The organism is Paraburkholderia sp. (assembly GCF_024281035.1).
Lineage (GTDB): Bacteria > Pseudomonadota > Gammaproteobacteria > Burkholderiales > Burkholderiaceae > Paraburkholderia.
This window is the reverse complement of the sequence record NZ_JAMXLH010000029.1, coordinates 115,343-230,685: the sequence shown is the minus strand read 5'-3', so window position 1 is coordinate 230,685 and position 115,343 is coordinate 115,343. Positions and strand designations below refer to the sequence as shown.

The 115,343-nt window shown below is 62.8% G+C and carries 97 protein-coding genes and 4 pseudogenes (2 of these 101 running past the window's edge); 41 read left to right on the top strand and 60 right to left on the bottom strand.

What is annotated here, in order from left to right; all coding sequences use genetic code 11:
- Together Q0L30_RS10095 and Q0L30_RS10090 are read right to left on the bottom strand one after the other, a co-directional pair.
- A protein-coding gene (locus Q0L30_RS10095) for a ribbon-helix-helix protein, CopG family (RefSeq protein ID WP_293042551.1) crosses the window boundary here: on the bottom strand, positions 1-47 show its 5' end (the start). It extends 142 nt beyond the left edge of the window; 47 of the gene's 189 nt are visible here — the first part of the coding sequence; it begins with the start codon at positions 45-47; its stop codon lies off the left edge, out of view.
- Positions 48-248: 201 nt separating this feature from the next.
- A complete protein-coding gene (locus Q0L30_RS10090) occupies positions 249-698 on the bottom strand; it encodes a hypothetical protein (protein ID WP_296654512.1) in 450 nt (149 codons plus the stop codon).
- Positions 699-917: 219 nt separating this feature from the next.
- Between Q0L30_RS10090 and Q0L30_RS10085 the strand changes: the two genes are divergently transcribed.
- Genes Q0L30_RS10085 through Q0L30_RS10055 form a run of 7 tightly spaced genes read left to right on the top strand, consistent with a single transcriptional unit; the run spans position 918 to position 8,431 of the window.
- Positions 918-1,220 carry a hypothetical protein gene (locus tag Q0L30_RS10085; RefSeq protein WP_296654510.1) on the top strand — a complete coding sequence of 101 codons (303 nt, stop codon included), beginning with the start codon at positions 918-920 and terminating at the stop codon, positions 1,218-1,220.
- 25 nt (positions 1,221-1,245) lie between these two features.
- A complete protein-coding gene (hyfB, locus tag Q0L30_RS10080; protein WP_296654508.1) occupies positions 1,246-3,255 on the top strand; it encodes a hydrogenase 4 subunit B in 2,010 nt (669 codons plus the stop codon).
- On the top strand, positions 3,252-4,202 hold the full coding sequence (locus tag Q0L30_RS10075; protein WP_296654505.1) for an NADH-quinone oxidoreductase subunit H: 951 nt from the start codon (positions 3,252-3,254) through the stop codon (positions 4,200-4,202). The genes hyfB and Q0L30_RS10075 overlap by 4 nt, the downstream gene beginning before the upstream one ends.
- Positions 4,202-4,861, top strand: coding sequence for a formate hydrogenlyase (locus Q0L30_RS10070; RefSeq protein ID WP_296654502.1), 660 nt, complete (start codon positions 4,202-4,204; stop codon positions 4,859-4,861). The genes Q0L30_RS10075 and Q0L30_RS10070 overlap by 1 nt, the downstream gene beginning before the upstream one ends.
- Positions 4,854-6,350, top strand: a complete 1,497-nt coding sequence (locus Q0L30_RS10065) for a hydrogenase 4 subunit F (RefSeq protein WP_296654499.1) — start codon at positions 4,854-4,856, stop codon at positions 6,348-6,350. Before Q0L30_RS10070 ends, Q0L30_RS10065 begins: the two co-directional genes overlap by 8 nt.
- A gap of 3 nt (positions 6,351-6,353) precedes the next feature.
- Positions 6,354-7,916, top strand: a complete 1,563-nt coding sequence (locus Q0L30_RS10060; RefSeq protein ID WP_296654497.1) for an NADH-quinone oxidoreductase subunit C — start codon at positions 6,354-6,356, stop codon at positions 7,914-7,916.
- Positions 7,913-8,431 carry an NADH-quinone oxidoreductase subunit B family protein gene (locus Q0L30_RS10055; RefSeq protein WP_296654495.1) on the top strand — a complete coding sequence of 173 codons (519 nt, stop codon included), beginning with the start codon at positions 7,913-7,915 and terminating at the stop codon, positions 8,429-8,431. The genes Q0L30_RS10060 and Q0L30_RS10055 overlap by 4 nt, the downstream gene beginning before the upstream one ends.
- Here Q0L30_RS10055 and Q0L30_RS10050 read toward each other — a convergent pair.
- Positions 8,428-9,192, bottom strand: a complete 765-nt coding sequence (locus tag Q0L30_RS10050) for a hypothetical protein (RefSeq protein ID WP_296654493.1) — start codon at positions 9,190-9,192, stop codon at positions 8,428-8,430. The two genes, Q0L30_RS10055 and Q0L30_RS10050, sit on opposite strands and share 4 nt — an antisense overlap.
- A gap of 507 nt (positions 9,193-9,699) precedes the next feature.
- Between Q0L30_RS10050 and Q0L30_RS10045 the strand changes: the two are divergent.
- Both Q0L30_RS10045 and Q0L30_RS10040 read left to right on the top strand, forming a co-directional pair.
- Positions 9,700-10,602, top strand: a pseudogene (locus Q0L30_RS10045) (S1/P1 nuclease); the annotation flags it as partial.
- A 477-nt stretch (positions 10,603-11,079) separates the two neighbouring features.
- Positions 11,080-11,220 (top strand): hypothetical protein, encoded by a 141-nt coding sequence (locus Q0L30_RS10040; protein ID WP_296654489.1) that lies wholly within the window; start codon positions 11,080-11,082, stop codon positions 11,218-11,220.
- A gap of 49 nt (positions 11,221-11,269) precedes the next feature.
- On the opposite strand, the gene Q0L30_RS10035 is transcribed toward Q0L30_RS10040, so the two are convergent.
- Complete coding sequence (locus tag Q0L30_RS10035; protein WP_296654487.1) at positions 11,270-11,560, bottom strand: hypothetical protein; 291 nt, start codon at positions 11,558-11,560, stop codon at positions 11,270-11,272.
- A gap of 1,057 nt (positions 11,561-12,617) precedes the next feature.
- On the opposite strand from Q0L30_RS10035, the gene Q0L30_RS10030 reads away from it, so the two are divergent.
- The 3 genes from Q0L30_RS10030 to Q0L30_RS10020 are packed head-to-tail and all read left to right on the top strand — an operon-like array spanning position 12,618 to position 20,010.
- On the top strand, positions 12,618-18,809 hold the full coding sequence (locus Q0L30_RS10030; RefSeq protein WP_296654753.1) for an ESPR-type extended signal peptide-containing protein: 6,192 nt from the start codon (positions 12,618-12,620) through the stop codon (positions 18,807-18,809).
- Positions 18,810-18,864: 55 nt separating this feature from the next.
- Complete coding sequence (locus tag Q0L30_RS10025; RefSeq protein WP_296654485.1) at positions 18,865-19,320, top strand: DUF4019 domain-containing protein; 456 nt, start codon at positions 18,865-18,867, stop codon at positions 19,318-19,320.
- A 36-nt stretch (positions 19,321-19,356) separates the two neighbouring features.
- Positions 19,357-20,010 (top strand): response regulator transcription factor, encoded by a 654-nt coding sequence (locus Q0L30_RS10020; RefSeq protein WP_296654483.1) that lies wholly within the window; start codon positions 19,357-19,359, stop codon positions 20,008-20,010.
- Between the two features lie 65 nt (positions 20,011-20,075).
- Here Q0L30_RS10020 and Q0L30_RS10015 read toward each other — a convergent pair whose 3' ends face one another.
- The 9 genes from Q0L30_RS10015 to Q0L30_RS09975 all read right to left on the bottom strand — a co-directional run bounded on the left by Q0L30_RS10015 (position 20,076) and on the right by Q0L30_RS09975 (position 31,560).
- Positions 20,076-21,788, bottom strand: coding sequence for a SpoVR family protein (locus Q0L30_RS10015; protein WP_296654482.1), 1,713 nt, complete (start codon positions 21,786-21,788; stop codon positions 20,076-20,078).
- Positions 21,785-23,053: a YeaH/YhbH family protein gene (locus Q0L30_RS10010; protein ID WP_296654480.1), complete on the bottom strand. Its 1,269-nt coding sequence runs from the start codon at positions 23,051-23,053 to the stop codon at positions 21,785-21,787. The genes Q0L30_RS10015 and Q0L30_RS10010 overlap by 4 nt, the downstream gene beginning before the upstream one ends.
- A gap of 158 nt (positions 23,054-23,211) precedes the next feature.
- Positions 23,212-25,134, bottom strand: a complete 1,923-nt coding sequence (locus Q0L30_RS10005; protein ID WP_296654479.1) for a PrkA family serine protein kinase — start codon at positions 25,132-25,134, stop codon at positions 23,212-23,214.
- 602 nt (positions 25,135-25,736) lie between these two features.
- Entirely contained in the window at positions 25,737-26,498 is a 762-nt protein-coding gene (locus tag Q0L30_RS10000) for a hydratase (protein WP_296654477.1), read from the bottom strand.
- A 347-nt stretch (positions 26,499-26,845) separates the two neighbouring features.
- A complete protein-coding gene (locus Q0L30_RS09995; protein WP_296654475.1) occupies positions 26,846-27,289 on the bottom strand; it encodes a Tar ligand binding domain-containing protein in 444 nt (147 codons plus the stop codon).
- Between the two features lie 220 nt (positions 27,290-27,509).
- On the bottom strand, positions 27,510-28,448 hold the full coding sequence (gene rbsK / locus Q0L30_RS09990) for a ribokinase (RefSeq protein WP_296654473.1): 939 nt from the start codon (positions 28,446-28,448) through the stop codon (positions 27,510-27,512).
- A 100-nt stretch (positions 28,449-28,548) separates the two neighbouring features.
- The gene (locus Q0L30_RS09985) at positions 28,549-29,586 is read right to left on the bottom strand and encodes a LacI family DNA-binding transcriptional regulator (protein WP_296654471.1); all 1,038 of its coding nucleotides are present in this window, start codon (positions 29,584-29,586) and stop codon (positions 28,549-28,551) included.
- A gap of 139 nt (positions 29,587-29,725) precedes the next feature.
- Positions 29,726-30,208 (bottom strand): hypothetical protein, encoded by a 483-nt coding sequence (locus Q0L30_RS09980; RefSeq protein WP_296654469.1) that lies wholly within the window; start codon positions 30,206-30,208, stop codon positions 29,726-29,728.
- 830 nt (positions 30,209-31,038) lie between these two features.
- On the bottom strand, positions 31,039-31,560 hold the full coding sequence (locus tag Q0L30_RS09975) for a hypothetical protein (protein WP_296654468.1): 522 nt from the start codon (positions 31,558-31,560) through the stop codon (positions 31,039-31,041).
- A 349-nt stretch (positions 31,561-31,909) separates the two neighbouring features.
- On the opposite strand from Q0L30_RS09975, the gene Q0L30_RS09970 reads away from it, so the two are divergent.
- On the top strand, positions 31,910-32,503 hold the full coding sequence (locus tag Q0L30_RS09970; protein ID WP_296654466.1) for an ATP-binding protein: 594 nt from the start codon (positions 31,910-31,912) through the stop codon (positions 32,501-32,503).
- Positions 32,504-32,552: 49 nt separating this feature from the next.
- Here the strand turns inward: Q0L30_RS09970 and Q0L30_RS09965 are convergent, their stop codons facing one another.
- Both Q0L30_RS09965 and Q0L30_RS09960 read right to left on the bottom strand, forming a co-directional pair.
- Positions 32,553-33,659 carry a saccharopine dehydrogenase C-terminal domain-containing protein gene (locus tag Q0L30_RS09965; protein WP_296654465.1) on the bottom strand — a complete coding sequence of 369 codons (1,107 nt, stop codon included), beginning with the start codon at positions 33,657-33,659 and terminating at the stop codon, positions 32,553-32,555.
- A gap of 202 nt (positions 33,660-33,861) precedes the next feature.
- On the bottom strand, positions 33,862-34,326 hold the full coding sequence (locus Q0L30_RS09960) for an Lrp/AsnC family transcriptional regulator (protein ID WP_296654463.1): 465 nt from the start codon (positions 34,324-34,326) through the stop codon (positions 33,862-33,864).
- A 292-nt stretch (positions 34,327-34,618) separates the two neighbouring features.
- Here Q0L30_RS09960 and Q0L30_RS09955 point away from each other — a divergent pair, with 292 nt between their 5' ends.
- Together Q0L30_RS09955 and Q0L30_RS09950 are read left to right on the top strand one after the other, a co-directional pair.
- Positions 34,619-35,146, top strand: a complete 528-nt coding sequence (locus Q0L30_RS09955) for a Spy/CpxP family protein refolding chaperone (RefSeq protein ID WP_296654461.1) — start codon at positions 34,619-34,621, stop codon at positions 35,144-35,146.
- A gap of 168 nt (positions 35,147-35,314) precedes the next feature.
- Positions 35,315-35,749 carry a PGDYG domain-containing protein gene (locus Q0L30_RS09950; RefSeq protein ID WP_296654459.1) on the top strand — a complete coding sequence of 145 codons (435 nt, stop codon included), beginning with the start codon at positions 35,315-35,317 and terminating at the stop codon, positions 35,747-35,749.
- 42 nt (positions 35,750-35,791) lie between these two features.
- On the opposite strand, the gene Q0L30_RS09945 is transcribed toward Q0L30_RS09950, so the two are convergent.
- The 4 genes and pseudogenes from Q0L30_RS09945 to Q0L30_RS09930 form a co-directional block, all read right to left on the bottom strand.
- A complete protein-coding gene (locus Q0L30_RS09945) occupies positions 35,792-36,157 on the bottom strand; it encodes a DUF3022 domain-containing protein (RefSeq protein WP_296654457.1) in 366 nt (121 codons plus the stop codon).
- A gap of 44 nt (positions 36,158-36,201) precedes the next feature.
- Entirely contained in the window at positions 36,202-37,017 is an 816-nt protein-coding gene (locus Q0L30_RS09940) for a YhfC family intramembrane metalloprotease (RefSeq protein WP_296654455.1), read from the bottom strand.
- A gap of 110 nt (positions 37,018-37,127) precedes the next feature.
- Positions 37,128-37,232, bottom strand: a pseudogene (locus Q0L30_RS09935) (bifunctional glyoxylate/hydroxypyruvate reductase B); the annotation flags it as partial.
- Positions 37,233-37,406: 174 nt separating this feature from the next.
- Positions 37,407-38,339 (bottom strand): LysR family transcriptional regulator, encoded by a 933-nt coding sequence (locus Q0L30_RS09930; RefSeq protein WP_296654453.1) that lies wholly within the window; start codon positions 38,337-38,339, stop codon positions 37,407-37,409.
- A gap of 113 nt (positions 38,340-38,452) precedes the next feature.
- Here Q0L30_RS09930 and Q0L30_RS09925 point away from each other — a divergent pair, with 113 nt between their 5' ends.
- The 6 genes from Q0L30_RS09925 to Q0L30_RS09900 all read left to right on the top strand — a co-directional run bounded on the left by Q0L30_RS09925 (position 38,453) and on the right by Q0L30_RS09900 (position 44,824).
- Complete coding sequence (locus Q0L30_RS09925; protein ID WP_296654451.1) at positions 38,453-39,547, top strand: putative sulfate exporter family transporter; 1,095 nt, start codon at positions 38,453-38,455, stop codon at positions 39,545-39,547.
- A gap of 239 nt (positions 39,548-39,786) precedes the next feature.
- Positions 39,787-40,524, top strand: a complete 738-nt coding sequence (locus Q0L30_RS09920) for a glutathione S-transferase (RefSeq protein WP_296654449.1) — start codon at positions 39,787-39,789, stop codon at positions 40,522-40,524.
- Between the two features lie 172 nt (positions 40,525-40,696).
- Positions 40,697-42,442, top strand: a complete 1,746-nt coding sequence (locus Q0L30_RS09915; protein WP_296654448.1) for a ClcB-like voltage-gated chloride channel protein — start codon at positions 40,697-40,699, stop codon at positions 42,440-42,442.
- Between the two features lie 232 nt (positions 42,443-42,674).
- Positions 42,675-44,021 carry a C45 family peptidase gene (locus Q0L30_RS09910; protein ID WP_296654446.1) on the top strand — a complete coding sequence of 449 codons (1,347 nt, stop codon included), beginning with the start codon at positions 42,675-42,677 and terminating at the stop codon, positions 44,019-44,021.
- A gap of 264 nt (positions 44,022-44,285) precedes the next feature.
- Positions 44,286-44,441, top strand: coding sequence for a hypothetical protein (locus tag Q0L30_RS09905; RefSeq protein WP_296654444.1), 156 nt, complete (start codon positions 44,286-44,288; stop codon positions 44,439-44,441).
- 152 nt (positions 44,442-44,593) lie between these two features.
- Positions 44,594-44,824: a DUF2795 domain-containing protein gene (locus tag Q0L30_RS09900; protein WP_296654442.1), complete on the top strand. Its 231-nt coding sequence runs from the start codon at positions 44,594-44,596 to the stop codon at positions 44,822-44,824.
- Between the two features lie 44 nt (positions 44,825-44,868).
- Here the strand turns inward: Q0L30_RS09900 and Q0L30_RS09895 are convergent, their stop codons facing one another.
- Positions 44,869-45,486, bottom strand: coding sequence for a TetR/AcrR family transcriptional regulator (locus Q0L30_RS09895; RefSeq protein ID WP_296654441.1), 618 nt, complete (start codon positions 45,484-45,486; stop codon positions 44,869-44,871).
- A 235-nt stretch (positions 45,487-45,721) separates the two neighbouring features.
- Here Q0L30_RS09895 and Q0L30_RS09890 point away from each other — a divergent pair, with 235 nt between their 5' ends.
- The 7 genes from Q0L30_RS09890 to Q0L30_RS09860 all read left to right on the top strand — a co-directional run bounded on the left by Q0L30_RS09890 (position 45,722) and on the right by Q0L30_RS09860 (position 54,069).
- Entirely contained in the window at positions 45,722-46,861 is a 1,140-nt protein-coding gene (locus Q0L30_RS09890) for an efflux RND transporter periplasmic adaptor subunit (RefSeq protein WP_296654439.1), read from the top strand.
- The gene (locus Q0L30_RS09885; RefSeq protein WP_296654438.1) at positions 46,858-49,983 is read left to right on the top strand and encodes an efflux RND transporter permease subunit; all 3,126 of its coding nucleotides are present in this window, start codon (positions 46,858-46,860) and stop codon (positions 49,981-49,983) included. Before Q0L30_RS09890 ends, Q0L30_RS09885 begins: the two co-directional genes overlap by 4 nt.
- Positions 49,980-51,527, top strand: coding sequence for an efflux transporter outer membrane subunit (locus Q0L30_RS09880; protein ID WP_296654435.1), 1,548 nt, complete (start codon positions 49,980-49,982; stop codon positions 51,525-51,527). Before Q0L30_RS09885 ends, Q0L30_RS09880 begins: the two co-directional genes overlap by 4 nt.
- Before the next feature lie 224 nt (positions 51,528-51,751).
- Complete coding sequence (locus tag Q0L30_RS09875; protein ID WP_296654434.1) at positions 51,752-52,114, top strand: CHAP domain-containing protein; 363 nt, start codon at positions 51,752-51,754, stop codon at positions 52,112-52,114.
- Between the two features lie 8 nt (positions 52,115-52,122).
- The gene (locus Q0L30_RS09870; RefSeq protein WP_296654432.1) at positions 52,123-52,587 is read left to right on the top strand and encodes a DUF3828 domain-containing protein; all 465 of its coding nucleotides are present in this window, start codon (positions 52,123-52,125) and stop codon (positions 52,585-52,587) included.
- A 268-nt stretch (positions 52,588-52,855) separates the two neighbouring features.
- A complete protein-coding gene (locus tag Q0L30_RS09865) occupies positions 52,856-53,647 on the top strand; it encodes a YggS family pyridoxal phosphate-dependent enzyme (protein WP_296654751.1) in 792 nt (263 codons plus the stop codon).
- Between the two features lie 191 nt (positions 53,648-53,838).
- Positions 53,839-54,069 carry a cytoplasmic protein gene (locus Q0L30_RS09860; RefSeq protein WP_296654430.1) on the top strand — a complete coding sequence of 77 codons (231 nt, stop codon included), beginning with the start codon at positions 53,839-53,841 and terminating at the stop codon, positions 54,067-54,069.
- 396 nt (positions 54,070-54,465) lie between these two features.
- Here the strand turns inward: Q0L30_RS09860 and Q0L30_RS09855 are convergent, their stop codons facing one another.
- Positions 54,466-56,970: a penicillin-binding protein 1A gene (locus tag Q0L30_RS09855; RefSeq protein ID WP_296654429.1), complete on the bottom strand. Its 2,505-nt coding sequence runs from the start codon at positions 56,968-56,970 to the stop codon at positions 54,466-54,468.
- Positions 56,971-57,654: 684 nt separating this feature from the next.
- Here Q0L30_RS09855 and Q0L30_RS09850 point away from each other — a divergent pair.
- The 3 genes from Q0L30_RS09850 (at position 57,655) to Q0L30_RS09840 (ending at position 60,724) form a co-directional block, all read left to right on the top strand.
- Entirely contained in the window at positions 57,655-58,350 is a 696-nt protein-coding gene (locus Q0L30_RS09850) for a hypothetical protein (protein WP_296654427.1), read from the top strand.
- 399 nt (positions 58,351-58,749) lie between these two features.
- The gene (locus Q0L30_RS09845) at positions 58,750-59,430 is read left to right on the top strand and encodes a PspA/IM30 family protein (RefSeq protein ID WP_296654425.1); all 681 of its coding nucleotides are present in this window, start codon (positions 58,750-58,752) and stop codon (positions 59,428-59,430) included.
- Positions 59,431-59,527: 97 nt separating this feature from the next.
- A complete protein-coding gene (locus tag Q0L30_RS09840) occupies positions 59,528-60,724 on the top strand; it encodes a M48 family metallopeptidase (RefSeq protein ID WP_296654423.1) in 1,197 nt (398 codons plus the stop codon).
- A gap of 211 nt (positions 60,725-60,935) precedes the next feature.
- Here the strand turns inward: Q0L30_RS09840 and Q0L30_RS09835 are convergent, their stop codons facing one another.
- Positions 60,936-61,703: a class I SAM-dependent methyltransferase gene (locus tag Q0L30_RS09835; RefSeq protein ID WP_296654421.1), complete on the bottom strand. Its 768-nt coding sequence runs from the start codon at positions 61,701-61,703 to the stop codon at positions 60,936-60,938.
- A 170-nt stretch (positions 61,704-61,873) separates the two neighbouring features.
- The gene (locus Q0L30_RS09830; RefSeq protein ID WP_296654764.1) at positions 61,874-62,002 is read right to left on the bottom strand and encodes a hypothetical protein; all 129 of its coding nucleotides are present in this window, start codon (positions 62,000-62,002) and stop codon (positions 61,874-61,876) included.
- A 168-nt stretch (positions 62,003-62,170) separates the two neighbouring features.
- On the opposite strand from Q0L30_RS09830, the gene Q0L30_RS09825 reads away from it, so the two are divergent.
- Together Q0L30_RS09825 and Q0L30_RS09820 are read left to right on the top strand one after the other, a co-directional pair.
- Positions 62,171-63,595: a methyl-accepting chemotaxis protein gene (locus Q0L30_RS09825; RefSeq protein WP_296654420.1), complete on the top strand. Its 1,425-nt coding sequence runs from the start codon at positions 62,171-62,173 to the stop codon at positions 63,593-63,595.
- A gap of 503 nt (positions 63,596-64,098) precedes the next feature.
- Positions 64,099-66,333: a phosphocholine-specific phospholipase C gene (locus Q0L30_RS09820; RefSeq protein ID WP_296654748.1), complete on the top strand. Its 2,235-nt coding sequence runs from the start codon at positions 64,099-64,101 to the stop codon at positions 66,331-66,333.
- 41 nt (positions 66,334-66,374) lie between these two features.
- On the opposite strand, the gene Q0L30_RS09815 is transcribed toward Q0L30_RS09820, so the two are convergent.
- The 4 genes from Q0L30_RS09815 to Q0L30_RS09800 all read right to left on the bottom strand — a co-directional run bounded on the left by Q0L30_RS09815 (position 66,375) and on the right by Q0L30_RS09800 (position 70,482).
- Positions 66,375-67,193 carry an ABC transporter permease subunit gene (locus tag Q0L30_RS09815; RefSeq protein WP_293041501.1) on the bottom strand — a complete coding sequence of 273 codons (819 nt, stop codon included), beginning with the start codon at positions 67,191-67,193 and terminating at the stop codon, positions 66,375-66,377.
- Positions 67,190-68,122 (bottom strand): ABC transporter permease subunit, encoded by a 933-nt coding sequence (locus tag Q0L30_RS09810; protein WP_296654417.1) that lies wholly within the window; start codon positions 68,120-68,122, stop codon positions 67,190-67,192. Before Q0L30_RS09810 ends, Q0L30_RS09815 begins: the two co-directional genes overlap by 4 nt.
- Positions 68,119-69,279 carry a polyamine ABC transporter ATP-binding protein gene (locus Q0L30_RS09805; RefSeq protein WP_296654416.1) on the bottom strand — a complete coding sequence of 387 codons (1,161 nt, stop codon included), beginning with the start codon at positions 69,277-69,279 and terminating at the stop codon, positions 68,119-68,121. Before Q0L30_RS09805 ends, Q0L30_RS09810 begins: the two co-directional genes overlap by 4 nt.
- Positions 69,280-69,381: 102 nt before the next feature.
- A complete protein-coding gene (locus Q0L30_RS09800; protein ID WP_296654414.1) occupies positions 69,382-70,482 on the bottom strand; it encodes a polyamine ABC transporter substrate-binding protein in 1,101 nt (366 codons plus the stop codon).
- A gap of 540 nt (positions 70,483-71,022) precedes the next feature.
- Here Q0L30_RS09800 and Q0L30_RS09795 point away from each other — a divergent pair.
- Positions 71,023-71,226, top strand: a complete 204-nt coding sequence (locus tag Q0L30_RS09795) for a DUF1289 domain-containing protein (protein ID WP_296654746.1) — start codon at positions 71,023-71,025, stop codon at positions 71,224-71,226.
- A 73-nt stretch (positions 71,227-71,299) separates the two neighbouring features.
- Here Q0L30_RS09795 and Q0L30_RS09790 read toward each other — a convergent pair whose 3' ends face one another.
- From Q0L30_RS09790 to Q0L30_RS09775, 4 genes are all read right to left on the bottom strand, one after another.
- Positions 71,300-71,962, bottom strand: a complete 663-nt coding sequence (locus tag Q0L30_RS09790; RefSeq protein WP_296654413.1) for an OmpW family outer membrane protein — start codon at positions 71,960-71,962, stop codon at positions 71,300-71,302.
- A gap of 82 nt (positions 71,963-72,044) precedes the next feature.
- Entirely contained in the window at positions 72,045-73,235 is a 1,191-nt protein-coding gene (locus tag Q0L30_RS09785) for a nitronate monooxygenase family protein (RefSeq protein ID WP_296654411.1), read from the bottom strand.
- Positions 73,236-73,734: 499 nt separating this feature from the next.
- Positions 73,735-75,327: an ABC-F family ATPase gene (locus Q0L30_RS09780; RefSeq protein ID WP_296654410.1), complete on the bottom strand. Its 1,593-nt coding sequence runs from the start codon at positions 75,325-75,327 to the stop codon at positions 73,735-73,737.
- Between the two features lie 247 nt (positions 75,328-75,574).
- Positions 75,575-76,495 (bottom strand): NAD(P)-dependent oxidoreductase, encoded by a 921-nt coding sequence (locus Q0L30_RS09775; RefSeq protein ID WP_296654408.1) that lies wholly within the window; start codon positions 76,493-76,495, stop codon positions 75,575-75,577.
- Between the two features lie 117 nt (positions 76,496-76,612).
- Here Q0L30_RS09775 and Q0L30_RS09770 point away from each other — a divergent pair, with 117 nt between their 5' ends.
- Entirely contained in the window at positions 76,613-76,822 is a 210-nt protein-coding gene (locus Q0L30_RS09770) for a dodecin (RefSeq protein ID WP_296654406.1), read from the top strand.
- A 144-nt stretch (positions 76,823-76,966) separates the two neighbouring features.
- On the opposite strand, the gene Q0L30_RS09765 is transcribed toward Q0L30_RS09770, so the two are convergent.
- The 4 genes from Q0L30_RS09765 to Q0L30_RS09750 form a co-directional block, all read right to left on the bottom strand.
- Positions 76,967-78,055 carry a BMP family ABC transporter substrate-binding protein gene (locus tag Q0L30_RS09765; RefSeq protein ID WP_296654404.1) on the bottom strand — a complete coding sequence of 363 codons (1,089 nt, stop codon included), beginning with the start codon at positions 78,053-78,055 and terminating at the stop codon, positions 76,967-76,969.
- 44 nt (positions 78,056-78,099) lie between these two features.
- Positions 78,100-79,029: an ABC transporter permease gene (locus Q0L30_RS09760; protein ID WP_296654403.1), complete on the bottom strand. Its 930-nt coding sequence runs from the start codon at positions 79,027-79,029 to the stop codon at positions 78,100-78,102.
- A 21-nt stretch (positions 79,030-79,050) separates the two neighbouring features.
- Positions 79,051-80,157, bottom strand: a complete 1,107-nt coding sequence (locus Q0L30_RS09755; protein WP_296654401.1) for an ABC transporter permease — start codon at positions 80,155-80,157, stop codon at positions 79,051-79,053.
- A 201-nt stretch (positions 80,158-80,358) separates the two neighbouring features.
- On the bottom strand, positions 80,359-81,990 hold the full coding sequence (locus Q0L30_RS09750) for an ABC transporter ATP-binding protein (RefSeq protein WP_296654400.1): 1,632 nt from the start codon (positions 81,988-81,990) through the stop codon (positions 80,359-80,361).
- 619 nt (positions 81,991-82,609) lie between these two features.
- Here Q0L30_RS09750 and uraH point away from each other — a divergent pair.
- Both uraH and Q0L30_RS09740 read left to right on the top strand, forming a co-directional pair.
- Positions 82,610-82,963 carry a hydroxyisourate hydrolase gene (uraH, locus tag Q0L30_RS09745; protein ID WP_296654398.1) on the top strand — a complete coding sequence of 118 codons (354 nt, stop codon included), beginning with the start codon at positions 82,610-82,612 and terminating at the stop codon, positions 82,961-82,963.
- Positions 82,964-83,157: 194 nt separating this feature from the next.
- The gene (locus Q0L30_RS09740; RefSeq protein WP_296654744.1) at positions 83,158-84,369 is read left to right on the top strand and encodes a urate hydroxylase PuuD; all 1,212 of its coding nucleotides are present in this window, start codon (positions 83,158-83,160) and stop codon (positions 84,367-84,369) included.
- 97 nt (positions 84,370-84,466) lie between these two features.
- On the opposite strand, the gene Q0L30_RS09735 is transcribed toward Q0L30_RS09740, so the two are convergent.
- The 9 genes from Q0L30_RS09735 to Q0L30_RS09695 form a co-directional block, all read right to left on the bottom strand.
- Positions 84,467-85,003, bottom strand: coding sequence for an ureidoglycolate lyase (locus Q0L30_RS09735; RefSeq protein ID WP_296654396.1), 537 nt, complete (start codon positions 85,001-85,003; stop codon positions 84,467-84,469).
- An 18-nt stretch (positions 85,004-85,021) separates the two neighbouring features.
- Positions 85,022-86,041, bottom strand: a complete 1,020-nt coding sequence (gene alc, locus Q0L30_RS09730) for an allantoicase (RefSeq protein ID WP_296654394.1) — start codon at positions 86,039-86,041, stop codon at positions 85,022-85,024.
- Between the two features lie 47 nt (positions 86,042-86,088).
- Positions 86,089-86,610, bottom strand: a complete 522-nt coding sequence (gene uraD, locus Q0L30_RS09725) for a 2-oxo-4-hydroxy-4-carboxy-5-ureidoimidazoline decarboxylase (RefSeq protein ID WP_296654392.1) — start codon at positions 86,608-86,610, stop codon at positions 86,089-86,091.
- Between the two features lie 22 nt (positions 86,611-86,632).
- Positions 86,633-87,583 (bottom strand): allantoinase PuuE, encoded by a 951-nt coding sequence (gene puuE, locus Q0L30_RS09720; RefSeq protein ID WP_296654391.1) that lies wholly within the window; start codon positions 87,581-87,583, stop codon positions 86,633-86,635.
- Positions 87,584-88,045: 462 nt separating this feature from the next.
- Positions 88,046-88,972, bottom strand: coding sequence for a muramoyltetrapeptide carboxypeptidase (gene ldcA / locus Q0L30_RS09715; RefSeq protein WP_296654389.1), 927 nt, complete (start codon positions 88,970-88,972; stop codon positions 88,046-88,048).
- Positions 88,969-89,643 (bottom strand): tRNA adenosine(34) deaminase TadA, encoded by a 675-nt coding sequence (tadA, locus tag Q0L30_RS09710; RefSeq protein ID WP_296654388.1) that lies wholly within the window; start codon positions 89,641-89,643, stop codon positions 88,969-88,971. Before tadA ends, ldcA begins: the two co-directional genes overlap by 4 nt.
- Positions 89,640-90,059, bottom strand: coding sequence for a DnaJ family domain-containing protein (locus tag Q0L30_RS09705; protein WP_296654386.1), 420 nt, complete (start codon positions 90,057-90,059; stop codon positions 89,640-89,642). The genes tadA and Q0L30_RS09705 overlap by 4 nt, the downstream gene beginning before the upstream one ends.
- Positions 90,060-90,379: 320 nt before the next feature.
- Positions 90,380-91,576, bottom strand: coding sequence for an amino acid aminotransferase (locus tag Q0L30_RS09700; RefSeq protein WP_296654384.1), 1,197 nt, complete (start codon positions 91,574-91,576; stop codon positions 90,380-90,382).
- Between the two features lie 21 nt (positions 91,577-91,597).
- The gene (locus Q0L30_RS09695; protein WP_296654382.1) at positions 91,598-93,010 is read right to left on the bottom strand and encodes an amino acid permease; all 1,413 of its coding nucleotides are present in this window, start codon (positions 93,008-93,010) and stop codon (positions 91,598-91,600) included.
- A 729-nt stretch (positions 93,011-93,739) separates the two neighbouring features.
- Here Q0L30_RS09695 and Q0L30_RS09690 point away from each other — a divergent pair.
- Positions 93,740-95,200 carry a glucose/sorbosone family PQQ-dependent dehydrogenase gene (locus Q0L30_RS09690; RefSeq protein ID WP_296654380.1) on the top strand — a complete coding sequence of 487 codons (1,461 nt, stop codon included), beginning with the start codon at positions 93,740-93,742 and terminating at the stop codon, positions 95,198-95,200.
- 643 nt (positions 95,201-95,843) lie between these two features.
- On the opposite strand, the pseudogene Q0L30_RS09685 reads toward Q0L30_RS09690, so the two are convergent.
- Positions 95,844-95,945: pseudogene (locus tag Q0L30_RS09685) on the bottom strand (acyl-CoA thioesterase); the annotation flags it as partial.
- Between the two features lie 2 nt (positions 95,946-95,947).
- Positions 95,948-97,519, bottom strand: a complete 1,572-nt coding sequence (gene hutH / locus Q0L30_RS09680) for a histidine ammonia-lyase (protein WP_296654378.1) — start codon at positions 97,517-97,519, stop codon at positions 95,948-95,950.
- 101 nt (positions 97,520-97,620) lie between these two features.
- On the opposite strand from hutH, the pseudogene Q0L30_RS09675 reads away from it, so the two are divergent.
- Positions 97,621-97,809, top strand: a pseudogene (locus Q0L30_RS09675) (hypothetical protein); the annotation flags it as partial.
- A gap of 436 nt (positions 97,810-98,245) precedes the next feature.
- Here the strand turns inward: Q0L30_RS09675 and Q0L30_RS09670 are convergent.
- The 9 genes from Q0L30_RS09670 to guaB all read right to left on the bottom strand — a co-directional run bounded on the left by Q0L30_RS09670 (position 98,246) and on the right by guaB (position 110,832).
- Positions 98,246-99,481: a DUF2399 domain-containing protein gene (locus Q0L30_RS09670; protein WP_296654377.1), complete on the bottom strand. Its 1,236-nt coding sequence runs from the start codon at positions 99,479-99,481 to the stop codon at positions 98,246-98,248.
- Between the two features lie 2 nt (positions 99,482-99,483).
- Positions 99,484-102,294, bottom strand: coding sequence for an ATP-binding protein (locus Q0L30_RS09665; protein ID WP_296654375.1), 2,811 nt, complete (start codon positions 102,292-102,294; stop codon positions 99,484-99,486).
- Entirely contained in the window at positions 102,294-102,977 is a 684-nt protein-coding gene (locus tag Q0L30_RS09660) for a hypothetical protein (protein ID WP_296654374.1), read from the bottom strand. Before Q0L30_RS09660 ends, Q0L30_RS09665 begins: the two co-directional genes overlap by 1 nt.
- Complete coding sequence (locus Q0L30_RS09655; RefSeq protein ID WP_296654372.1) at positions 102,961-104,295, bottom strand: hypothetical protein; 1,335 nt, start codon at positions 104,293-104,295, stop codon at positions 102,961-102,963. The genes Q0L30_RS09660 and Q0L30_RS09655 overlap by 17 nt, the downstream gene beginning before the upstream one ends.
- 427 nt (positions 104,296-104,722) lie before the next feature.
- A complete protein-coding gene (locus tag Q0L30_RS09650; RefSeq protein ID WP_296654369.1) occupies positions 104,723-105,778 on the bottom strand; it encodes a nucleotidyl transferase AbiEii/AbiGii toxin family protein in 1,056 nt (351 codons plus the stop codon).
- Positions 105,775-106,494 (bottom strand): DUF6088 family protein, encoded by a 720-nt coding sequence (locus tag Q0L30_RS09645; RefSeq protein WP_296654368.1) that lies wholly within the window; start codon positions 106,492-106,494, stop codon positions 105,775-105,777. The genes Q0L30_RS09650 and Q0L30_RS09645 overlap by 4 nt, the downstream gene beginning before the upstream one ends.
- Positions 106,495-106,957: 463 nt before the next feature.
- Positions 106,958-108,541: a glutamine-hydrolyzing GMP synthase gene (gene guaA, locus Q0L30_RS09640; RefSeq protein ID WP_296654366.1), complete on the bottom strand. Its 1,584-nt coding sequence runs from the start codon at positions 108,539-108,541 to the stop codon at positions 106,958-106,960.
- A gap of 149 nt (positions 108,542-108,690) precedes the next feature.
- On the bottom strand, positions 108,691-109,365 hold the full coding sequence (locus tag Q0L30_RS09635) for a hypothetical protein (protein ID WP_296654364.1): 675 nt from the start codon (positions 109,363-109,365) through the stop codon (positions 108,691-108,693).
- A gap of 6 nt (positions 109,366-109,371) precedes the next feature.
- Complete coding sequence (gene guaB / locus Q0L30_RS09630) at positions 109,372-110,832, bottom strand: IMP dehydrogenase (RefSeq protein WP_293035509.1); 1,461 nt, start codon at positions 110,830-110,832, stop codon at positions 109,372-109,374.
- Positions 110,833-111,092: 260 nt separating this feature from the next.
- Between guaB and Q0L30_RS09625 the strand changes: the two genes are divergently transcribed.
- Positions 111,093-112,124, top strand: a complete 1,032-nt coding sequence (locus Q0L30_RS09625) for a DMT family transporter (RefSeq protein ID WP_296654743.1) — start codon at positions 111,093-111,095, stop codon at positions 112,122-112,124.
- Positions 112,125-112,234: 110 nt separating this feature from the next.
- Here Q0L30_RS09625 and Q0L30_RS09620 read toward each other — a convergent pair whose 3' ends face one another.
- Both Q0L30_RS09620 and Q0L30_RS09615 read right to left on the bottom strand, forming a co-directional pair.
- Positions 112,235-112,567 (bottom strand): RnfH family protein, encoded by a 333-nt coding sequence (locus Q0L30_RS09620; RefSeq protein WP_296654362.1) that lies wholly within the window; start codon positions 112,565-112,567, stop codon positions 112,235-112,237.
- Positions 112,564-113,001: a type II toxin-antitoxin system RatA family toxin gene (locus Q0L30_RS09615; protein WP_296654360.1), complete on the bottom strand. Its 438-nt coding sequence runs from the start codon at positions 112,999-113,001 to the stop codon at positions 112,564-112,566. Before Q0L30_RS09615 ends, Q0L30_RS09620 begins: the two co-directional genes overlap by 4 nt.
- Before the next feature lie 105 nt (positions 113,002-113,106).
- On the opposite strand from Q0L30_RS09615, the gene smpB reads away from it, so the two are divergent.
- On the top strand, positions 113,107-113,553 hold the full coding sequence (gene smpB / locus Q0L30_RS09610) for an SsrA-binding protein SmpB (RefSeq protein WP_293035513.1): 447 nt from the start codon (positions 113,107-113,109) through the stop codon (positions 113,551-113,553).
- Positions 113,554-113,651: 98 nt separating this feature from the next.
- On the opposite strand, the gene Q0L30_RS09605 is transcribed toward smpB, so the two are convergent.
- The 3 genes from Q0L30_RS09605 to ppsA form a co-directional block, all read right to left on the bottom strand.
- Positions 113,652-114,593, bottom strand: a complete 942-nt coding sequence (locus Q0L30_RS09605) for an SPFH domain-containing protein (RefSeq protein WP_296654358.1) — start codon at positions 114,591-114,593, stop codon at positions 113,652-113,654.
- Positions 114,594-114,670: 77 nt separating this feature from the next.
- Positions 114,671-115,132 (bottom strand): NfeD family protein, encoded by a 462-nt coding sequence (locus tag Q0L30_RS09600; protein ID WP_296654356.1) that lies wholly within the window; start codon positions 115,130-115,132, stop codon positions 114,671-114,673.
- Positions 115,133-115,273: 141 nt separating this feature from the next.
- A protein-coding gene (gene ppsA / locus Q0L30_RS09595) for a phosphoenolpyruvate synthase (RefSeq protein ID WP_296654355.1) crosses the window boundary here: on the bottom strand, positions 115,274-115,343 show its 3' end. It continues 2,330 nt past the right edge of the window; the window shows 70 of its 2,400 coding nt (coding positions 2,331-2,400); the start codon falls outside the window, past its right edge; its stop codon occupies positions 115,274-115,276.

Here is a 115,343-nt window from a genome sequence, read left to right as displayed (position 1 = left end):
TTGGCGGGGTCAATCAGTATCGTCAGTCGGGCGCTTTTGGTTTCCATCACGCGAAGGCTTGCCGTCCAAATATGTTAATCAAATTATAATCGATGCCGGACGGCAGCGACCAAAACATGGCCTGGCTGCGGCGTCCCGCGACGGCGGCAGCTTAGCATACTGACCCAGGCAGAAATGCATGCCGTGCCTGAAAGACACAATGAGTGCCATATTGCTTGCTGCAATGCCGGCAGTGCGATCCATGCCGCTCAAGCCGCGTCTGCGTGTCTGTGCCCCTTAACCAGAAACTCCCGCAATCGCACGTCCCACTGAGGCTCACGCACGGTAATCGCAACAGATTCGACGCATGTCATGTACCGATCGAAACGCATGGCGCAAAGCTGGTGGACCGGCACCTCGCGGACAAAGAACAAACCGGTGTCGTCGAGTAACAGGCTCGGCCTGCGCCGGTAGCGCGCCGCCATGACCGAAAGCGCGTCCTGTGCATGGCGCGCGGCTTTTGCCGGATAGACGAACACGACATTGACGCCCGTCGCATCGAGCCTGTCGCATGTGGCCTCGAAGCGATGGAGCAACTGGAACCCACGCCCGCTTGCCTGACCGACGCCCACAGCGACAAGCCCCTGCTCTCCCACCGCCTCGCGCAGAAGCAAGCGCCGGCAGTCGTGCGACAGCAATGGAACCTCGACGTCAATCATCCCAAACCCCTTTCGGCTCGCTGCGCCGGCTTCTTGATTTTTGCCAGTGCAGGCAGCCCTGCTGTCGTTACACGAGTGTAATTGCATGTTAATGTCATTTGCATGATATGTAAACGCAACCACGCCTTTCCTGCGTGACGCCCCGCTCTGGTCATGCCGGAGCAGTTCTGCTAGCCTGTTAATGCTCTTAACATATGGTGTTAACCAAATGCGCTCGACATGATGCGAGTCACCTGCACACCACGCATGCATGGTTGGGGGAATCCGGCGTTGCGAATCTGCTTAACCTCGGGCTTGATCCAGGGCTTGATCCAGGGCTTGATCCAGGGCTTAAACCAGGGCTTAAACCAGGGCTTAAACCAGGGTTTAAAACCCGGTTTAAATCTGCCCGTCCCGATGCTCGCGACATCGACTCGTGCGAAGATCGATACACGCGAAATCGTGCTTTCAGGTGACCTCGACCCCGACGTTGGCGCGTACGCGAAGCACATGAAACACAACGAAATAGCTTGCTGCGCCTAGCTGACGCGACAGGAGACCAGGTTCGATGGAACATCGCTTCGTGATCCAGCTCGCACTGTATGTTGTCGCCGGCTGGCTGGCGATCGGGAGCGCGGGCCTCGCGAACCTGCGCCGTACACGCGTGGTGGCACACGCGCTTTTCCCTGCGGGCGCCCTCCTCGGCATGTCGATGTTCGGCCTCGGCGTCGCCGGTATGACCGGCGACGCGCAAACCATCGTACTGCCGCTCGGCCTCCCCGGCTTGCCATTCCACTTCCGCCTCGATGCGCTCTCGGCCTATTTCCTCGCCGTGCTCGGCATGGTGAGCACAGGCGTGAGCGCATTCTCTGCGGGCTATTTCCGCAAAGGCGAAGGCACGTCACCCGGCCTGCTGTGCTTCGAGTATCACGTGTGCATCGCGAGCCTCGCGCTCGTGCTCCTCGCCGACGACGCCTACAGCTTCCTCGTCGCCTGGGAAGTGCTCACGCTTTCCGCTACGTTCCTCGTGATGAGCAACTCGCGCATCGCCGAAATCCGCAGCGCGGCCTTTCTCTACTGCCTGATCTCCCACGTCGGCGCGCTGGCCATCCTCGTAGCTTTCGGATTGATGCAGGCCAATACCGGCGACTACACTTTCGCCGCCATGCGTGCGCAGCACCTCGCGCCCTTCCCGGCGTCGATCGCTTTTGTGCTTGCGCTCGTGGGCTTCGGCGCGAAGGCAGGCATCTTTCCGCTTCACGTGTGGCTACCCGAGGCGCACCCCGCAGCGCCCTCGCCGGTTTCCGCGCTCATGAGCGGCTTCGTGCTGAAGGCCGGCCTCTACGGCCTGCTGCGCACTGTCTTCGATCTGCTGCACCTGCAAATCGCCTGGTGGGGCGTGCTGATGCTCGCGCTCGGTCTGTTCACCGCGCTGCTCGGCGTGGTGTTCAGCGCGATCCAGTCGGACATGAAGCGGCTGCTCGCGTATTCGTCGATCGACAATATCGGGCTGATGTTCGTGAGCCTCGGACTCGCCATCCTGTTCCGCGCGTTCGGCATGAACGGCCTCGCCGCGCTCGCGATGACCGCATTGCTCTATCAGATCGCGAGCCACGCGGCGTTCAAGAGTCTGCTGTTCGTCGGCACGGGCGCCGTGCTGCATGCGACGGGCGAGCGCAATCTCGGCCGCCTCGGCGGCCTGATTCACCGGATGCCGTGGACGGCCTGGACGGCACTTGCCGGCGCGCTGGCAAGCGCCGGGTTGCCGCCGCTTTCGGGCTTCGTCTCCGAATGGCTGCTGTTGCAGAGCTTTCTCTTCACGCCCGCCCTGCCGAATACCTTTCTGAACATGGCCGTGCCGGTTATCGCCGCACTGGTCGCGCTCGTCGCGGCGCTCGCGGGCTACACGATGGTCAAGTTCTTCGGGATCGTCTTTCTCGGGCAACCCCGCGAAGCCTCGCTCACGCGCGCGCGCGATCCCGGTGCGTGGGGGCGCGCCGGCTTCTGCTGGTTCGTCGCCGCGACCTTGCTGCTCGGGCTGCTGCCCGTGCAGATCGTCCGCCTGCTCGCGCCCGTCACGCGTCAACTCGCGGGCGCCGATCTCGGCGAGGCGGTGTCGGCAAGCCACTGGCTGCTGCTCGCCCCCACCAGCGTCGATCGCGCGAGCTACATGCCCGCCGTTTTCCTCGCATTTTTCCTCGGCTGCTGCGCGCTCGCGTGGCTGCTTGTGCGGCGCTTCTATCACGGCCGGTTGCGTCGCTCGGCGCCCTGGGCCTGCGGCAATCCGTTCGTGACCGCACGCATGCAGGACACGGCGGAGGGCTTCGGCCAGCCGATCCGCGAAATCTTCACACCGCTCTTCAAGATCGAGCGCGACATGCCCTCGCCGTTCGACACGCAGCCGACCTACCACGTGGTTGCCGCCGACCGCACGTGGGGCTGGCTTTACGCGCCGCTCGCACGCGCCGTACAGTGGATTGGCGCGCTCGCGGGCAGGCTGCAGACCGGCCGGATTGCCGTCTACCTCTCGTACAGCTTCGCCGCGCTGATCGTTTTGCTGATCCTGGTGCGCAGATGATCACGTTTTCCGGACTGCTCTCTCAAGCACTCGAAATTCTCGTGGCACTCGCCGCGGCGCCGCTCCTGTCGGGCTGGGTCGCCATCTGCCGCGCACGGCTGCAAGGCAGGCGCGGCCCCAGCATCTGGCAGCCGTACCGGACGCTGCACAAGCTCTTCAACAAAGAATCGGTGGTGGCGCAGCACTCGAGTCCCATCACGCGCCTCACGCCCTATGTCGTCTGGGGTGCGATGACGCTTGCGTGCGCAATCGTACCCACGCTCTCGACCGACCTGCCGCTGTCGCCCGCCGCCGATGCGATCGCGCTCGTCGGGCTGTTCGCGCTCGCCCGCGTCGCGACTTCGCTCGCCGCGATGGATGCGGGCACAGCGTTCGGCACACTCGGCGCGCGACGCGAGATGCTGGTGGGCTTCCTCGCCGAGCCCGCGCTGCTCATGGTGCTGTTTTCCGCCTCGCTGATCACGCAGTCGACGCTGCTCACGCGCATCGTCGCCCTGCTCGGCCACGGCGAACTGGCCATCTATCCGAGCCTCGCATTTGCGGGCATCGCGTTCACGATGGTGTCGCTCGCCGAAAATGCGCGCCTGCCGGTCGACAATCCCGCGACGCACCTCGAACTCACGATGATCCATGAGGCGATGCTCCTCGAGTACTCCGGGCGCCATCTCGCGCTGATCGAATGGGCATCGAGCCTGAAGCTCTTCGCGTACTCGTGCATCGGCCTGGCGCTCTTCGTGCCGTGGGGCATCGCCGAGGCGGGCAACCCGCTCGCGCTGCTGTTCGCCGTGCCCGTGCTGTTCGCAAAGCTCCTCGCGGGCGGCGCGTTGCTCGCGCTCGTCGAGACGCTCAACGCCAAGATGCGGCTCTTTCGCGTGCCCGAATTCCTCGCGACGGCGTATCTGCTCGCCGTCATCGGCATGCTCGTCCATTTCCTGCTGGGGGCGTAATGCACGGGCTTGCCACGCAGATCATCAATCTCCTCGCCGCGATCCTGCTGTTGATCTCCTTCGCGATGCTGAGCCAGCGGCGCATTCTCGCGCTGATCCATCTGTACACGCTGCAGGGCCTCGTACTTGCCCTTGCCAATCTCGTGCTCGGCTCCCTCCTCGCCGACACGCACCTCTACGTCTCCGCCGCGCTCACGCTCGTGCTCAAGGTCGGACTGATTCCGTGGATCCTCTACCGGCTCGTGCAGCGCCTGAACGTGACGAGCGACATCGAGCCGCTGCTCAACATTCCCGCGACGCTGCTCACGGGCATCGTGCTCGTGATCGTCGCGTTCAACGTCGCGCTGCCGCTCACGCAGTTCGCTTCGTCGGTCGCGCGCGGCACGCTCGGCATCGCGCTCGCGTGCGTGCTGCTCTCGTTCCTGATGATGATCACGCGCGCGAAAGCGATCCCTCAGGTGATCGGTTTTCTCTCGATGGAAAACAGCCTCTTTTTCGCCGCGGCTGCCGCCACGAACGGCATGCCGATGCTCGTCGAACTCGGCATCGGCCTCGATGTGCTCGTGGGCATGCTGATTCTCGGCGTGTTCATGTTCCAGATCCGGGAGCAGTTCGACAGCCTGGATATTCCCCACCTCGGCGAGCCCGACGATGAGTAACGCCTGGAGTGTCGCCTGGAGTTTCGCCGGGTATAACGCATGGATTCTCCCGGCGGTGCTCGCGCTGCCGCTTGTGGCGAGCGCGACGCTTGCGCTGGCAGGCGCGCATCGCATCGCACCTGTCCTGAACGCCGGGTTCAGCCTCGTGACGTTCGCCGCCACGCTCCTGCTCGCGCAGAACACTGTGGCGCACGGCCCGGCATTCGCATTCGGCCAGTTGTTCTACGTCGATCCGCTCAACGTGTTTCTCGCCGCGCTGACCGCGTTCGTCGGCTGGACCACGGCCGTTTTCTCGAAGCCGTACATGCGCACCGAGCGCGACCGTGGCCGGATGAGCGCCGGCCGCACGCGGCTGTATCACGCGATGTACCAGTTGTTCGTGTTCGCGATGCTGCTCGCGCTCCTGACCAACAACATGGGCGTGCTGTGGGTTTCGATGGAGGCCGCGACGCTCGCGACCGTGCTGCTCGTGAGCGTCTATCGCACCGCGGCCAGCATCGAGGCGGCGTGGAAATACTTCATCCTGTGCGGCGTCGGCATCGCGCAAGCGCTCTTCGGCACGATCCTGCTTTACCTCGCCGCAAGCCGCGGCCTGGGCGGCAGCGACGCGCTGCTCTGGACCAGCCTGAATGCCGCCAAGGCGAGCCTCGACCCCGTCATCGTTTCGCTCGCATTCGTGTTCCTGCTGATCGGCTATGGGACCAAGGTCGGCCTCGTGCCGATGCACAACTGGCTGCCCGACGCCCACGCGGAAGGCCCGACGCCGATCTCCGCCGTGTTGTCCGGGCTGCTGCTCAACGTCGCGCTCTACGCGGTGCTGCGCTGCAAGGTGCTCGCCGACGGCGCGCTCCAGAACGGCCTGCCCGGACGGCTGCTCGTGGGCTTCGGGCTTGTCTCCGTGCTCGTCGCAACGTTCTCGCTCCTCAGGCAGAAGGACGTGAAGCGCCTCTTCTCGTTCTCGTCGATCGAGCACATGGGCATGATGAGCTTCGCGTTCGGGCTGGGCGGACCTGTGGCGACGTTCGCCGGCCTGCTGCATATGACGACGCATTCGCTGATCAAATCGGCCATCTTCTTCACGGTGGGTCACGCCGCGCAAAAAACCGGCACGCAGTCCATCGACGGCATTCGCGGGCTCGTTCGCGTGAGTCCGCTCGTCGGCTGGGGCATGATCCTCGGCGCGCTCGCGATTCTCGGCATGCCGCCGTTCGGTGTCTTTGCAAGCGAATTCCTGATTCTCACCACGGCGATCCATGCGCTGCCCTGGGCGGTGCCGCTTCTACTGGTAGCGCTCGCCGTCGCGTTTGCGGTCATTTTCCGGCACGTGCAAGGCATGGCATTCGGCGAACCGACTGCGCGCCGGCTCGACCATCGGCCCGCCCTGCTGCCGGTATTCATTCATCTGGCCATCGGGCTTGCGCTCGGGCTCTACATCCCCCCCTGGCTTGCGGCGTGGTATCACGCGGCCGCGGCCATGATTGCAGGATGATTCATGCGGATCGACGCACTCCAGTTAACCGGCCTCAGCCGCCTCGCCCACTTCGCCGATCCGCCGGCCACGCTCGTGGTGCAGGCCGATGCCCCCGCATGGATCGGCGTAGCCAATCTCGTCGCGCAGAACGGAGGCCGGCTCGTGACGATGTGGGGCGCCGAAGCGCGCGATGGCACGTTCACGATATGCGCGGCCTATGCCGTCGAAGACGGCCTGCTCTGGGTCCGGTTGCCGCTTGAAAAAGGATCGTCCGGACCCGCCGGGTACCCGGATCTCTCGGCGCGCTTTGTGTGCGCAGCACGCATGCAGCGCGCCGTCCACGATCTGACCGGACTGCGCGCATGCGGGGCGGACGACACGCGTCCCTGGCTGAATCACGGCAACTGGCCCGCCGACTACTTTCCGTTGCGCAAGTCCGCATCCGGCATGGAGCGCTTCGAATCGAACGAAGCGGATTACGCGTTCACGCGCGTCACCGGCGACGGCGTGCACGAAATCGCGGTGGGGCCCATTCACGCGGGCACCATCGAACCGGGGCACTTCCGTTTCTCCGTCGTCGGCGAAAAGGTGCTGCGGCTTGAAAAACGGCTCGGCTACGCCCATCGCGGCGTCGAGCGTCTATTCGAGCGAACGCCGGCACTTGCAGGCCATCGCCTCGCGGGCAGGATCGCGGGAGACAGCAGCGTAGCCTTCGCATGGGCGTACTGCATGGCGCTCGAGCGTGCGCTCGGCACGACCATTCCGGTGCGCGCGCAATGGTTGCGTGCGCTACTGCTTGAACGCGAGCGCGTCGCCAATCATCTGGGCGACGTCGGCGCGCTCGGCAACGATGCGGGCTTCGCCTTCGGGCTCGCACAGTTTTCGCGGATGAAGGAGGACTGGCTGCGCCTGAACGAGCAGGCCTTCGACCACCGTTACCTGTTCGACGCGGTCGAGCCCGGCGGCGTTGCGCGCGATCTCAGCAAGGCTTGCGCCGACGCGATCGTCGCCCAGAGCGAGCGCATCGAGCGCGAGGTCCGATCGATGCGGCGCATCTACGACGATCACCCGGGATTGCAGGATCGCTTCACGAACACCGGCCTTCTGAACCCGCAGATGGCCGCCCAGTTTGGCGTATGCGGGCTCGCTGCGCGGGCGAGCGGCGCCACCATGGACCTGCGCAGCGATCATGGGCCGGTTCCCTACAGCGAGATTGGCGCGCGCGTCGCCACCGACAAACGCGGCGATGTTGCGGCCCGCGTCGCGCTGCGGTTTAGCGAAATCGATGAATCGCTGCGTCAGATCCGCGCGATCGTCGCGGGCCTACCGGGCGGCAGCGTTGCCGTTCAGCCTGAAACGGCGCGAGCGCCTTCGTATGGCGCCGGGTGGGTCGAAGGCTGGCGCGGCGACGTGCTGGTCGCGCTCGAAACCGGCGAGGACGGCACGCTCGCCCGCTGCCACTGCCATGACCCGTCGTGGCAAAACTGGCCCGCCGTCGAAGTTGCGATCATCGGCAATATCGTTGCGGACTTTCCGCTCATCAACAAATCGTTCAACCTCTGCTATGCGGGGCACGACCTGTGACGTGGCAACTTCTCAAGCGAATCGCGAGCCCCCGCGCACCTGCCGAACCCGTCCCCGAGGGCGGCAGCGACTGGCGCACGGAGTCCCAGCAGCTGCACCAGCAAATCCTCGACGTGCTGGGCCGCGCCCTGTGTATCCGGCAGATCGACACGGGCTCGTGCAACGGCTGCGAGCTGGAGATTCACGCGCTCAACAACCCGTACTACAACATCGAGGGACACGGGATCCGCTTCGTTGCGAGCCCCCGGCACGCAGACATGCTGCTGGTGACCGGACCGCTCGTATCGAACATGCGCGAGGCGGTACGACTGGCCTACGAGGCGACGCCCGCTCCGAAGCTGGTGGTGGCCGCTGGCGAGTGCGCGTGCACCGGGGGAATATTCCGCGACAGCTATGCCGTCTGCGGTCCGCTTGAGAAGTTGCTGCCAGTCGACGTCACCATACCGGGCTGCCCGCCTTCGCCGGTCGAACTCCTGAGAGGCATTTTCGCCGCAGTCCGCGCTTCGAAGCGTTAGGCGGGGCGTTCGTATTTGGCAATCCCGGGTAAATCTCCGATGTAGTCGTGAAGTCCCGCGTGCGTGACAGTGACGTTTGTCGCGCCACGCACTGTGCCACCATGACGAAGAACCAGATTACAGAACGCAAAATCTTCTCCAAGGCCGGGGCGGGACTGAAAATACGACTCGCAACGTAGCCCATCGTATTCGTTCATATAGTACGAAGTGAGTTTGGCCACTCTTCTCAGACGCTCGAAACATGAGCGCGAGACAAGCATCAACCCTGTGCCGACGGCATCGACGGGAATCAATTGTCGCCCGACGGAAACCGTCGCAGCATTGTTCGGTACGGAAAACATGCCTTCGTAGCTACCGCCAAGATTGGCCAGGTGCGCCGGATTGATATCCGGATTAGCCAGCACAATCTTCTTGATACGATGCCAATCGATTTTCCGCTTCGGACAGATTACACCGACCACATCGGCATCGTTCACCTGCTCGAACATCGCAATTAATTCGTCAACGCTAAACCCCATATCGTCGTCAACGAACAAGAGATGCGAACAATTCGTTTGATTCAGAAAAATACTAACCAATAAATTTCGAGTATGGTCTATCGGGCTCACTCCGTTGACAATCTTGATGTCGAATCCAAATCCCCTCGAATAGCACTTTGCCTGCAACTCTGAAATAGATCGCACATAACTTGACGACATCATGGAGCGGAGACTTGGTGTGGCAATGCAAATGGAAAAATTTTCCACTCCGCCGATTTTCATGGCACTTCACCTCTTTACGATCTCGCGACAAGAATTAAATACCACGCCCCGGCTACGCCGCTTCACGGGCAAATAAGCGCGACTTATTCTCTGGCGCAACCTCTTGCGCCGCTGGGCGTATCGACAATCTGACCTCCCGTTCTCGCGCCCTGCCTGCGCAACCGGCACTCAAAACCCTGCGCGGCCAGAAGCATGAGAGAGAAATATTTTGGGAAGTCTTGCCCATGACCGGCAACGTCCGAAATCCTTTTAAAGTAGCGTGACGTTTCCGTAGGAGTCCAATAAAAGAAGACGCCTGAAACAAATTCCAGAATTGAAGCAACGCTGGAGCAAAGGCTACCACGATACCCAATCGCAGCGTCGCGTCCATGCATGAATGCACCGCACATCACGCTGTCGAAGTTGGCCTTCGACGCCGATTGTCATCACGATCCAGCAGTTGGTTAGTCATACTGACGCTCCGACAACGTTCTTCGCTCTTCATCCAGAAACGCAGGAGATCAGAAAATGACAGCACCCGAGTCGAGGCTCCACGCCGTGCCGACGAAACCGTTCAACCTTCCAACTCAGTCCCGCCACCGCGTCCGCCACTGGCTGGCCTGCGGCGCGCTGCTCCTCGCCATCGCCCCAAGCGCTTTCGCGTGGGGCGATGGAGGGCACCGGATCGTCGCAAAGATCGCCGATCACTACCTGACGAGCAGCACGCGTGCCGCCGTCAACGCAATGCTCGCGAAGGACAACACTGGCCTCACCGCGACGGACTTGGCGAGCGAAGCGATCTGGGCCGACCGCTATCGCAACAAACATCCTGAAACTGCGAACTGGCACTTCGTCGACACCGAAATCAGCGACGGCGACATCGATGCCGCGTGCTTTGGCCATCCGCCATTGCCGCTCAACACGCCAGCTTCCACCGGCCCGGCTATCGCATGCGTGGTCGATAAAGTGGATCAATTCGCGAAGGAGCTGGCGGCGCCTCAGACCACCGACGCCGAACGTCTGCTCGCGCTCCAGTTCCTGCTGCACTTTGTTGGCGACCTGCACCAGCCGTTGCATGCAAGCGACAGCAGCGATCGCGGCGGCAACGACAAGATGGTGTCGGCACCCGGCATTGCGCCTGGCAAGCTGCATAGTTACTGGGACACGGCGTTCGTCAAGCAGCTCGGCAGCGACACCAATACGGTCGCCAGTCAATTGATCGACAACCTCACCAGCGGCCAGGTCGCCACCTGGCAGACGCAGACGCCGCGCGACTGGTCTCTGGAGGCGTTCGACATCGCGAAGCGGGATGTGTACGGCAAGCTGCCCGCGCCGAACAGTTCAGGAACCTATGCGTTGTCAAGCGACTATGTTTCCACTGCACAGCAAGACGTCGCTCTGCAATTGAGCCGCGCAGGCGTGCGGCTCGCGATGGTGCTAAATGGCGCAGATCTGCAGATGCCGGGCTCGACAAGCCCGCCGGGCGATGGAGTCCTGGTGTGGGTCAACACGAAGTCAGGCGTTTATCACTGCCCCGGCTCGCCGTATTACGGCAATACGAAGCATGGCGTCTACATGTACGAAGATCAGGCGAAAGCAGGCAGCTATCGTCCAGCGGGAGGAAAAACCTGCTCGGCCTGATGAAGCCGCTGAGTGACTCACCGATGCAACCCCGTCCGCATTGGCACTGACGGAGATGCATCGGTTTCACGACTTCAAATGGTAAAGCAACGAACCATGTTGCCCCTGACGGGCCAGGCCGCGCCTTCCCGATCCGCCTGGCCGCCGTCTATTCCAGATCGCCGCCGATGCGTCACTTATGAGACGTGCTGGTCATGCGAGCATTTACAATGCCGCGCTGCTTGTTGAAATTTTCCCGCCAATGCATTCTGGGCAGATTAATTGCGCATGAAAAAACTGCTAAAGCGAATCGGCATTATCTTTGCCATTTTTGTAGCATTGCTTATTGTCGGCGCCTTACTTTTGCCGGAGCAACCGGCAACTCATACGGGTGCTGCGCGTGGTCAGCGCGTTCGCACCATCAACTAGCCTTCGCTGCGCTACGTGATGGCGGCAGCGGTCGCCATCGGCACGCCGGCTATTCCAGCCCGCGAATATGCTTGAGGCCAGCCGCGCCGTCTTCGAGCAACATGCGTGCGAGTTCGTGAACAGCGTGTGTGGACAGATTCTCGTTATTCGCGGGCACCGCAAGCAGATGGCAGGCTGCCTCGCGTGCCTGGCGCTGCTGGTCGGGTGCGGGCAGTGCCGCTGCATTAGGGTCCTGCACGACGAAAAAGCCATACCTGCGCAGTGAACGCAACGCTGACGAAATGTTCAGCGCCCAGCGCTCGTGCTCGCTGTCGATGATGTGCTGAAGCTGCTCGCTCATAATTTTTCCATGGAGTTAAGTCGGCAGTAAATGGCGCTATTGCCCGGCTCACTGATCTACACAAAAACAATTCGGCAGATACACATTGGCACCACCTTGCCGCGCACGACCCGCCCGATTCAGACAGACTTTTCATGTAAAGCGCTAACCGCGACCGCCTGTTCCCCGTACGCTGTTGCACGTGCTCGTGATCGCAGCCCGTCCGGCCTAAACCGGCATACAAGCGCAGCAGGGAAGTCATGCCGATCCTTTACTGCATAACGGCATTTTTAGCGTTGCCTTTAGTCTCGCCGGCTTCCTGCCTGATAGCGGCTGCAACCTTGTATTACGCTCTCACAGGCTCGCTCAGATTGATAAATTCAGATCGAATGTGAATTCCATGATACAAAAACAGGATAGCGTGAATCCGCCGATCCAGTAAATATTGATATCACGGATGATCAATTAAATTGATTGCAGCCTAAAAATCAAATTCTTACTCCTCCGGGCTTAATTGAATTTGCTCAATTCACTTGAGGAGGAAATTTAAAGATTTAATTTCGCATCGCACATGGATTGCCGCTATTGCACGACGTTTCGCTACGCCCTCTACCGGCAAAAGATCCTTCAGTGCGCTGCCGCGACCTGTGCTCGTTGCGGCCCCGATGCCATGGCGCAACGATTATGCGAGCCTGGATTTGCAGTTCCGCAAAGCGCTTCTGCATGCTCGTCTCTTGCCCGAAAACGAACTTTACCAGGCCCCCTGCCGGCCCAGTTTGCAGGGGGCAGATCACGGCTATCGCATTTACTCAAAACAGATTAAAAACGATGCACAAATGATGTTTATAAGTATAAAAATCAGACAAGTTCAATGTATAAACCCAATAAATTTTGATACTGTTCGTGTCGCATTCCGTTAAGTGCTTTCTCTAAATTTGGATTTTGCCGTCAGATTAATTCGCATCGCATTCGCACAGTGCATCTGGCGGATCCGTTTGACCGGTTAGTTTTGCGAAGCAACCCTTTATCGCATTCAGGCGGTTGCCTTATTTACGAGTTAACGTATCGGGAATGTAAAATGAATAAGATATATCGCTCGATCTGGAATGAATCGCTTGGCGCATGGGTTGCAGCATCTGAAATTGACGCCGCGCGCGGAAGATCGGCTGGCGCCGTCAATAAAAAGGCGATTGCGGCTGCTGTTTCATTAACGGCACTTTTCGTTTCCGGCCCAGCCCTTGGTCAATACTCCGCTGGGGGCGGAAATGCAACGGGATCCAACTCGATTGGTATTGGTACCAATGCCACTGCAGGCGGAGCTTACGGAATTGCGGTGGGTAACAATACCACCGCGTCGAATGCGGGGACCGTCGGCGTCGGCTCGGGCGCAAGCAGTGGCGGCGTGGGATCGGTTGCGCTGGGTAACGACACCCGTGCAGCCGGAGACAGTTCGGTTGCAATTGGTGGAGGAAATAATACCGGCACTGGCGGAGCGAGTGCCCAGGGTATAAATGGCGTTGCAATTGGCCGCAGCGCTTTCACCGATTCGACTACAACCGGGGCGGTGGCGATTGGCTACGGTGCCACGGCTTCATCGGGTGGACTCAACGGAGCTATCGCAATCGGCACGTCCGCAGTGGCGTCAAATGCGTCGGCCGCGGTGTTTGGACCCAATGCAACCGCCTCCGGCGCGAGCAGTGCGGCTCTCGGTAACAAAGCAACCGCCTCCGGCGCGAGCAGTGTGGCTCTCGGCAACTGGGCGTTAGCCAACGGTTCCACGACGACAGCCCTTGGCCCCAATGCCACAGCAAGCGTCACTGGATCGGTTGCGCTGGGTCAAGGCGCCACTACGGTTGGCACGGCGACATCGGCGACCGCCGGTATTGGCGTGTATAGCAGCGCAACGATCGGAAACCTGACTTTTGGTAACTTTGCTGGTTCAAGCGGTGCAGCAGGCGTGGTCAGTATCGGCGGCACCGGTACCGAGAAACGTGTCCAGTTCGTCGCGGCCGGTCTGGTCAGCCCCACGAGCACCGATGCAATCAACGGTAGCCAGCTTTATTCCGTCGCAAGCACGACGGCGTCGAGTATCGCCAGTTTGTCTACTTCGGACTCGACAGCGTTGAGTTCTCTGTCGACCGGGCTCAGTACGACCGGTAGCGCAGTCTCGTCGTTGTCGACTTCGGCCTCGACCAACGCCAGTTCCCTGTCGACAGGACTGAGTTCCACCAACAGTTCTCTCACCTCGCTGTCCACGTCGACCTCGACCAACGCCAGCTCCCTGTCGACCGGACTGTCGACGGCCACTAGTTCGATTACTTCGCTGTCGACGTCCACGTCGACCAACGCCAGCTCGCTGTCGACCGGACTGTCAACGGCCACTAGTTCGATCACTTCGTTGTCGACATCCACGTCGACGGGTATCAGCTCTTTGTCGACCGGATTGAGTTCGACCAATAGCACCGTCACCTCGTTGTCCACTTCGACATCGACCAACGCCAGTTCGCTGTCGACCGGATTGAGTTCAACCAACAGCACCGTCACGTCGCTGTCCACTTCGACCTCGACAGGACTGTCGACAGCCACTAGCTCGATTACTTCGTTGTCGACGTCCACGTCCACCGGTATCAGTTCCCTGTCGACCGGATTGAGTTCAACCAACAGCACGGTCACGTCGTTGTCCACTTCGACCTCGACAGGACTGTCGACGGCCACTAGCTCGATCACATCTCTGTCGACATCCACGTCGACGGGTATCAGTTCCTTGTCGACCGGATTGAGTTCAACCAACAGCACGGTCACGTCGCTGTCCACCTCGACCTCGACCAACGCCAGCTCCTTGTCGACCGGATTGAGTTCGACCAACAGCTCCGTCACCTCGCTGTCCACTTCGACATCGACAGGACTGTCGACAGCAACTAGCTCGATTACTTCGCTGTCGACATCCACGTCGACGGGTATCAGTTCCTTGTCGACCGGATTGAGTTCGACCAACAGCTCCGTCACCTCGCTGTCCACTTCGACATCGACCAACGCCAGCTCGCTGTCGACAGGACTGTCGACGGCCACCAGTTCGATTACTTCTCTGTCGACGTCCACGTCGACGGGTATCAGCTCCTTGTCGACCGGATTGAGTTCGACCAACAGCACCGTCACGTCGCTGTCCACGTCGACATCGACCAACGCCAGCTCCCTGTCGACAGGACTGTCAACGGCGACTAGTTCGATCACATCGCTGTCGACGTCCACGTCAACCGGTATCAGCTCTTTGTCGACTGGATTGAGTTCGACCAACAGCACCGTCACGTCGCTATCGACGTCTACCTCGACAGGACTCTCAACAGCCACTAGTTCGATCACTTCGTTGTCGACGTCCACGTCGACGGGTATCGGCTCCTTGTCGACCGGATTGAGTTCAACGAACAGCACGGTCACCTCGCTGTCCACATCCACCTCGACTGGCATCAGTTCCCTATCGACTGGCGTCGGCTCTCTGTCGACCGGACTGAGTTCGACCAACAGCGCCGTCACCTCGCTGTCCACGTCGACCTCGACCAACGCCAGTTCCCTGTCGACGGGACTGAGTTCAACGAACAGCTCGGTCACCTCGCTATCGACGTCGACCTCGACGGGACTGTCAACGGCCACCAGTTCGATCACTTCGTTGTCGACGTCCACGTCGACCGGTATCAGCTCTTTGTCGACCGGATTGAGTTCAACGAACAGCACGGTCACGTCGCTGTCCACTTCGACCTCGACTGGCATCAGTTCCCTGTCGACTGGCGTCAGCTCCCTGTCGACTGGACTGAGTTCGACAAACAGCACCGTCACGTCGCTGTCGACGTCCACTTCGACCGGCTTCAGTTCCCTGTCGACGGGACTGAGCTCAACGAACAGCACCGTCGCGTCGCTATCGACGTCTACCTCGACAGGGCTGTCGACGGCCACTAGTTCGATCGATTCGCTGTCGACGTCCACGTCAACCGGTATCAGCTCTTTGTCGACTGGATTGAGTTCGACGAACAGCTCGGTCACGTCGCTGTCGACGTCCACTTCGACCGGCTTCAGCTCCCTGTCGACAGGCCTGAGCTCAACCAACAGTACGGTTACCTCGCTATCGACGTCGACTTCGACCAGCGTCAGTTCCCTGTCGACAGGACTATCGACGGCCACCAGTTCGATCACTTCCTTGTCGACGTCCACTTCGACCGGAATCGGCTCGCTGTCCACCGGTTTGAGCACGGTTGTGGTCACAACCGATAACCTGGGCACCAGCACTGCCGCTGCGCTCGGCGGGGGCGCGACCTATAATGCCGCCACCGGCGCCATCTCCGCGCCGTCGTACACGATGTACAACGCGAACGGCACGACCAGTGGCGTCAATAGCGTCAGCGCGGCCGTCGACCAGATCAACAGTCAAGGCATCAAGTACTTCCACACCAACTCGACCGGCCCGGACAGCCAGGCACTGGGCACCAATTCGATCGCGCTCGGGTCGAACGCCGTCGCAACCAACGCCAATGACGTCGCACTTGGCACCGGCTCGACCACTGCTGCGCCAAAGCCGACAACCGGCACGACACTCGGCGGCGTACCCTACTCTTTCGCGGGTGCGAATCCATTGAGTGTGGTGAGCGTTGGCGCTGTCGGGGCGGAGCGTCAAATCAGCAATGTTGCGGCCGGCGAGATCTCCGCGACGAGTACCGATGCCATCAACGGCTCGCAGCTCTACGCGACCAACGAGGCACTTAATTCGCTATCGACGGGAATCTCGACGGGCACCATCGGAGTTGACTCCCTGTCGACCGGCCTGAGCACGACCAACAGTACCGTCACCTCGCTGTCGACCGGATTGAGCACGACGAACAGCACGGTCAGTTCCCTGTCGACCGGTCTGAGTTCGACCAACAGCACCGTCACCTCGCTGTCGACCGGATTAAGCACGACCAACAGCACGGTCAGCTCCCTGTCGACCGGTCTGAGCTCAACGAACAGCACCGTCACGTCGCTATCGACGTCGACCTCGACGGGGCTTTCAACGGCTACCAGTTCGATCACCTCCCTGTCGAGCTCAACCTCGTCGAGCGTCAGCTCGTTGTCCACCGGTTTGAGTACGGTTGCGGTCACAACCGACAATCTGGGCACCAGCACTGCTGCAGCGCTCGGCGGGGGCTCGACCTACAACGCCGCGACCGGCGCCATCTCTGCGCCGTCGTACACGATGTACAACGCGAACGGCACGACCAGTAGCGCCAATAGCGTCGGCGCAGCCATCGACCATATCAACAGTCAAGGCCTCAAGTACTTCCACGCCAACTCGACCGGCACGGACAGCCGCGCGCTGGGCACGGATTCGATTGCGCTCGGACCGAACGCCGTCGCAAACAACGCCGATGACGTCGCGCTTGGCGCAGGCTCGACCACCGCCGCGCCCAGGCCGACAGCCCGAGCCGGCACGATAATCGGCGGCGTACCCTACACTTTCGCGGGTTCGAATCCATTGAGTGTGGTGAGCGTTGGGGCTGTCGGGGCGGAGCGTCAAATCACCAATGTTGCTGCCGGCCAGATCTCCGCGACGAGTACCGATGCCATCAACGGCTCGCAGCTCTACGCGACCAACACCGCGCTCGATTCGCTATCGACGGGAATCTCGACGGGCACCATCGGAGTTGACTCCCTGTCGACCGGTCTGAGTTCGACCAACAGCACCGTCACCTCGATGTCGACGTCCGTCTCGACAGGTTTGTCGACGGCGACCAGCTCGATCGATTCCCTCTCGACCGGCCTGAGCACGACCAACAGCACCGTCACGTCGCTATCCGCGTCGACCTCGACCGGCATTGGCTCACTGTCCACCGGACTTGTATCGGTCAACAGTTCCATCGCGTCGCTGTCCACCTCGACTTCGACCGCCGTAGACGGCATAAAGCCGCATTACTACAGCATCAACGATAACGGCACGCAACAGGGCAACTGGAACAATGACGGCGCAACGGGTGCCAATGCACTGGCCATCGGCGTGAACGCAACCGCGGCGGGGGCCGGCGGCGTAGCCATGGGCGATGGCGCGCAAGCCGAATCGAGTGGCGCCGTAGCCATCGGGCAGCAGGCGATGGCCACGGGCGGCGAGTCCGTGTCGATTGGGTTCTCCAATACCGCGAGCGGTATTAAAGCAATCGCTGTCGGCAACGCAATCGTGGCAACAGGCGACAATTCGATCGCACTCGGCAGCAGTTCGACCGCAACCGCTGCCGACACGCTCGCATTCGGCGCAAACGCCGTCGCGAACAATGCGGGCGCTGTCGCATTAGGTTCCGGTTCGATCACCGCTGCTCCGAACCCGACATCGAGTGCGACGATTGGCGGCGTCGCCTATGCGTTTGCCGGTGGCGCCCCACTCAGCGTAATCAGCATCGGCGCGCCGGGCGCCGAACGCCAGATCACCAACGTCGCCGCGGGACGCATTTCCGCCACCAGCACGGATGCGGTGAACGGCAGCCAGCTCGACGCGGCGTATCGAGTAGTCAATTCGTTGTCCACCTCGGTATCTTCGTTGAGCACTGATTTGAGCACGACCACCAGCATCGTGGATACGCTCCCGCCGCTTGCTGGCGGCAACGAATCTCTGTCGACAGGTTTGAGCACATCGGAAAGTTCGATCGCATCGCTTTCGTCAGGCATGGCGGACTTCAACAATTCTCTCGCGTCACTGTCGACGTCCTTTGCGAATCAGCCGCCCGGGTCCGGCGCCCCCGGCACCGGCGCCGACATGAGCATCCCTGGCAGCGTCGCACCGACCGTCACGCCAGGGTCGAATTCAGTTGCGTTAGGTGCGGACTCCACAAACAGCGGTCGCTCGAACGTCGTGTCGGTCGGCAACGATACGCAGCAACGTCAGATCATCAACGTGGCCCCGGGCACGGAGGGCACGGACGCTGTCAACCTTAACCAGCTCAATGCACTTTCGACGTCGTTTACGCATTCTGCGCAGAATCAGCAAATGCAGATCAATAGCTTGAGCGCTGAACTGCAAAACACCAACAAGATGGCGCGGCAAGGCATTGCCGCGGCCACTGCGCTGACCATGCTGCCGCAGGTTGCGCCAGGCAAAACGTTCACTGTCGCGGTTGGCGTAGCGCGTTTCGCAGGCCAATCCGGTATGGCTTTCGGCGCGAGCGCGAATCTGTCGCCGAACGCAGTGTTGAAGATCGGCGTCGGTATATCGGGAGACAACAAGACGTACGGCGCGGGATTCGGATTTGGCTGGTGAACGTTGCCGCTTGCAGCGCACAATGGTTTCCTGAACCTTTTGCATGACTAAACACATGGCAAACACGCTCATAAAATCATCCATCACCCTCATTGCACTCGCCACTGCTTTAAATGCACACGCGCAATCCAATGGCGAGTCGGCCAACGAACTACTTCAGGAGGCAGACGTCGTGTTTCGTCACCTTGACAATGGACAGATCAGAGTCGTGTGGAATGGCGCAGCCAAATTCGTGAAAGATCGTATCGAAAGGGATAAATTCGAAGCCGGCATCCTGGAGGCCAGGAAAAAGCTCGGCACGGTCAACCGTCGTGGTTGGGCACAGATCACCCGGATCATCTACAAAAACGCGCTCGAAGTTCCCGACGGTCTGTATGCGAATATCGACTACGCAACGACACTCGCGACCGGCGCGAACGTGTTTGAAAAACTGAGTTTTCGCCTCGAAGACGATGGTCGCTGGCACTTTACCGGCTATGTACCCCGCCAGGAACAGGGTGCTGTGCAGTGAGCCATCAGGGCGATCGCGGGAATCACCAGGATCGACATGGTCATTGACGTCATCATTGCAGACGATCACCCAACGATTATTGCTGGCGTCGTATGCATACTAGGTTCAGTCAAAGCAATAAGAATCTCCGGAACCGCGAATAATCCTGACGAGCTGGTTAAATTACTCGAAACGAAGCCGTGCGATGTCCTCGTGTCGGACTATATGATGCCGAACGGAACGATCGGCGACGGATTCGAGATGTTTTCCTGGCTGCGTCGCCGGTATCCGGATTTAAGGATCGTGGCCTTTACCGTCATCGATAGCCCTGCCATCGCGCGGCAACTCACGCAGATCGGTGTGCGTGCATGCATCAACAAGTCTGTTGACCCGAGCTATCTGATCGCCGCCATCCGCACTGCGTACACGGATGACGCTTCCTGTTCACGCCGCGCCGTCTGCGGGACCTGGATGCAAGAACCTGTCGTCAACGGTCTTGGCCTGTGCATGGGTTTATCGAAGCCTGAGGTACGGGTGATCCAGCTCTACGCGACCGGCATGTCGACCGTCGAGATTGCGCGCAAGCTCAACCGGTCCAGACACACCATTGACGCACTGAAGGCAGAGGCCATGCGTAAGCTCGGCATCGCCGACGATGCTGAATTGTTGTCTTATGCGTTCAAGGTCGGCTTTCACGGCGCAGTGCACTGAGCCTGCACCGAAAAGCTGACGCATCGACGTCCAGATAGTTTGACGGCCCGGTAGACAGGCGGCTGCTAAACCCTCAACGAGGGCGGCATATAACGGCACTCATAGCGCTTGCGCACGGTACCGTTCTCGTCGACGCTCTCCAGATACACGTCGAACTGCCACAGCCTCACCATGTGGCGCAGCACTTCATCCGTGTCGTTGGAAAGATGGCGGTTGTCGCTCATGAAGTGGCGCAGCGTGAGGCTTCGGTCGCCACGCGTATTGACCGACCAGACCTGGATGTTCGGCTCGCGATGATGCATGTCGTATTGCCGCGAGAGCGCCTGGCGCACGTACTGGTAGCCGCTGTCGTCGTGGATCGCCGAGACTTCGAGCGCGTCGCGCATGTCGTCGTCGAGCACGGAAAAGAGCCGCATTTCGCGGATCAGATGTGGCGAGAGATATTGCGCGATGAAGCTCTCGTCCTTGAAATTGCGCATCGCGTAGTGCAGCGATTTGAGCCACGGGCTGCCCGCCAGTTCGGGGAACCACTTGCGGTCTTCGTCGGTGGGGTTTTCGCAGATGCGGCGAATATCGCTCATCATCGAAAATCCCAGCGCATACGGATTGATGCCGCTGTAATAGTGCTTCGTCACGGGCGGCTGATACACGACGTTGCTGTGCGAATGCAGGAACTCCATCATGAAACCGTCTTCGAGTTTGCCTTGCGCATACAGCGTATTGAGCAGCGTGTAATGCCAGAACGTGGCCCACCCTTCGTTCATAACCTGCGTTTGCCGTTGCGGGTAGAAGTACTGACCGATCTTGCGCACGATGCGAATCACTTCGCGCTCCCACGGCTGCAGGAGCGGCGCATTTTTCTCGGCGAAATAGAGCAGATTTTCCTGCGGCTCGGGCGGGAAACGCTCCTCTACTTCCTCTGCGAGCGGCCGATGCCTCGCGGGCAGCGTGCGCCACAGATCGTTCACCTGCGACTGCAAATAGGCTTCCCGTTCGCGCCGCATTGCGGCCTCACGTTCGAGCGAAAGCTTTTGCGGACGTTTGTAACGGTCCACGCCGTAGTTCATCAGCGCGTGGCAGGAATCGAGCAGTTCCTCGACGCGATCGAGGCCATAACGCTCTTCGCATTCGGCAATGTAGTTTTTCGCGTAGACGAGGTAGTCGATGATCGCGTGGGCATCTGTCCAGAGACTGAACAGGTAATTGCCCTTGAAAAACGAATTGTGGCCGTACGCGGCGTGCGCGATGACGAGCGCCTGCATCGTCATCGTGTTCTCTTCCATGAGGTACGCAATGCACGGATTCGAGTTGATGACGATCTCGTACGCGAGCCCCATCTGGCCGCGCCGGTAACTCTTCTCGGTCGCGAGGAAGTGCTTGCCGAACGACCAGTGACGATAGTTCACCGGCATGCCAACCGATGCGTAGGCGTCCATCATCTGCTCGGCACTGATCAGCTCGAGCTGGATCGGGTACACGTCAAGCTCATATTGCTCCGCAACATGCGCGATGTGCGTGTCGTACTCCTCGATCAACTCGAAGGTCCAGTCGGACGGGCACGGCAACGGCCGTCTATCGGCTAAGTCCATGTGCACTTCCCTTGGCTCGCGAAGCCCACGCTCCGGCTCACGAGCGGGTTCGGAAACATGACCCGGTACCCCGGCGGCGGGTACAGTGGCGCCCTCCCTCGCACCATGGTGCCCCTTTTCGTGGCCGCCAGTCTTCCGGCGCTCCGGCTGATAGCCGCGCGCCTCGTTGTGCAAGTGGCGTGTCGTCATGATGTTTCCACCTGCTTTTCAAACAACTCCCGGAAAACCGGGTAGATATCCGCCGCGGAGTCGACTTTCTTCATCGCCAGATGCGGCTGGGTCAGCGCCAGTTGCGCGTATTCGAGCCAGAGATTCTGCTCTTCAGGCGTCACCTGGATATACGCAAAATAACGCACCTTCGGCAGGATGTCATCCAGGAGGATCTTACGGCACTTCGGCGAATCGTCCGTCCAGTTGTCCCCGTCCGACGCCTGCGCGCCGTAGATATTCCATTCGCTCGGCGAATATCGGTCCTCGATCACCTCTTTCATGAGTTCCAGCGCACTGGAAACGACCGTACCGCCGCTCTCGGTGGAATGGAAGAAGGTGTCTTCATCCACCTCTTCGGCGCGCGTATGGTGACGGATGAACACCACCTCGATGCGCTCGTAATTACGCTTGAGAAAGAGGTAGAGCAGGATGAAGAAGCGCTTGGAGAGATCCTTGCGCTGCTCGTCCATCGAACCGGACACATCCATCAGACAAAACATCACGGCCTGGCTCGACGGCTGTGGCTGTTTGATGCGGTTCACGTAGCGCAGGTCGAAGGGATCGATGAACGGAATGCGCCAGATGCGGCCGCGCAGATAGTGGATCCGTTCTTCGAGGTCGCGGATTTCTTCGCGCCGGTCGGCCGGATCGGCCTTGAGCACGTCGAGTTGCTCCTCGAGTTCATGAAGTTCGTTGGCGAGCGGCGCACCCAGCGCGATACGCCGCCCGAGGGCGCTGCGCAGCGAACGTACGACATCGATGTTGTTGGGCGTGCCCTCGGCGGCCCAGCCCATGCGGATGCTCTTCCAGGTGGGCACGGCCATCAGATGGGTTTTGACGAGGCGCGGAAGTTCGAGATCGTCGAAGAAGTACTGCATGAACTCTTCGCGCGACAGTTCGAACACGAAGTCATCCTGCCCTTCGCCTTCGTTGCTCGCCTGGCTTCCGCCGCCGCCCGCGCCGCCTTGCGGACGCGGAATGCGGTCGCCGCGCACGTAGTCTTCGTTGCCCGGATGCACCATCTCGCGCCGCCCGCCTGGACCGTGGCGGAACGACGGTTCGGCGATATCCTTGCGCGGGATCGTGATGCTCTGGTTATTCTGAATGTCCTTGATGCTGCGATCACGCACCGCTTCCGAAACGGCGTGACGAATATAGTTTTTCACGCGGCGCAAAAAGCGCTCGCGGTTTGCAATGCTCTTGTTCTTGCCGGCCAGCCTGCGGTCGATGATTTGATGAAGCACATCCAGTCTCCCGCTCCAGTTTCGAATGGGCGAGGCGCAGCGCGGTTTGCATCTGCGTCGCGCTTATGGCCATGCGGCCCGCGCCCCGCCGGAAGCCCGTGCGGCCCGCCGCCGTAAAGCGCTGGCGGCGCCGCGCACGGACGGTAAAGCCTCCTCGCTCATGATGACTTGCGCACCCGCAGATACCAGTCGCACAGCAACCGCACCTGCTTCGGCGTATAACCCTTCGTCACCATGCGGTTGACGAAGTCTTCGTGCTTGCGCTGCTCTTCCGCCGAGCCCTTCGCATTGAACGAGATGACCGGCAAGAGTTCTTCCGTGTTGGAGAACATCTTCTTTTCGATGACCACGCGCAGTTTCTCGTAGCTGATCCATGCCGGATTCTTGCCGGCGTTGGCGGCCCGTGCGCGCAGTACGAAATTGACGATCTCGTTGCGGAAGTCCTTAGGATTGCTGATGCCCGCCGGTTTCTCGATCTTCTCCAGTTCGGCATTGAGCGCCGCGCGGTCGAAACTTTCGCCCGTGTCGTGGTCGCGGAATTCCTGGTCCTGGATCCAGAAGTCGGCGTACGTGACGTAACGGTCGAAAATGTTCTGTCCGTATTCCGAATACGATTCGAGGTACGCGGTCTGGATTTCCTTGCCGATAAACTCGGCGTAACGCGACGCCAGCACGTCCTTCACGAAGGACAGGAATTTCTGCTCGGTTTCCGGCGGAAACTGCTCGCGCTCGATCTGCTGTTCGAGCACGTACATCAGATGCACCGGATTCGCGGCCACTTCGGTCGAATCGAAGTTGAACACGCGCGAGAGAATCTTGAACGCGAAGCGCGTGGAGACGCCGTTCATGCCCTCGTCCACGCCCGCGAAATCGCGATACTCCTGATACGACTTCGCCTTCGGATCGGTGTCCTTGAGATTTTCGCCGTCGTAGACCTGCATCTTCGAAAAGAGGCTGGAATTCTCGGGCTCCTGCAGACGCGTGAGCACGGAAAACTGCGCCATCATCTTCAGCGTGCCCGGTGCGCAGACGGCCTGGGCCAACGACGAGTTGCGCAACAGCTTCTCGTAGATCTTCATCTCTTCCGAGTAGCGCAGGCAGTACGGCACCTTCACGACAAAAATCCGGTCGAGCAGCGCCTCGTTGTTGCGGTTGTTGCGGAACGCCTTCCACTCCGACTCGTTGGAGTGCGCAAGGATGATGCCGTTAAACGGTATCGCGCCGAACCCTTCCGTACCCTTGAAGTTGCCTTCCTGGGTTGCGGTGAGCAGCGGATGCAGCACCTTGATCGGCGCCTTGAACATTTCCACGAATTCGAGCAAACCCTGATTCGCGAGGCACAAGCCGCCCGAGTAGCTGTAAGCGTCGGCATCGTCCTGCGCATACTGTTCGAGCTTGCGGATATCGACCTTACCGACGAGCGAAGAAATATCCTGGTTGTTTTCATCGCCAGGCTCGGTCTTCGCAATGCCTATCTGCCTCAGGATCGACGGATAGCGGCGCACCACGCGGAAGCGCCGGATATCGCCGTTGTATTCGTGCAGGCGCTTGACTGCCCAGGGGCTCAGAATGCTCTTGAGATAGCGGCGTGGAATGCCGTACTGCTCTTCGAGGATGGGACCGTCTTCGTCGTAGTCGAACAGCCCGAGCGGCGATTCGTTGACGGGCGAACCCTTGATCGCATAGAACGGCACGCGTTCGAGGAGCTGCTTGAGGCGCTCGGCGATCGACGACTTGCCGCCGCCCACCGGACCGAGCAGATAGAGGATCTGTTTCTTCTCTTCGAGGCCCTGCGCCGCATGGCGGAAATACGCGACCACCTGCTCGATCACGTCCTCCATGCCGTAGAACTCGCGGAACGCAGGATAGACCTTGATGACCTTGTTCGCAAAGATGCGCGACAGGCGTGGATCGTTTCGAGTGTCGATCTGTTCGGGTTCGCCGATTGCTGTCAGCATGCGTTCGCCGGCTGTGGCGTACGCACTGGGATCTTCCTTGCAGAGCGCGAGATACTCCTCGAGCGAGAATTCTTCCTCTCGCGTTTTTTCGAAGCGGGTCGCGAAGCTGCTGTAGATATCCATGCTACCTCCTCGCTAGATCTTCGACCGATGTCGCGCGCGGCGCGCCCGTCGGAAACGACATCGCTCGAATTCATCCTAAACCCTTTTCTATTTTTTTTCACAGAGAAATCGCGCCGGATAAGGCCAGGTGAAAGACTGCTTGGAGCACGACCGGGCAAGCCGTACAATCAATTTCCTCAGCACGCGCAAAATCCAGGCCGCGGCAACAGACGCCGCTTTCGCCTTTCGCACCTTTGCGCCTTCGCCGTCGCATGCCTCCACTGGACGCCTCTTTTTCGCAGGCGTCTGCGCGTTATCCCTCACGTTCCTCCACTCTCCGCCATGGGTGGCAGCACCGGATTTGTCCATGCTGTTGTCGCTGCGCGTCACAGTTTATTTTTCTTTTATTCAGGTGCCGCCCGCATCCGCTCTGCATGCGCGCCAATCATGCGAATCGCGCGTGCGAACGTTACCTGTCCCTACCGGCAGTAGTGGCTTGGACGGCGCGCGAAACTGTCACGCCTGACAGTTTGTGCGGGCACGACACGCAATCAAAAAAGCCGCCTCGCGTTACGCGGGCGGCTTCTCTTGTTCAATACCGGAGCGCGGCAGCGCCACGCGCACTAGACGAACTCGATCTCCACTTCGCCAAGCCCGTCGATGCGCCCGTGCAGCAGCCCCGGCCCCGCGATACGGTGCGCGCCGACATAAGTGCCGGTTGTCACCGTCCACTCGGGTTCGATCGTGATGCCCATGGCTGCGCAGTGGTTGACGAACCAGACCAGCAATTCGCGCGGGTCGCCCGCCGGATTGCCGGGCGCCTCGGGCACGAGCGACGCCCCGTCGAAGGAAAGCTCCAGCTCGGGTGCGACGAAGTCGAGCGAGCGCGCAAGCGCCGCGTAGGGCAGCGCATGGCCGGTCACCAGCGCGCCGTTGTTCTGTGCGTCGGCCAACTGCGCGAGCGGCGCAACATTCGGCCATTCCGCGAAGCGGCTGTCGACGATCTCGATGGCCGGCAGGATCTGTCCGACCCGCGCGAGCACCTCGTCGCGCGCGTAGGCATCGGCGCGCGGCGCGATGGGCTCGGCGAAGCGGAACGCGATTTCCAGCTCCACCAGCACGCGGAAAAACGCTTGCCGTTCGAGCCGCACGGGTGAGGCGTAGATGAGCGTCGCCGGAATCGGCGCGCCCGATGCCGGTCCGCCCGGCGCCCGCGCACCGACCTTCCAGCCGCCGGTAGTCGTCCCGAGGCCCGCCATGACGGCCTGCTGGATGGCGTAGGCCGTAGCCGCATCGGGCGGCATGCGCATGGGCGCCGCCGTGTCGATCAGCTGATGCTGGCGGCGCGCATTCACGAGGCGCTGCGCGAGGTCGTCATGCGTCATGTCTGGGTCCTTTTGTTCTATCTCGTGTGACCGGCACGGATGAACCATGCAGTCGGATGTCGTTGTGTCGGGGGTCTCGCTTGCCGGGGGCGCGCCCACCGGAAAGCCATGCGCGCGGCACGGGCACTCGCGGCCTGCGCCGGCATAACCGACGCGCCAGTGTACCGTGCGAATTGGGCAGCGCTTGTGACACCGCTCATCAATGTACCGTAACTGCGCAGGCATAGCGTGCGCGCCAGCACGGGGGCAAACGAAAAAAAAACGCTGCAATGCAGCGGCGTTTCAGATCGTTCTCGCGCGTTCCGGCGTGTCCGGAGCGGCGGCGCGAATGCACCGTCAATGCCGGTCTAGCACGTTTCCCGTGCGCCGTTGCTCTCGCCAGCCAGGATGACCGCCGCGAACGCGTCGGCGGCCTCGTGCAGCGCATCGCGCCGCGCCGACACTGCCCGCGCAAAACGGTCTTCTTCGGCGCCGAGCGGCAAGTCGATGGACTTCTTCCACCATTCGTCCGAGATGCCGCGCATCATGCGCGCGCGCCGCAGTGTCGGGGCGACCTCAGGCGTGCCGATCTCGAATCCGGCGCGGTCCAGTACGAGATGTTCGCGTGCGGCATACAGTTCGGCGACGTCAATTGCCCGCTGGCTGAACATTTCGTTCGCACAGGTATCGTGCCAGTCCTCGCTGGACCGGGCGAGGCCCGGCAATGCGAGCACCCCGGCGACGGCGGCAAGCGTCGCGAGAAGCGCCAGCGTGAGGCCGACGCGCGCCTTGATGCCGATGCCCGGTTTCATGATCTCCCCTCGATGACGTGGCGGCGCATGGCGTACGTCATGACAAGAATCGCCGTTCTTTACGTCCGCTCGTTACGTCCGCTCGTTACGTCGTTTACGGCAAACGTCTGGCCGCCTTGAAAAGGACCATTTGGTATGAAGATTGCAGCGGCTATAGGGGAACACCAGCCGAACATCCAGGAGACAACGTGGCGCAAACGCGGTGCGGCAGTCGAGGGATTCAGGTGGGTACGTCGTCGAGGCCCGGAATCGACGGTTGCGCACCCGCGCGCGTGACGGAGACCGCCGCCGCGCGCAGCGCGAACTGCACCGCCGCCGGCGCCGCGACGCCGTGCGCCAGCCTCGCGGCCAAAGCACCGATAAACGTGTCGCCTGCCGCGGTCGTGTCGACGGCCGTGACGCGCGGCGCAGGCCAGTGCGCGGGCGGCGCGTCGTCGAGCAGTGCGCAGACGCCCTGCGCGCCGAGTGTCACGAGCACGTTGCGCGCGCCCGCGTCACGCAATGCGAGTGCGGCGCGCGCGGCCTCGGCGGGCGTGCTCGCAGGCAGGCCTGTGAGCGCCGAGGCTTCGAGTTCGTTGGGCACAAGGTAATCGACGAGCGGCAGCCAGTCTGCCGGGAGCGGCCCCGTGGCGGGCGCGGGATTGAGGATTGTGGTCTTGCCAAGCCGTTTCGCTGCGGCGAGCGCCGCATGCACGGAGTCAGGCGGCGTTTCGAGCTGGCAGACCACGATGTCCGCCTGGGCCAGTACCGCTTCGTGCTGCGCAATCGTGCTGGGCGAAACCTCGCCGTTGCTGCCCGCGACGATGACGATCGTGTTCTGGCTCGCCTCGTCGACGACGATCAGCGCCATGCCCGTCGGCGCGCGCGGCGAGATTTCCAGCGCAGCGCAATCGATGTCTTGCGCGACGAGTCCCGCGCGCAGTTGCTCGCCGTTGGCATCGGCGCCAACGCAGCCGATGATGGCGACCCGCGCACCAAGGCGTGCGGCGGCCACGGCCTGGTTGCCGCCCTTGCCGCCCGCCACCTGCGCGAACGCGCTACCTGCGAGCGTTTCGCCCGGTTGCGGCAGGCGCGGCGCGCGCACGACCAGATCCATGTTCAGGCTGCCGACCACCGCAACGCGTCCGCCCGCAGGCCGTGTGAATCTCTCTGCCGCCACGGTCGCTCCTGGTTCAATGCGATGCATCGTGCGACGGACGCTCCGGTGTACGCCACGTTCCCCGCGGATTGCTTCGCATGTTCCCCTGACGCATCCCGCCTCAGGCCGCGAGCGACTTCACGTCCGAGACGCTAACGAGCGGCCCGGTCGATTCGCGCGCGATGAGGCGCGGCGCCATCAGGCGCCGGCGTCCGGGTGCGCCGGCTTCAGCGGCCCCCGAAATCCGCTCGATCAGCGTGAGCGCGGCCATCTCGCCGAGCGCGCGCACCGATTGTCCCACCGTCGACAGCGTGGGCCAGGTGAAATGGCCGAACTCGATATCGTCGAAACCGATGACCGAGCAGTCTCCCGGCACCGAAAGACCGCGCTCGGCCGCGGCGCGCAGCGCGCCGATGCCCATCATGTCGTTGCAGGCGAAGATCGCGGTGGGGCGCACCGTATCGAGGAGCTGCGCTGCGGCGAGATAGCCGCCCGAGCCCGAGAAGTCGCTTTCGACGATCGCGCCCGGCGGGATTTCGATGCCGCGTCCGGCCATCGCGCGCAGAAAGCCATGCACGCGCATCGCGCTCACGGCCGTCGAAACCGGTCCGGTGATGCAGCCGATGCGCAGGTGGCCGAGTTCGATCAGATGCCGCGTCGCGAGCCACGCGCCGCGCTCATGGTCGATCTGCACGAGATCGGCGTCGAGCCCTTCGATGTTGCGATCCACGACGACGAGCGGCTCGCGCGCTTCGGCGAGCGTCGCCGCGAGCACGGCGTCGTCGCCGGCCGATGCCAGGATCAGCCCGTCGATGCGCTTTTCCTGCAGCACGCGCAGATAGCTGCGCTGCTTGGCCGGATCGTCGTCCGAGTTGCAGAAGAACACGCAGTAGCCCTTCTGCGCGCAACCATCCTCGACGCCGCGCGCGAGCTCCGCGAAATAGGGATTCGTGCCGTTCGGCACCAGCAGCCCGATCGTCGCCGTTGCCCGCGCCTTGAGCGAACGCGCCACCGCCGACGGCACGTAGTTGAGCTCGCGGATCGCGCGCTCGACCTTGGTTCGAACGTCGGCCGACACAGGCCGCGAATTGTTCACCACATGCGACACCGTCGTGAACGACACCCCTGCCACGGCAGCCACATCCTTGATCGTCGCCATCTTTCTGTTGCTCCTGCCTCGTTTGCTGCCTGTTGCGGCCGTCTCGCCGTGCGCGCTCCACCTCCAACTGCGCGCCGCGATGCGGCTATTGCCCTCGACGGTCCACCACTGCCGCGCAGACCGCGCCCTCTGTCGATTGTTATGTCCTTCGTATGCAGCTGCAGCGCATGTCGGGCACAGATGCCCCGAACACCGCGCCGGCAATGATGCGTTCCATCGGTTCCTTCAGCCCCTTCAGTCTCTTTCGTCCTTTCAGGCCGCTTGCACCGTTCCCGCCAGGCACCGGCGCCCTGTCGCTCATCGGTTCCGAACCGTCGATCGCGACGCTCGCCATGACCTGTAGCACGTGCCCCGCGCCAACTGCGCTGACAAATAAGGCAACAGCAAACGCAACAGCGAACACGAGCGCCGTTCCCTCTGTCATGACCGCGAGTTCCGGCATGAGGCTCGCGCCGGGCGTATCGTAAGTGAGCAGGCGCAAGCCGGGCCGGAAGAACAGCATGAACATTGTCACGGGCGCGATTGCATTAAAAAAATCGCTGTGCGCCGGACATGCATATGCACCTTGACTAGCCTGCGGGGCAACCCTGGCTCGTTGCGCGGCCAACGACTGGTTCGTCATGGCGCCGCGCTCGCTCGCGGGGCGTCGAGCCGATCGGTGACGCAGGCGGAGTGCGTCACTCACGCGATGGCCCGCGACCACCCACTCCGACGCCTCGCCCGCGCGGCGGTCGAGGCCGGTACCGGCGCACGCCGGTTGCTCGTCAGTGTTGCCGACACGCGTCTTCCTCAGCATTTCAGCCGCTGCAGACATCACGTCGGGGGCAATTGCATCCATCACGATCCTGTAGTCGCGAGCCTGGCCGCGCGCGACGCGGGTAGCGAAGCGCACGCAGCACCCGCGCAGACCGGTTCGATCCACCGGCACACGCGGCACGCGGGCATTTGGGCGGTGGCGCGCGAAGCGCAGCACTCACAGCCACGCTCCGGCCGCACGCGCTAGTTTCGTCACCAACACGTATCGCATAACGGCCTGGCGGCGCATTTCTTGAGCGCATATTTCACTGTGCGACGCCGAAGACACGGTGGCGAATGCGCAAAACCCGCATGGCGGGTCTCCCGCTTTGCTGCGCGGACTACCCGCGTCATCGATTGGAGGCAACGATTCAGGCGCACGCGGGCCTGCGAGTGCGGGCCAGCAACGTCAACGACCCCACTGCCGCGCCGCACGCGGCGAAGAGGTGTGCGCCGATGTAGCTTTGCCGCAATTTGCGCGCCGATGCGTCATGCAATCACGCCGATCGATCGCAAGCTCGGTTGCCTGAGAATCGCAAATCCGCGCTTGAGCAAACCGGCATGCCGGGCGACCGTGCGAATCGCTTCGACGTGTGCCTCTAGACGACGAACTCGCATGCATGCGGCATCGCCGTTACGGAACAAGTTGCAAGAACATCAACGTGCGACGCGGCGGATCAGGATGCGATGGTCGGTATCGAACGATACATTCGCGATGTTCGTATAGCGCGGATCGACCACGAAACGGATCTCCACCACGGGGTCGAACTGCGTCGTCACGGCGATGCGGTGCACGCCGGCACGCAGGTACAGGACGACGTGCTCGCCGTTCATCAGGTCGGCGACCCGCTCGCCATCGACGTAGAGCGGCGCATCGCGAAACTTGACGACCAGATTGTTGGTGCGCTCGCGCCGCACATCCACGGCGACGCGCCCTTCCCCCGGTTGCGTATAGCCGGGCAACACGATGCGCTCGGCGGGCACCGGCCTGAACGGCACCGGCGGCGCGGGCGTTTCGGCGCAGCCGCCGATCGTAAGCGCGGTAAGCGCGGTAAGCGTGGTGAAGGCAATGAGCACGGCAAGCGCTAGTGCCTGGGCTGCGGCGCGCAGGCAGCGGCATGCCCCATGACGCGTCATTGCGCACGGTGCGAGCAATGCATGGAACACACGCGAAAGCATGAAACGCGTCCCCTGTCTGTATCGGTCTGCCGGGTTGTTTCGGCCTATTTTCGTATATTTCTATTTATTACCGTTGATTTCACCGGCACGCGCGGCGCGTGTGTTCATCATGCCTGTCCGCGACAAGGCGCATTCGTGTGCGCTTGCACGGTACGTGCATAACGGCGATGATCGATCTTACCGATCTGGCAACGTGCGTGGCGCGCCCGCGCCGCTGCGCGCAAAAGGAGACTGAATCAATGCTGCATTTCTCGTGGATACCCGGCATCGGCATCGTCGACGCGAGGTGGCTGGACGCGAACGCTCGCGGCGAAGACGTGCAATTCACCGATGCGGAGAACCACCTTTCGTGACACGCCTCGTTTTCATCTGCGGCCACGCTGGCACTGGCAAGACATCGCTCGCGAAACGCCTGATCGGACCGCTTGGCCGCGCGACGGGCGAAGCATTCTGCCTGCTCGATAAAGACACGCTGTATGGCCGTTACAGCTCCGCTGCCATGGGGGCGCTCACGCACGATCCGAACGACCGCGACAGCCCCCTCTACCTGAAGCACCTGCGCGACCCCGAGTATCAGGGCCTGATAGATACCGCCCGCGAAAACCTCGAACTCGGCGTGAGCGTGATCGTCGTCGGGCCGCTTTCGCGTGAGATTCGCGACCGGCGGCTCTTCGACCGTGCGTGGCTCGACATCGGGCCGAAGGTGGCGCTCTCCGTGGTCTGGGTGCAGACAGCCGAAGACACGGCACACCGCCGCATCATCGGACGCGGCAACCCGAACGATGCCTACAAGCTCACACACTGGGACGAATACCGGCAGCGCCGCTTCGTGCCCTCGGGCGCGCAGCTCGAAGGCCTCATCGTCTTCGACAGCACGGCGCCCGGCGAGTCCGACTACGACGCATTGCTGCAGCGCATCGTGCAGGCGACGGCGACGCCCTAAGGCCGCCCACAGGCCACCCACAGACCGCCCGACGCCGCCTGCGATTCCCTTACGCCAGCGGCGCCAGTGCGCGGGCGTCGAGCGTCGCGCCCTCGTACACCTGCCCGAAGCGGTTCGCGAGGAACTGATCGAGCAGCACCTGCTCCTGGCGCACGAAGCCCTGTTGCGGCAGCTTCTTCTCGCGGAACAGGTCGAGCACGGCGCACATCGCGCCCGCCGTGGTGATCTGGATCGCGCTCATCGGCACGCCGCACACCGTCTTGGCGAAGATCTTGCGCGTCAGCACTTCCTGCACGAGACGGCCGTTGCGCATGCCTGTCACGGTCATGAAGATCAGCACGACATCCTGCTCGGTCTCGGGCACCGCGCGGCGCAGGATCGACTTGAGCGTGTCGCGGTCGGTGGCAAGGCGCAGGTCTTCGAGCAGGAACTGCATCAACTCGCGATGCCCCGGATAGCGCACCGACTTGTAGTCGAGCGATTCGACGCGCCCGGCCAGCGTCTCGCACAGCGTGCCGAGCCCGCCCGAGGTGTTGAACGCCTCGTACTCCACACCGTCCAGCGAAAAGTGTTCGAGGCCTTCGAGCGGCTGCACCCATTGCGTGCGGCCGTCGCGAATCGCTTCGCACGGCTGGCAGTACTCGTTGATGAGGCCGTCCACGCTCCAGGTCAGGTTGTATTTGAGCGCGTTGGTCGGGAATTGCGGCAGCGCACCCACGCGCATCTTGACGTCGCGGATCTCGGTGAAGTGGCTCGCAAGCGCATGCGCCGCGATGCCGATAAAGCCGGGTGCGAGGCCGCACTGCGGCATGAAGACGTGATCGGCGCCCTCGGCGAGCGTGCGGATCGCGTGCGTCGCGCGCACGTCCTCGGTGAGGTCGAAGTAATGGACGCCCGCCCCCTTCGCCGCCGACGCCACGTTCACGGCGAGGTAGTACGGCAGCGCATTCACGAGCGCGTCGTAGCCGGCGAGCGCACTGCGCAGCGCGGCGCCATCGGCGGAGTCGACGCGCTCGACGGGAATGCCGTCCGCAGCGATTTTTTCGAGCGCTTTCGGGTCGCGGTCAAGGGCAACCACTTCGTAGTCGCCGGTCTCGCGCAGCATGTGGGCAATGGTGTGGCCAATCAGGCCAGCGCCGGCAATCGCAACTTTCATCTTGCATCTCCTTTGCTTGGTTTTATGGGTCGGGGCAGTGCCGCGCCCGCTAAAGACAGTCTAGGGAGATGCGTAAATGGTTTATAGACGCAAAGTGCTGCGTTTCGACCTCAATGTTCGACGTTTAGACCGGGCTATTCGACGATTCGTCGAAACAGGCCGATCCGGGCCGAAACAAGTCGGCCTGACTCCCGCTGCGCCTTCAGCCCGTGACCATGCCGCGGTCGATCTTGCGCGCGAGCACGATCGAGGTCGTCGTGCGCTCGACGCCGGGGATGCCGCCGATCTGGTCGAGCAGATCGTTGAGGCGGTCCGGCGTTTCGGCGCGCAGCCAGGCGACGTAGTCATATTCGCCGCTGACCGCGCAGAGCAGCTGCACCTCGTGCATCTTGCCGAGACGCTTCTGCACGTCGGCGCCATGCTTGGGCGCGATGATGAGCCCCACCCACGCCTGAAGACTCGCATCGAGCACGTCCTGGCCTAGCCGCACGCCATAGCCCGCAATGACCTGCGAGCGCTCCAGCCGACCGATGCGCGCAAGCACCGTCGTGCGCGCAACGCCCAGCCGGCGCGCGAGGTTTGCAACGCTCTCGCGTGCGTTTTCCTGCAGCAGCGCGACAAGGCTGCGGTCGAGGTCGTCGAGTTGGTCGAGGCGCGGCGGTCTCATCGATGGGACGTCTCACAGTCAAAAGGATGTGGCGTCATTATCGCGCGCCGCGCGGCGTGCGAGCCATTGGCCGGTGGCATCGGACAGGCTTGCACTCGCGTTTCATCGTGCGCTCGCAGGCATTTGCAGCGATTTCCGCGCGTATCACTTGTAAGCAGTTGTCGCGCCGCCATCGCAGCCGGACGTTATCGTGGTACTAATATCGGCTGCAATTGGTCCGGTATTGAGTCCCACTCGCTACAAAACGCTACGTGACGCTACGAATCGCTACGAAATGATCCGAGGAGCAAAAATGAAGAAGACTTTGGCCGTCCTTGTTGCCGCGCTTTCGATGAGCGGTGCCTTCGCGCAGACCGCAGCTACGACCGCCGCAGCCTCGGCGCCCGCCGCGGCAACCCAGGAAGCGCGCGCCGCCGAGCACCAGCAACGCGTCGAGGAACGCATCGCCTACCTGCATTCCACACTGAAAATCACGCCCGAGCAGGAACCGCAGTGGAAGGCTTTCGCCGATCAGATGCGCAGCAACAGCCAGAACATGTCCGATCTGTTCAAGCAGCGCGCGAACGGTGAAACCACGCGTAACGCGCTCGACGACATGAAGCAGTACGCGCAAATCACCCAGGCCCACGCCGAGGACATGCAAAAACTCGTTACGGCGTTCGAGCCGCTGTACAACAGCTTCTCGCCCGAGCAGAAGGCGCTGGCCGACCAGACCTTCCGTCACCATGGCCGCGAAGCTGGCGGCAAGGGCGGCCCGCGTTCGAAGCATCGCGGCAAGGGGCGCGCGAAGCCGGCGAGCGACGCCGCAGCGGCGCAGTAACGCCGCGCACACGGTCACGCACGAAACTGGCGCAAGCGGCGCACAAAACGGCGTGCGCGACGGTGCGATTCAAGGTACCCTTGCGGACCGCATGACGGCCGGACAGTTCAGTCCGGCCGTCGCTTCATCTGGAATACGCTTTTTCGATGCAGTTCCGCTGCCGCCATCATGATTGAACTTGCCCAACTCGACCTGCGCACCGACGCCGCCGCCCAGCGCGTCGTCAAGGACGAAACCGTCGCCGTGACCTTCGCCGCCGAACCCGGCGAACTGCTGAGCCTCGAAGGCCCGAATCGCTACGCACTCGGCGACGCGATCATTACCGGCTCCACCGGCGAGCGCTGGGTGGTGTCGCGCGAACGTTTCGACGCGAAATACCTGCCCGCCGACGCGGCGCTTGCGCACGGCACGCCCGGCGCGTATCGCAACCGGCCCGCGGTCGTGCTCGCCCGGCGCATGGACGAACCGTTCACGATCGTGCGCTCCGCGGGCGGCGACCGCCTGACCGGCACCGCGGGCGACTGGGTCATGCAATACGCGCCCGGCGACTACGGCGTCGTGAAGGCAGAGCGCTTCGCCAAGGTCTACCGGCTTGCGGACTGAGCGCCCAATGCACGAGTAGCGATACGTGATGCGCGAGGCGCATCACGCGAATTCCTCATCCAGCTCCAGCGTCACCTCACGCGCAACGCTCTCGCCTTTCGCGTGCTGCTCTTCCAGCGACCCAATCGTCGCTTCCACGTACGCGCGCAGCACCGCGAAACTGCGGCCGCGCAGCCGGGGCGGCAATGCCCGGTAGCGCGCGAGCGCGGCAGGCGCAATCGCAATGGTCATCGTCATGCGCCGCGCGGCCGAGCCGAAGCGCATCGCCACCCAATGCACCATCAAGAGCGGCGAGCCGTTTTCGGCAGGCTGCTCGCTAAAGCGCGTCTGCTCGGGAAAGAGATCGGCGATCACGCGCGCGAACTCCTCGAAATCGGGACTCGCGCATTCAAACAGATAGTCTTCCATCCAGACCAACAAAAAGGTGAGAAAACGCGCCGGTCGAAACCGGCTTACGCAACAGCGTCCGCCCGACGCGCTGGCCGGCAAACGCGAAACAGCACGGCAACAAGCGCGATCGCAACGGCCGCATAGACGCCATCCACCGCGAGCAACGGCAGCATGCGCGCCTGAAACATCGCAGCGGGAACATCGATCAGTGCATGGAGAACGATCGCGAGCGGCAGGATACCCTTCCATCGCGCACGCACGCCGCGCCACATCAGCACGGACAAACCGATCTGGAACACGAACGCCGCAGTGCGTTCGACGGCGAATATGCCGGCGAGCTGCGGCGACAAACGACCGAGGATCAGATGCACGCGTAATACGGCGTCCATCGGGAGGTTGGTGAGATGCTCGTCGAGTTCGCCGCGATTGGCGAGCACGGCGAACACGATCCATTGCAACTGCACGATCACGCCAACGAGCCACGCCTCAGCGCCGCCGTGCCCGATGCCGTAACCGATGCCCATGCTGTCGGTGGACGGCTGCGCGATCGCGGCGTTCGGCGCACGTTGCGCAAGCATGCGCATCGCGATATAGCGACCCACCTCTTCGCACACGCCAGCGGCGAGCGCCCCATAGACGACGAAAGCAAGCGGGTTCGCGAGCCACGCGGCGGTCACGGGATTGCCGTGCAGCATATAGCCGTTGAGCCCGCGCTCGATCACCGTCGCGAAGAGCGCAAATACGGCGATGCCCGCAACCGTGTCGCGCCAGCCGAGCGCGAAAGGACGCTGCAGCCGCCGATAAAGCAACACGGGCAAGAGTGCGACGAAGAGTGTCGCGAGTGAGAGGCTGATCAGCGTGGTCGGGGCTACGAACATGAGGCGCCTTATAACGTCCGGCACGCGCCAACGCGCACCGCAGCCCGAATCATCGCAGATATCGGGGCTGACGCGCAGCCCCGGTCGCGATCGGCTGACTGGGCAGGCGCGCCCTGCACATCGATGCCGCATTGCGCCGGGACAATACTCGCCGTCCACTTGCCCGCCTTCATCCATTCGGCGCGTTCGACGATGTGGCGCGCACTCGCGAGTACGTCGTCGGGCAAGGTTTTGTACGCAACGATTTTCTCGGTCATGTCCGTGATTTTCCGAGGGCTGAAGCAGCGTAGCGCGACTCGCTCATCCCAAACGCGAACGTGAACGAGACGACGAGCGCCGCGCTCATGAAGCATAGGATGCAGCAGGCGAACCCGCCGGACACCGGCAAACTACTTCGCCGCGCTGACGGCGGCGGTTTCACCTGCGTCCACCGAGAGACACAGATCGAGAAACACCTGGGCGACCCGCGAGGCCGCGCCCGCATGCGGCACGAGAATCGAAAAATGCCGCGCGAGCGGCTGCGGTCCGAGCGCGATCTGGGACAGAGCGCCGTCTTCGTGGCGCATCGACATGGCCGATACGAAGCCGATGCCCATGCCCGCGCGCACTGCCTCCTTCACGCCTTCCACGCCCGCAATTTCCAGCGCGATTCGCATCGGCACACCCGCTTGCATGAATGCGCGCTCCACGATCTGACGCACGCCGGAACCGTCCTCGCGCAGCACGAGCGGGTAATCGCCGAGCGCGGCGAGCGGGACGCGCGCATCGGGCACGCCGGCGTGCTCATGCGCAGCAACCGGATGCCCGCGTGGCGCGATGGCGACGATCTCGTCGTCGTGCCACGGATGCACGACCGTGTCGGACGGCAGCTGCGCGCCGACCGGGCCTTCGATCAGCGCGACGTCGAGCGAGCCGAGCATGCCGATGACATCGGACGTATTGCCGTTCATCGTTTCGAGCTTCACCGCGGGGAAACGCCGATGAAATGCCGCCGCCAGATACGGCAGCACATAGCTCGCGGGTGTCGTGCTTGCGCCGATGCGCAGCGTCCCGCGCTCCAGTCCGCGCAGCGCGTCGCGCAACGCATAGGCGTCGCGCCAGCAGTCGCGCAGCCGCGTCGCGTGGGTCGCCAGTTGCTCCCCGGTGGGCGTGAGACGCACGCCGCGGCCATCGCGCACGTAGAGCGCCTCGCCGAAGGCCTCCTGCAACAGCCGCAACTGGCCCGACACCGCAGGCTGCGAGAGATGCAGTGCCTCCGCTGCGCGGCTGATGTTGCGATGCTCGGCGACGGCGGCGAAGGTTATCAGCTGTTCCGGGGTCATGACGGACAAATATCGGGTTGACTTATATTTTACGTCACAAATGATGATTATTCATATCGATATATCTAAATTAGGATAAGCGCATTCGTTCGCTACCCGATTCCCGAATCGCCATGTCCGCCTCCCCTTCAACGACTCTTGCGCATCAGCCGTCCCCCACACGCGGTCTGCTCAACGGCGTCCTGTTCGTTTCTCTGCTTGCGGCGGCCGTCACGCGCCTCGCCGCGTTGCCTGCCATCGCCGGGCTGGGCCTGAGCCCGCTGATCGTCGGCATCGTCGCCGGAGCGGTCTACGGCAACGTCCTGCGCGACGGAATGCCCGAAAGCTGGGCCGCTGGCGTCAACTTCTGCGCGCGCAAGCTGCTGCGCATCGCGGTTGCGTTTTTCGGGCTGCGCGTGAGCCTTCAGGAGATCGCCCAGGTCGGCCTGCCGGGGCTCGTCGAATCTGCCGCAATCGTCGTGAGCACGCTGTTGATCGGCACCTGGGCCGGCATGAAGCTCATGAAGCTCGACCGCGACACGGCCATGCTCACGGCCGCAGGCGGCGCGATCTGCGGCGCAGCCGCCGTGCTCGCCTTCGAATCGACGCTGCAATCGAAGCCTCACAAGAGCGCCATGGCCGTCGGCAGTGTCGTGCTGTTCGGCACGCTCTCCATGTTCCTCTATCCGGTGCTCTACCGCGCGGGCTGGCTCCATCTCGACACGCTCGGGGCCGGGCTCTACTTCGGCGGCACGATCCACGAAGTCGCGCAGGTCGTGGGCGCGGCAAGCAATGTGAGCCCGGAAGCCACGCATATCGCCACCATCGTCAAGATGACCCGCGTGATGCTGCTCGTGCCGGTGCTGCTCGTGCTCGGCGTGTGGCTCAATCGTCGTCAGGCGCACGGCCACGGCCACGGCCACAGCAACGGCGCGGCGCACGCGGCGCGGGGCGCGCGCAAGATCGCGGTGCCGTGGTTTGCGCTCGGCTTCCTCGCGTTCGTAATCGTGAACTCGCTGCACATGCTGCCTGAGGCTGCGACGCAGACCGTCAACACGCTCGACACCTTCGCGCTCACGATGGCGATGACCGCCCTCGGTATCGAGACGCGTATTTCGCAGGTCCGCCAGGCCGGTCCGCGCGCGCTGACCACGGGGCTCGTCGTCTACGCATGGCTGATCGGCGGCGGTCTCGCGATTACCTGGGCCGTGGAACGCCTGTTCGCCTGACGGCAGACGCGCTGGCAGCATGCCACCCGGATTGCCACCCCGATCTCGATCTTCCCCCGGCCCGCTGGCAATGCCAGCGGCTCGCCCCGCCGCGTGCGGGGCTTTTTGCGTTTCGGCTTGCGCCGTGCCGCGTGTGCTGATCGGGCGTGCGGCATCCGTCGAACAACGGCGCCGGTTGCGCGCGATACTGTGCCGTGCGGCCCGTCTCACGGGCAGGCGTCATGGCAAAGGGGCAACCGATGGCATACGAACTGTATTACTGGGATGGCCTGCAGGGCCGCGGCGAATTCGTGCGGCTCGCACTGGAGGAAGCGCAGGCGGACTATGTGGATGTGGCGCGGGGCGAGAAATCGGCGGGGCACGGCATCGGCGCGATGATCGCCGAGCTCGACAGCCGCACGGGCGCGTATCCGCCCTTCGCGCCGCCGTTCCTCAAGGACGGCGATCTGCTGATCCCGCAGACCGCGAACATTCTGTTCTATCTCGGACCGAAGCTTTCGCTCGCGCCGCGCGACGAAGGTCTGCGCTACGTGGCCAATGGCCTGCAGATGACGATCGTCGATCTCGTCACCGAAGTGCACGACACGCATCACCCGATCGCGAGCGGCCTCTACTACGAGGACCAGAAACACGAAGCGAAGGCGCGCGCCGCCGACTTCCTCGCGCATCGCATGCCGAAGTTTCTCGGCTACTTCGAGCGCGTGCTCGCGCAGAATCCGTCCGGCGCGCAGCACATGGTCGGCGACGCGCTCACGTATGTCGACCTGTCGATCTTCCAGATCGTCGAAGGGCTGCGCTACGCGTTCCCGAAAGCGACGAAGCATCTCGCCGAGCGCTATCCGCACGTCTGCGCACTGCACGACGCCGTGGCCGCGCGCCCGAACATCGCCGCGTATCTCGCTTCGCCGCGCCGCCTGCCGTTCAACGAAACGGGCATCTTCCGGCACTACCCGGAACTCGACCACGCGACGCATTAGCGACGTGCGCCAGTCACGCCCGCGCCCGCCGTCCGGCTGGCGCCCGACGGGCGTCAACCACTGCTGCCGGCGGCCATGCGCAGCGCCGCATGACGCCATTCCCCTGCCGGGCGCAATGCTATGCTTGCGCTCGGCGCCGATTCCTCACACTTACACTCGCATCCTCTCCGCCGTGCTGTCATTCCTGCTGAAACTGCGCACCCGCGCCCGCAACCTGTTCCGACTCTCCGACGCGCACACGATGCTCGTCTGGTCGGTCATCGTCGGCGTCGCTGGCGCGTTCGCGACCGTGATCTTTCGCGAAGGCATTGCGCTGTTGCAGCGCCTGTTCTCCGGCACGTCCGGCAGTCTCGTCGAAATGGCGAAGCATCTGCCGTGGCAGACCCGCATCTGGTTGCCCGCCGCGGGCGGTTTCATCGCGGGCTGCCTGCTGATGCCCGCCAAACGCAAGGCGCCTGGTGACGACGCGCGCACCGTTCACACCGATTATGTGGAAGCCGTCGCAATCGGCGACGGCGTGATGCCGGTCGGCAAAAGCCTTTGGCGCGGTGCGTCGTCGCTCTTCACGATTGCGAGCGGCGGCTCGATCGGCCGCGAAGGGCCGATGGTGCAGCTCGCGGCGCTCGCTGCCTCGCTGATCGGCCGCTGGGTCCACTTCGATCCGCAGCGCCTGCGCCTGCTCGTCGCGTGCGGCGCGGCGGCCGGTATCACGTCGGCCTATAACGCGCCGATTGCGGGCGCCTTCTTCGTCACCGAGATCGTGCTCGGATCGATCGTGATGGAGAGCTTCGGGCCGATCGTCGTCTCCTCGGTCGTCGCGAACATCACGATGCGCGAGTTCGCGGGCTACAAGCCGCCGTACGAAATGCCGCCGTTTCCGGCCATCTCGGGCATCGAAGTCGTGCTCTTCGTCGTGCTCGGCCTCCTGTGCGGTGCACTTGCGCCACAGTTCCTCGCCCTGCTCGACGGCACGAAGTCGCGCGTCGCGCGCCTGAACCTGCCGCTGCCGGTGAAATTCGCGCTGGGCGGCCTCGTGTGCGGCGTCATCTCGGTGTGGACGCCCGAGATCTGGGGCAACGGTTACAGCGTCGTCAATTCGATCCTCCACTCGCCCTGGACGTGGACCGCGCTCGCCACCGTGCTCGTGTTCAAGCTCATCGCCACGACGGCGACAATCGGCTCGGGCGCCGTAGGCGGCGTCTTCACACCGACGCTCTTCATGGGCGCCGTGTTCGGCAGTCTCTTCGGCCAGGGCATGCACACGTTGTTTCCGCACGGCACCTCGGAGCCGTACGCCTACGCGATGGTCGGCATGGGCGCATTCCTGGCGGGTGCGACCCAGGCCCCGCTGATGGCGATTCTCATGATTTTCGAGATGACGCTCAGCTACCAGGCCGTGCTGCCGCTCATGCTCTCGTGCGTGGTCGCGTATTTCGTCGCGCGCGCGACGGGCAAGTCGTCGATGTACGAAATCACGCTACACCGCAATCGCGAGGTGGAAGAACGCACACGCCTGCGCGCCACGCAGATGCGCGCGCTGATCCGCCCGGCCGACACCGTCGTGCAAGCCGACGCAACCGTCTCCGACATGACGCGCGTGTTCCTCGAATATCCGGTGAAGTATCTCTACGTCATCGACGCGTCGGGGCACTTCCTCGGCGCGGTCGCGCTCGCCGATATCACCTCGGATCTGCTGCAGAAACGCGATACATCGCAAAAGCGCGCTTCCGACTACGTGCAGATGCCCTTTAACGCGCTCACGCCGGACATGTCGCTCGCAGCGGGCCTCCAGCATTTCATGGCGTTCCGCGGCGAGCGCCTGCCTGTCATCGAGAGCGTGCAACAACCGACGCTCAGCGGCGTCGTCTACAAGACCTCGCTCCTCGACGCGTATCAGCGGCTCAATCCCGAACGCTGAAGCTGTCGCGCAAGCGGTGCCGCGCGCCTCGTGCGCGCACTTCCATCGCCCGGAGAGCCGCATGCTCAGTGGCTCCTCACGCACCGGGCTCGCCACGCACCACCTGTTAAAGCGCACTGGATTTTCTACAATGGAAAGCAGCCTTGCGCTGCCCCGGCGTGTTTGCGGGGTTCGCGAACCGGGCCGGCGCCGATCGGCAAAATCGGCCGAAAGGATGCAAACCGGAGCGAAGATGAGCGAACCGTCTCTCGATGCCGTACGACGCGATCACGCGGGCTGGATCTTCGTGCACCTCGAAGGCGAACCGTATGACCGCGGCGAGCAGCACGGCCAGTTGCTCAGCAACGAGATCCGCAACGCGATCCGCACGGCGCGCTATCTCGCGAAATGGGACACCGGCGAGGACTTCGAGACCTTCGTGAACGCCGCCGTCACGCAGTTCGCGCCGCGGATCGACCACGAATTCGCCGACGAAATCCAGGGCATCGCGGACGGCGCAAAGCTGTCGTTCGCCGAGGTGCTCGCCTGGAACGGCTATATGGATTTGCTGCAGGGCTGGTGGCCGACGCATGCGGCGGCGCAGCAACCGCAGCAACACGTGAAGCCGTGGCGCGGGCGGCGCGGCCATCACTGCAGCGCCTTTATCGCGACCGGCAGCGCGACGCGCGACGGCCGCATCGTCATGGCGCACAACTCGTGGGACCGCTACGCGGCAGGCGACGCGTTCAACGTGGTGTTCGACATCGTCCCCGAATCGGGTCACCGCATTCTCATGCAGGGCCTGCCCGGCTGCATTTCCAGCCTCACCGATTTCTGGATCACCTCGGCCGGGCTGATGGTCACGGAGACGACCATCTCCAACTTCGTCGGCTACCGCGCGAGCGGCGCGCCCGAGTTCTACCGCTCGCGGCGCGCGACGCAATACGCGTCGAGTATCGGCGAATGGTGCGAGATGTTCGCGATGGCGAACAACGGCGGGTACGCGAACAGCTGGCTGCTCGGCGACACCAAGACGGGCGAAATCGCGCGCTACGAGCTCGGGCTGCAGCACGCGGGCTTCGAAATCACGAAAGACGGTTTTTTCAGCGGCTTCAACGCCGCGAGCGACCTCAAGATCCGCAATCAGGAATGCGTCGGAGAAGGCGACGATTTCACGGACGTGCGCCACAACGGCGCGCGGCGGCTGCGCTTCATGCAGCTTGCCGAGCGGCACCACGGCAAGATCGACATCGAACTGGCGAAAGAGATGATCGCCGACCATCACGACGTCTATCTCGACCGCGACGACAACCCGTGCTCGCGCACGATCTGCGGCCATCTCGAACTCGACGACGCGCGCTTTGCCGGCTCCGATCACGGACCGTTCAATCCGTGGGGCGCGAACGACGGCAAGGTCGTGGATAGCGAAATGGCCCGCGATCTCGCGTTCTGGGCACGCTGGGGCCATCCGTGCGGGCGAGCGTTCGACGCGCAGGCGTTCATGCAGCGTCATCCGCAGTGGAACTGGCTGAACGGTTACATGCGCGACCGGCCGTCGTGGCCCTGGACCCGCTTCGAGGTCCTGCGCCCCGGCGTCTGAGCCGCATCAAAAAGCACGCACGTTCGAGACGCATTGCCGCATTTCCTGCCATGATGGAACTGTCGCAATTTCCGGATAGCGGGCTGACAAGTGTGCCGCTTCGGGGTGCGGCATAGCGTTTGCTGCAGCCTGCAGGCTGCATGGAAAGGAGGTCGAGCGATGAAAGCCTCGACACTGATGACCAGCGTTCTCCTCTCGGCATCGTGCTTCGCCGCGCCTGTGCGTACGGCGCAAGAAGCTCCGGTTGAACAAACGAGTGCAGGAATGCAGTTCCACCGGGACGACGCTCCGGTCGCCCCGCCCGCTCCCAATGTCCCGGTTGCCGTGAGCCGCGGCCACGAGCATTGGGAATACCTGAGCCTGCCGAAGTCGCGGCGCCTCGATCAGGTATTGAGCCCGGAACTACACCAGCAGACGTGAAACATAACGCACACGCAGAACGCCACGCAGGCACACGCAGCGGCGGCGTTCGGCATGGATTCTGTATGCTCGTCGTGCGCCACACTCCACCTGACACATCGCACTGAGCGCACTGAGCCCACTGAGCGCACGCCGCGCAAAGGACACTCCGCATGCCCGCCTCCCGCATTCCCGACGAACCCATCGATCTGCAATTCGCCGACGTGCTGCGCGAGGTGCGCTGGCCGGCCAACAAGGACGATCTCGTGGCCGCCGCACGCAATGCGGGCGCCAGCAATGAAGTGGTGGGGATACTGGACGGGATGCCCGAGCAGGACTATTTGGATGTCGCTTCAGTCACGCGGCTGATCGGCAGCAACTACGGCCCTGGACTCGGTTCGTAAGTCCGCTGCCTGCACAGTTCAAGCGCACGGTTCGGACGCGCGGTTCAGACGTCGCGCCCGAACACCACACGCGCAAAAAATCGGGCCAGCACTTCTTCGACGACGGACGGCGTGACGTGCTGCGGATCGGCCGTGGCGAGAAACTGCACACCGTCGCACAGTCCGATCAGGCCGATCACGAGCCGGTCGGGCGCAAGCGGTATGGGCGTGCCGGCGCGCGCCGAAAACTCCTCGATATACGCGGCCAGCTGGTCGCGTTTTTCCTTCATGAACGCGTTAAAGCGCGTGCGAAAGCGCGCGTCGCGTGCAGCCAGCAGCTTCGCCTCGGCCCACAGCAGAACACCCTTGTTGTCCTGCGCCATGCGGCTGTAGTAGGCGATCACGCGCGCTTCCATGTCCTCACGCGTGGTTTCGGTTTCGAAGATCGCGCGCAGATCGGCCTGCATCGTCTCGTGGTCGCGGCGCAGCAGCTCGACGAGCAGCTCGGCCTTGCTGGCGAAGTTCGAGTAGAACGCTCCTCGCGTGTATCCCGCGGCAAGCGCGATGTCTTCGACGCTCGCCCCCACGAAGCCTTTGGTCATGAAAATGGTGTGCGCGGCATCGAGCAGGCGCTCGCGCGTCTGGTCACGGCTCTGTTCGCGGGTCAGTCGGATGCGAGTCATGGCGAGAGTCTAGCACCGAACCATTCTTCGAATTCATTCGCGCACTCAGATACAACCTTGTATTAGAATCCAGTTCATCATCTGCAGCCGATGCGCTACGTGCTTCGGCGCGAGTCCGTTCCTGCGGTGCCGTGTCATGGCATGCGCAGCGCACACCGCCGCGCGCTTGCGCGTGTGTGCGGTCCAGCAAGTCGAGGTCCATGTGAATCGTTGCGGTCGTGGCGCATCGAGCAGGATGCGCAGGCAGTCCAGTCGGTCATCGCGCGGCATAGAATGGCGCCGCCTCGCCGGTCTCCTCTCTTTATGCGGCGCCGCTGCGCTTGGCGCATGCGGCAAGCAAACCGCCGCGCCGCCCGAACCGCGGCCGGTCGTCTCGATGACCGTGCGCCCCGACCAGGACGGCGCACCGGCCACGTACCCCGGCGAAGTCGAAGCGCGGTATTCGACGCCGCTCTCGTTTCGCGTGAACGGCAAGATCGTCGAGCGCAGCGTGCGCCTCGGCGACACCGTCAAGCCCGGTCAAATCCTCGCGCGCCTCGATCCAGCCGACTACGACAAGAACGCCGCGAGCGCCGCCGCGCAACGCGAGGCAGCACAGCATCGCTATGGGTTCGCCAAACAGCAGCTCGAACGCGACACGGCGCAGGCCGAGGCCAACCTCATCGCGAAAGTGCAGCTCGAACAGACGCAGGACGCGTACGCTTCGGCCACCGCGCAGCGCGATCAGGCGCAGCAACAGCTCGCGCTCGCCGAGAACCAGCGCCGCTATACGCAGCTCGTCGCCGATCACGCGGGCATCATCACCGCCGAAAACGCCGATACCGGCCAGAACGTGCAGGCGGGCCAACCCGTCTATCAACTGGCGTGGTCGGGCGATATCGACGTGTTCTGCGACCTGCCGGAGAACACCGTCGCCGGCGTGAGCATCGGCGAGCACGCACAGGTGAATCTGCCCGCGCTGCCGGGCAAGCGCTATACGGCGCGCGTGCGCGAGATTGCTGCGGCAGCCGATCCGCAAAGCCGCACCTGGCGCGTGAAGCTCACACTCGACGAGCCGGACGCCGCCGTCCGCCTCGGCATGAGCGCGAACGTCGTGCTCGCGGCAAAGCACGCAGGCGCCGCGGGCGCATTCACGATTCCCGCCACCGCCCTCTTTCATGACGGCAACGCGCCCGCCATCTGGATCGTGCACAAGCCCGACAACGTGCTGCAATTGCGCCGCGTAACGATCTCGCGCTACGACGCCAGCACGATCACCGTGACGAGCGGCCTCGACGACAACGACCAGATCGTCCTGCAAGGCGTCCACACGGTTACCACGGGCCAGAAAGTGCGCCCGGTTCCGCCGCTTCATTCCGAGGACTTCGCGTCATGAGCACGCCTCACGAAGAGGGGCGCTTCAACCTGTCTGCGTGGGCGCTGCGGCATCAGGCGCTGGTCGTCTTCGTCATCGCGCTCGCGACGATCTTCGGCGCCCTCTCCTATACGCGCCTTTCGCAGTCCGAAGATCCGCCTTTCACGTTCCGCGTGATGGTGATCCAGACCTTCTGGCCAGGCGCTACGGCGCGCCAGGTCGAGGACCAGGTGACGAGCCGCATCGGCCGCAAGCTTCAGGAAACGCCGCACATCGACTTCCTGCGCAGCTACTCGCGCCCGGGCGAATCGCTCGTGTTCTTCACGATGAAGGACTCCGCGCCGGTGAGCGAGGTGAAAGAAACCTGGTACCAGGTGCGCAAAAAAGTGGGCGACATCGCCGCGTACCTGCCGCCCGGCGTGCAGGGCCCGTTCTTCAACGACGAATTCGGCGACGTCTACACCAACATCTACGCGCTGGAGGGTGACGGTTTCTCGCCAGCCCAGTTGCACGACTACGCCGACAACCTGCGCGAAGAATTGCTGCGCGTACCCGACGTCGGCAAGGTCGATTATTTCGGCGATCCGAACCAGCACATCTACGTCGAGATTTCCAATACGCAACTGACGCGCCTCGGCATCTCGCCCACGCAGATCGGGCAGATTATCGGCGCGCAGAACAGCGTTTCGGCGGCGGGCACGCTGACCACCGCCGACGATCGCGTGTTCGTGCGCCCCAGCGGCCAGTTCAAGGACGTCAAGGCGCTCGCCGATACGCTGATCCGCGTAAACGGCCGCAGCTTTCGCCTGGGCGACATCGCCACGATCCGGCGCGGCTACGACGAGCCGACCGTCACGCAGATGCGCTACGAAGGCAAATCCGTGCTCGGCATCGGCCTCACCATGCAACCGGACGGCGACGTGATCCGGCTTGGCCGCGCGCTCGACGTACGCGTCGCGCAACTGCGCGCCCAGCTGCCCGCGGGTTTGCGTCTCGTCGAGGTATCGAGCATGCCGAAGGCGGTTTCGCGCTCGGTCGACGACTTCATCGAGGCCGTCGCCGAAGCCATCGGCATCGTGCTGCTCGTGAGCCTTGTTTCGCTCGGCGTGCGCACGGGCACGGTTGTCGTCATCACGATTCCGATCGTGCTCGCCGTCACGTCGCTCGTCATGTATCTGTTCGGCATCGGCCTGCACAAGGTTTCGCTCGGCACGCTGGTGCTCGCGCTCGGCCTGCTCGTGGACGACGCAATCATCTCCGTCGAGATGATGGCCGTGAAGCTCGCGCAGGGCTGGAACCGCACCAGCGCCGCCGCATACGCCTACACGAGCACCGCGTTTCCGATGCTGACCGGCACGCTCGTCACGGTCGCCGGTTTCTTGCCGATCGTCCTCGCGCGGTCGAGCACCGGCGAGTACACACGTTCGATCTTCCAAGTCTCCGCAATCGCACTGATCGCATCGTGGTTCGCGGCAGTCGTGCTGATTCCGCTGCTTGGCTACCGCCTGCTGCCCGAGCGTCAGCGCGCGCCGCACGAACCCGATGGCCACGAACACGACATTTACGACACGCGCTTTTATCGCCGCTTCCAGCGCTGGATCGGCCGGTGCGTCGAGAGAAAACTGGTCGTGCTGGGCATCACCATCGTGCTCTTCCTGATAGCGCTCGCCGGCTTCACGCTCGTGCCGCAGCAGTTTTTCCCGAGTTCGGATCGGCCGGAACTGCTCGTCGACGTGCGCCTGCCCGAAGGCGCCTCGTTCGACGCCACGCTGCGCGAGGCGAAACGGATCGAAGCCGCACTGAAGAGCCGCCCTGAAATCGACCATTCGATCACCTTTGTCGGCACCGGCGCGCCGCGCTTCTATCTCCCGCTCGACCAGCAATTGCAGGTACCGAACTTCGCGCAGTTCGTGATCACGGCGAAATCGGTGGAAGACCGCGAAAAACTCGCGACCTGGCTGCAAGGAAAGCTGCGCAACGACTTCCCCGCGATTCGCACGCGCCTCTCGCGGCTGGAGAATGGGCCGCCCGTTGGTTATCCGGTGCAGTTTCGCGTCAGCGGCAATGACATCGCCGTCGTGCGCGGCATCGCGGACCGTGTCGCCGCCACGATGCGCGACGATCCGCGCACCGACAACGTCAACTTCGACTGGGACGAACCCGCCGAACGCTCGCTTCGCTTCGAGATCGACCAGCAGCGGGCGCGCCAGTTGAATGTGTCCTCGGAGGACGTCGCGAATTTCCTGCAGATGACGCTTTCGGGCTACACCGTCACGCAGTACCGCGAGCGCGACAAGCTCATCAGCGTCGATCTGCGCGCGCCCGCAGCCGAGCGCGTCGATCCCGCACACCTGCTCACGATGGCGATGCCGACGCCCAACGGACCCGTGCCGCTCGGCTCGCTCGGCCACCTCGTCAACGACCTCGAATACGGCGTGATCTGGTCGCGCGACCGGCAGCCCACCATCACGGTGCAATCCGACGTGAAGGCGGGCGCCCAGGGCATCGACGTCACGAACAACGTCCTGAGCCGATTGCAGACGATCCGCGCCACGCTGCCGACCGGCTATCGCATCGAGGTCGGCGGCTCGGTCGAAGAAAGTGCGAAAGGCCAGGCGTCGATCAACGTACAGTTGCCGATCCTCGTGATTGCCGTGCTCACGCTGCTCATGATCCAGTTGCAGAGCTTCGCGCGCGTGATGATGGTGGTGCTGACCGCGCCGCTCGGCCTGATCGGCGTCGTCATCGCGCTGATGCTGTTTCGACAGCCGTTCGGCTTCGTCGCCATGCTCGGCGTGATTGCGATGTTCGGCATCATCATGCGCAATTCGGTGATCCTCGTGGACCAGATCGAAACGGATATCCGCAACGGACGCAAGCGTTACGACGCCATCGTCGGCGCCACCGTGCGGCGCTTCAGGCCGATCACGCTGACTGCTGCCGCAGCCGTGCTCGCGCTGATTCCGCTCTTGCGCTCGAACTTCTTCGGCCCGATGGCGACGGCCCTGATGGGCGGCATCACGAGTGCGACCGTGCTCACGCTCTTCTATCTGCCCGCGCTCTACGCCACCGCGTTCCGCGTGCGCAGCAGCGAGACCGACGAACCCGGCGGCGATGGCCGCCACGCGGAGAATGCATCATGAAACGGTCCGCGAACACGATGATTTTGCGCGCACGCAATGCGTCCGTGCCCTGCTGCGGCGCTTGCGCAGCCGCTGCCGCGCTCGCTTTCGCAATTGGACTCACAGGCTGCGCCTGGGGCCCGGGCGGACAAGCGCCCGCGATGCCGCAACCGGCGCACTACGGCGCACAGCCTCAACCGGCGCAAACTGTCGCCGCTCAAGGTGTCGCGCAGCAGTTCGTGGTGGGCGCGAAACCCGTGCCGCAATGGTGGACGCTGTACGGTTCCGACGCACTTGATGCGCTCGTCGACGAGGGTCTGCGCAACAGTCCGAACCTTGCCGCCGCCGATCACAGCTTGCAGGCCGCGCGCCAACAGTTGCGCGGCCAGATCGGCAGTTCGATGCTGCCGACCGTCGACGCGCTTGGCATCGCACAGCGCCAGCGCACGCCGGGCGTGCCGCAACTGGGCGTCGACAAGCTGCAGTACGACATCTTTGCCGGTCTCGTCCAGGTGCGATACACATTCGATCTGTTCGGCGCGACACGGCTCAATAACCTGGCGCTCACGGCGCGCGTCGACATGCAGTTGTTTCAGTTCGACGCTGTGCGGCGCGCGCTCGCAGCCAACATCGTGGCCGCGGCGATTGGGGCCGCCACGCTTCACGCGGAAATCGATACGACCGAGCGGCTCGTCGCGCTCGCCAACGCGCAGGCCGACGATGTGGCGAAGCGCTATGCGCTCGGCGCGGTCTCGCATACGGACCTGTTGAGTGCGCAACAGAATGCGGCGGCACTCTCGACCAATCTGCCGGTTCTGCGCCAGCAATTGAGCACGACGCGGCACGCGCTCGCGGTGCTGCTCGGCCGCACGCCCGATGCGGCGCCGCCCGATCTCGATCTCGCGAGCCTCACGCTGCCGCCGCAGGTGCCCGTGGTGGTGCCATCGGAACTGTTGAAATCGCGGCCCGACATCGAAGCCGCCGACGCGGCGCTAAAGGCCGCCGCCGCCGATGTTGGCGCGGCCACGGCGCAGATGTTTCCGAGCATCACGCTATCGGCTGCACTCGGCCAGGCCGGATTTTCGTGGCCGATGCTGACTTCCGGCGCAGGCGCGCTATGGACCATCGGCGCCTCGCTCTCGCAGCCGATCTTCCACGGCGGCGCACTCCTCGCGCAACGGCGCGCGGCGCTACAGACGTACGACGCGGCCAACGCGTCGTACCGGCAGACCGTGCTCGCAGCATTCCAGAACGTCGCCGACCAACTCGCGGCGCTCGAACACGACGCGCAGGCGCTCGATTCAGCGAGCCTGTCCGCACGCTCGTCCGAGGGCGTGTACGAGGAGACGAATGCGCGCTACCGGCTCGGTGCCGTGCCCTGGTACGCAGTACGGCAAAGCGAGCAGCAATGGCGCAACGCGCGGCTCGACGAGATCCGCTATCGCGGCTCGCGTCTCTCCGATACGGCCGCGCTGTTCCAGGCCATGGGTAGCCCGCCCGTGGCGGCGGATGCGGCGAAGTCGTCCGACGATGCTGCCGTTAAAACGAGCGCTGCTGGCGAGTAGTGATGTGGCGTTGATCAGCAGTTTCTTTGATCGATAACGCTAATGTGCACGGCGAAAAAATACGGCGCGTTGGTAACAACGCGCCGTATCGACTATCGTTATTGGAGCTCTTGGTTTTGGCAGACTCTTTTGCGTGCGTACACTCGAATGACCTAACAATTATTCACCTTCCTGCTCACCCGAACTTGCTACGATGAATCCCCAAAAACGAGTTGGGAGAAAGCATGCCGTGGGATCCCAGAGTGGCAGCGAGCCGAGCAGAACAACGTTCGCGAAACACAAGTCAAGGTAGATGCGCGGAGTATGTCCGTCTCGCAGTCGAAGCTGGCGGAATCGTCCTGTCGCGTCACCCCGATGCAAAAGACTACGAACGGAGCCTCGAAAACGCGGGTTTTTATCGCGCTGATGGAGAACCGCAGGCGGGCGATGTCATAGTCATAGAACCCGCACCAGGACATGCACACGGTCACATGGCCATCTATAGCGGGTCAATCTGGATTTCTGATTTCAAACAGCTCAACGGCTTTTATCCCGGGCCGGCATATCGCACTGCCCGGCCGTCCTACCAGATATACCGGCACAACTGAGGTCGCATATGAACCGGGACATTCGCTCGCTATTCCCCGCGCTGTGGGCTGCAATCTGCCTCTCTCTCGCGTTTTCCGCGCAAGCACACGCGCAAAGTACGCCTGCGGCGCCGGACGCATTCGTTGCTACGTTCTATCAATGGTTCTTCAAGCACGACAACGACCAGACCGCGCCGTTGCGGGAGCACGCAATATACGACTACGTTGCGCAGCGGACTGTTGACCGGCTGAAAGACGAATACAGCCGCAGTGGGCCACCGCAAGGCGTGGACTATTTTCTGAAAGTCCAGGACTATGATCCGCGCGACTGGGCCGCGCACATTGCGACGCAGCGGCCAATTTCGCTCGGGGATGTCACGATCGTCCCCGTCACATTCGGCTCGAAGGATAAAACAGGCCTCCTTGTGTTTCTACGCAACGAACACGGACATTGGAAAGTCGTAAAGGTCGATGACACCTGGGACTACAACTGATCTTCAACGACTTTGTTCTTGTCCGTTGATGTAGCAACGCGCAAGCCCAAAGAATACGCCGCGTTGTTGCCAACGCGCCGTATTTGCCATCGCTATCAGAGTCCTCTGTTTTGTCAGACTCATTTGCGTGTGTACCCTCGAATTTCGATCGACGGACTTTGCCGTGACTTTCCATTTGGCCCAAGCAATCATGTTACCGCGCCAAAACAATACTACGTTATGCTTATGGATCGCATAGAACCATTTTTTCGTCGATGGGGCCATGAACATGAATGAGTCAGTTAACCCGCAGGAAGCGGGTGACCCACGCTATCCGCAAGCGCTGACGGTTGAGGACTTTCGCCGCAACCTGGCTGAGGTGCGTAATCGCATCGCCCGTGCCTGCGAGCGAGTTGGCCGAGCATCATCCTCGGTTCGCCTGTTACCGGTCAGCAAGACGGTCGATGAAGCGCGCATCCGACTGTCCTATGCGGCGGGCTGCAGGGAACTAGGCGAGAACAAGGTGCAAGAGGCCTATCGCAAGTGGGGGGCCATGTCCGATTTAACAGACTTACGGTGGTCGGTAATCGGCCACCTCCAGACAAATAAGGCCAGGTTGGTTGCTCAATTTGCTTCGGAATTTCAGGCACTCGACAGCGCACGCGTCGCGGAAGCGCTAGAGCGGCGCCTGCAAACAGAGGGACGTGGCCTCGACGTATTTGTGCAGGTCAATACGTCAGGCGAGGCTAGCAAATATGGTTTGCACCCGGATGACGTAGTGGCCTTTGTGCGAGGACTGGCGGCATATCCCGCCCTTCGGGTGCGCGGTCTAATGACATTGGCATTGCTGTCATCGGAAACCGCACGCGTGCGCGAGTGTTTTGTTCTGCTTCGGGATCTGAAAGACCGCATTCAGCAAGATCTGCCCCGAGGAAACGAGGTCACTGAGTTGTCGATGGGCATGTCAGGAGACTTCGAAACCGCAATCGAAGAAGGAGCCACGGTGGTCCGCGTCGGGCAAGCCATTTACGGCGCGCGTGATCTGCCAGATAGCCATTTTTGGCCTGCTGGAGGTGCATGACACGAACACATTGGAGTCCTATTGATCACTCATACCGCTTTGGGCGGCAGCAGAGTGACTAGCTTCAACGTAAAAGCCCGCAGACTCTGCAGAAAAGATCGCAACTCTGCTAACAGCAAATTCCAGGTTGCGCAAACACATAGAGGAACTAGCGTTCCGGCCTGTTCCAATCTTAGACAGGGGTTAGCCTCGTGAAAATTTATCGTATCGTCGTTCGTCAAGATGGCCGCTTGCTGGGACACTTCGAGTCGGAGGTGCCATGGGCGCTAGAGGCAATCAGCGTCGTTGAAGCTGAACTTGCTAAAAATTCCGGTTTTCAGTTCGAGCGCCTGGTCGCGGAGGAGGAGCGCAGACTCATCCAGGCCGGTCCAGAGGGGGTGCGCGTTCTTAATAGAGAATTGATTTTCAAACCAATTCCATGACCAATTTGCGCGATGCTTTTAGGCGTGTCGCTAAACAACGGAACGAGCACAAGCAGCGCCGGAATAGAAATTCGACGAGCATTTTGAGTCGGTTTACTACAATATTCGCGATAACGAGTTCTCTGACCATATGCGGAGCTATATGGCGCGGGTACCTCGGTGGGGCGGCTCTTTTCGTGATTGGCGCCGCGCTTAACTGGATTGTGCTGAAAGCGACCGAGTCTTTTATTTGTGATGTGACCGAGGATGCGGAATAGCGGCAAGAACTACAACTCATCCCCCTGATTCCCTTCGTTTCCATCGACGTATCAGCGCGCAAGCCGAAAAAAGCCAAAAAAATACGGCGCGTTGTCACCAACGCGCCGTATCGACCACCTTTATTAAAACCCCCGCTTATCAGGGCTTGTTCGACTCGAACAGGTCCATGATCTGTTGCTTCTCGTTCGACGTCACGTTCGGCGGCGTCATGCCGGCCGGCGCCATCCCGCCAACGGCCTCGCCCGCCCCACCCGCCAGATTCGAGGAATCGACGCCGATGCTCGCCACGAAGCCGCTACCCGGCGTCATGTCCGTGAAGTACAGCTCGCCAGCAATCGACGTCACGCCTTCGGGCGGCGGCGGATCCTGTTGCGGCACGCCGCGCAGCGCGTGCTGCATGTATTCCACCCAGATCGGCAGCGCGAGCTGCGCACCGAATTCGCGGCTGCCGAGGCTCTTCGGCTGGTCGTAGCCCATCCACGCCACCGCAACCAGCGAGCGCTGATAACCCGCAAACCAGCCGTCCTTGGCATCGTTGGTCGTACCGGTCTTGCCGTGCAGATCGCTACGATGCAGAACGTTCGTACCCGCACCCGTGCCCGAGGTCGCCACCGTATGCAGCAGGCTGCCCATCACGTACGCGTTGCGCGGCGAGATCGTCTGCGGCGCATTCTGCCCCGCGACGAGCGGCTGCGCGCGCAGGATCGGGCGGCCGTGCGAGTCGTCGACTTCGGCGATCAGATACGGGTTGATGCGATAGCCGCCGTTCGCGAACACCGAGTACGCGCCCGCCGACTGCAGCGGCGTGACGAGCCCCGCGCCCAGCGCCATCGGCAGATACGGCGGCGTCTTGTCGGCATCGAAGCCGAAGCGCTGCGTCACGAAGTCCTGCGCGTATTTCGTGCCGATATACGAAAGGATGCGGATCGACACGAGGTTCTTCGACTTCGCGAGCGCGAGACGCATCGACATCGGACCTTCCGGCTGGTCGTCGTCCTTCGGCTCCCACGCGTCGCCGCCAGGCGTGCTAGGCGGGAAGAACAGCGGCGCGTCGTTGATGATCGTCGCCGGTCCCAGGCCCTTTTCGAGCGACGCCGAATAAATGAACGGCTTGAAGCTCGAACCCGGCTGGCGCCATGCCTGCGTGACGTGGTTGAACTTGTTCTTGTTGAAATCGAAGCCGCCGATCAGCGCACGAATCGCACCGTCCTGCGGCGTGAGCGAGACGAGCGCGCCTTCCACCTGCGGCAACTGTGTGATCTGCCAGTTGCCCTTGTCGTCGGGCATCACGCGCACAATCGAGCCCACGCGGATATGCTGCGCCTGCGAAGCGCGCGGCGACAACGCCGCCGCCACGAAGCGCAGGCCTTCGCCGCTCATGGTGACGGTCGTGCCGTCGAGCAGTTGCGCCTTGACTTGCTTCGGATTCGCTTCGATCACGACAGCCGCGACGAGCGCGCCGTTATCCGGGTGATCGGTGAGCGCGTCTTCGATGGCCTGCTCGCGGTCGTCGCCGCTCGCGGGCAGTTGCACGAAGCCTTCCGGCCCACGATAGCCGTGGCGGCGTTCGTAATCCATCACGCCCTTGCGCACGGCGTCGTAGGCGGCTTCCTGATCGGCGGAATCGATCGTGGTCGTCACGGTGAGGCCGCGCGTGTAAGTCTCATCCTTGTACTGTGCGTACATCATCTGCCGCACCATTTCGGCGACGTATTCGGCGTGCACGCTGTACTCGTTGCCCGCGCTCTTCGTCACGAGCGGCTCCTTGATCGCCGCGTCGTACTGATCCCGGGTGATATAGCCGAGATCGAGCATGCGTTTGAGGATGTACTCCTGGCGGATCTTCGCGCGGTGCGGATTGACGATCGGGTTATACGCGGACGGCGCCTTCGGCAGCCCCGCGAGCATCGCGGCCTGCGCGAGCGTGATGTCCTTGAGATCCTTGCCGAAGTACACGCGCGCCGCTGCCGAAAAACCATAGGCGCGCTGCCCCAGATAGATCTGGTTCATGTACAGCTCGAGGATCTGATCCTTCGTGAGCGCCCGCTCGATCTTGTACGCGAGCAGCATCTCGTAGACCTTGCGCGTATAGGTCTTCTCGCTCGAGAGGAAGAAGTTGCGCGCGACCTGCATCGTGATCGTGCTCGCGCCCTGCGCCGCGCCGCCGTGCGTAAGGTCGGCAAGACCCGCGCGCAGAATGCCGACGAAGTCGACGCCGCCATGCTCGTAGAAGCGGTAGTCCTCGATTGCGAGCACCGCTTTTTTCTGCACGTCGGGGATGTCCTGGAAGCGCACGATCTGCCGGCGTTCCTCGCCGAACTCGCCGATCAGCACGTGATCGGCCGTATAGACGCGCAGCGGAACCTTCGGACGATAGTCGGTGAGCGCGTCGAGCGACGGCAGATGCGGCCCCATCACGACAAGGGCATAACCGGCGATCAGCGCGCCGACCGCAAGCAGGGTCACGATCAAGCCGACGAACCAGAGCGCAATCGACCCGCCGATCGAGCGGCGGCGCGCGGCGCCGCCACTCGCACCGTCTGGCGGCGTGTGGCGGTCCGGCTGCTGGTGTCCGTTGCGGAAGTTGGGTTCCCGATCGTCGTTCGGATACTGCGAAGAAGGCGGTTGTTTAATGATAGGCATGACTGGAATGATTGGCGCGTCCGATGCGCGCCCCCGTTTGTGCCCGGTTGGGCCTGCTTTGGGCCTGCTTGGGCCCGCTCGCGCCTGTATGCGCCCGTTTGTGCCCGCTTGCGCCCATATGTGCGCGTCTCTCTCGCGCACAAGGATCGTGGTCATGGCGTCATGGCGCCAATGCGGCGACCGGCAGCGCCGGCCTGCGGCCGTCGCCGCAACGCGGCTGGCTACGCCCCCGTCCCGCCGCCCGGCACGCTCTCAACGCGCGCCATCACGCAATGTAACAGCGCATTCTAAATAAATCACGCGGCGCGAGACGGGGATTTTGTAAAAAAAAATGTTGGCAGGCCGCGTGCGGCAAGCGGCACATACAAGCACCTGCATCTTCAAGCCCGCATTTTCGCGGCAAAAGGCGGCTCTTTGCGCCATCCGACACGTTCTTCGCAAAAGGTTTTCAGACAAACCGCCGTTGAGCGCCGGAATGCGCGCCGCACGCCGGGGTCGCCCGCATATTGTTGCTCCGCGTGCAACCGCAGCGCGCACACCCGGGCATTGCGCATCGTGCGTCAAGCCGTATGATGCGAAGCTGCGACACGCTCCACCCGGCCCGCATGCAGTCTTCGCAAGACAGCCGCATGCGCGCCCCGGGCGGGATCCCGGGGTCACCCGAAGCCGACCTGGCAGCCGACCATGAACAAGCCTAGCGAACGCATCGTCGTCTTCGTCACGCCCGCGCAAAAGCGCGCGATCTCGGCTTCGGCCGACACGCTCGGCATCAGCATCAGCGAGCTGATGCGCCGCGCCGTGCTCGCGTTCGGCGCGACGAGCGATCAGGTGAAAGCCGCGAGCATCGTCGACCGGCTGAACGCGCCGCGCGAACCCGATACGCTTGCCCAGGTGCTGCACAAAGCCGCGAAGCCCTTGCGTCCACGGCGCGGGAGCGCGCTGCGGCCCGCGCCTTCAGCAGTTCCCGCCCAGGACGGCGAGCCCGGGCTAGCGCAACTCGCGCCAAACGACGAAGCCACTGCGCCCGCGCAAACGGATCATGACCTCGCCGGACCGGCAGCCCGCTGCGACGGTGAGGCGGAGGCCGCACAACCGCAAGTAGCCGCTGAAACGCAAGCTGCGGCGCTGCCCTCATCTCCCGCCGCCGGACACGACATCGGCAACGCCACGCGCGAAATCGCCCAGGCCGTCGCCCGTCTGAGCGCTGAAGCAGCCGTTGCCGACGCGGCGTTTGCCGATCCCGCACAGGCCGGTCACGATGAACCGCTCCAGTCGCTGAGCGCGCCGCCAGTTGCGCGCGCAAAGCGAGCGAGCCACGCCGCCGACACGCATCGCGACGAACATGGCAACGGTGCGCCCGAAGATGGCAAGTTTGCGTAGCGATGCGTCCTCACGCGGCAAGCCGGGCTGCGGAAATTCAGGTCCGCTTTAAGTCCCCTTTTAAGCCGCCTTTAAGAGACCCCGTGGTGTAATATCCGCGAGCGATGGCGGCCGGGCCATGCCTGGCAGCATGCCGGTTCGTCGCGCCGGTTCGTCAACACGCTCTTGCAATAGGCGAAAGGCGCCCCGATTTACCGGCTGCATGCGCGGTCTGTGCAAAGCGGCGTAATCTGGCAAAAGCGCTGGCAAAAGCGCTGGCAAAAGCGCTGGCAACAACGCTGTCACCAGCACTGTTGCCGGCACTGGTGACAGCGGGCACGATGCCGATGCTGCTCGACGCTGTCCGCGCTTGCGTGCATTTCGGCCCATCGCAGCCCGTTTCAATTCACGGAGGAATTCATGTCGCTTTTCGACTCCATCTCTCGCACGCTCAAGGGCCTGCTCAACGACGCCGCAGATTCGGTGCAGGACCCGTCGCGCGACGCACGCCAGATCGTGCGCGAACTCGACGACAGCATCGCGAAAGCGGAGAACTCGCTCGTCGAGATCCAGGCGCAGGTCGCAACGCAGCAAAGCAAGCGCGACGTGGCCGCCGACAAGGCGAAGAAGTACGAAGAAGGCGCGCGGCGCGCGCTGCAATCGGGCGATGAAGCGCTCGCACGCGAAGCGCTCGGAGCGCAGTCCACGGCCGAAGCCGAACGCGATGCGCTTGCCACGGAACTCGCGAAGCTCGAACCGTCCGTCGATCAACTGAAGCAGCAGATCGACGACATGCGCCAGCGGCGCAACGACCTCAACGCACGTTCGAACATCCTGCAGGCGAAGCAGCAGATCGCGCAGGCGAAGGACGTCGCGGCTACCGCGCTCGGCGGCATCGGCGGCAAGAATCTCTCGGCCGATTTCCAGAAGCTCGAAGACAAGGTCGCGCTGTCGAACGCGCGCTCGGATGCGCGGCTCACCTCCGCCGACACATCGAGCGGCAAGGCGCTCGACGACAAGCTCGCCGCGCTGAACAAGGGGCCATCGGTGGATGAGCGTCTCGAAGCCCTCAAGAAGCAACTGAACACACCGGCGCAATAACGCGCAGGGGTGTCCGGAGGCGGCGCGGCGCTCACCGCGGGCCGCCTCCTCGTCCCGATCGTCATGGAGACGGGCGTCACGCCGCCCGGCTTGCAACATGAAAAAGTTTCTCGTCGCCGCCATTGCTTCGCTCGCATTCGCGAGCAGTGCCGCGTTCGCGGTGCCCAGCGCGCAGCAGATCGAATCCGCCATGTCGCGAGGCGACTGGCAACGCGCGGATTCAGGCCTCGTTGAGGTTCTGCAGGCACATCCGAACAACGCGCACGCCCACTATCTCTACGCGCAGGTGCTCAACCGCGAAGGCCGCTACGCCGACGCGCTGACTCAGGTCGAGCAGGCCAGATCGCTCGATCCGCAATTGCGCTTCACGACACCGCAACGCTTCGCCCAGGTTGAAGCGAAAATCCGCGCCGATGCGACGCGCGCCGGTGCCGTCACCACGAGCCGCACGGCTAATCCGTTCGCCCAGCAGCAGACTCAGCAACGGGTTCAGCAACAGAATCAGCAAGAAGCGCAGCAGGCTGCGCCTGCAGCCGCGCCGCAACGCCATGGCCTCGGCATGGGTGCGTGGATCGGCTTTGCGGTCCTGCTCGCCGGCATTGCGCTGGTACTGCGCTGGACGCTGCGCCGCGCGAAGTCGAATGAAGACGCCAAGACTGGCGGCGACCGTCTCGATCAGCTCAAGCGCGCCACCGAACTGCTCAATGCGGTGCGCTCGCTCAAGCTCGACGTGCGGCTGTCGACAGCACCGGGCCACGACGTGCTCGAAAAGGAAGTCGAGGGGCTGGAAGCGCAATTGCGCGGCCTCGTCGAAACGCTCTCGAACAGCGCGAATCCGCTGCCGCCGTATCAGATCGAGGACCTCGAACACCAGTTCGAAAGCCTCAAGGCGCGTGCCGATGGCCGCCCCGATCCGAACGCGCAGCCCGCTGCGGCCTCGCCTGGCGGCAGCAATTCCGCCTATGCGCGCGAAGCCGACACCGCGTTCGGGCATCAACCGCAGGCGCCCTATCCGCCGCAACAACCGCCGCAGGTCATCGTGCAGCAAGGCGGCGGAATGGGTGGAATGGGCGGATTGCTGACCGGCGTGCTGCTCGGCGAGGCACTTGGTCGCGGGCGTGACCGCGTGGTCGAGCGCGATGTCTACGTCGACGAAGACGGCCGCCGCATACCGCGCGGCGGCGATGGCGGCGGCCTCGACCTCGGCCAGGGTTCGAACGACTGGGACGATGGTTCAGGCGGCGGCGTCGATATGGGCAGCAATGACAGCTCCGACGACTGGGGCAATTCGTAGAAGTCTCATGCATGCTCGGCGCTGCATGGCGCAAACAAGCAATCTCACGACGGGCTCTCTTGCAGAGCCCGTTTTTTATCGAGGCGCGACAACGATTGCGCACCCGGTCAGATGGGACTGCGCTTCGCTTTTCAACCTGGCGCGATAACACCTCCCCCGATTAAGGCTACGAGTATTAATTCGCGCTGCGATTCATCGACGAATTCATGCGCTAGCGCAGCGGCCTTCCCGCATAAACGCGCGTCTCGTAGACGAAATTCACGCGGCCATCCTGTTGCGTCTGTTCGAAGAGCGTGCGCAACGCAGCCAGCATCGGCTCGTGGCGCGGGTCGCCCGGTTTCGGTGCGTAAGACGAAGACATCAGCCGCCCCTGCAGTCCATCGAAATCGAGCAACTGCGCATTGGGGAAAACCGTCTTGCGCTCGAAGCCGTCGCCGAACCATTCGGCCATCGCCGCGTCGTCTGGATAACGCTCCGCAACACGCGCATAGTCCGCGCAAAAACGCTGCAATAGCGCCTCATAGCCCGCAAGAAAGGGCGAGCCTTCCAGCAGACGACTGTTCCAAAACAGGACAATCTGTCCGCGCGGTTTGAGGATACGTGCGAACTCGCGTCGCGCCCCTTTCTCGTCGAACCAGTGGAAAGCCTGCGCGGCCGTCACGAGATCGACGCTCGCGGTATCGAGCGTCGTGGCTTCCGCCGTGCCCGCCACGCTGCGGTAGTTCGGGTAGTCGCCGAGCAGTTGATCGGCGGCGGCGCGCATCGCGGCGTTCGGCTCGACGGCCACCACCGGATGCCCCGCATCGAGAAAAAGCTTCGCGGAAATGCCCGTGCCCGCGCCGATATCGGCCACGCGCGCAAGCGGTGCGATACCGCAATCGGCATGTACGAAGGTCACCAGCTCGCGCGGATAGGTCGGCCTGAACTTCACGTAATCGGCTACCCGGTCGGTAAAGCGACGGGTGGAATCATCGGTCATCGTGTCCCCTCTCAGCATGTCGCGCACGCTTGCGCGCGCGTAGTCAATCGAATCCGGCCGCACCCGGTTGTGCGCCAACGCCGTGCGGCATCGCCGGGCTCGCACGGCCTTAAGCCCTTAAGCCCTTGACGCCCTTAACGCCCTTAACGCCCTTAACGCCCTTAAAGCTCTTAAGCGCCGCCTAAAAGCCGCAGCAACCCCCACAGAAAGCGGCAGATCATCACGATCAGCTCCCAGAGCTGGATCAGTTGCTGCCAGAGCACCCCGAAGGTATCCGCATCGAGCATTGCCACGATCATCGTGTTCCCGGTACGGGCGCTGCGCGGCCCGTGTTTCCGATCATATCCCTGCGGCACTTCGAGCGCTCAAGTCTTCCCGCTGCACGCCGTTAAACTGCATGGAGAGAGCCCGATATGCGCACGAACGACGGGCCCACGCTTACCGACCCTTACGGGCAAGGAGACCTGATGTCACGTTTGCGTTTTCGCCTGTTCGGCGCTCGCCGCACAGGAAAGTCGTCTGCCATCGTCGGCGATATCGCCGCCCAGGCGGGCCGCCTTGGAATTGAGATTTGCGACGTATCCGGCCACGTCGACGAAGTCGCCGCGCGGGTGCAAAACCAGGCGGGCGTCTGTCACGCGCTACGCGACTCGGCTGCGCATACCCTCGCGGGCAATCACCAGATTGCCGCCGCGGCCCGGGCCATGCGCGAAGTCAGCAGCAGCACGGCCGCGACCGTGCAGTCCTCGCAACAGACCATCGAAGCATCGCTTGCCGATATCCATGGGCTCGTCGAAGGCGTGACCGTCATCGAAAGCCAGATCAGTGCGCTGCGCAGCGCGCTCGCGCATGTCTCGAAGGTTTCCGAGGAAATTTCGCTGATCGCGCGGCAAACCCAGCTGCTCGCGCTCAACGCCGCCATCGAGGCCGCACGCGCCGGCGAATCGGGCAAGAGCTTCGCCGTCGTGGCGTCCGAGGTGAAGAATCTCTCGGCGAAAACGGCGCTGGCCACCGGCCAGATCGAGAAGACGCTCGCCGAACTCACGCAGCAGACCGAACAGCTCATCGCCGAAGGTGCGACGAACACCGAGCGCGCGCATCGCGTCCGCGAAGGCACGCACTCCATCGGCTCGGCGATGCAAAGCACCGGCGTCGCGATCACGCAACTCGACGAGCACGCCGGCCAGATCGCCCAGCTCACCGGCGAAATCGAGGAAAAGTGCGACGGACTCGAAGCGCAGGTCGCCGAAATGGCGAACGGCGTTGAGGATTCGAGCCGCAATTTTGTGCAGGCCAAGGATCAACTCGGGCGCCTGCTGGACGTATCGGAGACGCTGATCGCATTGAGTGCGGCGACGGGCGTCGAAACCGAGGACACGCCTTTCGTCGAGGTCGTGCAACGCGGGGCGGCGCAGGTCGGCAAGCTGTTCGAGAAGGCGGTTGCGCGTGGCGAAATCAGCGAGGCGGATCTCTTCGACACCGACTACGTGCCGGTGCCCCACACGAATCCGCAGCAGCACATCGCGCGCTTCACCGGATTCGCCGACCGTGTGCTGCCCGAGATCATCGAGCCGCTCCTCGAGTTCGATTCGCGCGTGGCGTTCTGCGTCACGATCGACCCGCACGGTTATATCCCGACGCACAATCGCAAGTTCTCGCTGCCGCAGCGCGACGATCCCGTGTGGAATGCCGCGCATTGCCGCAATCACCGCATCTTCAGCGACCGCGCCGGCGTTGCTGCAGGCTCGCATACGAAGCCGTTCCTGTTGCAGACCTACCGGCGCGACATGGGCGGCGGCAACTTTGTGATGATGAAGGATGCGTCCGCACCGATCTTCGTAAATGGGCGGCATTGGGGCGGTTTCCGCATGGGCTACCGGCTCGCACAGTAACAGCAACAGAACGCAGCAGAAGCCAAAACGGCGCGCGGCTGAATCGGCCGCGCGCCGTTTTCGTTACGTCAGGGGATCCAGGCCGGAGCCCCCGAAAATTTCGTCGTGCGACATTGCGAACGTCGACCGGCTTGTTGGTCGACGTGGCGAGCGATTAATTCAGTCGGTCAATGCCCGCCCGAACCGGCGCGCTCGCTTTACATCGTCGGTACGCAAGTAAATCGACGTGGTCGAAATCGATACATGACGCAGGTGCCGGGAATCGATGTCCGGGATAGAGCGACCTTACCTTGTTTATTCCGCCATCCTAAGCGCCACACCCGCCAATCTGACAACGCTTGAGCCACCCATCCCTTCCGGTGCAGCGTCCATATCCGCGCCAACCTTTCATTGTCCCGACACTTTTCTTGCGTACGCTAACGCAAAATCAACCAGCCGCCGACGACCAAATCCAACCTGTGTTGCGCACCGTGAGCGCGTCACACTTCGATCCGAAATTCGACATGAACAGCAGACGTGATTTTCTGAAGCTCGCGGGTACCGGTGCTGCCGCAACGGCCACCTTTGCCGGCATTCCTGCCTCGATTCGCCGTGCACTCGCAATCCCGGCGAACAACTCGACGGGCACTATCCGCGACGTTGAGCACGTCGTGATTCTGATGCAGGAGAACCGCGCATTCGACCATTATTTCGGCACGCTCAAAGGCGTGCGTGGCTTTGGCGATCGCTTCACGATTCCGTTGCCGGACAGGCGTCGCGTATGGCAGCAGGCACGCGCAAACGGCACGCTGTTGACGCCGTACCACCTCGACGGTTCTGCCAATAATGCACAACGAACCACGGGCACTCCGCACACGTGGGCAGACAGTCAGGATGCGTGGGATGGCGGCCGGATGGCAAGCTGGCCGGAATCGAAAACAGACACGTCGATGGGGTATTTCAAGGAGCAGGAAATCCCGTTCCAGTTTGCACTCGCAAACGCGTTCACCCTCTGCGACGCGTACCACTGCGGGATGCACACGGGAACGGATGCGAATCGCTCGTATCACCTCACGGGGACCAACGGCGCGACTGCAGTCAACGCCGCGTTTGTGAACAACGAATGGAATGCGCTCGACGGCCTCCCGGCGACTGCGGACACCGGGTACACGTGGACGACCTACGCGGAACGCCTGGAGGCGGCCGGTGTCAGCTGGATCTGCTACCAGAACATGCCCGATGAATGGGGCGACAATCTGCTGGGGGCATTCGTACCGTTTCGGCATGCGAATCTGAAATCGGGCTTTCCGGTTTCGAGCGGCGGCGCACCGGGCAAACCTTACTCGAACACTGGCCAGCCGCTGCCATACCATGCTTACGACGCAGCGAGGGACAATGCGAAGACGCCCCTTTACAAGGGGATCGCCAATACGCTGCCAGGCACATCACCGGACGAATATCTGAATGCCTTTCGCCGCGACGTGCTCGAGGGACGATTACCGCAAGTCTCGTGGATCAATGCCCCATCGATTTATTGCGAGCATCCGGGGCCGTCGAGTCCCGTGCAGGGCGCGTGGTTCATCCAGGAGGTGCTGGACGCACTCACTGCGAATCCCGATGTCTGGAGCAAAACGGTGCTACTGATCAACTACGACGAGAACGACGGCTATTTCGATCACGTACCGTCGCCATCCGCGCCATCGCGCAATCCGGACGGTACGCTGGCGGGAAAATCGACATTGCCTGACGAAGCCATGGCGTTCGAATATTTCACACAGCCGGCTCCTGCAGGCAGCAAGTTGCAGCCCAAACCGGACGGACGGGTGTTTGGTCCAGGGCCGCGCGTACCGCTATTCGTCGTGTCGCCATGGAGCCGTGGCGGCTGGGTCAATTCGCAGGTTTTTGATCACACGTCCGTGCTGCGCTTCCTCGAAATGCGCTTTGGTGTGAACGAACCAAACATTAGCCCTTATCGTCGCGCGGTATGCGGTGATCTGACGAGCGCGTTCAACTTTCGGACACCCAATACCGAGCGATTACCCGAGCTGACAGGACGCGGCACGCGCGCGGCCGCCGACCAGTTGCGCGACGCGCAGGCTGCACTCCCCGACGTGCCCTTGCCTGTCGATACGCGCTTGCCCATCCAGGCAACCGGACATCGACCATCGCGCGCGCTGCCGTACGAACTGCACACCAGCGCACACGTCGCCGCTTCGGGAATGGTTGAACTGCACTTCGCGAATTCCGGCAAACAGGCCGCCGTGTTCCACGTGTACGACCGCTACAACCTGGGAAGGCTCCCGCGACGCTACGTTGTCGAGGCCGGGAAAACTTTGGATGACACATGGAACGGAGGACGGGACAACCAGGGACGCTATGACCTATGGGTGCTCGGCCCCAACGGCTTTCACCGGCAATTCACCGGCGATGCCGGCCATCTGTCCGGCGCGACACCGAATCCCGAGATCCGGGTCTGCTATGACATCGCAAACGGCGACATCCATGTTGACCTGATCAACCGGGGAACTGCGCCGTGCACGTTCACTGTCGAACCGCTTGCCTATCGCCGCGACGGACCGTGGACCATGACTGTCAATGCGCAGGCGCAATCGTCGCTGCACTGGCCGCTAACCGACAGCGGTCGATGGTACGACTTCGCGGTACGTAGCGACAGCGACCCATTGTTCCGTCGTCGTTTCGCTGGACGCGTGGAAACGAGTGCGGATTCGATTAGCGATCCCGCAATGGGGATGTCGTGACGGTGCGGTGATGCTGCAAAAGTGATGTTGAGCGCCCTGCTTCAGACGGCCAACGCCATGCGCTTGCGCTCCGCGCGCTGCATGAAGTAGTTGCCCACCACGACGCCGATCGTCACGACGAGAATAAAGAGCGTCGCGAGCGCATTCATCTCCGGATTCAGGCCCAGACGCACGCGCGAGAATACGACGAGCGGCAGCGTCGTCGAACCCGGGCCGGAAAGGAACGCGGACAGCACGAGGTCGTCGATCGAGAGCGTGAATGACAGCAGCCAGCCCGCGGCCAGCGCCTGCGAGATGAGCGGCAGCGTGATCGTGAAGAACACCTTGAACGGCGTCGCGCCGAGGTCGAGCGCGGCCTCTTCGAGCGACGGGTTCAGTTCGCGCACGCGCGACTGCACGATGATCGCGACGTACGAGATACAGAGCATCACGTGGCCGATCCAGATCGTGAAGACGCCGCGCCCCGCAGGCCAGCCGATCAGCTTGCCCATTTCCACGAACAACAGCAGCAGCGAAATGCCCTGAATGACTTCGGGGATCACGAGCGGCGCATTGATCATGCCGGTGTAGAGCGTGAAGCCGCGAAAACGCCCCATGCGAGCGAGCACAAAGCCCGCCCACGTGCCGATCACGACCGAGGCGAATGCGGTCATCAGGCCGATGCGCAGCGATAGCCATGCGGCGGCGATGAGTTCGTCGTCGGTGACGAGCGCCTGATACCAGCGTATCGAGAAGCGCGTCCACACCGTCACGAGTTTCGACTCGTTGAACGAGAAAACGATCAGGCTGATGATCGGGATGTAGAGAAACGCGAAGCCGAGGCCGAGTGCGATGTACCGCAGAACCGGATTGGTTTTCATCGGCCGCGACCCTCCAGTTCCTTCGCCTGAAAATGCTGGAACAGCGCCATCGGCACGAGCAGCAGCAGCACCATCGCGCAGGTCACGGCGGAGGCCATCGGCCAGTCGGCGTTATCGAAGAACTCGTTCCACATGACGCGGCCGATCATCAGCGTATTCGCGCCGCCAAGCAACTCAGGAATCACGTACTCGCCCACAGCCGGAATGAACACGAGCAGACACCCCGCGATAATGCCGTTCTTCGACAGCGGCAGCGTGATCTCGATGAACGCGCGCCACGGCCTGGCGCCGAGGTCGTAGGCGGCTTCGAGCAGCGTCAGATCCATTTTCACGAGATGGGCGTAAAGCGGCATCACGAGAAACGGCAGGTACGAATAGACCATGCCGATATAAACGGCCGTGTTCGTGTGATAAAGCTCGATCGGCGTATGAATCAGCCCGGTCGACATCAGGAAGTTGTTCAACAGCCCGTTGTTCTTGAGGATGCCGATCCACGCGTAGACCCGGATCAGGAACGAAGTCCAGAACGGCAGCATTACCGCCATCATCAGGATGTTGCGCGAGGCAGGATTCGAGCGGGCGATGTAGTACGCCATCGGGTAGCCGATCAGGAGACACAGCAGTGTCGAGATCGCGGCCACCATCACCGAATTGACGTACGTCGCGAAGTACAGGCTGTCCTGGAACAGGAACGCATAGTGCGACAGGTCGAGCGCGAGATGCACGACGCCGTCGGCAAACGAGACGAGTTCGGTATACGGGGGAATGCCGAGTTGCTGGTCCGCAAAGCTGATCTTCACGACCAGGATGAACGGCACAAGGAAAAACAGCAACAGCCAGATGAACGGTCCTGCCACGACCGCCGTGCTGCCGGTCAGTTTGAAGCGCCTGATGGGCCAGCTTACGATTTTCTTCAGTACCACGCTCATGACGTCAGCACCACCCCTGCCGACGCGCTCCAGCGCACATAAACTTCGTCGCCCCAGCCGGGCGATTCGATCTCGGAGATGGCGAGGCTCGATACGTTCGCGACCACGGTTTTGCCCGAATCGAGCTTGACGTGATAGAGCGAGTAGCCGCCCATGTACGCGACGTTCATGACTTCGCCGCGCCCCCAGTTGTAGGTGCCTTCAGGCGGCTTGCGCGTGAGCGCGATGCGCTCGGGGCGCACCGAAATCGTCACCGGCATGCCGAGCGGGCCGGTAATGCCGTGGCTCACGTACAGACGCACGGACAGGTCCGGCGAATCGACGTAGACGTGATCGGGTTCATCCTCGACGACCGTGCCACTGAAGAGATTGGTCGAGCCGATGAACTCCGCCGAAAAGCGGCTGTTCGGGAATTCATAGACCTCGTTCGGCGTGCCGAGCTGGACGATTTCGCCTTCGCTCATGACGGCGAGGCGCCCCGCCATCGTCATCGCCTCTTCCTGATCGTGCGTGACCATGATGCAGGTCACGCCGACCGTGTCGAGAATGTTCACGAGCTCGATCTGCGTGCGCTGGCGAATCTGCTTGTCTAGCGCGGACATCGGCTCATCGAGCAGCAGCAGCTTCGGGCGCTTCACGAGCGAGCGAGCGAGCGCGACGCGCTGTTGCTGGCCGCCCGAAAGCTGATGCGGCTTGCGCTTCGCGTAGCGCGACATCTGCACGAGTTCGAGCGCCGCCGCGACGCGCTCGGTCAATTCGCCCTTTTTCACGCCTTCCTGGCGCAGCCCGAACCCGACATTCGACTCGACCGTCATATGCGGAAAGAGCGCGTACGACTGGAACATCATGTTGACCGGCCGACGATACGGCGGCAGCGTCGCGAGATCTTCCCCGTCGATCAGGATCTTGCCGGAGGTCACGGTTTCGAGACCCGCGAGCATGCGCAGCAGCGTGGACTTGCCGCAGCCCGAGCTGCCGAGCAGCGCAAACAGTTCGCCCTTTTTGACCGAAAGGCTGACGTTATTCACGGCGGCTGTCTCGCCGAACTTCTTGACGACGTCGATGACCTGCACGAAGTTATCCGCAGAAGTCCCTGCGGCGGATGAGCCCGAAGGCAGCGCGCCGGCCGCAGCCCGTGCGCTCGATTGGTCACTCATGATTCTCTCTGCCCTGTCTTGTCGCTGGACGGGTGTTGACGAACAAAGCCCCCGGCGGTCTGTCGGGGGCTCGGGGGAACAGGCTGGCTGTCGGGGCTCGCCTTAGCGGCCCGATTTGAACTCGGTCCACAGGCGCGTTTGCAGACGCTGGATCTCAGGCGGCAGCGGCTTGAGCAGGAACAGCGTCTTCAGGACTTCCGGCGGCGGATAGACGGCCGGATCGTCTGCGATGTCCTTGTTCACGTACTTGCGCGCTTCCGCGTTCGCGCTCGGATAGTAGACCGAGTTCGTGATGGCGGCGTGGACCTGCGGCGTCTCGATGTAGTTGATCCACTCGTGCGCGGCGTCCTTGTGCTGCGCATCCTTCGGAATCACCATCACGTCGAACCAGATCGGCGCGCCGCCCTTCGGGATGAAGTACTCGATCTTGTACGGCTTCTTCGCCTCGATCGCGCGGTGCTTGGCGATCACGACGTCGCCGGACCAGCCGTAGGCGAAGCAGATGTCGCCGCCGACCAGATCGTTGATGTAGCCCGACGAGTTGAACTGCGTGATGTACGGACGGATCTTCTTCATCATCGCGAGCGCGGCGCGATAGTCTTCCGGATTCGTCGACATCGGATCCTTGCCGATGTAATGCAGCGCGGCCGCGAACATCTGGTCCGGCGCATCGAGCACGGAGACGCCGCACGACTTCAGCTTCGAAATGTTCTCCGGCTTGAAGAGGATGTCCCAGCTGTTGAGCGGCACGTCCTTGCCGAGAATCTGCTGCACCTTGGTCACGTTGTACGCGAGGCCGGTCGTGCCGTACGCCCAGGGCACCGCGAACTTGTTGCCCGGATCCGCGCCGGCGACGAGCGCCATCAGCTGGGGATCGAGGTACTTCAGATTGGGGATCTTCGACTTGTCGAGCGGCGCGAAGATGCCGGCGGCAATCTGCTTGCCCGCGTAGTTGCTGGTCGGCACAACGATGTCGTAGCCCGAATTGCCCGCGAGGAGCTTGGCCTGCAGCGTGTCGTCGCTATCGTAGTTGTCGTACTTGACCTTGATGCCGGATTGTCTGGTGAAGTTCGGAAGCGTGTCGGAGGCGATGTAGTCGGACCAGTTGTACACGTTCAGTTGCGTATCCTTCGCCACCGACGCCACCCACGGCGCCGCGCAAAGCGCCAGCGCGGCCAGTCGTGTCACCACCCGTCTTTTCATTCCGTTCTCCGATCCTGGCCAGCCCGCGCTGGCCGTCTGCCTCGCATCGTGCCGCGCCAGGCGCGGCCCCCCTGAGATTTACGAAACCTACCATCAAACATGTTAGACGACAAAGAAAACGCCGCCCTGTCGCGCAAACGGGACAGCCCCGCGCAAGCGCCTGGTCTGAAGGTAAATCGCGCGCAATTTTAGCCCGTTCTGCGCACGTGTTCATCAAAAATTCTGTCCGTGCTGTTTTCGTGCGACGCGCCGCCCGGCGCGCGGCCTCGATGCTCCGGGAGCGCGGGCGCCAAAGGCCGCCGCCCTGCTACATCCCCGATATTTCCCGACAGGGCGACCGGCTCCTGGACGAACCTCGCGCACGGGCGCACACCAGACACCGACAAGGTGCTGCATGCGTACTGGGCGATGCCAGCCGGGCATCGGGTGCAATGAACCGGGCCCGCGCCGGTATCGGCTAACATAGCGGGGTTTTTATCCGTGGACGGCAGGGCACGGTTCATTGCACCGATGCTCGCCGCCCCGTTCAAGGCTCCTTCAATGGCATCCAACCTCCACGATCTTCCGGACAGCCCGTGCATAGGCGTCTGTTCCACCCTTTTCGACGAAATCTGCAAAGGCTGTGGCCGCACGGCGATGGAAGTCTCCAACTGGGTTTTCATGACCGACGAAGAGAAGCGCGCGGTCTGGGAACGCATCGAGCGCGAAGGCACCGCGATGCGCTTCCAGAAAGATCGCACCTGATCCGCGCCTGATCCGCGCCTGACGAAAAAAAAGCGCCGGACATAGCCGGCGCTTTTTGCATGGTGCGTGCGTCTCAGAAGCGCATACCGACACCGACACCGACGATGAGCGGATCGATCCTCAGCATGCCGAGCGGCGCGCCGTCGACCGATGCGCTCGTGCGCATCCAGATCTTCTTGATGTCGGCGTTCACGAACACCCGCTTCGTGACGTCGACGTCGATACCGGCTTGCAGCGCCGGACCGAAGCTGTGGTTGTCGATGTGAACCGGAGGACCACCGGCGCCTGCATGCAGACCGTTGTTGTAGAACAGCGTGTAGTTCAAACCCGCGCCGACGTACGGCCGCACTTTGCCTGCGTGGTTGAAGTGGTACTGCAGCAAGAGCGTCGGCGGCAGCACGCCAACACCGCCAAGGTCACCGATCTTCGACGTGACCTGATTGCGCGACGTGCCAAGAATCAGTTCGGCGCCGATGCTGCTCGTCACCATGTACGTGAAGTCGAGTTCCGGCACGATGGAGTTGTTGACTTGCGCGCCAAGTCCGTCGAGTGATCCGCTTGCGCTGGACTGCGGGATGATGCTTATAGCCCGCAGACGCACGAGCACGTCACCTGCAGCGAGGCCGGTGCGAACGGGCCCGGATGCGTCGGCCGCCATGGCCGGTGCTGCCGCAAATGTAGTAGTCCCAAGGACCAGTGCAGCCGTAGCCGCGAGAGTTTTGATGCAATCTTTCATTGTGGTAAGCCCTGTTTTCTTTGGTCTTGTTAAAAGACCTTTTTATTTTCAGGGGCATACCACGTTACGGGATTGAGTCAGATCAAGTCAGGGCAAACGCCGCACGGCATGCGACCGCAGGCCGCGTCACTCCCGTCAGAAGGAGTTCAAGGAGATCGCGCACGCTGCGAATTGCGTTGCCAAACGGCAATGATTCGCGGCCGCGGAAGAAGAGACCATTCGCCACATCACCGCGCAGTGCGGCAGCAAGACGCGTATCGATACAGAAGTGACCGAACTTTTCGATACCGTCACGCAAGCCGCACGCCGTGAGGCATTCCAGCGTGGTGGGACATGCGAGCTTGATCGAACCGATCTTCGCACGCACGCGCGCTTCGTTGCGCAGATAGCGCTCGAGCCACGGCGTCTTGACGGCACGTGCGGGCAGTCCCGTCACGCTGACGAACTCGACGATATCTTCAGGCTTCGCATCGGCAAGCACGCGCTTGAAGTTGGGATGGGCATCGCCCTCTTCCGTCACGGCAAACGGCGTACCCACCTGCACGCCACTTGCACCTGCTTCAAGCCATTTTCGCACGGCCTCGTGGCTGTTGATGCCACCCGCGACGATCAGCGGCACGTCGGCACGCGTAATGCCGAGCGTCTTATAGACCTCTTCGAGTTCCGCCAGGATGCGGTCGAACTCGAAGCGCTCGTTGCCCATGTCTTCGATGGAAGTGACGCCGAGGTGGCCGCCCGCGTGAGCGGGATGCTCGATGACGATAGCGTCCGGCAGCCGGCCTTTCTTGATCCACTTCTTGAGGATGAGCGCGACGCCGCGCGCGTCCGACAAAATGGGGATCAGGGCGATATCGCAACCTTGCGTGAGCTCCGGCAGGTCGAGCGGCAGACCCGCGCCCATGACGATCGCATCGGCGCCGTTCTCGCAGGCGGAGCGCACGTAATCCGCGTGCGCAGCGACCGCCTTCATCACATTGACCGCGATCATGCCGTTGCCGCCGCTCAACTTGCGCGCCGCATCGATCTCGCGCCCGAGCGCGGTCAAGTTCGCGTTAGCCAGCGTGTCATGGCCGGGGTTGGCACGGCATTCTTCGAGGAGATCGGCGTGATGGTGACGCAGGTCGATGCTCGCAATGGTGCCGACTGCGCCCTCGCGGGCGACGCTGCCCGCCAGGCGGTGGGCGGAAATGCCGACGCCCATGCCGCCCTGGACGACCGGCAGCAGCCGACGGCCTCGAATCTGGAGCGGAGCGAAGGAGTGATTAGGGAACATGATGACCTGCGTGGTATGTAACAAAGTTAGAATGGTCGCGCGCTGCCAACATATGATATTGATAACCATCAAGCAAGTGCACAGACTGTCGCAGTAACACTTCTTTACGTGATGTTAATCAACACGACGCACGAAAATATTTGCACCGACACCAAAGCCACTTGCGATCAGAATTCGGGGCTTTGAACTGCGTCGATTCGGATTCCAGATACGCTTCCAGGCCGTATTTCCCGCTCTCCCGGCCCTTGCCTGACTACTTGCAGCCGCCGAGCGGCGCGGCAATTTTTCACATGGCGGCGTCGATGTCGATCGGCCCGCTTCTTCACTCGCCGCGCCACACCGCCGCATGACACGTGCGCCGTTAAGCCGCGCCCCGCAATCCCCGCCGCGCGTCATCAATGCTGGTTGCAAACGCAACTGACTGACGTTTCACGCGCATACAAAAAACGGGCGACGCTTTCGCGCCGCCCGCGTGGCATTCACGCCAGCGCATGGTTGCTCAATGCAGCCCCTGGCTAGCAAGGAAGTCCTCGTAGTTGCCGCTGTAATCGTTGATCGTGCCGTCCGTCTTCACTTCGATGATGCGGTTGGCCAGACCATTCACGAACTCGCGGTCGTGCGACACGAAGATCAGCGTGCCTTCGAACTTCTCCAGCGCGATCTGCAGCGACTCGATCGACTCCATGTCCATGTGGTTGGTCGGCTCGTCCATGAGCAGCACATTGTGGCGGCCGAGCATCAGCTTGCCCCAGATCATGCGGCCCTTCTCGCCGCCCGAGAGCACCTTCACCGACTTTCTGATGTCGTCCGCGTTGAAGAGCAGACGGCCGAGCGTGCCGCGCACCGATTGCTCGTCGTCGCCTTCCTGGCGATACTGGTCGATCCAGTCCATCAGCGTGACGTCGCCCGGAAACTCCTCGTACGTGTCCTGCGGCATGTAGCCGACGTTCGCGTTCTCGGCCCACTTCACCGAGCCGCCGTCGAGTGCCAGGTTGCCGAGCAGCGAGCGCAGCAGGGTGGTCTTGCCCGCGCCGTTCTCGCCGATGATCGCGATACGCTCGCCCGGCTGCACGCTGATGCCGAATTTCCTGAAGATCGTGCGTTCGTACTGCTTCGTGATCTCTTCGGCCACCACGACGATGTTGTGCAGCTTCTTTTCGAACTCGAAGCGGATAAACGGGTTCTGGCGCGACGAGGGCTTGAATTCCTCGATCTTGATCTTGTCGATCATCTTCAGGCGGCTGGTGGCCTGACGCGCCTTCGACTTGTTCGCCGAGAAGCGGCGCACGAAGTCCTGCAGGTCTGCCACGCGCTCCTTCGCCTTGGCGTTCGCCGCGGCCTGGCGCTCGCGCGCCTGCGCCGACGCGAGCATGTAGTCGTCGTAGTTGCCCGGATAGACCTTCAGCGTGCCGTAATCCATGTCCGCCATGTGCGTGCAGACCTGGTTCAGGAAGTGACGATCGTGCGAGATGATGATCATCGTCGAGTTGTACTCGTTCAGAACATCTTCCAGCCAGCGGATCGAGTTGATGTCGAGGTTGTTCGTCGGTTCATCGAGCAGCAGCACGTCCGGCTTCGAGAACAGCGCCTGCGCAAGCAGCACGCGCAGCTTCCAGCCCGGCGCGACACCGCTCATCGGGCCATTGTGGAACTCCGTGCCGATGCCGATGCCGAGCAGCAGTTCGCCCGCGCGCGCTTCGGCCGTGTAGCCGTCGTATTCCGCGAACTTCGTTTCGAGATCGGCCGCCGCCATGTAGTCGTCGTCGGTGGCCTCGGGGTTCGCGTAGATCGCGTCGCGCTCGGTCATCGCGGCCCACATTTCGGTGTGGCCCATCATGACGACGTCGAGCACGCGCACGTCCTCGTAGGCGAACTGGTCCTGGCGCAGCTTGCCCAGACGCACGTTCGGCTCCAGCACGACGTTGCCCGAGCTCTGTTCGAGGTCGCCGCCCAGGATCTTCATGAACGTGGACTTGCCGCAACCGTTCGCGCCGATCAGGCCATAACGGTTGCCTTCGCCGAATTTGACCGAGATGTTCTCGAACAAGGGCTTCGGCCCGAATTGCATGGTGATGTTGGCGGTAGAGAGCACAGCGCGCCCCTGAAAGTAGATCGACGAAAAACCTGTAATTTTATCAGGTTATGCTAGTTCGCGGGCACCTGATACCTCGGTACGAGCCGCAAGCCGCGTGCGAACCGCGCGCAGCGTTTGAACGATGCATGGGCGTCGCAGAAAAACGGCGCGGCAAAGCCGCAACGACAAGCCCAGAAACAAGCGCCGCAACGCACGGGGCCGGATCGCAACCGCCCGCCCCCGCCCCCGCCGCCGCTGCGCCACGTCACCGCGCGATGCTACGCGGCGTCTGCAACACGTCGATGAAGCCCGAAAGATCGGCCTGTGCGAGGCCCATCGCCGCACCAAGCCGCAGCAACTGCTGAACCGTGCCGGAAACAGGCATCGGCGTGCCGGTCTGCTGCGCGGCGGCGGCAATCGTGTCGACGTCCTTCTGGAACGTTTTAAGCGCGCCGATCGGATCGAGCCCGTCCTGCGTCATGCGGGGCACGAACGTGCGCAGCAGCGCCGAGTCGGCCCAGCCGCCCGCGAGCGCCTCCGGCAGCCTGGCGGCATCGATGCCGCTGCGCCGCGCGAGACTCACCGCTTCGGCAATCGCGGCCACCGTCGCCGTGACGATCGCCTGATTGCACAGCTTGGTCGTCTGACCCGCGCCTACCGTCCCCATATGCGTGACGCGCGCCGAGTACGCGGCGAGGATCGGCGCGACCAGTGCAATGTCGGCGTCCGCGCCGCCCGCCATGACCGCAAGCGTGCCCGCCTGCGCGCCGGTGACGCCGCCCGAGACCGGCGCATCGACCCAGCCGACATCGCGCGCCGCTGCCCGCGCGGCAAGCGCGCGCGTGGCGTCGGGCGGAATGCTCGAATGGTCGACGATGCAGCGCATGCGCGTGCGGTCAGCCGGATCGCCCTGTTTGTCGCACTGCGCGCCGAGCAGCCCGTCGGCGCCGAACACGACCGCCTCGACCGCCGCCGCATCGGCGACGCACAGCAGCACGATTTCAGCGTGCTGCGCCAGTTCGCGCGGCGCCGCGGCAACGCGCGCGCCGTCGGCGACGAGCGCCTCGGCCTTTTCGCGCGTGCGGTTCCACACGCACACCGCATGGCCCGCGCCCAGCAGATGGCGGATCATCGGCGCGCCCATCAGCCCCGGTCCGCAAAATCCCAGTTCCTGCCTGTCCATCATTGACCACCTCCAGCGTCGTTCGCCCGTCGCGCCTTGTGCGGCGCGGAGCGCCATGATACCGGGCCGCAATTGCCTATACTCGATTGACCTACCCGCGGACCGTGAGGAGACACCATCATGAACGATCACGTCTACAAGCAGATCGAACTGACCGGCTCGTCCACCGAATCGAGCGACGACGCCATCCGTTGCGCGATTGCCCGTGCGTCGAAGACGCTGCGAAATCTGCACTGGTTCGAGGTGACCGAGACACGCGGCCTCGTCGAAGACGACAAGATCACGCGCTGGCAGGTGACGATCAAGGTCGGGCTGCGCATCGACGATTGAGCGGCGCAGCCGCCTCGCTGCCCCAGGTTCAACCCGGTTCAACCCGGGCCCTACCGAAGCGCAACCCAGGCGCGCCTCAAACGCAAACGGCCGCGCGAGCCCGAAGGCTACGCGCGGCCGCGTGTGCATGCCGGCTGCGTCGGCTTACTTCGGCAGCGAGCCGTCGACGCCTTCGACGTACCAGTTCAGGCGCTGCAGTTCCGTATCGGTCAGCGTTTTGCCGGCCGGCACCTTCACTGCGCCCGTCTGGTCCTTGATCGGGCCCGTGAAGACGTCCCACTTGCCGCCCGCGATCGCTGCGCGCTTCGCGGCGACTGCCTTCACGGCGTCAGCCGGCAGCGCGGACGTGTTCACGTCGCCCAGATCGACCGCCTTCTGCGGGATGCCCCACCACACCGGGTCGTTCTTCCACTTGCCGTCCATCACCTGCTGGATGGCGTTGACGTAGTAGACGCCCCAGTTCGCCTCGACCGAGCCGAGGTGCGCGTGCGGGCCGAACTTCTGCATGTTCGAATCCCAGCCGAACGCGTGGACCTTCTTCTCTTCAGCCGTCGCGAGCGTCGCGCTCGAGTCGGTGTTCTGGAGCAGCACGTCGGCGCCCTGGCCGATCAGCGTTTCCGCCGCCTGCTTTTCCTTGCCCGGATCGAACCAGCTGTTGATCCAGATGACCTTCGTGTGGACCTTCGGGTTCACCGAACGCGCGCCGAGCGTGTACGCGTTGATGTTGCGCACCACTTCGGGGATCGGCACCGACGCCACGAAGCCGAGCGTGTTCGTCTTCGTCGCGTAGCCTGCCGCGACGCCCGCGAGGTACGCGCCCTGGTACATGCGCACGTCATAGGTGCCGAAGTTCGACGCCTTCTTGTAGCCGGTCGCGTGCAGGAACGTGACGTCCGGGAAATCCTTCGCCACCTTCAGCGCGAAATCCTGATAGCCGAAGCTCGTGGCGAAAATGATCTTGTTGCCCTTGTTCGCGAGATCGCGGAACACGCGCTCCGAGTCAGCCGATTCCGGCACGTTCTCGATGCGGGTGATCTTGATCTTGTTGCCGAACTTCGCTTCGGCCACGCGCGAGCCCTGATCGTGCGCAAACGTCCAGCCGGCATCGCCCGGATTGCCGATGTAGACGAACGCAACGCCCGGCACATCGGCCGCATTGGCCGACGGCACGAGCGCCGCCGTGCCGCACGCGGCGGCGACGGCGACCGCCGTCAGGATGGTTTTTTTCATCATGGATCTCCTGTTTTGGATGGTAATACTGCGTTTTCGATGGAGTATCAGGCGGCGCCGAAGAACGGCTTGCCGAGCGAGGCCGGCGCGTTCAGGCGAATCGTGTTCGGGTTGCGCGAAATCAGGACCAGCACGACGATCGTCGCGACGTACGGCAGCATGGCGAGAAACGGTGTCGGCACCGGCACGCCGATGGCCTGCGCATAGAACTGCAGCCCGGTCACCGCGCCGAAGAGCAGCGCGCCGATCAGGAGGCGCCCCGGCCGCCAGGTGGCGAACACGACGAGCGCAAGTGCGATCCAGCCGCGGCCCGCGGTGACCTGCTCCTGCCACAGGTGCAACTGGACGACCGAGTAGTAGCCGCCCGCGAGGCCCGCCATCGCGCCGCCGAACAGCGTCGCGCCGTAGCGCACGCCGATCACGGGAAAACCCACCGAGTGCGCGACCTGCGGCGACTCGCCGACCGAGCGCAGCACGAGCCCGGCGCGCGTGCGGTACAGGAACCAGCCGACGATGACGAACATCAGGAACGCGAGATAGTCGATCGGCGTGTTGTTGAACAGCGCGGGACCGACGACAGGCAGATGCGAGAACCCGGGAATCGGCCAGGCGGCGATGGTCGCGGGGTTCGCTGCCGACGTGTACGGCTTGCCGACATACGCCGAAAGGCCGACCCCGAAAATCGTGAGAGAAAGCCCCGTGGCCACCTGGTTGGCGAGCATCGTGAGCGTGAGAAAGCCGAAGAGCAGCGCTATCGCCATGCCCGCCGCAATCGCCGCAACGAGCCCGAGCCAGGGACTGCCGGTCACGGTCGTGGTCGCATAGCCGCTCACGGCGCCCATCAGCATCATCCCTTCGACGCCGAGGTTGAGCACGCCCGACTTCTCGGTGACGAGTTCGCCGATGCCCGCGAACATGAGCGGGATAGCGGCCGTCACGGCGCTCGACGTGAGCGAGCTGGCTTGCTGGATATCCATATCGTTATGCCCGAATCAAAATCAGTGGCTCGTCGCGACCGGATGACGGCGGCGTACGCGGTAGTTCACAAAGAGATCTGCGCCGAGCAGGCAGAACAGCAGCAGGCCCTGAAAGACGCCCGAGAGCGCCTGGGGCAGTTGCAGCGAAGTCTGCACGGCCTCGCCGCCGAGGTAGAGCAGCGCCATCAGCAGGCTGGCGAGCACGATGCCGAAGGGATGCAGCCGCCCGACGAACGCGACGATGATCGCCGTGAAGCCGTAGCCCGGCGACCACGTCGCCTGAAGCTGACCGATCGGACCGGCGATCTCGCCCATCCCCGCAAGGCCCGCGAGGCCGCCCGAGAGCAGCAGCGAGGTCCAGATCGTCTTCTTCTCCGAGAAACCGGCGTAGCGCGCGGCCAGCGGCGCCAGCCCGCCCACGCTCATGCGGTAGCCCGCGAAGCTGCGGCGCAGGAAGAGCCACACGAGCGGAATCGCCGCGAGCGTGAGAAAGATCGAGGCATTCAGGCGCGTGCCGCGCAGCCAGTGAATGCGCCAGTCGCCGCCGAAGGTCGGATAGAGCGCGTCGCCGCTGAACATCTCGGAGAGCGGGAAATTCATCCCGTTCGGATCGCGCCACGGGCCGCTCACGAGCCAGATCAGGACCTGCGTCGCGACATAGGTGAGCATCAGGCTCGTGAGGATTTCGTTTGTGTTGAAACGGCTCTTGAGCCACGCCGGAATCGCCGCCCAGGCCATGCCGCCGAGCACGCCCGCGATCATCATGAGGAACAGGATCCACCAGCCGGTCGACTGGTCGAAGTAGATCGCCACGCCGCTTGCCGCGATGCCGCCGAGCACCATCTGCCCTTCGGCGCCGATGTTCCAGACGTTCGCACGATAGCCCGCCGCGAGGCCGAGCGCGATCAGACACAGCGGCGACGCCTTGAGCAGCAGCTCCGACCAGCCATTGATGGTCGAGAGCGGTTCGATGAAGAACGCGTGCATGGCCTGCACGGGGTCGCGCCCGACGAGGCCGAAGATCAGGAAACCGATCGCGAGCGTGAGCAGCGCGGCAATCAGCGGCACGGCGATGCGCACCGTGCGGGACGGCGCCGTGCGGGCCTCGAGTCGAAACGGAAAAATCATGATGGTGTGATCGGTGTTCAGTCCGGGTGTGTCGGTTTTCGGTTTTGGTCGCCGCGCAGGGCAGGCTCAATTCGGGCTCGATCCAGGCTCAGTCCAGGTTCAAGCGCCGGGATCAGCGCCGGAGTGCGCAAGCCGCCCGTTTCGGCTCGACGCCAACGCTGCCTTGCCAGCGCTTCGCGCGCCGCGCGTCAGACATGTGCCTCAGACATGCGCCGCAGGCCCGGACGCGGCGGGGGCCGCGGGCGGCTCGCCGCCTGCCGCGCGCTCGCCGAACAAGCCCGCCATCCAGCGTCCGATCTCCTCGGCATTCGTCTCGCCGGTGAGCCGTGCGGGTGAGAGCCGCCCGCCCGCGAGCACCGCGATGCGGTCGCAGATGTCGAACAACTCGTCGAGCTCCTCCGAGATCACGAGTATCGCGACCCCGCGCGCCGAAAGATCGAGCAACTCTTGACGGATGAACGCCGCCGCACCCACGTCGACGCCCCATGTGGGTTGCGCGACGACGAGCACCTTCGGCGTCTGCAGGATCTCACGCCCGACGATGTACTTCTGCAGATTCCCGCCCGAAAGGCTCGCCGCGTGCGCGTCGGGACCGCCGCAGCGCACGTCGAAGGCGTCGATGCAGCGCTGGGCGAATGCGCGCATCGCGCCCGTCCTGAGCCAGCCCGAGCGCACCATGCCTTCGCGGTGCGCGGTCAGCAAGGCGTTTTCCGATAGCGACATCTCGGGCACCGCGCCGCGCCCGAGCCGTTCTTCGGGCACGAATGCGAAGCCGCGACGACGACGCTCGCCCGCCGTGAGCCGCCCTGCGGGTTCGCCGCAGATCGTCACCGCATCGGCCGGAACATGGCGGCCCAGATGCGCCTCGCCGGAGAGCGCGGCGAGCAGTTCGGCCTGGCCGTTGCCCGACACGCCCGCAATGCCGAAGATCTCGCCCGCGTGCACGGCGAACGTCACGTCGGCGAGCGAAGTGCCGAACGGATCGGCGCTCGGCATCGAGAGATGTTTGACGTCGAGCTGCACGTCGCCGGGCGTGTGCGGCCGGCGTGTGTAGTCGGGCAAATCGCGCCCCACCATCAGGCGTGCGAGCGACGCATGCGTCTCCTCGCGCGGCGTCACATTACCGGTCACCTTGCCGCCGCGCAGCACCGTGGCCGTGTCGCAGAGTTCCTGGATTTCGTCGAGCTTGTGGCTGATATAGAGGATGCTGCAACCTTCCGATGCGAGCCGCCGCAGCGTATCGAAGAGCTTGCGCACGGCCTGCGGCGTAAGCACCGAGGTCGGCTCGTCCATGATGAGCAGGCGCGGGTTCTGCAACAGGCAGCGCACGATTTCGACGCGCTGCCGCTCGCCCACGGTCAGGCTGTGGACGTGGCGCTGCGGATCGACGTCGAGACCGTATTGCGCCGACACCTCGCTGATGCGCCTCGCGAGCGCCTTGAGATCGAACGCCTCGTCGAGCGAGAGCGCGATGTTCTCGCCGACCGTGAGTGTCTCGAAGAGCGAAAAGTGCTGGAACACCATGCCGATGCCGAGCTTGCGCGCGGCGGCCGGGTTCGCGATGTCGACGGGCTGCCCTTCCCAGCGGATTTCGCCCGCATCGGGCCGCACCGCGCCGTAGACGATCTTCATGAGCGTACTTTTGCCCGCCCCGTTTTCGCCGAGCAGCGCGTGAATCTCGCCGGGCGCGACCGAGAGCGTGACGTCGTCGTTCGCGAGCACTGCCGGGTACTGCTTCGTGATGCCCGTGAGCGCGAGACGCGGCACAATGCCGCTCCCGGAAGCTGCTCCGGAAGCCGTGCCCGCCGCCTGACGTGAAGAAGAATCGCCCATGAAGGTTCTGCCGAAGTACGTTACTGCTATTCGAGTTCTATGCCCGCGCATGCCGCACGGAGTGGTTGCCCCCGCACCGTTCGGGGCAGCCAGGCCGCGACCGGCCGATGACGGGGCCGTCGCGCGGGGGTGACGATACCTGTTAGACGGGCGTTAGTCGAGAGGCATTAAATCCCGCCAGGCCACGTGACGCGGGGGGTTCTGGCGCAAGCTGCCCTCGACGGATTCCCTCCCTTATATTGAAAACGATGTACCGATAAATTCGATCTATCAGCCCGGATTTATTACCCGGAGGGTCGATGAGTCAGCGATGCGAGGCGATCGACCTTCGACGATCAAAATTGCGCTGGCAACTCATGCAAGCGACGATACACAGATTGAGCGTAGCCCTGTAAAGGTCGTATTTATGCATCGCTTCGACGGCCACCGGGGCATCGAACGATGCCGAAACCACGGCGAATCCGCGCAGAGCGCGCGCGTGCCCGCGTGCTGCATCGCGTCACGTCACTCATGCTGAAGGACTTATCTTCACTATCGTCTACCCGCTTACGCCACGATGGTTCTTACAATGCGTTGAACGTCGCGTATGCATAACAGGCTGGACACGAGGAAACTGCGAATGGGCAAGCTCACCACCCATGTGCTCGACACCGCGAATGGCCGTCCCGGCACGGGCATCAAAATCGAACTCTTCGCGCTCGCGGGTGATACGCGCCGCGCACTGAAAACCGTCACGACGAACGACGACGGCCGCTGCGACGAACCGCTGCTCGAAGGCGCGGCGTTCGCGGCCGGCGAATACGAACTCGTGTTCCATGCGGGCGACTATTTCGCCTCGCTCGGTACGCAGGTGCCGCACCCGCGCTTCGTCGACCGCGTCGTGCTGCGCTTCGGGATCGCAGACGCCAACGCGCACTATCACGTGCCGCTGCTCGTCTCGCCCTGGTCGTACAGCACCTACCGCGGCAGCTAGGCGCGCTCCCCCCATCCGGCAATCCATCGTCGCCACACCATACACACGAGACCGGCGGCGCAAGCGCTTCGCACGGCAGCTGCCAAACGCACGAGGCACCGAATCCGGCGCTGAAGCAGGCACCGCGCCTGCAATTCGCACGAGGTGTTGCGCGCGCAACGAATCAGGAGTGGAGGCGCTTTATGGCAGGTCTGATGACGGGTTTCATCACCGACTGGCTGAATCTCGCCCTGCGCTGGTTCCATGTCGTGGCCGCGATCGCCTGGATCGGCGAATCGTTCTACTTCGTGGCACTCGACAACAGCCTCAAGCCGCCTGCGGATCCGAACCAGCGCATGCGCGGCGTATTCGGCGAACTGTGGCACGTGCATGGCGGCGGCTTCTACAACATGCAGAAATACACGGTCGCGCCGCCCGAAATGCCCGGGGATCTGCACTGGTCGAAGTGGCCCGCATACACAACCTGGCTCTCGGGCGCAGCGCTCTTTACCGTCCTGTATCTCTTCGCGCCCGGCGCCTACCTCATCGACAAAAGCGTGCTCGACATGGGCCCGGCCGTCGCGATCTTCTCCGCGCTCGGCTTCCTCGCCGCGGGCTGGATCGTCTACGACGCGCTGTGCCGCCTGCTCGGCACGAAAGACACGCTGCTCGGCGTATGCGTGGGCGTCTACGTCCTGCTTGCGGCCTGGCTCGCCTGCCACATCTTCGCCGGGCGTGCCGCGTATCTGATCATGGGCGCGATGCTCGCGACGATCATGTCGGCGAATGTGTTCTTCGTCATCATCCCGGGCCAGCGCAAGATGGTCGACGCCATGTTGAAGGGCGAAGCGCCGAACCCTGCTTACGGCAAGCGCGGCAAGCAACGCTCGGTGCACAACACGTACTTCACGCTGCCGGTCGTGTTCGCGATGCTGTCGAATCACTACGCGATGACCTATTCGCACCCGCACAGCTGGGTCGTGCTCGCGCTGATCATGCTGGCCGGTGCGCTGATCCGCCAGTTCTTCGTGATGCGCCATCGCGGCCGCGTGTTGTGGTATTTGCCGCTCGGCGGCATCGCGCTGATGTTCGCCGCCCTCTTCTGGACGCTGCCGCGCCCGGTCGTGCCGCAGGCGGAAGCGGCTAAAGCGGACAAAGCGGCCAACTCGCCGAAACTGAAACTCGCCGATATCCAGCCGATCGTGCAGGCCCGTTGCGTGGCATGCCATTCGGCCCATCCGACGCTGATCGGCGCTGCGCCCGCTGGCGTGATGCTGGATACGCCCGACGAGATTTCGCAGAACGCCCAGCGTCTGTATCGGCAGGCCGTGCAGTTGAAGGTCATGCCGCTCGCCAACATCACGCACATGACCGACGACGAACGCCAGAAGATTGCCGCCTGGTTCGAAGGCGGCGCGACGAGATAGTGAGGTAAGGCAGCAAGGGCCGCGTGCGAGAAGAAAATGCGCCGCAACCCGGCAAATCACGCGGCGTTTTACACGCTGCGCGGCATTGCGCGAGGCTTCAACGCCGCGCGGCGCGCACAGCGTCTTCGTTTATCCAGAGCGACTCGGGCAGATCCTGCTCGTCGAGGTTGTGCCCCGCGCCGCCGCGATCGACGACGATAAAGTCGCTCGCTTCGCCGAGCGCGATCAGCGGATGGTGCCACACGCCCTTCGCGTAGTTCACGCCTTGCCAGCGGTGGGTCACGAATGCGCGAATCTTTGCGACGTCGAGATCGCCCACGGGCGCCACGACGATCAGATAGGGACGGCTATCGAGCGGCAAAAACGCCTGGCTGCCGAGCGGATGACGCTCGAGCATTTTCACCTCGAACGGAAGCACGCGCGCTTCGCCGCGAAAGAGATTGATGAGCGCGCGGCCGCCCTCGTCCGTCACGTCCACCTTCGCGAGATCGTGATAGCGGATCGTCGTGCCGAGGTTGATCGGAAACGCGTTCGCGCCTTCAAGTTCGATCACATCGCCGAACGGCGCGAACGCAGCGCGCGTCAGCAGCTCGACGGCTAGCGTCGAGCCGGAGCGTTGCGTCGGGTTGCTCATGGTCCTCTCACAGCCCGCTTACGCGAGCGTACCCCACAGGCGCAGGCGCGACACGCCGCCGTCCGGAATGATGTTCAGACGCACGTGAGTGACCGGGCCGAGCGCGGCCAGCTCGCTTTCGAAGCTGTGTTGTGCGTCCATCTGCAGCTTCTGCTCGCCGAGCAGCACCGGCCAGAACATCGCCTGCGTAATGAGCGAACTGTCCGTGCCTCCCGTCACGCACGCAGCCTGTACCGAGCAGCGGTCGGGATAGTTGCCCTTGAAGTGCGCGGTATCGACTTCGATCTTCTTGATGATGCCGGGATGTGCGAGTGCGATGATCGCCCAGTCGTTGCCCGGCTCGCGGCGGCGGCGCGTTTCCCAGCCGTCGCCCATGTTCGCGCCGCGGCCCGGCATCAGCATGTTCGACGCGAGACCGAAGTGCTGGTTGTTCGCCGCGACCACGTACGCGCCGTTCGCCATGGCGGCAAGGTCGAAGTGTTCGGTGCGGCTCGCGCCGTTCCAGTCCACCTGCGGCTGGCCGTAGACGCGCAGACGCGCAATGCCGCCATCCGGATAGATGTTCACCCGCACGTGCGTGTATGGCTGGGACGGCTGGCCGCTGGCGGCTTCAAGATAGTGGTGGCTGTTGCCTGTCAGGGACGTAGACGGCACGATCTCGAACCACGGCGTCGAAGCCGTCGGCATGCCTTCGGGCACATACGCACCCTCCACCGATGCCGCGGGCGGATAGTTGCCGGTGAAATGGCTGGTATCGAGGTCGAGCCCCTTGACGACGCCAGGGCGCGCGAGCTTCACGACGCACCAGTCGTAGCCCATCGTGCGCTTGCGCCGCGTCTCCCAGCCGTCCATCCACTTGCCGTGGTCGTCGTACTTGCCCGGGACGAAGACAGCCGGCTCCGGGTTAAGCATGCGCTCCTTCGGCGCGAAGAATTCGTCGCTGGCTTCGAGCGCCTGCGCGCCGAGGCGCGGGTCCGCAAGATTCACATAGCGGCGGGTGAATTCTGGAGCGTTGGAATCAAGAGTCGGGAGTGCCATCGTCGTCTTCCTTCTTGTCTGTCCGGTGATAGCGCAAAAGCGCCGCATCAAGCGTCGATCAACTCGTCGAGCCGAAAGCGCGCAATGCGATAGATCTCGTCGAGGTTCGCGCATATTTCGTCGGCGCGGCTGTTGTTCACGCGCGCTTCGAAGTTCGCGATGATGCCTTGGCGGTCGTAGCCGCGTACCGCGAGGATGAACGGGAAGCCGAACTTCTCGCGATACGCCCGGTTAAGCGACTGCAGCTTGTCGAACTCTTCCTGCGTGCATTGGTTCAGGCCCGCGCCGCGCTGTTCGCGTGTCGATTCGGCGGTCAGTTCGCCGCGCACCGCCGCCTTGCCCGCAAGTTCCGGGTGGGCACGGATCAGCGCGAGCTGCTTCGTCTCGCCCGCAGATTTGACGGCCTGCGACATCGCCCTATGCAGAGCCTCGACGCTCGCGAACGGACGCTCTACGGCAGCAGCCCCGGCCACCCATGGCGAGTGCTCGAAGATGCCTGAAAGCGCGGCCACGAAGGCTTCGGTCGAGGCACGGTTAAGCTGTTCGAGGGTGTAGTCCATGGTCTTCATGTGGCAACTTCACGTGGCAACTTCACGTGGCGGCACGGCGAGCGCGCGGCTGGTAGGGATGATGCGTGCGCCAGTGACGCGCGATGTCGACGCGGCGCGCCACCCAGACGCGATCGTATTGCTCGATATGGTCGAGAAAGCGTTGCAGCGCGCGAAACCGCCCCGGGCGGCCGAGCAGCCGGCAGTGCATGCCGATCGACATCATCTTCGGCGCCTCGTCGCCTTCTTCGTAGAGCACGTCGAAGGCGTCGCGCAGGTACGCGAAGAAATGGTCCGCCGTGTTGAAGCCCTGCGGCGTGGCGAAGCGCATGTCGTTCGTGTCGAGCGTGTACGGAACGATCAGTTGCGGCACGGTCTTGCCCCCCGTCACTTCCACATCCATCCAGAACGGCAGATCGTCGCCGTAATAGTCGGAGTCGTAGAGAAAGCCGCCGTATTCCGCGACGAGACGGCGCGTGTTCGGGCTGTCACGGCCCGTGTACCAGCCGAGCGGACGCACGCCCGTCACGCGCTCGATCGCTTCCATGCCGAGCTTCATATGCTCGGCTTCGCGTTCCGGCGTCGCGTCCTGATAGTGGATCCAGCGATAGCCGTGGCACGCGATCTCGTGACCGAGTTCGACGAACGCACGGCCGAGTTCCGGATGACGCTCGATCGCCATGCCGACGCCGAATACCGTGAGCGGCAGGCCGCGCTTCTCGAACTCGCGCAGGATGCGCCATACGCCGACGCGCGAGCCGTACTCGTAGATCGATTCCATGCTCATGTGACGCGCGGGGTACGCGGCAGCGCCGACGATTTCCGACAAGAACTGCTCGGAGGCGCTATCGCCGTGCAGCACACAGTTTTCGCCGCCCTCTTCGTAGTTGAGGACGAACTGCACCGCAACGCGCGCCTGGCCCGGCCAGTCGGCCTGCACCGGATGCCGGCCATAACCGGTTAGATCGCGAGGATAGAGAGGATCGAGTGCCATGTTGGAAGAGTCAACCGATCGTGTTGTGAAGGCAAGATCCGGCGAGAGTCGAATTCGACGGAGAGCGGTCGCCGCGCGTGAATTGCCAGTGCGCAAACGGCGCGCGGTGGATCAGCCCGGCAATCCGCTTTCAGGACCAGATCAGTGTAGCCAAATCATCGGGGCACGCCCATACGCGCGTTCAGATACTGCAGGTCAAGCAAGGTGTATGAAAACTGCCCTGCCTCGCGTGCACGACTCCACTGCAGCAACCTGGTGCAGCAACCGCGCGATGCCCGTACGCACCGGTTGGCGGCGCGGCATTCCAATCGCCGCCAGCATGCCCAATATGCGCCATTTATCTGCCAGCGGTTAGTCGCGACACAAGTGCGTCGGACATTTGCGTGCGAACGAACGGCTTGGCAGTTAGTTGCATATATAGGCCGTAAAAAAAGCGCTCGAAAGCGCTTTTGTGCCCCCGCGTCAGCCGAGATGCGGATATCCGCTCACGGCCAGCTTGAACCCGAGCGGTGTGGCCTGCAGGTTCGCCTGCGCGCCGACCGGCAGCGTCACCATGTCCGCGATATGCCCGAACGGCAAGCCCGTGATGACCGGAACGCCGACCACCGAGCGCACCTGCTCGATCATTTCGTCCAGGTCGTAGCCGTTGTCGTAGTCGAACGGCTTGCCGCCCGAAAAGTCGCCCAGCACGAGTGCCTGCTGGCGCCCGAGAATCCCCGAGAGGTGCAACTGATAAATCATGCGTTCAATGCGAAACGGCTGCTCGTTGATGTCCTCGAGGAACAAAATGCCGCCCTCCACCGGCGGCATGAACGGCGTGCCGATCAAAGAAGTCAACATGGCAAGGTTGCCGCCCCAGAGCGTGCCCGAAACATGTGCGGTCTGCGCCTGCGGGGCGTCCACGGTGAGCGTGAAATCGGGCTTCGAGAGCGTGTCCCAGAAGTGCTGCATCGTGAAGCTGCTGAGATCCTCGGCGCCGAAGTCGCTCACGAGCATCGGGCCGCCGAACGTCGTGAGTCCCGCGCGCGCAAGCAGCGCGAGCTGGATCGCAGTGAAGTCGCTATGGCCGCAAAACGCAATCGGCCGCCCGGCGAGCCGCCGCTGCAGGCCTTCGTAATCGAGCCCGTGCAGGAGGCGCACGGCGCCGTAGCCGCCGCGCACGGCGAGCACGATATCGGGCAAGTCGCGCGACGGGTCGGCCAGGCGGTTGAGTTCGGCGGCACGTTCGCCGTCGGTGCCCGCGAAGCGCAGGTAGCGCCGCTCGGTTGCCGCGATGCCGTCGACGCGATGGCCTTCGGCCTGCAGGCGATCGAGCGCACGCTCGACCACCATCGGATCGGGCGGATAACCGGACGGTGCAATCAGTTCGATGGTGCGATGCTTGGTCATGTCGATTGGGATGGGGTGTCGCCCGTGCTGGCGGAGTCGTCATCCGCCGACGGCGTCTCGCCTGCTACGGCGCGGCGCGCCGCGCGACTCGCCCGGCGTCGCTCCGCGAAGAACGAGCGCAGCGCGTCGCCGCATTCGCTTTCGAGCACGCCGCCCACCACATTGGTGTGATGATTCAACTGCGCGTTGGCGAAGGCATCGACGACACCGCCGCACGCGCCCGTCTTCGGGTCGTGCGCGCCGTAGACCACGCGCGCGATCCGCGCGTGCATGATGGCGCCCGCGCACATCAGGCACGGTTCGAGGGTCACATAGAGCTCACAGCCCGGCAAACGGTAGTTTTCCAGCGCCTTCGCGCCCGCACGGAGCGCGGCCATCTCGGCATGCGCGGACGGATCGTGCGCCCCGATCGGATGGTTGAAACCTGTCGCGATCACCTCGTCGCCGCGCACCAGCACCGCGCCAACGGGCACCTCGCCCGCCGCGCGCGCATCTTCGGCAGCGAGTTGAGCAAGCCGCATGAAATGGCGGTCGCGCTCGCTCACGGGATCGGGCAGTTGCGAAGGCGTGGACGTGCCTGGCTCAACAGCGTCGGGCGTAGCATCGGCGCGATCTTGCGGGTCGACGGCAACGCTGGAAGGCGCGGCCGGTGTGGCGGCCGGCGTGTTCACTGCGCCTCCGCCTGAACAGGCTGAGTGGACTGGGCGGGTTGCGGATTCGCGGCACGCCCTGAAAGCCGCTCGGCGATACGCCGGCGGTATTCCTGCGGCACTACCATCGCGCCGCCGCGCAGCGATTCGAGCGCCATGTCGAGCGCGAGCAAACGCGCGCGCAGACGGCATTGCGCCGCCTTGTCGCCGACCTTGGCGAGTTCCTCTTCGAGGTCACGCAACGCGCGCAACTGTTCGACAGCCGGAGGCACGAACCCGGCATTCTTGAGAATGCGGTTGGCGACACGCACTTCTTCGGGGACGAACAGGTCGTCGTCGAATTCCTGGGGCGATCCGGCGCCCGGCAGGTCGTCGAATTCCCCGCGCGCGGCTGCGGCGGCAATCCGTTGTTCGACGAGGGCATCAAGCAATTTCATCGGTAATTCATCACGTTGCGGCTCACGCATTCTATCAGGGCGTGACCTGGAGGACCGTCAGGCTCTGTCGTGGCTTCCGTCGACGTGAATGGCTTGACAGCCCGCTGTCGAATGCCGCATGAACCGGCATCCGGTTCTGAATGGCGCCGCGCGGGCAGCGACGGCACCACCGTGTTGGGCTGGCAGCGAAAGGCTTTGATCGGGCCAATGCCGTGATGCGAGCAGCCCGTAAGCGGCGTACGAACGTACCGTGTGAAGCGGCTTCGCACGCGGCACGGCCCTCCTGACGGCCGTGCACCGCGCGCGAAGCGCAGAGATGCCTAGTGTGCGATCACCTTGGCAATCGCGTCGACCACGACCCCGACGTTCTTGTCGTTAAGCCCTGCCACGCACATCCGGCCCGAGCGCAGCACGTAAACGCCGAACTCTTCGCGCAGCCGCTCGACCTGATCGGCCGACAAGCCCGTATACGTGAACATGCCGCGCTGGCGGATATAGCGCGACAGCGCCTCGCCGCTCACATACGCGCGCAAGCCGTCGTGAATCGCGACGCGCATCCGGGCGATACGCTCGCACATGGCCGCCAGCTCCTGCTCCCACGATTGCTTCAGATCCGGCGTGGTCAGCACGCGTGCGACGATCTTCGCGCCGTGCGTGGGCGGATTGCTGTAGTTCGAGCGCACCGAGCCCGTCAACTGCCCAAGCACGCGATCGGCCGCCGCCGCGTCTTCGCAGACCACGTGCAGGCCGCCGCAGCGCTCGCCGTAGAGCGAGAAGTTCTTCGAGAACGAGTTGGCGATCAGGGCCGGAAGCCCGCGGCGCGCGATCTCGCGCACGGCGAACGCGTCGTCGTCGAGGCCCGCGCCGAAACCCTGGTACGCCATGTCGACGAACGGCAGCAGATTGCGCTTTTGCAGCACGTCGATCAGCTGCTCCCACTGCGCGCGGTCGAGATCGACGCCCGTCGGGTTATGGCAGCACGCATGCAGCAGCACGATGCTCTGCGGCGGCAGCGCGTCGATAGCCGAGAGCATCGCGTCGAATTTCAGGCCGCCCGTCGCCTCGTCGTAGTACGGGTAGGTCTTCACCGTGAAGCCCGCGCGCTCGAAGATAAAGCGATGGTTTTCCCACGTCGGGTCGCTCACCCAGACTTCGCTCGCCGGGAAATAGCGCTTGATAAAATCCGCGCCGACCCGAAGCGCGCCCGAGCCGCCGAGCGTCTGTACGGTCGCGATGCGCCCCGCCGTGCGCGACGGGCACTGCGCGCCGAACACGAGCGCCTGCACGGCGTCGCGATACTGGGCGAAACCCGCCATCGGCAGATAGGGCTTCGGTCCCGGCTCTTCGAGCAGCGCCGCTTCGGCGGTGCGGACGGCCTGCATCACGGGCAGGCGGCCTTCGTCGTCGAAGTAGATGCCGATGCTCAGATTGACCTTGTTCTGGCGCGGATCCTTCTGAAAGTTCTCGTTCAGCGTGAGGATCGGGTCGCCGGGATAGGCGTCGATGTGTTCGAACATGGTGTTTGCGAAATGGGCTGTTCAGGATGAAAGACGATCAGTATGCTCCTGGCGCGTCGCGGCACCGCCTTGCAGGGCGGATCCCGCGTTGCGCTGCCAGAACCGGTACGCGAGCGCGAGCGCGGCGAGCCACACCGGAAGCAGATACACGGAAATCCGCAATTCCGGCGTGAGATACATTACAACGAGAACGCCCGCGAGGAAAACCAGACATAAATAGTTCGTGAACGGATACCCGAGGCTCTTGAACATCGTCGTCTGCCGGGCGCGCGCCTTGTCGCGGCGGAACTTCAGGTGAATCAGGCTGATCATCGCCCAGTTGATGATGAGCGCCGACACGACGAGCCCCATCAGCAGTTCGAACGCCTTGCCCGGCATGAAATAGTTGACGATCACGCACACGCCGGTCGCGAGCGCCGAAACGCCGAGCGCCGCCAGCGGAATGCCGCGGCGGTTGACCTTGAGCAGCGACTTCGGCGCATTGCCTTGCTGCGCGAGGCCGTAAAGCATGCGGCTGTTGCAGTAGACGCCGCTGTTGTACACGGAGAGCGCAGCCGTCAGCACGATGAGATTAAGCACACCGGCGACGAGGTCGCTGTTCATCGCGTGGAAAATCAGCACGAACGGACTGCCGCCCGTCACCACCTTCTGCCAGGGATACAGCGAGAGCAGCACGGCGAGCGCGCCCACATAGAAAAGCAGGATGCGGTAGATGACCTGATTGGTTGCGCGCGGGATCGTGTGCGAGGGATCGTCGGCTTCGGCGGCAGTGATGCCGACGAGTTCGAGGCCGCCGAACGAGAACATGACGACGGCCATCGCCATCACGAGGCCGCTCACGCCGTGCGGGAAAAAGCCGCCGTGCCGCCAGAGGTTGGCCACGCTGGCGTCGGGACCGGCGTGACCGCTCACGAGGAGCCAGCCGCCGAACGCAATCATGCCGACAATCGCGAGCACCTTGATGATCGCGAACCAGAACTCCAGTTCGCCATACGACTTCACGCTGGTGAGATTGATCGCGTTGATGATCACGAAAAACGCGAGCGCCGACACCCACGTGGGCAGGTTCGGCCACCAGTAGTGCATGTAGATGCCGACGGCGGACAGCTCGGCCATGCTCACGAGGATGTACAGCACCCAATAGTTCCAGCCCGAGAGAAAGCCTGCGAACGGACCGAAGTACTTGTCGGCGAAATAGCTGAACGAGCCTGCGACCGGCTCGTCGACGACCATCTCGCCGAGCTGGCGCATGATGAAGAACGCGATGATGCCCGCGATGCCGTAGCCGAGCAGCACCGAAGGTCCGGCTGTCTGGATCGTCTGCGCGATGCCGAGGAAAAGGCCCGTGCCAATTGCGCCGCCGAGTGCGATCAGCTGAATATGGCGGTTCTTGAGGCCGCGTTTGAGCTGGCCGCTTTTATCGTTTGAAGTCATGTTTTTCCGGTCGCCTCAGTGCGGCGTATCCGGCCAACGATTCTGCCCAGTTTCAGGAAATAATCAGGAAATAAAAATGCGCACGCAACGAACTGGGGCGAAGCGCGCAGCCTGGCGTCAAATACGGTTCACCGCCCGACCGGCTGCGCAGGACGCGCGAGGCGGTGGCGCGCGGTTTCCGTCCCTGCGACACGACTTCTTTCTCACATAAGCTTTGACGGCATAAAAAACTCTTTCACGGACAACAACTTAATGATTTTACCGTGTCTCGAGACCGCCAGCGATAGCGCACGCTTGCGCGGAACGCCGCACCGTACATGGCGGATCATTCCGGGCCTAAAACCTGACAATTACACAACAAAAATCGGGAAATACTCCCTAATCGAGAATATCTCTCGTGTTGTAAGCTGAAAACCGGCCTAGCTCGATCTGGATGGGGAAATCGCACAGCAAGCGCCATCGTACGTAACAGCGGTTTAACTGTTTTTCCCGATGGCAGGTGTTCGTCGATTATCCAGGCTGATTAGCATTACTGAGTTTGCTCTTGTAGATCAGGGTCCCCAATCCTTCGTAAAGCCTGTATCCGCTCCAGGTGATACAGCTTTCTTTACGGAGTCGCCGCTCCCCTGCCGATTCCAGCATGGCCCGTTTTATCGCTACACGATCCTGTTTGCCGACGCGTGCTGTCCCTCTCCGGGGTTGATGTTTCATCAATAATGAGGTCTGCAAGTGAACAAGAAAATCCTGTGCGCATTAATCGCTCCGCTCGTTTTTTCTGCAGGGGCCGCCTACGCCGATTCGCCGCCTCCGGTAGGCACCCATTTCGCGGCGCTGCCCGATCACTTCACGAAGCGCGTGCTCGTTACCGGCCTCAAAAATCCGCACAACATGGTGCTGGGGCCGGACGGGCAACTCTGGCTGACCGAACAGGCCACGAGGCGCGTGCTGCGCGTCGATCCCAAGACCGGCAATCTTTCGGTGCTGGCCGAGATTCCCGATGTGGTCTACGACGAGGGGCATCAGAACGGCCTGCTCGGCATTGCGCTCCACCCGGAGCTACTCAAGGGAAAGGGGCATGACTACGTCTATGTTTCCATGACCTACGCAACCGGCAAGGGCGGCGACTCCCCTAACGCCACCTTGATTCGCCGCTATACGTACGATGCGAACACCGGCAAGCTCGCCCATCCGGTCGACCTGATCAAGGGCATGCCGTCGAGCTTCGACCATCAGTCGGCGCGCCTGCTGTTCGGCCCGGACCGCAAGCTCTATTACTCGATCGGCGACCAGGGTCACAACCAGTTCTCCTATCTCTGCCAGCCGAATCACGCGCAGGATATTCCCACTGAAGCCCAGATCAAGGCGGCGGATTACTCGCTGTACCAGGGCAAGATCCTGCGTCTGAACATCGACGGTTCGATCCCGAACGACAACCCGGTGATTCACGGCGTTAAAAGCCATATCTATGCGTACGGGATCCGTAACTCGCAGGGCATGGTGTTCTCGCCGAACGGCAGGCTGTTTGCGGCCGAGCATGGTCCGAACACCGACGACGAACTGAACCTGATCGTGCCGGGCGGCAACTATGGCTGGCCGCACGTCGCGGGCCGCAAGGACGATTCCGGTTACGCGTATGCGAACTGGTCGGCTGTGAAAGGCGGCTGCGAGGCGCTGACGGAGAAGGAGAAGGACCCTGCGCAAAACGGCCTCAAGGTGCCGGATGCCGTGCCGGTAATGAAGGAGTCGCAATGGTCGGATCCGGCCTTCGTCGAACCGATCAAGACCTTCTACACCGTACCGAGCAATTTCGATTTCAACGATCCGGTCTGCGCGGACAAGAATCTGTACTTCATCTGCTGGCCGACTATCGCGCCATCGTCAGTGACGTACTACAAGGGCGGCCCGCACGGCGTGCCGGGCTGGGAGCATTCGCTGCTGATCACGTCGCTTAAGCGCGGTCTCGTGTTCCGCGTGAAGCTGGATGCCACCAATAGCGTTGCGATGGGTGACGCCGTTCCGCTGTTCCGCTCGATTAACCGCTATCGAGAAATCGTCGCGAGCCATGACGGCTCGGCCATCTATGTCGCGACGGACACCGCCGGCCTGGGCACGACCGAAGCGGGGAATGCGTCGTTCAAGCTCGATAACCCCGGGTCGATTATCGAGTTCAAGTACACCGCGGGTAAGTAAGGCCGAAATGTAGTTCTGTCAAACCCGGGCTGGGAGATTCAGCCCGGGTTTTTATTTTGTTTTTATTGCGGATGATTTGCTGCTTATTCCCACTCGGTTGTCAACGGCATCGCGGGAGGCCTGTGGGGACCGCGTTTCCGCCTGGTCACGTGGCGTCGATACCGTCAGCGATACCGGAAATTCCAGTCGGCAGTTGTCAGCTCTGAGGAGACTGTATCGGAGAACCAACCTGCGCTTCCGCTGAAAGATCGCAACCCCCAGGAACTTGAGGACGGCTTCTGCGGGAATACCGTCTTCGATACCATCAGGCACGTTCCAATGCGGTCCCGGCAGAGCTTGCAGAAACCATGCTACGCATCCAATGGCGGCAATTCGCCTTGCGGGCAAGGGACACTCCGCACAATCGTACTCGTCGAATCCTGTCAGTCACGGGCCTGCATATCAACATAAACGCCCGCACTGGGATGCTATTCCTGACTCTTAATCCGTAGGCGAGTATTCGAGCCACTCACGCCCTACCAAAGATATCAAGCAAAAAGCCCGGTCATCGCGGCCGGGCTATTTCCTTTCTGGAGTCAGTGTAGGCACCATGTAGGCATTTTCGATCAAACTGAATCAACCTTGATGCCACGGTACTTCGATCGTGGCCATGCCAGCACACGTTCAGCACGTCCACGTCGTGGAACGGCACTTCCACGTTCGCGCTTGCACTCAACGCAGGCGTTGCCTCGCTCGATCCACTCATGGCTACTTCTCCTGCTGCGCACGCGCAAAGTCGCCCGCTGCGATGCGCTTCGCCATCGCGCGCAGTTCGTGTTCCAGCGAGCGATCCTCATCGACGAATGGCGACGTAGCGGCCACGTCATCCATGAACGCGGCAAGCGGCGCGGGAATTACCGTGGCGGTGTTGCCGCGCAGCCGCAGGCGCGCGGCCTGCACGGTGGCGAGCGCATGCGCCGCCGCGACCTGCTCTGTGAGTTGCAGCACGCGCAGACAGTCGCGCGCCGCGATCGTCCCCATGCTCACCTTGTCCTGGTTGTGCGCTTCCGTCGAACGCGAGAACACGCTCGCGGGCATCGTGTGCTTGAGCGCCTCCGCCGTCCACGCCGATGACGAAATCTGCACGGCCTTGAAGCCATGATTGATCGGCGCGCGCTCGCTCGTCGCACCCGTGAGATTGCGCGGCAGACCGTTGTTGAACCTGTCGTCGACGAGCAAGGCGAGCTGCCGGTCCATCAGGTCGGCAAGATTCGCCACGGCTGTCTTTAGGCCGTCCATCGCGAACGCGATATGGCCGCCGTAGAAGTTACCGCCGTGCAGCACGCGCTCGCCGTCGGGATCGATCAGCGGGTTGTCGTTGGCGCTATTCAGTTCGTTTTCGATGTCGCGGCGAATCCATGTGAGCGCGTCGTTTGCCACGCCGATCACGTGCGGCGCGCAGCGGATCGAATAGCGGTCCTGCAACCGGTGGCCCGGCGTATCCGGACGCCCGGCCAGATCGGAGCGAATCCAGGCCGCCGCTTCGCCCTGCCCGGCGTGCGGCTTGGCTTCGAAGATGAACGCGTCGAAATGCGCGGCACGCCCGTCGAGCGCCACCGTTGCGAGCGCAGTGAGTCGCGCGGTCAGACGCGCGAGTTGCGCGGCACGCGTGAACGCGAGACACGCGAGGCCCGTCATGACCGCCGTCCCATTCATCAGTGCGAGGCCTTCCTTGGGCGCGAGCGTGAGCGGTTCGCGGCCGAGCGCGAGCCACGCGTCGCGTGCCTCGCACAGCGCGCCGCGAAACTGTACGCCGCGCTCGCCGGCCAGCGCCGCCGCGACATACGAAAGCGGCGTGAGGTCGCCGCTTGCACCGACCGAACCTTCGGCGGGAATACGCGGCAGCATGCGATGATTGATGAGATCGGCGAGCCGTTCGAGCAGCACCGGGCGCACGCCCGAAAGTCCAAACGCCAGCGAATTCAGGCGAGCGGCGATCACGGCGAGCGCCGAGGGATCGTCCAGATACTCGCCCATGCCGCAGCCGTGGTAGCGCATGAGCTGCAACGGCAGATCCTCGACGAGCGCCATCGGCACGTCGACAATGCAGGCGTCACCGTAACCCGTGTTGACGCCGTACACGGTCGCGCCAGTTTCGAGATGCCGGCGCAAAAATTCCGCGCCGCGCGCGATACGCTCTCGCCAGGCCGGATCGTCATTCAGGCGCACACCGGCGCCGTCACGTGCGACGGCCACCACGTCCTCGATCGTCAGATGGCGATCGCCAAATACCACAGCATTCGCTTTGCCTGCGGCATCCTTCAGGTCAGTCCCGGGCATTCGCTCCCCCACTGGGGCGCACCCAGAAATCGTAGAAATTGAACCATTGATAAGGCGCCTTGCGGCAATAGGTGTTCGAGGCGCGACGCAAAGCGCTTACGCTACACTACTTCACGAGCACCGAGCAACTGCACACCGGACTGAGACATTACATCTACTACAACCACGAACGCATCGGGCTCAAATTGAAAGGACAGCGTCGCCGCACAGCCGGGATCAGACTACAACGCAAAACGGCCTGGCAACTTGCCAAGCCGTTTCTTTCTTGTCCAAATCCTGTCCAAATTTGAGCCTGGACAGCAGACGAACTGAACCAGGGAACCCGGTCACGAACTATCGCAACATCAGCGAATGCGCAACGGCGAGACGCGATCAAGCCCCTGATTTAACGGGAATTCTCACTCCCACTCGATTGTCAATCCAGCGGCTGTCCCCTTGCGGGGACGGGGTGCCGCTAACGCATTCATCGACGATACCGTCAGCGATACCGGAAAAACCGCCGGCAGTTATCAGCTTTGGACAGACTGCATCGGAGAATCTTCGTTGAAAGCTCACTAACATTGGGCATCCGAAGACGATTTCTGCGCGGATGCCGTCATCGATACCGTCACGCACTTTCCAATGCGGTCCTGGTATAGCCAACCGGTACCATGGCCATCGGCTCCGGCCGTTTCTCCCACCAGACGCACACGAAGCGCACTGCAGCAGCACCGGCTGAGCCTCAGTTCAAACCCAACCCTCTTGCTCTGCCTTGCGACCGTCTCGCCGCATCGCTTCGCATAGCTTGCGCAAGTCGGCCGGCAGATCGGGCCGTGCCAATAGGACGGCGAGCAGCTTACGGTCATGTTCGTTAAGCGGCCAACGCTGCGAAGTATCCTCCCATTGACTCACGTCCATTTTATATGGCTCCCAAGTCAGGCCGTACGCCTGCCAGAGTCCCCCAACGGTGCAGGCGATGTCCACGCCCGCCGGATCGGCATCTGCGCTGATCCAGGCCGGTGCGGGCGAAAGCGTCAACAGATGACCGATAGCGTCCAGCCATGCCGCGGAGGGACGCCCAGGCATCCACACCAGACCTGTACCGGACCCGCGCCTTAGCGCTTGACGTTCGAAACTAGCGCGGTTTTCGATAAGCCACCAGCGGATTGGCGTTGAGACAGCCTCGGCGCGTGACAGATCTGATAACGGCAGTGCTACAAAGTGCAAAGGATGGAGGTGCACCGGCTGCCCAGCCCATTTCAGCAAAACATCTCCTGCAAGCCAGGCTACAGGAGCGAACCGCGCGATACGCAAACGTTCCAAGTCGAATGCAGCATCCAACCACCGCCAGTCGGCATCGGTAATCGCCTTGGTCGTCCCGCGCGCCTGCAACGCAAAATCGCGGCGAGTCCCCTGGCCACCTGCATCATGCCAGGCCGCGACGGCCCGGAGCAAATCGAGGCGCGTGCCGAGGAGGTCGAGGCGCAACGTCTTGTCTTCACCCAGTTGCGCCAAGGCCCGAGTAAGCTCGTCCAACAGATCGGGATCGACCGCACCTGCAGCACCCCGCTCGGATCGCAACCTCAACCAAGCCATGCCCTGCTCGACAAGCGCCTTCCGTTGTTCTGCACGTTGGCGCGGACTGGAGACTGCCAATATCGACTGCAACCGAGGAAGATCACGCCACGTAATCGAATCCCATTGCCATGTACCGTTGGTGAGCCGCTCGCGTCGTACGATCCAACCTTCACACAGCAATCGCTCACAAAGTTCCTCGGCACGCTCAATCGCCGCGGGTCCGGCCTCGCTCAACAGCGCAGCTCGGCTACGGCGCATGCTGTCAGCCCGCACCCAGCGTTGCAGCAGTGCACGTTGCTCCGGATCAAGCAGGAGCAGGTGCTCAGGTACCCCGCCAGACGCGCAGCGATCTCGCATCCCGCGCTTGCGCTCTGTATCCACCCAATTTGTCACCGACGTGATCATGTTCAGATTGTCTCGCCCCGTCGCTGCAGCACTCCAATAGGCGGTGCCCAGCGCGAGTCGCGAGGCTTCTTGGATGTGACTAGTGTGATGTCCGCAGGTTCGAACACCTCGACGTTGTGCGTTATTGGTGTGGTCAGAACGTACTGAGCTCTGGTGGATTTCAGGAAATGACCAACCAGTTGGATGTTTCGTACGTCCAGGTGAGCGAAAGGTTCGTCGATGAAGACGAAACCACCAGACATCTCGTCATCCTTGAGCAAACCCACCAGCAAGATCAGCGACTTAATCACCTGCTGACCGCCGGATGCTTCGCCGTCATTCAACCCAATCTGGCCCTTGCCGTCGAAATTGAAGCTGACCTTGAGTTCGGCTTGACGCAACACGGTGTCGTCGTTGTCCAGGTGCGGCAGATCGGCATTGACTTCGACACCCGCAAGGACGCCCAAATCCACGATGTTCTTACGGTAACGGCGAACGGTAGCGCGCAGTACGTCGATGTAACGCTCGCGCGCGTTATTGACCGCAATAGACGCAGCAGCGTTGCTGGCCTTACGCTCTTCTAGCTGTGCCAGTTGCCCGCCCACCGTGGCCTGCATTAGCGTATGTTTCTCCTCAACAGTGGCGTCCGTTTCCCATTGCCCCTGTTGCAGGTCTTTCTCAACTGCATCGCTGCGCAATTGCGCCTGCCTGGCGTTCTCGAACCGTTCGCGCAGATCGACGAGCTTCTCACGCGTGATCCACCGCGCTGGGAACCGCCGTTTCTGTTCGCGTGAGCTGGCGGCGCGAGCGGTCTGCATATCGAAGCGCTCACGCCACTCACGCTCGTACTTCTCCGCGTCGCGCTCGGTTGCAACAAGCCGCTCCTGTGTCTCCTTGTATGCCCTACCTGCGTCGTCGCGCCCCTTACCCGCCGACACGTATTCGCGGTCAAGCCTCTGCCATTCGTCACCAGCCGTAATGCGCGCAGCCCTCAGTGCCGGCAGTTGTTGACGCGCCCGTTCGAATTCCTCACCTCGCCGCGCCAGTTCTTCAGCCGCGCGATGCCCCTTACTGGCCTCGACAGCCGCAGTGTGTTGCCTCTGTACATCTTGTTGGTCGCACGCTATTCCCGTTAGCTGACGATCCAATTGCACCAGACGTCGCTCGATAGCTTCCTTTCGAGAAGCGAGCGCCTGGGCACCGAACTGGTACTCGCCCGGGTCCACCCATACACTGCGTCCTCCGCGGGCATCACGCCAGTAAGCGGCCTGCGTTATCCACTCCCCCTTCTGCTCTAGTCCCTCGTCCGTACTGTCCACGCGACGGATCTGCGCGAGTTGTTTCAGTAACCATACTGGAGCAGGTGCCGAAAATCGCAACACTGCGAGCAAACTCTCTGGGGCCGGTCGTACAGGCGCTTCGGCGGATTCGGACACAATGTAGTGTCGATAGCGCTCGCGTTCCGCGAACGCCATCGCCCGTGCCTCACTATCCGCGTCATCCAGCACCACCACCCAGCGCGCTCCGCTCAACACGCCTTCTGCTGCATTTCGCCAGTGCTCGTCAATAATCTCGACGACATCAGCCATCACGTGGTGAGCAACGTTTTCGCTACGCAACAGCTTCAGGAAGTTATCAACTTCCTTCGGCCGTGGAGCCTGCCGCCGAGCCTGCAAGCGATCCAGTCCCTCCTGGGCGCTGTCGCGCTCTGCCTTGACCGAGCGCCATTGCTCGCCCAGTTCGGCCTTGCGTTGTTCCAAGGCTCTCAGGTGCTCAGCGAGGTCGGCCGCATTGGTTTCTACTGCGGCGAGAGCTTGCAACTCCTCAGCGTGCTTGACGAGATCCTCCACCGGTCGTTCGACGTCGCGCGCTTGCCGCTGCAATGCCAGTGCGGCATCTCTTTCGGCCTCGAATTGCCGCACACGTTCGGCAGCTATACTCTTCTGTTCCAGCAGTTGAAGCAGCATCGCGCTGTCCGCGGCCCGCTGACGCTTCAGCTGGGCCTGATGCAGGCGTTGGCGATGCAGTTCACGTAACTTGGTGGCCGCATCTTGCCGCTCCTCATACCACGTCAGCACTGGAATCACTTCCGTCGCCAAGAACTCTCGTTCGCGCAACTTGGCTTGATACTGGCGGTAGAGATTAACGCGACCTTCCAGCTGAGCGAACTGAGCCTGGCTGTGAGCTAGCTCCCGTTCGGCAGTCTCTACTTCAGTCGCCAGCTCGCGCTGGTGCTTGCGGGCTTCTTCGTAGCGATCGAGCACTTCCTGGTCGCCAAAAACATCGAAGACCAAGCGCAGTAATTCCTTCGGTGAGTACTCGCAAAGCCGATCAGTCTGGCCCTGCTCGAGCGCTAACACGCGTGCGATGGCTCGGGACAAACCTGCCCCCTCCAAGCGCTTACGCCAGTGCTCGACGCCTAGCCAGTCTTTGTCTGGCTTTTCGACCAGAACTTCGATCGGCGCATCCCCGTCGACCATCAAATAGCGTCGCTGCCAATCGCCACCGTTGCGTTCAATGCGGCAGGCGAGCGTTACCTGATCCGAATACAGGAGGTTGCGCGCAAACGGCCGACTCGAACTCTGGCGGCTACGTGATCGGTTGTCTACTGTGGCACGAAGCCAAGTCGTGTCGGCGTTCGCATGACGCGCATACGTCTTGTAGTTGCGGCCGCCCGAGCACTCTAGACCGAGCAAGGTGCGCATCGCGTCGAGCAGCGTTGTCTTGCCGGAGCCATTGGGACCCGCCACGGTGATGATTGAGCCATCAAGCGGCAGTGTGATCCGCTGACAATAGTCCCATTGAAGTAGCTCGAGAGTTTGCAAGTGAAACATCAGCCTCGAACCTCCGTGGAATCACTTTCCGTTGCACTCTCTGAATGCGTGCGCGCTAGCACGTCGCTAAGCGCACCATCGAGGATGCGTGGCGCCAGCGCATCATAGTTGAGCAACAAATCCAGCAACGGTCCTTCAGCAATGTCATCACCGCGGCGAGTAATGAACCCGTGCGTTTCCAGTCGCTTCAGGTTCGCATCCATGCGGGTCTTCTTGCCCAATTGTGTACCGAAGTCAGTCAGCAAAGCCTTGTAGGAAACAAGGGGACTCACGGAAACCGCACTCGGCATCGGGCGATCGCTCGCGAACATCTCGGCTTGAGTCTCGCCGTCGGCGCTAGCCGCGCGGGCGGCCTGACGCTCACGCTTAGGCAATACAATCAACGACCACAGCACGACCAACAGTGAGACAGCGTCACGCGGCAAGTCCACGTTGTTGTTGGCGTCTAAGCCCGCCTCTCCAAAAACCAACGTTTCGGCTCCGCGCAAAAGAGCGACACTGACGTAGTCCGCATGAATGTTGTCAATCAAATACAAACCGACCTGCCCCAGTCGCTCCTGTACGGACTGCCAAACGTCGGCGTCGATCAAGGCGTGGCGTACGCGCGGGTGCTGGCGCGGCAACCAGCGGCGAGCTAGCAGCTCGGCCGCAAGCAGCGCGGCATCATCAAGAGAATCGTTCATCTTGGTCGGGTAGCTTTTCAGGTTGGAGGTGGCCAGCGCTCAGGGCGGCAACGTGGGGATCGTCTACTTCGTCCAGGACAGGCAACAGTGCCGCCCGCCAAGGCAGGCGCGCGAAATCTCCCGTTTGGCCCTGAAGGCCACGCGCTTGAACATCGCCCAGCAGAGGCAACAGCTGCATCCGATAGGATGCTTGCGCAAATCGCCCACCAAGCACGACCTCGCCGACTCGCCGTTGCAAAGGTGGCTCGCCGGCGGGCACAACAGACCAGTCTGATAACTGAGCGATCAGCATCGCAAGTTCTACCGGCATACGCAACGCTTCCAGCTCCCCCGGCTTTGCATGAGCTGCGGGTGGTAGCCCCGCTGAGCGCTGCGGATCCGGCCGCTCGCGTTCGAACTCGCCTTCGGCCACGTCCAGCAAGTCGTGCCCGCTCACGAATACGGGCCGTACGCCGGTTGATAGCGCATCTCCTAGCAACTCGTACAGCGCAGGATGCGATTGGAGCCACAGACGCACGTCAGAACTGGTAACACCCGTGCTGCCCAGCGTAACCCGCTGGCGATCTGCCTGCTGCAGCGCGCGCGTGAGCTGGCTAGCCATCGATAATAGTCGTGCCTGACCGTGGCCTAGGGTCCGCGCCTCTCGTTCTAGACGCGGATCATCGTAATCACTTCGGATCAAGGCCGTAAGTGCCTCGCCGGCACGCTCGACCAATGTCAGCGCCCTTTCAAAGCGGGGACGAGCATCGCGCAGGCGCGCCTCTGAGCCGCTCGCGATAGCATCGGCGAACTCGTCATGTAGACGTGCGAGCTGGGCATGCAGATGCTTGATTTGGCTGGCATCCGAGAGACCCAGCGCTTGCGCTCCAGCGACCTGCGCAAGCAACGTCGCCATCTCGTCGCCCTCAGTTGCCGCGCGTGTGAGCGGTGCGAGGAGCGCATGCACCTGTTGGGCAAGTGACGAGAGATGGTAGTCTTGATCTGTCGCGTCCCAAACTAGCAGGCCAAGCTCGCGCAGGCGTTTCAGCACCATGTCGAGCGCATCGGATTTGAGCACGTGGAACAGTTGGGTCAGATCGTCCCGTTGTAGACGGCCCTGTGGCTGGCCAGCGAGTTCCAGGAATACCCACAGCCGCAGACGCGCAACAGCCTGACTACCTGAAATCAAGCCGCGTAGCGCGTCAAGAGTTTCGAGCCGTTGAGACAGCGCCCAAGCTATCGGCGATTCGATCGCGAATGCCGAATCGCGAAAGTATGCCTCGAAGGAGCTGGATTCTTGATCGTCCGATGAGTCGCTAGCAATCACAGCGGTATTCATTTAGATGCGAGTCAGCAGCATTGAAGTTCAAAGGACACAAGGCCTTGTACCGCTTCAGCGGATTTCCGGCCTGCCTGGATGTGAGCGATTCTTCAAATTGCCCTCGGTTTGTTATATGAGACGAGAAATTTCCCCAAAAGCAGTCATCCGATACTACATCGACTCACAACCGATTCCGGCACACTGCGGCACATTTTCAGATTCGAGGAAGCCGATACCGACTCAGCAGGCGAAGTTGAAATCGTGTTCGGCTGTCACAGCCTGCAATTCAACGCCGAGAGGCCAGCTGTGATGCATCGCCGAGAGGCCAGCTGTGATGCATCGATCAGTGCCGAGGCGACGGAAAGATCGACCACCGGCGGCGTCTCTTGGAAGCTTCGGGCGGGTGACAAAAAATTAAACCCACCTGCTGCCCCTCGCATCCGGCTTACGCAGAGTCCGGCTCGTGAGTGTTCAAGTTCCCCTCCAATGTCGCGACTGCTTTCAGGACATCATCAATCGGAGGCAACCCCTTGAAAATCATGCCGCCCATCGCAGCATAATCTCGGACCAGCGCGTCGTGCATACCATCCGAACGCGCCAATGTGAAATTGCCATGAGTGGCTGCGTCAAGGCCGAGATCCGCGCTACCAAAGAAAAGTCTGGCGTGCTTCGCGCAGTCCTCCGCCAAACGATGATTTGCCTGCCACGCCGCCGCGTCCGGGTGTTTTAGCAACAGGTAGATATCGTAGTAGTGCCGTGAAACGCGCTGCCCGCCGTGCCGTAGCTCGCCCCTTCGGTCGTGCCATTGTCGCAGGCCGTGCAGGATGATGATCTTGTCCCAGAAGGTACGTTCAGGCTTGACCGTAGTGACATTCCGCACGGCAAGGTCCAAATCTGGCAGATCGTCCGCGATGTAAGGCTTGACTGTGGCTACTTCGTGTGGATCCAACGCCGACTTGGCGCCTGCTTCGATCTTTACGGCCGAACGGATGTAGTCCTTTGGATCAGCAGTCACGACGGGGTACCAGAACAGCAGTGTCTGACGATCCGGGTCATCGGCATCGAACTCGACGCGAAATTGACTTGCGGGAATCATCGTTTCAGCGATTTCTCGGAAACGCACAGCCATCTCTTCAGCTATGTAGTGCTGACAGGCATCACGAATGCGATCCAATCTGGCGCGGCGTTTTTTGCCACTCAGGGCGTCCAGGTCCTCCACCTCCGCAGGCTCGCCAATGTCTTCCCGGAACACCGTGATATCAATGTCCTCGGAGAAACGCGAAATGAGTCCGAACGCTTTGGATAGTGACGTGCCTCCCTTGAACAGGAGGCGGGGGCCGTCATTCGGTAAGCCGTTAAACAGCACGTCCAGGGTCCAGCACACCCAGAAATCCTTTTCGACGTTCTGGACTGCCGTCCCCATTCGGGCGGCCGCTGTCAAAAACAGATCGCGCCGCTCGTCGTTCTCAGCTTGAATGATCTTGTCGAAATTCTGGTTCATGGCCGCACCTTGCCCGTAGACTTACGCTTCCCGGCTACGGACTCCTGCTGATGCATGCGTTTCTCATCCGCCAGCAGTCCACCGATCGATGGGTCACAGCCGGGGAGTTTCCGAATGAATTCCTGCATCCATGCCGGTAACTTGCTGAAACCAATGAGCAGGTCTTGGCGAATGACGTCTCCTTGCGCGGGGTCAGCCAGAAGCGCGGTCAACCGCTTGAGAACGCGAGGTCTGTCCGACGGCAACATGTCCTTCAACCAGTACAACGCCTGCACTACCCGCATCGCCGGACGACCGGCCCAATACAGGCGACTCGGTGCAGTTAGCTTGAAGTGGATGGTGAGCTTATCAAGTTGGATGGATCGGCGACGCGCATCCGTATGGATCGTGACCATAGCCGGTACTGCGTCCGTCAAACCTAGATCGTTTGCAGCAGTCATGCCGTCAACCATAAGGCGCAATTGGTCCCGGCGCGCAATTGCATCGATGACCGCCCGATAGTCCGGAGCGGTGGCTTTCTTGGTAAGGCTGTTAATTTTGGGTCGATCGTACAACCCACGGTCGATCCGGCGCAGCCGGCCAGCGGCAACGAGGCGCTGTAACGCCTTATCCACGGCGTCGCGGCTGCCAAGATTGGAAAAATCGGCAGGCACCCACACACGGCCTGTGTCAGATGCCTCTATGTGGCTAATAATCTGGGTTTTCAGGTCATTCATAGTCACACCTTGTCCGATATTTGTATATTTTCTTCGGACGAAGGTCAACCCATACGCGCAATGTGTCCTAAATTTGTAGAATTTTTTCGGACAACCCTACTGAATGACTACGGATCGGGTCGCGGTGAGCGCGCGACGCCCCTGATCGGAACCCTACCCGATCAGGGTTTCGCGCTGCGATCCGCAAGCAGACAAAAAACGTCTGCAGCCACCGCCCGGTACCGTCACAGATACCGTCGACACTCCTGACGGTATTAAGCGAGCCACCGCACACGCTGCTCTTGTATACCGTCCGGAATACCGTCAATTTAAGATTGCCAAACTCCCCGCAGATGGAGATGCACCTTAAAAACTCTTTATTTCCCAAGGACTTACGGAGCCGCGCCTTCCCATTTAGCATCGAGCGCACGTTGCTTATCGGCCATCGCAAGTCATTGATTTTAAAGTAAATTAATTAAACCCCCTACTCCCACTCAATCGTCGCGGGCGGTTTCCCCGAAATGTCGTACACGACACGATTAATCCCGCGCACTTCATTGATGATCCGGTTCGACACGTACCCGAGCAAATCATGCGGCAGATGCGCCCAGTGCGCCGTCATGAAGTCCTGCGTCTGCACGGCGCGCAGCGCAACGACATACTCATAGGTGCGGCCGTCGCCCATCACGCCGACGCTCTTCACCGGCAGGAACACCGCAAACGCCTGGCTCGTGAGGTCGTACCACGACTTGCCGGTTTCACGGTCGATGGTGTTGCGCAGCGACTCGATGAAGATCGCATCGGCGCGGCGCAGCAGATCGGCGAACTCACGCTTCACTTCGCCGAGAATCCGCACGCCGAGGCCCGGGCCCGGGAACGGATGGCGATACACCATCGCGGGCGGCAGGCCGAGCTTCACGCCCAGCTCGCGCACTTCGTCCTTGAAGAGTTCGCGCAACGGCTCGAGCAGCTTGAGGTTCAGCGTCTCCGGCAGGCCGCCGACGTTGTGGTGGCTCTTGATCGTATGCGTGGCCTTCTTGCCCTTGCCCGCCGATTCGATCACGTCCGGATAGATGGTGCCCTGGGCGAGCCACCTCGCGTCGGTAAGCTTGCCCGCTTCGGCCTGGAACACTTCGACGAATTCCGCGCCGATGATCTTGCGCTTCGCTTCGGGATCGGTCACGCCCGCGAGCTTCGAGAGGAACGCCTCGCTCGCATCGACGTGGATCACCTTCACGCCGAGGTTCTCGGCGAAGGTCGCCATGACCTGTTCGGCTTCATTCAGACGCAGCAGACCGTGATCGACAAACACGCAGGTCAGCTGGTCGCCGATCGCGCGATGCAGAAGCGCTGCCGCCACCGACGAATCCACGCCGCCCGAAAGACCCAGAATGACGTGCTCGTCGCCGACCTGCTTGCGGATCGACTCGACGGCTTCGTCGATGTAATGCCCCATTTCCCAGTCGGCCTTCGCCTTGCAAATGCCAAGCACGAAGCGTTCGATCATCGCGCGGCCCTTCAGGGTGTGCGTGACTTCCGGGTGCCATTGCAGGCCGTAGAAGTGGCGCGCCTCGTCGGCCATCGCCGCGATCGGGCACGATTCGGTCGATGCCATCAGCTTGAAGCCTTCAGGCATTTCCGTGACCTTGTCGCCGTGGCTCATCCAGACCTTGAGCATGCCGTGGCCTTCAGACGTCTCGAAGTCCGAAATGCCTTCGAGCAGGCTCGTGTGGTTACGCGCACGCACTTCGGCGTAGCCGAATTCGCGCACGTGGCCGACATCGACCTTGCCGCCGAGTTGCTCGGCCATCATCTGCATGCCGTAGCAAATGCCGAGCACCGGTACGCCGAGTTCGAACACGACCTGCGGCGCGCGCGGCGTGTCGGAAGTCGTGACCGAGTTCGGGCCGCCCGAGAGGATGATCCCTTTCGGTGCGAATTCGCGGATGAATGCTTCATCCACATCGTACGGGTGGACTTCCGAGAAGACGTGCGCCTCGCGCACGCGTCGCGCGATGAGCTGGGTGACTTGCGAACCGAAGTCGAGAATCAGGATTTTGTCGTGCATGGCTGCGGACTAGACCTAAGAAAGAACGGATACGGAACGCCGCGCAAGCTGCACGGCGTGAATTCTGAATGCGGTTTTGTGTGGTGCTCTTCGTCGTGATTTTTGGTGCGCCACAGTTCGGACGCAAGGCTGCCGTGTGCTGGCGCGGCTCAGCCATGCAGCGGTGGCCTCGGTGCATCGGCCGCCTCGTCGCGGGCCGCCAGACGGGCCTCCTCGGCGGACAGCGTAGTGCGCTGCGCAGCGTCCCCCGCCGCAGGCTGCGGTCGCGCCTCCTGAGCCTGTGCGCCGCCGCCAGCGGGCTCCGCGCCCGAGAAAACCGGCTCCGCATAAGTAACCGATTCCCGCCGCGGCTCGCTCTTTGCGCCGCGCCACGTCGCCGTGGCTTCTGCCGTCTGTGCCTGCGGTTGTGCCTGCGCTCGTGCTTTCTCGCGCCGCCGGACCGCACCGGCAAGCCTCACGGCGCCGAACCCGATTACGATCAGCCAGGCGCCCACGCCGCCAGCAATCAACTGGCCGAAGGCCGTCAACTGCGGCTTGTGCAGCCCGATCAACCAGACCAGCATCAGCACGCCGCTGATCCAGTTGATGTGACCGGCCACGCGCCCGACCGGCACCGTCATCGCACCGTCGAAAGCGGCTCGCACCGCGAGCCACGACAAACCCAGCAGCGTCACGCCGAGCACCTGCCCGACAAATGCCGGCTGCGGTTGCACCAGTTGCAGCGCGTCGTACAGCGAGGTCCACGGAGTCAGCAGGAACAGCGCTCCGAAGCCCAGCAGCATCAACGCATCGACAATCAGTACAACGCGCAGCAGCAGCTTCATGGGCGATTAGTCCACGTGATAGTTGGGCGCTTCCTTCGTGATCTGAACATCGTGCACGTGCGATTCGCGCATGCCCGCCGACGTGATCTCGACGAATCCGGCCTTCTCGTGCATTTCGTCGATCGTGCTGCAACCGCAGTAGCCCATCGAAGCGCGCACGCCGCCGATCAGCTGGAACAGGATCGCGTTGACGGAGCCCTTGTAGGCAACGCGTCCTTCGATACCTTCCGGCACGAGCTTGTCGATGTTCGCCGAGTTGTCCTGGAAGTAGCGGTCCGCGGCGCCGTCCTTCATCGCGCCCACCGAACCCATGCCGCGGTACGACTTGTACTGGCGGCCCTGATACAGGAACACGTCGCCGGGCGATTCTTCAGTACCCGCGAACATGCTGCCCATCATCACGGCGTTCGCGCCGGCTGCGAGCGCCTTCGAGACGTCGCCCGAGTAGCGCACGCCGCCGTCGGCGATGACCGGAACACCCGTGCCCTTCAGCGCGTCCGAGACGTTCGCGATCGCGCTGATCTGCGGCACGCCCACGCCCGCGACGATACGCGTCGTGCAGATCGAGCCCGGGCCGATGCCGACCTTCACGCCGTCCGCGCCGTACTCGACGAGTGCACGCGCAGCGTCGGCGGTGGCGATGTTGCCGCCGATCACTTCGACGTGCGGGAAGTTCTGCTTGACCCAGCGGACGCGCTCGAGCACGCCCTTGCTATGGCCGTGCGCCGTGTCGACGACGATCACGTCCACGCCGGCCTGGACCAGCAGCTCGACGCGCTCTTCGTTGTCGGGACCCACGCCGACCGCCGCGCCCGCGCGCAGCTTGCCGTGCTCGTCCTTGCAGGCGGCCGGGTGCTCGGTCTGCTTGGTGATGTCTTTCACGGTCATCAGGCCGCGCAGTTCGAACGCGTCGTTGACGACCAGCACGCGCTCGAGGCGGTGGCTGTGCATGAGCGCCTTGGCTTCGGCGAGCGGCGTGCCTTCCTTGACGGTGACGAGACGCTCGCGCGGCGTCATGATCGAGCGCACGGGCTCATCCAGGCGCGTTTCGAAGCGCAGGTCGCGGTTCGTGACGATGCCGATGAGCTGGGCGCCTTCGACCACCGGGAAGCCCGAAATGCCATGCTGCTGCGACAGGGCGATCACGTCGCGCACGCGCATTTGCGGCGGAATCGTGATCGGATCGCGCAGGACGCCGGATTCGAAACGCTTCACCTTCGCGACTTCGCGCGCCTGCTCGGCGGGCGTGAGGTTCTTGTGGACGATGCCGACGCCGCCCTGCTGCGCCATCGCGATTGCCAGACGGCCTTCGGTGACCGTATCCATCGCGGCCGAGACGAGCGGAATGTTCAGGGAGATATTGCGGGTCAGCCGGGTCTTGAGGCTGGTGTCGCGCGGAAGAACGTCGGAGAAGGCGGGAACGAGGAGCACGTCATCGAACGTGAGTGCTTTCTGGATCAGACGCATGGCAAATCCTATAGGCGCAAAAGCAGATTATACGGGATAGCGCCCTGGAAATCATCAGTATCAACAGTAGGTTAGCGACGATTTCAGGAAAATTTCCGGGGCCGGGGATGCGCACGTGCGGGCGCACCCATCCGGCCCTTTGCATCGCCCGAGGCGTGGAAGCGGAAACCCCCACGCTGCAGGATTGAACAAGACTGATGCGCGGCGCACGGGCTAAGCTCGAAGCCAATCTCAATCTGATCGATCCGGAGTTTTCGAAGATGCGGCGTGGTGTGTTCTACGGCGTTCTCGCCGGTGCATTGTGGGGAACCGTGTTCGTCGTGCCCCGCCAGTTGGCCGATTTCTCGCCGCTGCTTCTGAGCGCGGGCCGCTACGTCATGTACGGCCTCGTCTCCCTCGCCGCGCTCGTGCCCATGCTGCGGCGCGTCTGGCCGCGCCTCACGCGCCGGGATCTCGTCGCGCTCGTCAAGCTCGCGCTGATGGGCAACCTGCTCTATTACCTCTTTCTCGCGAGCGCGATCCACATGGTCGGCATCGCACCCGCTTCGCTGATCGTCGGCGTGTTGCCCGTCACGGTAACCCTGCTCGGGCGGCGCGATCACGGCGCGGTGCCGCTTGCGCGCCTCGCCTGGCCGCTTGCGATGATCGCCGCGGGCATCGTCTGCATCAACGTCGACGTGTTCACGGCAGGCGCCAGCGACGGCCTTCACGCAAGCACGCTCACGAAGATCGCGGGCCTCGGCTGCGCAGTTGGTGCACTGGTCTGCTGGACGTGGTTTGCCGTCGAGAACGCCCGTTATCTGCATCGCAACGCGCATTTCAGCGGCAACGAGTGGTCGGTGCTGTGGGGTGTGGTGACGGGCGCGCTCGGCGGCCTGCTGTGGCTCGTGATTCTCGCCATGCCGTCGGGCACGGTGCAGGCGAGCGTCTCAGCCTCGCGCTGGACGTCATTCTGGCAACTGAACCTCGTCCTCGCGATTGGCGCATCGTGGCTCGGCAACGGGCTCTGGAACGCCGCCGCCAAACGGCTGCCGCTCACGCTCTCGGGGCAGATGATCGTATTCGAGACGCTGTTCGCCCTGCTCTACGGCTTCATCTACGACCACCGTCTGCCTCGCGGGCTCGAAATCGCGGCCATCGTGCTGCTCGTCGCGGGCGTGAGCTGGTCGGTGCGGCAGCATGCGGGCGGACCGGAGGAAACCGCGCACGGCGACGGCATCGTCCCGGCCGAAGGTCACCACGGCGAGGCTCACAGCGGCGGCCACAGCGAACGCCACGGGAACGCGGCATAACCGCGCATGCAAGCGCGGAGGCCATAAAGCAGAACGGACCGCAACTGCGCTTGCGCCGTTGCGATCCGTTCTGTTCGTGAATTTGCGCGAATTTTCGCGGGTTCAGCGCTTCAGCGTGAATCCTTGTGCAGCCACTTGCGCCCTTCCACGGAGCCCGCCTTGCGGGTCTTGTCCACGCGGCGCTGCCGCGCGGCCTTCGGATCGACGATCAGCGGACGATAGATCTCCACGCGGTCGTGGTCGGCGAGCGTGGCGTCGAGCGGCTTGAGCTTGCCGTAGATCCCGACCTTGAGCGTCGCGAGATCGATCTCCGGATGGCGCGCGGCGATGCCGCTCGCGTCGATGGCCTGCCGTACGGTCGCACCGGGCGGCAGTTCGACCGCGATGAGCGTCTGCGCATCAGGCAGCGCGTAGCAGACGTCGACGGCGATTTTCGCGCTCATGGCTTGCCGTAGCGCTGGTCGGCGCGCTTCACGAAGGTGTCGACGAAGGTGTTCGCGATGTGATGGAACACCGGCCCGATGATCTTCTCGAGGATGACGTTAGCAAACTCGTAATGCAGCGCGAACTCGATCTTGCAGGCGTCCGCGCGCAGCGGCGTGAAGCGCCAGTAGCCCGTGAACTTGCGGAACGGACCGTCGGCGAAGTCCATATCGATGCGCTCGGGGCGCTTTTGCGTATTGCGCGTGGCGAAATGCTGCTTGATGCCCTTGAAATTGATATGGATCTTCGCCTCCATACCGTTCTCGTCCCGCTGGTGGACTTCTACGCCACCGCACCACGGCAGGAAATTGGGGTAATCGTCGACATCGGTGACGAGGTCGAACATCTGTTCCGCCGAATGGCGAATCAGCACGGTTTTCTGGACATCTGCCATAGATTGCGCGACGCGTGGCGAGGGTTATAAAAGCGTATCGGGCTTTCGTGGGCCCGCTTTGCTAAAATCGTGATTTTAAACGAGTTGGGCCTTTTCCATTTCCTCATGAGCATCATCGACAACAGAAAGGCGTTCTTCGATTACTTCATCGAAGAGCGCTACGAGGCGGGACTCGTGCTCGAAGGATGGGAGATCAAGTCGCTGCGCGCGGGGCGCGGCCAGATCAAGGAAGGTTACGTCGTGATCAAGGACGGCGAACTGTTTCTGATCGGCACGCATATCAGCCCGCTGCCCGAGGCGTCCACGCACATCAACCCCGACCCGGTCCGCACCCGCAAGCTGCTGCTGCACCGCGAAGAGATCGACAAGCTGATCGGCAAGGTCGAGCAGCGCGGCTACACGCTCGTGCCGCTGAACTTCCACTACAAGGGCGGCCGTGTGAAGTGCGAAATCGGCCTCGCGAAGGGCAAGAAGCTGCACGACAAGCGCGAAACCGAGAAAAAGCGCGACTGGGAGCGCGAAAAGGCGCGTCTCATGCGCACGCCGACCTGAGCGGCAGGGCGCTTTCCGAACCGTGCCCTGCAACGCGAACGGGCCGCTTTTGCGGCCCGTTTTCAGTTTACCGATGCCTCACGGCGCTCAGGTGTGCATCAGGCGCCCTTCACCTGCTGCTCGCGCACGCCCGCGCGATTCACGATCGTCATCGCCGAAGCGATCATCGTGCTCAGATCGCTCATGTCGCCCGGCACGATGAGCGTGTTGCCCTGCTTCGCGAGATTCGAGAACGCACCGACGTACTGTTCGGCCACCTTGAGATTGACCGCGTCCATGCCGCCCTGCTCCTGGATCGACGCGCCGATCTTCTGGATCGCCTGCGCGTTCGCTTCCGCCACGGCAAGAATCGCGGCCGCCTGACCCTGCGCCTGGTTGATCGCTGCCTGCCTCTCGCCCTCCGACTTCTGGATCGCCGCTTCACGCGCACCCGACGCGAGGTTGATCTGCTCCTGTTTGCGACCTTCCGACGCAGCAATCAGCGCGCGCTTTTCGCGCTCGGCGGTGATCTGCGCCTGCATCGCGTGGAGAATTTCCTTCGGCGGCGTGAGATCCTTGATCTCGTAGCGCAGCACCTTCACGCCCCAGTTGGATGCAGCCTGATCGAGTGACGACACCACGCTGTGATTGATGAAGTCGCGCTCCTCGAAGGTCTTGTCGAGTTCGAGGCGGCCGATCACGGAGCGCAACGTGGTCTGCGAAAGCTGCGTGATGGCGAAAACATAGTTGCTCGATCCGTACGACGCCTTCATCGGATCGGTCACCTGAAAGTACAGCACGCCGTCCACCTGCAACTGCGTGTTGTCGCGCGTGATGCAGACCTGGCTTGGCACATCGAGCGGAATTTCCTTGAGCACGTGCTTGTACGCCACACGATCGACGAACGGCAGCACGATCGAAAGCCCCGGCGTGAGCGTCGCGTGAAAGCGGCCAAGCCGCTCGACGACCCACGCGTGTTGCTGCGGCACGATCTTGACGGTCTGCGCGACCAGCACGATGACGATCACGAGCAGAATCAGGCCGACGACTGGAACTTGCATTGATGATCTCCTTCCCTACGATAGATGCGATGGACTACGAATGAAACGGTACGGCACTGCACGTCAGGCGCGACGGCTCATGCGTGCCGCGCGCCGTTGAGCGCCTCACCGCGCCGCGCGGCGACGATCAGGCAACTGCCGCGCACGGATTTGATTTCATAGAGACGCGCATCCTCGGGTTCGCCGGGCGCGAGTTCGATGTCCCATTCGGCGCCGCGATACATGACGCGCGCGCGGCGGTCCTGCCAGCCGGGCACGGTCACCGGTTCGCCGATATCGAGATTCACGCCTGGATCGCTCGACGCGTCCGCCCTGCGCTTGCGTCGGCCGAAGCGCGAGCGCCGCAGCACGATCATGGCAGTCAGCGCGACGGCAGCCGCAATGCCCAGTTGCAGGTCGAGCGGCGCACCCAGCCCGTAGGCAAGCACACCCGCGAAGAAGCCGAGCGCGATCATCAGCAGGTAGAACGTGCCCGTCATCAATTCGGCAACGATCAGCACGCCCGCGCCGACCCACCAGAACAAACCATGTGGACCCACTTCCGCCTCCCAAAGTAAAACACCCCGGCATGACCGGGGTGTTATAGCACGAAGCTGACACTTTTTTCCGTGTGGCGAGAAACCCGCACGGAGCAGCATCACATTTCGCGCGGGACGCGATGCGCGCTGGTTACGCGATCGTTACTTCGCCTGCGCCTTGGCGAGCGCCTCCCACGTGTCGATGATCGTGTCGGGGTTCAACGACATCGAC

Bases quoted from the DNA above. Each gene is read 5' to 3' on its own strand.
- Q0L30_RS10090 (WP_296654512.1), bottom strand. From the start codon at position 698: ATGATTGACGTCGAGGTTCCATTGCTGTCGCACGACTGCCGGCGCTTG.
- Q0L30_RS10085 (WP_296654510.1), top strand. From the start codon at position 918: ATGATGCGAGTCACCTGCACACCACGCATGCATGGTTGGGGGAATCCG.
- hyfB (WP_296654508.1), top strand. From the start codon at position 1,246: ATGGAACATCGCTTCGTGATCCAGCTCGCACTGTATGTTGTCGCCGGC.
- Q0L30_RS10075 (WP_296654505.1), top strand. From the start codon at position 3,252: ATGATCACGTTTTCCGGACTGCTCTCTCAAGCACTCGAAATTCTCGTG.
- Q0L30_RS10070 (WP_296654502.1), top strand. From the start codon at position 4,202: ATGCACGGGCTTGCCACGCAGATCATCAATCTCCTCGCCGCGATCCTG.
- Q0L30_RS10065 (WP_296654499.1), top strand. From the start codon at position 4,854: ATGAGTAACGCCTGGAGTGTCGCCTGGAGTTTCGCCGGGTATAACGCA.
- Q0L30_RS10060 (WP_296654497.1), top strand. From the start codon at position 6,354: ATGCGGATCGACGCACTCCAGTTAACCGGCCTCAGCCGCCTCGCCCAC.
- Q0L30_RS10050 (WP_296654493.1), bottom strand. From the start codon at position 9,192: ATGAAAATCGGCGGAGTGGAAAATTTTTCCATTTGCATTGCCACACCA.
- Q0L30_RS10040 (WP_296654489.1), top strand. From the start codon at position 11,080: ATGAAAAAACTGCTAAAGCGAATCGGCATTATCTTTGCCATTTTTGTA.
- Q0L30_RS10035 (WP_296654487.1), bottom strand. From the start codon at position 11,560: ATGAGCGAGCAGCTTCAGCACATCATCGACAGCGAGCACGAGCGCTGG.
- Q0L30_RS10030 (WP_296654753.1), top strand. From the start codon at position 12,618: ATGAATAAGATATATCGCTCGATCTGGAATGAATCGCTTGGCGCATGG.
- Q0L30_RS10025 (WP_296654485.1), top strand. From the start codon at position 18,865: ATGGCAAACACGCTCATAAAATCATCCATCACCCTCATTGCACTCGCC.
- Q0L30_RS10020 (WP_296654483.1), top strand. From the start codon at position 19,357: ATGGTCATTGACGTCATCATTGCAGACGATCACCCAACGATTATTGCT.
- Q0L30_RS10015 (WP_296654482.1), bottom strand. From the start codon at position 21,788: ATGACGACACGCCACTTGCACAACGAGGCGCGCGGCTATCAGCCGGAG.
- Q0L30_RS10005 (WP_296654479.1), bottom strand. From the start codon at position 25,134: ATGGATATCTACAGCAGCTTCGCGACCCGCTTCGAAAAAACGCGAGAG.
- Q0L30_RS10000 (WP_296654477.1), bottom strand. From the start codon at position 26,498: ATGACGCATGACGACCTCGCGCAGCGCCTCGTGAATGCGCGCCGCCAG.
- Q0L30_RS09995 (WP_296654475.1), bottom strand. From the start codon at position 27,289: ATGAAACCGGGCATCGGCATCAAGGCGCGCGTCGGCCTCACGCTGGCG.
- Q0L30_RS09985 (WP_296654471.1), bottom strand. From the start codon at position 29,586: ATGGCGACGATCAAGGATGTGGCTGCCGTGGCAGGGGTGTCGTTCACG.
- Q0L30_RS09980 (WP_296654469.1), bottom strand. From the start codon at position 30,208: ATGACGAACCAGTCGTTGGCCGCGCAACGAGCCAGGGTTGCCCCGCAG.
- Q0L30_RS09975 (WP_296654468.1), bottom strand. From the start codon at position 31,560: ATGCTTTCGCGTGTGTTCCATGCATTGCTCGCACCGTGCGCAATGACG.
- Q0L30_RS09965 (WP_296654465.1), bottom strand. From the start codon at position 33,659: ATGAAAGTTGCGATTGCCGGCGCTGGCCTGATTGGCCACACCATTGCC.
- Q0L30_RS09960 (WP_296654463.1), bottom strand. From the start codon at position 34,326: ATGAGACCGCCGCGCCTCGACCAACTCGACGACCTCGACCGCAGCCTT.
- Q0L30_RS09955 (WP_296654461.1), top strand. From the start codon at position 34,619: ATGAAGAAGACTTTGGCCGTCCTTGTTGCCGCGCTTTCGATGAGCGGT.
- Q0L30_RS09950 (WP_296654459.1), top strand. From the start codon at position 35,315: ATGATTGAACTTGCCCAACTCGACCTGCGCACCGACGCCGCCGCCCAG.
- Q0L30_RS09945 (WP_296654457.1), bottom strand. From the start codon at position 36,157: ATGGAAGACTATCTGTTTGAATGCGCGAGTCCCGATTTCGAGGAGTTC.
- Q0L30_RS09940 (WP_296654455.1), bottom strand. From the start codon at position 37,017: ATGTTCGTAGCCCCGACCACGCTGATCAGCCTCTCACTCGCGACACTC.
- Q0L30_RS09930 (WP_296654453.1), bottom strand. From the start codon at position 38,339: ATGACCCCGGAACAGCTGATAACCTTCGCCGCCGTCGCCGAGCATCGC.
- Q0L30_RS09925 (WP_296654451.1), top strand. From the start codon at position 38,453: ATGTCCGCCTCCCCTTCAACGACTCTTGCGCATCAGCCGTCCCCCACA.
- Q0L30_RS09920 (WP_296654449.1), top strand. From the start codon at position 39,787: ATGGCATACGAACTGTATTACTGGGATGGCCTGCAGGGCCGCGGCGAA.
- Q0L30_RS09910 (WP_296654446.1), top strand. From the start codon at position 42,675: ATGAGCGAACCGTCTCTCGATGCCGTACGACGCGATCACGCGGGCTGG.
- Q0L30_RS09905 (WP_296654444.1), top strand. From the start codon at position 44,286: ATGCAGTTCCACCGGGACGACGCTCCGGTCGCCCCGCCCGCTCCCAAT.
- Q0L30_RS09900 (WP_296654442.1), top strand. From the start codon at position 44,594: ATGCCCGCCTCCCGCATTCCCGACGAACCCATCGATCTGCAATTCGCC.
- Q0L30_RS09895 (WP_296654441.1), bottom strand. From the start codon at position 45,486: ATGACTCGCATCCGACTGACCCGCGAACAGAGCCGTGACCAGACGCGC.
- Q0L30_RS09890 (WP_296654439.1), top strand. From the start codon at position 45,722: ATGCGCAGGCAGTCCAGTCGGTCATCGCGCGGCATAGAATGGCGCCGC.
- Q0L30_RS09885 (WP_296654438.1), top strand. From the start codon at position 46,858: ATGAGCACGCCTCACGAAGAGGGGCGCTTCAACCTGTCTGCGTGGGCG.
- Q0L30_RS09880 (WP_296654435.1), top strand. From the start codon at position 49,980: ATGAAACGGTCCGCGAACACGATGATTTTGCGCGCACGCAATGCGTCC.
- Q0L30_RS09875 (WP_296654434.1), top strand. From the start codon at position 51,752: ATGCCGTGGGATCCCAGAGTGGCAGCGAGCCGAGCAGAACAACGTTCG.
- Q0L30_RS09870 (WP_296654432.1), top strand. From the start codon at position 52,123: ATGAACCGGGACATTCGCTCGCTATTCCCCGCGCTGTGGGCTGCAATC.
- Q0L30_RS09865 (WP_296654751.1), top strand. From the start codon at position 52,856: ATGAATGAGTCAGTTAACCCGCAGGAAGCGGGTGACCCACGCTATCCG.
- Q0L30_RS09855 (WP_296654429.1), bottom strand. From the start codon at position 56,970: ATGCCTATCATTAAACAACCGCCTTCTTCGCAGTATCCGAACGACGAT.
- Q0L30_RS09850 (WP_296654427.1), top strand. From the start codon at position 57,655: ATGAACAAGCCTAGCGAACGCATCGTCGTCTTCGTCACGCCCGCGCAA.
- Q0L30_RS09845 (WP_296654425.1), top strand. From the start codon at position 58,750: ATGTCGCTTTTCGACTCCATCTCTCGCACGCTCAAGGGCCTGCTCAAC.
- Q0L30_RS09840 (WP_296654423.1), top strand. From the start codon at position 59,528: ATGAAAAAGTTTCTCGTCGCCGCCATTGCTTCGCTCGCATTCGCGAGC.
- Q0L30_RS09835 (WP_296654421.1), bottom strand. From the start codon at position 61,703: ATGACCGATGATTCCACCCGTCGCTTTACCGACCGGGTAGCCGATTAC.
- Q0L30_RS09830 (WP_296654764.1), bottom strand. From the start codon at position 62,002: ATGATCGTGGCAATGCTCGATGCGGATACCTTCGGGGTGCTCTGGCAG.
- Q0L30_RS09825 (WP_296654420.1), top strand. From the start codon at position 62,171: ATGTCACGTTTGCGTTTTCGCCTGTTCGGCGCTCGCCGCACAGGAAAG.
- Q0L30_RS09820 (WP_296654748.1), top strand. From the start codon at position 64,099: ATGAACAGCAGACGTGATTTTCTGAAGCTCGCGGGTACCGGTGCTGCC.
- Q0L30_RS09815 (WP_293041501.1), bottom strand. From the start codon at position 67,193: ATGAAAACCAATCCGGTTCTGCGGTACATCGCACTCGGCCTCGGCTTC.
- Q0L30_RS09810 (WP_296654417.1), bottom strand. From the start codon at position 68,122: ATGAGCGTGGTACTGAAGAAAATCGTAAGCTGGCCCATCAGGCGCTTC.
- Q0L30_RS09805 (WP_296654416.1), bottom strand. From the start codon at position 69,279: ATGAGTGACCAATCGAGCGCACGGGCTGCGGCCGGCGCGCTGCCTTCG.
- Q0L30_RS09800 (WP_296654414.1), bottom strand. From the start codon at position 70,482: ATGAAAAGACGGGTGGTGACACGACTGGCCGCGCTGGCGCTTTGCGCG.
- Q0L30_RS09795 (WP_296654746.1), top strand. From the start codon at position 71,023: ATGGCATCCAACCTCCACGATCTTCCGGACAGCCCGTGCATAGGCGTC.
- Q0L30_RS09790 (WP_296654413.1), bottom strand. From the start codon at position 71,962: ATGAAAGATTGCATCAAAACTCTCGCGGCTACGGCTGCACTGGTCCTT.
- Q0L30_RS09785 (WP_296654411.1), bottom strand. From the start codon at position 73,235: ATGTTCCCTAATCACTCCTTCGCTCCGCTCCAGATTCGAGGCCGTCGG.
- Q0L30_RS09775 (WP_296654408.1), bottom strand. From the start codon at position 76,495: ATGATGGACAGGCAGGAACTGGGATTTTGCGGACCGGGGCTGATGGGC.
- Q0L30_RS09770 (WP_296654406.1), top strand. From the start codon at position 76,613: ATGAACGATCACGTCTACAAGCAGATCGAACTGACCGGCTCGTCCACC.
- Q0L30_RS09765 (WP_296654404.1), bottom strand. From the start codon at position 78,055: ATGATGAAAAAAACCATCCTGACGGCGGTCGCCGTCGCCGCCGCGTGC.
- Q0L30_RS09760 (WP_296654403.1), bottom strand. From the start codon at position 79,029: ATGGATATCCAGCAAGCCAGCTCGCTCACGTCGAGCGCCGTGACGGCC.
- Q0L30_RS09755 (WP_296654401.1), bottom strand. From the start codon at position 80,157: ATGATTTTTCCGTTTCGACTCGAGGCCCGCACGGCGCCGTCCCGCACG.
- Q0L30_RS09750 (WP_296654400.1), bottom strand. From the start codon at position 81,990: ATGGGCGATTCTTCTTCACGTCAGGCGGCGGGCACGGCTTCCGGAGCA.
- uraH (WP_296654398.1), top strand. From the start codon at position 82,610: ATGGGCAAGCTCACCACCCATGTGCTCGACACCGCGAATGGCCGTCCC.
- Q0L30_RS09740 (WP_296654744.1), top strand. From the start codon at position 83,158: ATGACGGGTTTCATCACCGACTGGCTGAATCTCGCCCTGCGCTGGTTC.
- Q0L30_RS09735 (WP_296654396.1), bottom strand. From the start codon at position 85,003: ATGAGCAACCCGACGCAACGCTCCGGCTCGACGCTAGCCGTCGAGCTG.
- alc (WP_296654394.1), bottom strand. From the start codon at position 86,041: ATGGCACTCCCGACTCTTGATTCCAACGCTCCAGAATTCACCCGCCGC.
- uraD (WP_296654392.1), bottom strand. From the start codon at position 86,610: ATGAAGACCATGGACTACACCCTCGAACAGCTTAACCGTGCCTCGACC.
- puuE (WP_296654391.1), bottom strand. From the start codon at position 87,583: ATGGCACTCGATCCTCTCTATCCTCGCGATCTAACCGGTTATGGCCGG.
- ldcA (WP_296654389.1), bottom strand. From the start codon at position 88,972: ATGACCAAGCATCGCACCATCGAACTGATTGCACCGTCCGGTTATCCG.
- Q0L30_RS09705 (WP_296654386.1), bottom strand. From the start codon at position 90,059: ATGAAATTGCTTGATGCCCTCGTCGAACAACGGATTGCCGCCGCAGCC.
- Q0L30_RS09700 (WP_296654384.1), bottom strand. From the start codon at position 91,576: ATGTTCGAACACATCGACGCCTATCCCGGCGACCCGATCCTCACGCTG.
- Q0L30_RS09695 (WP_296654382.1), bottom strand. From the start codon at position 93,010: ATGACTTCAAACGATAAAAGCGGCCAGCTCAAACGCGGCCTCAAGAAC.
- hutH (WP_296654378.1), bottom strand. From the start codon at position 97,519: ATGCCCGGGACTGACCTGAAGGATGCCGCAGGCAAAGCGAATGCTGTG.
- Q0L30_RS09670 (WP_296654377.1), bottom strand. From the start codon at position 99,481: ATGATCACGTCGGTGACAAATTGGGTGGATACAGAGCGCAAGCGCGGG.
- Q0L30_RS09665 (WP_296654375.1), bottom strand. From the start codon at position 102,294: ATGTTTCACTTGCAAACTCTCGAGCTACTTCAATGGGACTATTGTCAG.
- Q0L30_RS09660 (WP_296654374.1), bottom strand. From the start codon at position 102,977: ATGAACGATTCTCTTGATGATGCCGCGCTGCTTGCGGCCGAGCTGCTA.
- Q0L30_RS09655 (WP_296654372.1), bottom strand. From the start codon at position 104,295: ATGAATACCGCTGTGATTGCTAGCGACTCATCGGACGATCAAGAATCC.
- Q0L30_RS09650 (WP_296654369.1), bottom strand. From the start codon at position 105,778: ATGAACCAGAATTTCGACAAGATCATTCAAGCTGAGAACGACGAGCGG.
- Q0L30_RS09645 (WP_296654368.1), bottom strand. From the start codon at position 106,494: ATGAATGACCTGAAAACCCAGATTATTAGCCACATAGAGGCATCTGAC.
- guaA (WP_296654366.1), bottom strand. From the start codon at position 108,541: ATGCACGACAAAATCCTGATTCTCGACTTCGGTTCGCAAGTCACCCAG.
- Q0L30_RS09635 (WP_296654364.1), bottom strand. From the start codon at position 109,365: ATGAAGCTGCTGCTGCGCGTTGTACTGATTGTCGATGCGTTGATGCTG.
- guaB (WP_293035509.1), bottom strand. From the start codon at position 110,832: ATGCGTCTGATCCAGAAAGCACTCACGTTCGATGACGTGCTCCTCGTT.
- Q0L30_RS09625 (WP_296654743.1), top strand. From the start codon at position 111,093: ATGCGGCGTGGTGTGTTCTACGGCGTTCTCGCCGGTGCATTGTGGGGA.
- Q0L30_RS09620 (WP_296654362.1), bottom strand. From the start codon at position 112,567: ATGAGCGCGAAAATCGCCGTCGACGTCTGCTACGCGCTGCCTGATGCG.
- Q0L30_RS09615 (WP_296654360.1), bottom strand. From the start codon at position 113,001: ATGGCAGATGTCCAGAAAACCGTGCTGATTCGCCATTCGGCGGAACAG.
- smpB (WP_293035513.1), top strand. From the start codon at position 113,107: ATGAGCATCATCGACAACAGAAAGGCGTTCTTCGATTACTTCATCGAA.
- Q0L30_RS09605 (WP_296654358.1), bottom strand. From the start codon at position 114,593: ATGCAAGTTCCAGTCGTCGGCCTGATTCTGCTCGTGATCGTCATCGTG.